Origin of the sequence: Micromonospora sp. NPDC047134, from assembly GCF_040643455.1 — a bacterium.
Taxonomy (GTDB): Bacteria; Actinomycetota; Actinomycetes; order Mycobacteriales; family Micromonosporaceae; genus Micromonospora.
The window spans coordinates 1-90,642 of sequence record NZ_JBEYUI010000013.1; the positions used below are offsets into that span (position 1 = coordinate 1).

At 70.1% G+C, this 90,642-nt stretch carries 77 protein-coding genes, 6 tRNA genes and 4 pseudogenes; 41 read left to right on the forward strand and 46 right to left on the reverse strand.

What is annotated here, in order from left to right; genetic code table 11:
• Window positions 1–96 precede the first annotated feature (96 nt).
• The 4 genes and pseudogenes from ABZ795_RS16915 to ABZ795_RS16930 form a co-directional block, all read left to right on the forward strand.
• Window positions 97–414: pseudogene (locus tag ABZ795_RS16915) on the forward strand (transposase); the annotation flags it as partial.
• Window positions 415–743: 329 nt separating this feature from the next.
• Window positions 744–1,658: a hypothetical protein gene (locus tag ABZ795_RS16920; protein ID WP_357531024.1), complete on the forward strand. Its 915-nt coding sequence runs from the start codon at window positions 744–746 to the stop codon at window positions 1,656–1,658.
• Window positions 1,659–1,660: 2 nt separating this feature from the next.
• Window positions 1,661–2,131 (forward strand): hypothetical protein, encoded by a 471-nt coding sequence (locus ABZ795_RS16925; RefSeq protein WP_357531025.1) that lies wholly within the window; start codon window positions 1,661–1,663, stop codon window positions 2,129–2,131.
• Between the two features lie 202 nt (window positions 2,132–2,333).
• Window positions 2,334–4,169, forward strand: a complete 1,836-nt coding sequence (locus ABZ795_RS16930) for a hypothetical protein (protein WP_357531026.1) — start codon at window positions 2,334–2,336, stop codon at window positions 4,167–4,169.
• A 1,300-nt stretch (window positions 4,170–5,469) separates the two neighbouring features.
• Here ABZ795_RS16930 and ABZ795_RS16935 read toward each other — a convergent pair.
• Window positions 5,470–5,808, reverse strand: a pseudogene (locus tag ABZ795_RS16935) (hypothetical protein).
• Between the two features lie 281 nt (window positions 5,809–6,089).
• On the opposite strand from ABZ795_RS16935, the gene ABZ795_RS16940 reads away from it, so the two are divergent.
• The 5 genes and pseudogenes from ABZ795_RS16940 (at window position 6,090) to ABZ795_RS16960 (ending at window position 10,503) form a co-directional block, all read left to right on the forward strand.
• The gene (locus ABZ795_RS16940; protein ID WP_357531027.1) at window positions 6,090–6,305 is read left to right on the forward strand and encodes a winged helix-turn-helix domain-containing protein; all 216 of its coding nucleotides are present in this window, start codon (window positions 6,090–6,092) and stop codon (window positions 6,303–6,305) included.
• A 689-nt stretch (window positions 6,306–6,994) separates the two neighbouring features.
• On the forward strand, window positions 6,995–8,074 hold the full coding sequence (locus ABZ795_RS16945) for a hypothetical protein (protein WP_357531028.1): 1,080 nt from the start codon (window positions 6,995–6,997) through the stop codon (window positions 8,072–8,074).
• Window positions 8,075–8,118: 44 nt separating this feature from the next.
• Window positions 8,119–9,089 (forward strand): annotated as a pseudogene (locus tag ABZ795_RS16950) (replication initiator); the annotation flags it as partial.
• Window positions 9,086–9,283: an excisionase family DNA-binding protein gene (locus ABZ795_RS16955; RefSeq protein ID WP_357531029.1), complete on the forward strand. Its 198-nt coding sequence runs from the start codon at window positions 9,086–9,088 to the stop codon at window positions 9,281–9,283. The pseudogene ABZ795_RS16950 and the gene ABZ795_RS16955, both read left to right, overlap by 4 nt.
• Complete coding sequence (locus ABZ795_RS16960) at window positions 9,283–10,503, forward strand: tyrosine-type recombinase/integrase (protein ID WP_357531030.1); 1,221 nt, start codon at window positions 9,283–9,285, stop codon at window positions 10,501–10,503. Before ABZ795_RS16955 ends, ABZ795_RS16960 begins: the two co-directional genes overlap by 1 nt.
• A gap of 76 nt (window positions 10,504–10,579) precedes the next feature.
• Here the strand turns inward: ABZ795_RS16960 and ABZ795_RS16965 are convergent.
• Window positions 10,580–10,651: transfer RNA gene (locus ABZ795_RS16965), tRNA-Val, on the reverse strand.
• Between the two features lie 50 nt (window positions 10,652–10,701).
• Window positions 10,702–11,118, reverse strand: coding sequence for a TIGR02611 family protein (locus tag ABZ795_RS16970; RefSeq protein ID WP_357531031.1), 417 nt, complete (start codon window positions 11,116–11,118; stop codon window positions 10,702–10,704).
• Between the two features lie 541 nt (window positions 11,119–11,659).
• Here ABZ795_RS16970 and ABZ795_RS16975 point away from each other — a divergent pair.
• Entirely contained in the window at window positions 11,660–12,091 is a 432-nt protein-coding gene (locus ABZ795_RS16975) for an SsgA family sporulation/cell division regulator (RefSeq protein WP_007457244.1), read from the forward strand.
• A gap of 109 nt (window positions 12,092–12,200) precedes the next feature.
• Here the strand turns inward: ABZ795_RS16975 and ABZ795_RS16980 are convergent, their stop codons facing one another.
• Window positions 12,201–12,977, reverse strand: a complete 777-nt coding sequence (locus ABZ795_RS16980; protein ID WP_357531032.1) for a glucose 1-dehydrogenase — start codon at window positions 12,975–12,977, stop codon at window positions 12,201–12,203.
• Between the two features lie 176 nt (window positions 12,978–13,153).
• Between ABZ795_RS16980 and ABZ795_RS16985 the strand changes: the two genes are divergently transcribed.
• Window positions 13,154–14,047, forward strand: coding sequence for an AraC family transcriptional regulator (locus ABZ795_RS16985; protein WP_357531033.1), 894 nt, complete (start codon window positions 13,154–13,156; stop codon window positions 14,045–14,047).
• Between the two features lie 61 nt (window positions 14,048–14,108).
• Complete coding sequence (locus tag ABZ795_RS16990; RefSeq protein WP_327021982.1) at window positions 14,109–14,564, forward strand: Rrf2 family transcriptional regulator; 456 nt, start codon at window positions 14,109–14,111, stop codon at window positions 14,562–14,564.
• Window positions 14,565–14,586: 22 nt separating this feature from the next.
• On the opposite strand, the gene ABZ795_RS16995 is transcribed toward ABZ795_RS16990, so the two are convergent.
• A complete protein-coding gene (locus tag ABZ795_RS16995; protein WP_357531034.1) occupies window positions 14,587–15,198 on the reverse strand; it encodes a flavin reductase family protein in 612 nt (203 codons plus the stop codon).
• A 245-nt stretch (window positions 15,199–15,443) separates the two neighbouring features.
• Between ABZ795_RS16995 and ABZ795_RS17000 the strand changes: the two genes are divergently transcribed.
• Entirely contained in the window at window positions 15,444–15,623 is a 180-nt protein-coding gene (locus ABZ795_RS17000; RefSeq protein ID WP_327021984.1) for a DUF4236 domain-containing protein, read from the forward strand.
• Window positions 15,624–15,708: 85 nt separating this feature from the next.
• On the opposite strand, the gene ABZ795_RS17005 is transcribed toward ABZ795_RS17000, so the two are convergent.
• Complete coding sequence (locus tag ABZ795_RS17005) at window positions 15,709–16,548, reverse strand: hypothetical protein (protein WP_357531035.1); 840 nt, start codon at window positions 16,546–16,548, stop codon at window positions 15,709–15,711.
• Window positions 16,549–16,604: 56 nt separating this feature from the next.
• Window positions 16,605–17,126, reverse strand: a complete 522-nt coding sequence (locus tag ABZ795_RS17010; RefSeq protein WP_357531036.1) for a VOC family protein — start codon at window positions 17,124–17,126, stop codon at window positions 16,605–16,607.
• A gap of 51 nt (window positions 17,127–17,177) precedes the next feature.
• Between ABZ795_RS17010 and ABZ795_RS17015 the strand changes: the two genes are divergently transcribed.
• The 3 genes from ABZ795_RS17015 to ABZ795_RS17025 all read left to right on the forward strand — a co-directional run bounded on the left by ABZ795_RS17015 (window position 17,178) and on the right by ABZ795_RS17025 (window position 22,090).
• Entirely contained in the window at window positions 17,178–17,651 is a 474-nt protein-coding gene (locus tag ABZ795_RS17015) for a MarR family transcriptional regulator (RefSeq protein ID WP_357531037.1), read from the forward strand.
• Between the two features lie 57 nt (window positions 17,652–17,708).
• A complete protein-coding gene (locus ABZ795_RS17020) occupies window positions 17,709–19,646 on the forward strand; it encodes a tetratricopeptide repeat protein (protein ID WP_357531038.1) in 1,938 nt (645 codons plus the stop codon).
• A gap of 221 nt (window positions 19,647–19,867) precedes the next feature.
• The gene (locus tag ABZ795_RS17025) at window positions 19,868–22,090 is read left to right on the forward strand and encodes an ATP-binding domain-containing protein (RefSeq protein ID WP_357531134.1); all 2,223 of its coding nucleotides are present in this window, start codon (window positions 19,868–19,870) and stop codon (window positions 22,088–22,090) included.
• Window positions 22,091–22,225: 135 nt separating this feature from the next.
• Here the strand turns inward: ABZ795_RS17025 and ABZ795_RS17030 are convergent, their stop codons facing one another.
• A complete protein-coding gene (locus ABZ795_RS17030) occupies window positions 22,226–22,627 on the reverse strand; it encodes a hypothetical protein (protein ID WP_327021989.1) in 402 nt (133 codons plus the stop codon).
• Between the two features lie 443 nt (window positions 22,628–23,070).
• On the opposite strand from ABZ795_RS17030, the gene ABZ795_RS17035 reads away from it, so the two are divergent.
• Entirely contained in the window at window positions 23,071–23,376 is a 306-nt protein-coding gene (locus ABZ795_RS17035; protein ID WP_327027188.1) for a hypothetical protein, read from the forward strand.
• 97 nt (window positions 23,377–23,473) lie between these two features.
• Here the strand turns inward: ABZ795_RS17035 and ABZ795_RS17040 are convergent, their stop codons facing one another.
• The 3 genes from ABZ795_RS17040 to ABZ795_RS17050 all read right to left on the reverse strand — a co-directional run bounded on the left by ABZ795_RS17040 (window position 23,474) and on the right by ABZ795_RS17050 (window position 26,851).
• Window positions 23,474–24,682: a sporulation protein gene (locus ABZ795_RS17040; protein ID WP_327021990.1), complete on the reverse strand. Its 1,209-nt coding sequence runs from the start codon at window positions 24,680–24,682 to the stop codon at window positions 23,474–23,476.
• Between the two features lie 118 nt (window positions 24,683–24,800).
• The gene (locus tag ABZ795_RS17045; protein WP_357531039.1) at window positions 24,801–25,358 is read right to left on the reverse strand and encodes an AAA family ATPase; all 558 of its coding nucleotides are present in this window, start codon (window positions 25,356–25,358) and stop codon (window positions 24,801–24,803) included.
• 107 nt (window positions 25,359–25,465) lie between these two features.
• Window positions 25,466–26,851: a cellulase family glycosylhydrolase gene (locus ABZ795_RS17050; RefSeq protein WP_357531040.1), complete on the reverse strand. Its 1,386-nt coding sequence runs from the start codon at window positions 26,849–26,851 to the stop codon at window positions 25,466–25,468.
• Window positions 26,852–27,209: 358 nt separating this feature from the next.
• Between ABZ795_RS17050 and ABZ795_RS17055 the strand changes: the two genes are divergently transcribed.
• Together ABZ795_RS17055 and ABZ795_RS17060 are read left to right on the forward strand one after the other, a co-directional pair.
• Window positions 27,210–28,172, forward strand: coding sequence for a TIGR03557 family F420-dependent LLM class oxidoreductase (locus tag ABZ795_RS17055; protein ID WP_327021993.1), 963 nt, complete (start codon window positions 27,210–27,212; stop codon window positions 28,170–28,172).
• Between the two features lie 114 nt (window positions 28,173–28,286).
• Window positions 28,287–28,427: a hypothetical protein gene (locus tag ABZ795_RS17060; RefSeq protein WP_357531041.1), complete on the forward strand. Its 141-nt coding sequence runs from the start codon at window positions 28,287–28,289 to the stop codon at window positions 28,425–28,427.
• 132 nt (window positions 28,428–28,559) lie between these two features.
• Here ABZ795_RS17060 and ABZ795_RS17065 read toward each other — a convergent pair whose 3' ends face one another.
• From ABZ795_RS17065 to ABZ795_RS17095, 7 genes are all read right to left on the reverse strand, one after another.
• Complete coding sequence (locus ABZ795_RS17065) at window positions 28,560–29,306, reverse strand: hypothetical protein (protein ID WP_357531042.1); 747 nt, start codon at window positions 29,304–29,306, stop codon at window positions 28,560–28,562.
• 124 nt (window positions 29,307–29,430) lie between these two features.
• The gene (locus ABZ795_RS17070; protein WP_357531043.1) at window positions 29,431–30,207 is read right to left on the reverse strand and encodes an endonuclease/exonuclease/phosphatase family protein; all 777 of its coding nucleotides are present in this window, start codon (window positions 30,205–30,207) and stop codon (window positions 29,431–29,433) included.
• Window positions 30,208–30,213: 6 nt separating this feature from the next.
• The gene (locus ABZ795_RS17075) at window positions 30,214–31,704 is read right to left on the reverse strand and encodes a phosphatase PAP2 family protein (protein WP_357531044.1); all 1,491 of its coding nucleotides are present in this window, start codon (window positions 31,702–31,704) and stop codon (window positions 30,214–30,216) included.
• A 48-nt stretch (window positions 31,705–31,752) separates the two neighbouring features.
• Window positions 31,753–32,799 carry a YihY/virulence factor BrkB family protein gene (locus ABZ795_RS17080; protein WP_357531045.1) on the reverse strand — a complete coding sequence of 349 codons (1,047 nt, stop codon included), beginning with the start codon at window positions 32,797–32,799 and terminating at the stop codon, window positions 31,753–31,755.
• Between the two features lie 52 nt (window positions 32,800–32,851).
• Window positions 32,852–33,853, reverse strand: a complete 1,002-nt coding sequence (locus ABZ795_RS17085) for a diacylglycerol kinase family protein (RefSeq protein WP_327021999.1) — start codon at window positions 33,851–33,853, stop codon at window positions 32,852–32,854.
• A 76-nt stretch (window positions 33,854–33,929) separates the two neighbouring features.
• Window positions 33,930–34,508, reverse strand: coding sequence for a Clp protease N-terminal domain-containing protein (locus ABZ795_RS17090; RefSeq protein WP_357531046.1), 579 nt, complete (start codon window positions 34,506–34,508; stop codon window positions 33,930–33,932).
• Window positions 34,508–34,744, reverse strand: a complete 237-nt coding sequence (locus ABZ795_RS17095; RefSeq protein WP_357531047.1) for an HTH domain-containing protein — start codon at window positions 34,742–34,744, stop codon at window positions 34,508–34,510. The genes ABZ795_RS17090 and ABZ795_RS17095 overlap by 1 nt, the downstream gene beginning before the upstream one ends.
• A 154-nt stretch (window positions 34,745–34,898) precedes the next feature.
• Between ABZ795_RS17095 and ABZ795_RS17100 the strand changes: the two genes are divergently transcribed.
• From ABZ795_RS17100 to ABZ795_RS17110, 3 genes are all read left to right on the forward strand, one after another.
• Window positions 34,899–35,738, forward strand: coding sequence for a universal stress protein (locus ABZ795_RS17100; RefSeq protein ID WP_357531135.1), 840 nt, complete (start codon window positions 34,899–34,901; stop codon window positions 35,736–35,738).
• Window positions 35,739–35,853: 115 nt separating this feature from the next.
• Window positions 35,854–38,247, forward strand: coding sequence for a phosphoketolase family protein (locus ABZ795_RS17105; RefSeq protein ID WP_357531048.1), 2,394 nt, complete (start codon window positions 35,854–35,856; stop codon window positions 38,245–38,247).
• Between the two features lie 12 nt (window positions 38,248–38,259).
• Window positions 38,260–39,135 carry a universal stress protein gene (locus ABZ795_RS17110; RefSeq protein ID WP_357531049.1) on the forward strand — a complete coding sequence of 292 codons (876 nt, stop codon included), beginning with the start codon at window positions 38,260–38,262 and terminating at the stop codon, window positions 39,133–39,135.
• Window positions 39,136–39,162: 27 nt separating this feature from the next.
• Here the strand turns inward: ABZ795_RS17110 and ABZ795_RS17115 are convergent, their stop codons facing one another.
• Window positions 39,163–41,040, reverse strand: a complete 1,878-nt coding sequence (locus ABZ795_RS17115) for a heavy metal translocating P-type ATPase (protein WP_357531136.1) — start codon at window positions 41,038–41,040, stop codon at window positions 39,163–39,165.
• Between the two features lie 224 nt (window positions 41,041–41,264).
• On the opposite strand from ABZ795_RS17115, the gene ABZ795_RS17120 reads away from it, so the two are divergent.
• The gene (locus ABZ795_RS17120; RefSeq protein WP_327022002.1) at window positions 41,265–42,329 is read left to right on the forward strand and encodes a nitroreductase; all 1,065 of its coding nucleotides are present in this window, start codon (window positions 41,265–41,267) and stop codon (window positions 42,327–42,329) included.
• A gap of 140 nt (window positions 42,330–42,469) precedes the next feature.
• Complete coding sequence (locus tag ABZ795_RS17125; protein ID WP_357531137.1) at window positions 42,470–44,098, forward strand: GAF domain-containing sensor histidine kinase; 1,629 nt, start codon at window positions 42,470–42,472, stop codon at window positions 44,096–44,098.
• 29 nt (window positions 44,099–44,127) lie between these two features.
• Here the strand turns inward: ABZ795_RS17125 and ABZ795_RS17130 are convergent, their stop codons facing one another.
• The gene (locus ABZ795_RS17130) at window positions 44,128–44,766 is read right to left on the reverse strand and encodes a response regulator transcription factor (RefSeq protein ID WP_327022003.1); all 639 of its coding nucleotides are present in this window, start codon (window positions 44,764–44,766) and stop codon (window positions 44,128–44,130) included.
• Between the two features lie 265 nt (window positions 44,767–45,031).
• On the opposite strand from ABZ795_RS17130, the gene ABZ795_RS17135 reads away from it, so the two are divergent.
• Entirely contained in the window at window positions 45,032–46,009 is a 978-nt protein-coding gene (locus ABZ795_RS17135) for a nitroreductase (protein ID WP_327022004.1), read from the forward strand.
• Here ABZ795_RS17135 and ABZ795_RS17140 read toward each other — a convergent pair.
• From ABZ795_RS17140 to ABZ795_RS17155, 4 genes are all read right to left on the reverse strand, one after another.
• Window positions 46,006–47,007: a reductase gene (locus ABZ795_RS17140; RefSeq protein WP_357531050.1), complete on the reverse strand. Its 1,002-nt coding sequence runs from the start codon at window positions 47,005–47,007 to the stop codon at window positions 46,006–46,008. The genes ABZ795_RS17135 and ABZ795_RS17140 overlap by 4 nt on opposite strands.
• A gap of 253 nt (window positions 47,008–47,260) precedes the next feature.
• Window positions 47,261–48,277 (reverse strand): LacI family DNA-binding transcriptional regulator, encoded by a 1,017-nt coding sequence (locus ABZ795_RS17145; RefSeq protein WP_357531051.1) that lies wholly within the window; start codon window positions 48,275–48,277, stop codon window positions 47,261–47,263.
• 183 nt (window positions 48,278–48,460) lie between these two features.
• Window positions 48,461–49,480: a LacI family DNA-binding transcriptional regulator gene (locus tag ABZ795_RS17150; protein WP_327022007.1), complete on the reverse strand. Its 1,020-nt coding sequence runs from the start codon at window positions 49,478–49,480 to the stop codon at window positions 48,461–48,463.
• Between the two features lie 62 nt (window positions 49,481–49,542).
• The gene (locus ABZ795_RS17155) at window positions 49,543–50,835 is read right to left on the reverse strand and encodes an extracellular solute-binding protein (protein WP_357531052.1); all 1,293 of its coding nucleotides are present in this window, start codon (window positions 50,833–50,835) and stop codon (window positions 49,543–49,545) included.
• Window positions 50,836–51,087: 252 nt separating this feature from the next.
• On the opposite strand from ABZ795_RS17155, the gene ABZ795_RS17160 reads away from it, so the two are divergent.
• On the forward strand, window positions 51,088–51,339 hold the full coding sequence (locus ABZ795_RS17160) for a hypothetical protein (protein ID WP_357531053.1): 252 nt from the start codon (window positions 51,088–51,090) through the stop codon (window positions 51,337–51,339).
• A gap of 4 nt (window positions 51,340–51,343) precedes the next feature.
• Complete coding sequence (locus ABZ795_RS17165; RefSeq protein ID WP_357531054.1) at window positions 51,344–52,015, forward strand: polysaccharide deacetylase family protein; 672 nt, start codon at window positions 51,344–51,346, stop codon at window positions 52,013–52,015.
• A 61-nt stretch (window positions 52,016–52,076) separates the two neighbouring features.
• Here the strand turns inward: ABZ795_RS17165 and ABZ795_RS17170 are convergent, their stop codons facing one another.
• Both ABZ795_RS17170 and ABZ795_RS17175 read right to left on the reverse strand, forming a co-directional pair.
• Entirely contained in the window at window positions 52,077–55,442 is a 3,366-nt protein-coding gene (locus tag ABZ795_RS17170) for a DUF87 domain-containing protein (protein WP_357531055.1), read from the reverse strand.
• Window positions 55,439–56,044, reverse strand: coding sequence for a hypothetical protein (locus ABZ795_RS17175; protein ID WP_357531056.1), 606 nt, complete (start codon window positions 56,042–56,044; stop codon window positions 55,439–55,441). The genes ABZ795_RS17170 and ABZ795_RS17175 overlap by 4 nt, the downstream gene beginning before the upstream one ends.
• A gap of 414 nt (window positions 56,045–56,458) precedes the next feature.
• On the opposite strand from ABZ795_RS17175, the gene ABZ795_RS17180 reads away from it, so the two are divergent.
• Together ABZ795_RS17180 and ABZ795_RS17185 are read left to right on the forward strand one after the other, a co-directional pair.
• A complete protein-coding gene (locus ABZ795_RS17180; protein ID WP_357531057.1) occupies window positions 56,459–56,788 on the forward strand; it encodes a CU044_2847 family protein in 330 nt (109 codons plus the stop codon).
• A 19-nt stretch (window positions 56,789–56,807) separates the two neighbouring features.
• Window positions 56,808–60,872 carry a trypsin-like peptidase domain-containing protein gene (locus ABZ795_RS17185; RefSeq protein WP_357531058.1) on the forward strand — a complete coding sequence of 1,355 codons (4,065 nt, stop codon included), beginning with the start codon at window positions 56,808–56,810 and terminating at the stop codon, window positions 60,870–60,872.
• Between the two features lie 18 nt (window positions 60,873–60,890).
• Here ABZ795_RS17185 and ABZ795_RS17190 read toward each other — a convergent pair whose 3' ends face one another.
• The 3 genes from ABZ795_RS17190 to ABZ795_RS17200 form a co-directional block, all read right to left on the reverse strand.
• Entirely contained in the window at window positions 60,891–62,141 is a 1,251-nt protein-coding gene (locus tag ABZ795_RS17190) for an MFS transporter (protein ID WP_327027192.1), read from the reverse strand.
• Between the two features lie 130 nt (window positions 62,142–62,271).
• Window positions 62,272–62,346: transfer RNA gene (locus tag ABZ795_RS17195), tRNA-Val, on the reverse strand.
• A gap of 38 nt (window positions 62,347–62,384) precedes the next feature.
• Window positions 62,385–62,457, reverse strand: a tRNA-Gly gene (locus ABZ795_RS17200).
• A 149-nt stretch (window positions 62,458–62,606) separates the two neighbouring features.
• Between ABZ795_RS17200 and ABZ795_RS17205 the strand changes: the two genes are divergently transcribed.
• Window positions 62,607–62,849, forward strand: coding sequence for a DUF6458 family protein (locus ABZ795_RS17205; protein ID WP_327022015.1), 243 nt, complete (start codon window positions 62,607–62,609; stop codon window positions 62,847–62,849).
• A 141-nt stretch (window positions 62,850–62,990) separates the two neighbouring features.
• On the opposite strand, the pseudogene ABZ795_RS17210 reads toward ABZ795_RS17205, so the two are convergent.
• The 4 genes and pseudogenes from ABZ795_RS17210 to ABZ795_RS17225 all read right to left on the reverse strand — a co-directional run.
• A pseudogene (locus tag ABZ795_RS17210) lies at window positions 62,991–63,578 on the reverse strand (FAD-dependent monooxygenase); the annotation flags it as partial.
• Between the two features lie 75 nt (window positions 63,579–63,653).
• Window positions 63,654–63,728, reverse strand: a tRNA-Val gene (locus ABZ795_RS17215).
• 13 nt (window positions 63,729–63,741) lie between these two features.
• Window positions 63,742–63,812, reverse strand: a tRNA-Cys gene (locus ABZ795_RS17220).
• A 34-nt stretch (window positions 63,813–63,846) separates the two neighbouring features.
• A tRNA-Gly gene (locus tag ABZ795_RS17225) sits at window positions 63,847–63,919 on the reverse strand.
• Window positions 63,920–64,187: 268 nt separating this feature from the next.
• Between ABZ795_RS17225 and ABZ795_RS17230 the strand changes: the two genes are divergently transcribed.
• Window positions 64,188–64,790: a TetR/AcrR family transcriptional regulator gene (locus ABZ795_RS17230; RefSeq protein WP_357531059.1), complete on the forward strand. Its 603-nt coding sequence runs from the start codon at window positions 64,188–64,190 to the stop codon at window positions 64,788–64,790.
• A 54-nt stretch (window positions 64,791–64,844) separates the two neighbouring features.
• A complete protein-coding gene (locus ABZ795_RS17235) occupies window positions 64,845–65,420 on the forward strand; it encodes a TIGR03086 family metal-binding protein (protein ID WP_357531060.1) in 576 nt (191 codons plus the stop codon).
• Between the two features lie 16 nt (window positions 65,421–65,436).
• Here ABZ795_RS17235 and ABZ795_RS17240 read toward each other — a convergent pair whose 3' ends face one another.
• Window positions 65,437–66,360, reverse strand: coding sequence for a hypothetical protein (locus ABZ795_RS17240; protein ID WP_357531061.1), 924 nt, complete (start codon window positions 66,358–66,360; stop codon window positions 65,437–65,439).
• 177 nt (window positions 66,361–66,537) lie between these two features.
• On the opposite strand from ABZ795_RS17240, the gene ABZ795_RS17245 reads away from it, so the two are divergent.
• A complete protein-coding gene (locus ABZ795_RS17245) occupies window positions 66,538–67,206 on the forward strand; it encodes a 50S ribosomal protein L11 methyltransferase (RefSeq protein WP_357531062.1) in 669 nt (222 codons plus the stop codon).
• A 13-nt stretch (window positions 67,207–67,219) separates the two neighbouring features.
• Window positions 67,220–68,392 (forward strand): cytochrome P450, encoded by a 1,173-nt coding sequence (locus ABZ795_RS17250; RefSeq protein WP_357531138.1) that lies wholly within the window; start codon window positions 67,220–67,222, stop codon window positions 68,390–68,392.
• A gap of 12 nt (window positions 68,393–68,404) precedes the next feature.
• Here ABZ795_RS17250 and bioD read toward each other — a convergent pair whose 3' ends face one another.
• On the reverse strand, window positions 68,405–69,133 hold the full coding sequence (gene bioD, locus ABZ795_RS17255; RefSeq protein ID WP_327022020.1) for a dethiobiotin synthase: 729 nt from the start codon (window positions 69,131–69,133) through the stop codon (window positions 68,405–68,407).
• Window positions 69,130–70,266 carry an 8-amino-7-oxononanoate synthase gene (locus tag ABZ795_RS17260; RefSeq protein ID WP_357531139.1) on the reverse strand — a complete coding sequence of 379 codons (1,137 nt, stop codon included), beginning with the start codon at window positions 70,264–70,266 and terminating at the stop codon, window positions 69,130–69,132. The genes bioD and ABZ795_RS17260 overlap by 4 nt, the downstream gene beginning before the upstream one ends.
• Before the next feature lie 158 nt (window positions 70,267–70,424).
• Here ABZ795_RS17260 and bioB point away from each other — a divergent pair, with 158 nt between their 5' ends.
• Genes bioB through ABZ795_RS17275 form a run of 3 tightly spaced genes read left to right on the forward strand, consistent with a single transcriptional unit; the run spans window position 70,425 to window position 72,132 of the window.
• On the forward strand, window positions 70,425–71,420 hold the full coding sequence (bioB, locus tag ABZ795_RS17265; RefSeq protein WP_357531063.1) for a biotin synthase BioB: 996 nt from the start codon (window positions 70,425–70,427) through the stop codon (window positions 71,418–71,420).
• A 5-nt stretch (window positions 71,421–71,425) separates the two neighbouring features.
• Window positions 71,426–71,620 (forward strand): hypothetical protein, encoded by a 195-nt coding sequence (locus ABZ795_RS17270; protein ID WP_357531064.1) that lies wholly within the window; start codon window positions 71,426–71,428, stop codon window positions 71,618–71,620.
• Window positions 71,621–71,625: 5 nt separating this feature from the next.
• Window positions 71,626–72,132 carry a GNAT family protein gene (locus ABZ795_RS17275; protein WP_357531065.1) on the forward strand — a complete coding sequence of 169 codons (507 nt, stop codon included), beginning with the start codon at window positions 71,626–71,628 and terminating at the stop codon, window positions 72,130–72,132.
• A gap of 90 nt (window positions 72,133–72,222) precedes the next feature.
• On the opposite strand, the gene ABZ795_RS17280 is transcribed toward ABZ795_RS17275, so the two are convergent.
• The 4 genes from ABZ795_RS17280 to ABZ795_RS17295 form a co-directional block, all read right to left on the reverse strand.
• On the reverse strand, window positions 72,223–73,026 hold the full coding sequence (locus tag ABZ795_RS17280; RefSeq protein WP_357531066.1) for an inositol monophosphatase family protein: 804 nt from the start codon (window positions 73,024–73,026) through the stop codon (window positions 72,223–72,225).
• Window positions 73,027–73,123: 97 nt separating this feature from the next.
• Window positions 73,124–76,048 carry a glycoside hydrolase family 9 protein gene (locus ABZ795_RS17285; RefSeq protein ID WP_357531067.1) on the reverse strand — a complete coding sequence of 975 codons (2,925 nt, stop codon included), beginning with the start codon at window positions 76,046–76,048 and terminating at the stop codon, window positions 73,124–73,126.
• Between the two features lie 526 nt (window positions 76,049–76,574).
• On the reverse strand, window positions 76,575–77,621 hold the full coding sequence (locus ABZ795_RS17290; protein WP_357531068.1) for a GNAT family N-acetyltransferase: 1,047 nt from the start codon (window positions 77,619–77,621) through the stop codon (window positions 76,575–76,577).
• A 111-nt stretch (window positions 77,622–77,732) separates the two neighbouring features.
• On the reverse strand, window positions 77,733–78,434 hold the full coding sequence (locus tag ABZ795_RS17295; protein WP_357531069.1) for an amino acid-binding protein: 702 nt from the start codon (window positions 78,432–78,434) through the stop codon (window positions 77,733–77,735).
• Between the two features lie 153 nt (window positions 78,435–78,587).
• Between ABZ795_RS17295 and ABZ795_RS17300 the strand changes: the two genes are divergently transcribed.
• Together ABZ795_RS17300 and ABZ795_RS17305 are read left to right on the forward strand one after the other, a co-directional pair.
• Window positions 78,588–79,658 carry a phosphotransferase family protein gene (locus ABZ795_RS17300; protein ID WP_357531070.1) on the forward strand — a complete coding sequence of 357 codons (1,071 nt, stop codon included), beginning with the start codon at window positions 78,588–78,590 and terminating at the stop codon, window positions 79,656–79,658.
• Complete coding sequence (locus ABZ795_RS17305) at window positions 79,658–80,872, forward strand: acyl-CoA dehydrogenase family protein (RefSeq protein ID WP_357531071.1); 1,215 nt, start codon at window positions 79,658–79,660, stop codon at window positions 80,870–80,872. The genes ABZ795_RS17300 and ABZ795_RS17305 overlap by 1 nt, the downstream gene beginning before the upstream one ends.
• A 235-nt stretch (window positions 80,873–81,107) precedes the next feature.
• On the opposite strand, the gene ABZ795_RS17310 is transcribed toward ABZ795_RS17305, so the two are convergent.
• The 6 genes from ABZ795_RS17310 to ABZ795_RS17335 all read right to left on the reverse strand — a co-directional run bounded on the left by ABZ795_RS17310 (window position 81,108) and on the right by ABZ795_RS17335 (window position 87,725).
• Window positions 81,108–82,154, reverse strand: a complete 1,047-nt coding sequence (locus ABZ795_RS17310) for a LacI family DNA-binding transcriptional regulator (protein WP_327022028.1) — start codon at window positions 82,152–82,154, stop codon at window positions 81,108–81,110.
• Window positions 82,155–82,236: 82 nt separating this feature from the next.
• Entirely contained in the window at window positions 82,237–83,670 is a 1,434-nt protein-coding gene (locus ABZ795_RS17315; RefSeq protein ID WP_327022029.1) for a GH1 family beta-glucosidase, read from the reverse strand.
• A complete protein-coding gene (locus ABZ795_RS17320) occupies window positions 83,667–84,449 on the reverse strand; it encodes a carbohydrate ABC transporter permease (RefSeq protein ID WP_357531140.1) in 783 nt (260 codons plus the stop codon). Before ABZ795_RS17320 ends, ABZ795_RS17315 begins: the two co-directional genes overlap by 4 nt.
• A gap of 67 nt (window positions 84,450–84,516) precedes the next feature.
• Window positions 84,517–85,485, reverse strand: coding sequence for a sugar ABC transporter permease (locus ABZ795_RS17325; protein ID WP_327022030.1), 969 nt, complete (start codon window positions 85,483–85,485; stop codon window positions 84,517–84,519).
• 114 nt (window positions 85,486–85,599) lie between these two features.
• On the reverse strand, window positions 85,600–86,892 hold the full coding sequence (locus ABZ795_RS17330; protein WP_357531072.1) for an extracellular solute-binding protein: 1,293 nt from the start codon (window positions 86,890–86,892) through the stop codon (window positions 85,600–85,602).
• Between the two features lie 269 nt (window positions 86,893–87,161).
• Window positions 87,162–87,725 (reverse strand): plasmid pRiA4b ORF-3 family protein, encoded by a 564-nt coding sequence (locus ABZ795_RS17335; protein ID WP_357531073.1) that lies wholly within the window; start codon window positions 87,723–87,725, stop codon window positions 87,162–87,164.
• Window positions 87,726–87,875: 150 nt separating this feature from the next.
• Between ABZ795_RS17335 and ABZ795_RS17340 the strand changes: the two genes are divergently transcribed.
• Together ABZ795_RS17340 and ABZ795_RS17345 are read left to right on the forward strand one after the other, a co-directional pair.
• On the forward strand, window positions 87,876–88,619 hold the full coding sequence (locus tag ABZ795_RS17340; protein WP_357531074.1) for a pyrimidine reductase family protein: 744 nt from the start codon (window positions 87,876–87,878) through the stop codon (window positions 88,617–88,619).
• Window positions 88,620–88,786: 167 nt separating this feature from the next.
• Entirely contained in the window at window positions 88,787–90,538 is a 1,752-nt protein-coding gene (locus ABZ795_RS17345) for an ATP-binding protein (protein WP_357531075.1), read from the forward strand.
• The last annotated feature ends 104 nt before the right edge of the window (window positions 90,539–90,642 follow it).

Genomic DNA, 90,642 nt, shown 5'->3' on the forward strand with positions numbered 1-90,642 from the left:
CCGCCGAACACGAGGCCCTACACGCGATGACCCACCCGGTCACCGCACCCCTGAAAACCAGCTAACCAACTGTCCATCAAACCCGGGGCTTGACACGAGTTCGGCGACCAGTACCCGGCCGTCATCAAACTGTGGCGGACCTCCTGGCCGCAGTTCGTGCCGTTCCTCGACTACGACCACGAGGTCCGCAAGGTCCTCTACACCACCAACATCATCGAGTCCCTCAACGCCCGGTTCCGCCAAGCCGCCCGCCGGCGCGGGCACTTCCCGACCGAGCAGGCCGCGATGAAGGTCCTATACCTCGTCGTCCAACAGAAACGCAAGGGAGGCGGCAGTATCACCGGGCGGGTCTACGGTTGGGCCAAGGCCCTCAACGCCCTGATCCTCGCCTACGGCGACCGGATCACCATCTAACAACCTCGATCACACCGACGGTCAAACACGGAAAACGACACACTCCCCCCACCAGGGCGCAGCATCGATCAAGGCTGGGAGCCTCGCTGCATGCCTGGCCGTCTATGGGCGTCGCAGCCATCATCGGTCGTCGCTTGACGCCCTGTAGACGCCCTCGTGCCCTGGCACCACCTTGATCTTTATCGTCAGGGAGTTGCTCACCGTCGGGGCCACTCCAAGCTTGCGACCGACGGCAAGCCGACAAAAAGGTTCCCTAATGGACTTGGACCAGTTAGGGTCGAACGCTCTTATGCCCCTTACAAGTCCATGCTGAGCTTGCGGGAGAGCGCGTGACCACTCCAGTGGCCTGGGATCCGAATGACTGGGAACGATGGTGCCTTCAGCTCCTCCGTCTCGCTTACGGCGCCGATCAGCTGCAGGAAATGCCCGCTCGCCACGGCGGCGATATGGGCATCGAGGCGTTCACCTTTAGTGGGCACGCCTTTCAGTGTTATGCGGCCGAAGAGCCTGCCAGCGTGGCTGACCGCTATGAGAATCAGCGGGACAAGCTTACGCGTGATATGAAAAAGCTCATCACCAAGAAGAAGGACTATGAGAGGCTTCTGGGCAATGTGAAGCTCAATTGCTACTTCTTCCTCGTGCCGTACTTCGACTCAAAAGAGCTCGTCTTGCATGCGCAGCAGAAGGCTGCCGAATACCTGGACGCGGGCTTGCCCTTTCTTGACAGCGGCTTCCGGGTCCGAGTCGTGACTGACGACGCCTTTAAAGAAGCTAGGAGCCTTCTGCTGGGGCGCCCGAAAGAGCTGATCTCCGTGCCTCCCACCACTGAGGACGGCTTGAGGGACTGGCTGGACGAAAATACAGAGATGCGCCAGACGGTAGATAGAAAGCTATCGCCACTCTTTCCCGTCGACAACCATCGCGATCGCTACGTGGGCGAAGTGATCGCGCACTACCTAGACTCCGAAAACTATCTACAGAAGCTCCGAGAGCGTTACCCGGATCAGTGGGAAGATGCCTCACGTACTGTGACCCGCACCGAGCGACGGCTCAATATGGAGTATCTGTCTTCTGGTGAACCTCACACAGGACGGCTTATTGTTCAAATTGTGCGGGATCTAGAGAAAAAGCTTTCCCAGGGTGTTCCACTTCTTGATGCGGATGCAGCAACAACCCTGGCATGGGGGGCGGTCGGGGATTGGTTGATTCGGTGCCCGCTCGACTTTGAGGGCGCAGGGGTGTGACCGTGGGTATTCTTGAAGAGGCATTTGCGGGCGCTGAGGGGATAGTGCGCTTCACTCCTCGACCTGATCCCATTCCCGGAGACCTACGGCTAAGTTGGCGCTTGTCCGCACTGGTCCTCGTCCTAGATAGGTCACGCGGCAAAACAGCCAATCTCGAGCAGATACATTTCCTGACTTCGGCCATCAGGTCTGAAGAATTGGCGCGTATGGCAATCCGATGGTTCAACGGGTCGAAAGCGCCGGATGACCCGGTGATCCGTTACGATCCCGCAATGTCGCGAACAATTGGGCTGGCTGTCGCTTGCGGTCTTGCTGCTTGGAAAGGTCCGTCGGTCTCGTTGACAGGCGATGGACTTGAACTCGCCGCAAAAATTAAGAGCAACCAAATGGTCATGCAACGCGAGAAGGCCTTCTTGTCGGGGCTCCCGCGGGCAATATCTCAGAAATCCGTCCGCGAAGTGCTGGAGGTGTAAATTGCTTCAAGTTAACGCGCTTCAGCTTAGAGCGGAGACGCCTGGGCCCGTCTTCGGCGCCGACATCACTCTCGAACAGGGCCTTAATGTCGTAAGGGCAGACAACTCAAGCGGAAAATCGACCTGCCTCCAGGCGCTCTTATATGGCCTTGGCCTTGAGGGCATGTTGAGCCCACGGCGAGAAGTCCCCCTACCCCACGCCATGACGGACTCAATCGAGCTGGCTGGGAAGCGGCTCGATGTAAGGCGGTCTCTCGTCCGCCTAGAGATTCAGAACGGGCGAGGCGACATTGCGACTGTCGAACGTGCGGTGAAGGCGCGGGACTCAAGCAACGGTCTGGTGAAGGTACTGATGGGCAGGGGCCTGACGGGTGACGGAATCGGGCAACGGCGTGACTATTTCGTCAGACGCAGAGGCGCAGCGCAGAATGAGGCAGGATTTCATAGATGGCTTGCGGACTTCATTGGCTGGCAACTGCCACGTGTCACTCGCACGGACGGTAGCGAGGGACTTCTTTACCTAGAGTGTCTGTTCCCGTACTTTTTCGTAGAGCAAAAGCATGGCTGGCTCGGCTTGCAGGCGCGAATTCCTACCTACTTCGGAATTAGAGATGTCGTTCGGCGATCCGCCGAATTCGTTCTGGACTTGGACGCCTACGGCCTAGTTCTTCAGCGGCAGCGCCTCGAATCGGAAGCGGCAAACATCGAGTCGGAATGGCGGCGTCACGTTGAGCGGGTCAACGCCTCTGCTGCAGCAGCCTCAGTTGTGCTTAGAGGACTTGGCACCCGACCGCCAATTGATCCTGATCTCGTAACCTTTGACCTGCTCATGCCCTCTGGGAACAAGTGGATAGATCTGGACGAGGGGATCCGGCGCCTCAGATCGGAGCTTGCCGCGGCATCAGCGATGCCGCTTCGAACGGTGTTAGAAGATCAAGAGGACTTAGAGCGGAGCCTTGAATCCGCTCAGTCCGACCTGACCGTCATAACTGTTGCTCTATCCGAAGCTCTCAAAGAGTACGAGGACTCGCAGGCTAGGGCCAGTAGCTTGAGTGTTCGGCTGTCGGCCTTAATGGAAGACCTGCAGCGCCATAAGGATGCAGTGGTATTGCGTGATCTTGGGTCTCGCAATCTTCGGGTTTTCGATGCGGAACCTCACTGCCCAACCTGTCACCAATTCCTTCCTGACGGATTTGACGTCACCGAAAATCCAATGTCGGAAGAGCAGAACATTTCCTTCATCGAACAAGAAGTGCGCAGCTTTAAGGCGATGCAGCAGGATGCCCACCGCCTGACCGATGCGCTGCGCGTCCGGGTGCAAACTCTGCGTCAGTCGGCTACGGGAACGAGGGCGCGGATTCGTGACATCAAAGATAGCCTTGTAGCGCCATCGTCTACTCCTTCTCCTGCTGACATTGCTGCTAGGATCCGCCTTGAAGCCCAACTTCAGGCGCTTGAGAAGCTTCGAAGTGAAATGGAGGGCGTAGAGGGCGTATTGCGAGGGATCGCGACGCAGTGGGCGTCGAATCGCCGCCTTCTGGCTGAAATTGGCAGGGAGCGCCTTAGCCCGACCGATAAGGCCAAAATCACCGAGTTGGCATCCAGCTTCCGGAGCCAGTTGGGCCTTTACGGATTTCGGTCGCTTAGACCGTCGGATATCAGAATTTCCGAGGAGACGTACCGGCCGACGCATGACGGCTTCGATTTGGGTTTCGATCTCTCGGCTAGTGATATGATCCGCTCAATCTGGGCGTATCTACTATCACTGGCTGTACTCGGGCGCTCATATGAAACGAACCATCTTGGGTTCTTGGCGCTTGATGAGCCCCGCCAGCAGGAGGTTGAATATCCAGACTTTGCGTCCTTCATTCGCCATCTAACCGAGGTTGCAGGCCCCGGACTGCAAGTCCTGGTCGCAACCAGCGAAGAAGAGTCCCGGATGCGGGACATGCTAGCCGGCCGGGCGCACACGCTGATTAGCGTCCCGCCCCGACAAAAGCTGTTACGACCTGTCGACGAGGACTACGTGGAGTGGTAATCAGTTGTCGGATGTCGCTTTCGCCGCAGAGCGCCACCGATTCCGATGCCATCCCGATGCCGCCGACCCACACCTTGGTGGAGCGGGCCAGGGCCAGGGTGACAAGGTGGAGCGCCCCTACCAGACGACCTTGGCACCCTGGCCCTGGCCCGCTCGGCTCGCCTGGGTCGGCGGTGGACGGGATGGCATCCCTCAACCACTACCACCCACCCACCGGAACCGTTCGGCAACTCCATCCTGGAGTCGTCTGGCCCCGCCGGAGGCACAAGCTTTAACCCCAACCCCTGCCCTACCCACCGCCCTCTTTCCCACCCTCTCCTCTTCCCCACCTCGGACCCGTGAGCGGTCGGCGTGATTCCGTTCGGCAACTCGCCCGGCCCGGCCGTCGACCGGTCCGTGGTTCCCTGTCGTGAGGCTGAGTGTGTGATGTGAGGTAGGACGTTGTCGTCCTGGTCCCGGTCGACCTCCGGGACTCGTCACCGGTTCCCTTCACGGAACCACGGGTGACGCGCGGGGCGGGCGTGGGTTTCGGGCCGGCTGACTTACCGCCCCGCCGCCGAAGGCGGGCGGGGCGGCGGCTCCGTCAGGAGCCGGTTACCGCGCCCGGCCCGCGCCGCGCGGAGCGCGCTTGATCTAGTACAGGCCAAATTCAGCAACGGATCACAGAAAGCTCCGAGTCGACCAAGGCCAACCACGACACGCACCTGCCCTGACCGGCACTCGTGAACCCGGCAAACGACGTCCAGGCCTTGATGGGCCACGAGAAGCCGTCGACGATGCTCAACCTCTACACCCACCGGTCGGACAGGAGAGATCAACCCATCCGCGACGCGTTTGCTGACGCATAGGTGACTCATGACCATGTCCGTCGATGCAGTTCGCAAGAGAGGCACCCTCTTTCGAGGGTGCCTCTGCTGCTTATTCGTGGTGGGCGATACTGGGATCGAACCAATGACCTCTTCGGTGTGAACTCTCGGCAGGCCGGTCGAATGGGGTGCCGTGCGAGGTCATCCGGCCTGGTGGCGCTCCTGCCGGTCGGGTCCGGCTGGCACGGTTGCTGTACTTCGCTGCTGTACTTCCGACGGCTGCCTCGCCCAACCGATGAAGCGCCGATGCAGCGCACCGGCCGACGCCCAGGGCATATCCTCGGCGGCCTGCACGAGACAGACACCGAGATAGAGAGCCAGCGACACCGGCGCGCCGGCGTACTCCGCGCGCAGCTCACGCCGCCGCGTCGGACACGGCCAGGGAAGGCCGCAGCCGCCGCAGTTCCAGATCGGCATCACCGGGCCGTGAGTCGTCACCGCACACCGCCCAGAAACTGGACCACGCTCGCGCGGGCCTGCCGACTGGTCGCCCGCTCCACCTGCCAGCACGGGTACGGCACCAGCCGCGACCACCACGCCCGACAACCGGCACACATGCCGTCGAGCCCCCGCACGTGTACCGCGAGGATCGTCCGTTCCGGCCCGCCGGTCACTGCTCACCCTCCCCAGGCCAGTGACCACGATTGATCGGAATGCGATGTCGAGCACGACACGGCAGTTCGGCTCCGCACCGGCAGATGCGCCGCCAGCGCTGCCAAGACCACACTGGCCGGTGTCGGCGGGCGAGGGTCAGCGCGACAGCTAGGACGTATTCGCCGTAGGTGACCCGATTGACCGGCTCGTTGCTCGCCCGACCCATGATCGTTCCTTTCGGCCCTGTCGAAGGGAGCACTGCCACCTCCTTGTTGCCGTAGCCGCTTGAAGACGTGGATGTCCGAACGCGGGGGAATGCGCCGGACATCCACGTCGGCGAGGACGGCCAAACAGCGCCAACCGAGGGAATCGACCTCCTCGCCAGCCTCCCATGGGTAGCGTTGGGTAGACAGGGGCTGACGTAGGTGGTCTACTCGTGTTGCCAACCGAGGAGAACCAAGTGCCACCGCGTTACCGATACGAGCAGATCGCCGACGACCTCGCCGAACGCATCGCATCCGGCGAGTTCCCACCAGGCTCCAAGCTGCCCAGCCGCCGAGAGCTGATCAAGCACTACGAAGTCACCGAGCCGGTGATCGACCGCGCCATGCAGGTACTACGGATCAAGGGAATGACCGAGACCTTGCCAGGCGTAGGCGTCTTCGTCGCCGAGTAGCCTCTTACACCCAACCCTGCTCGGCCTAGACCCCTCGCTTGTAAGTTCTGGGCGCGCTGTCCGGCAGCGTATGCCGACGTCCGCCACCTCGGGCGCTCGTCCGCGTGCCACCATTGGCGGCTGTCGTGTTCCGGTTCGTTGCTGTCGGCGCTGCTGTCACCAGCCCCGCGCACACGGTTTAGGAAGGGTGTAGCGCTTGTTGCGCAAACCTTTCCCCTACCAGCGCACACTCCCGACGGCTTGCCGACGTGGCGCTCGATCATTTCGTAAATGTTCCGGATCTTGTCAGTTGGCCCAGATGCGCGGACGGGTTTCGCGCTGAGGCTCCAGGCCGGAGCGTTGGCAGTGCCCAGATTCGCAATGCCTCCTTTGCGCCGACGGGCAAGAGAGCATTAAACGATCTTGCACGAGCCCAGAGCCGAGGTGCCAAACCCAGGTCAGCGAGTGTCGCGAGCGCCGTCGCGTGGAATTCCGTCGGCGGCATTGACGTCATCGCGGCAAACTCTTGACTTGACCATGTGACGCTGAGGACTGTAGGCCCGGGGCGATGCGACGAACAACCCGCTGCGCTTGGACAAGGGGTTCGCTGGGCTTCACGAGCGAACGGCCAGGATGCCCGGAATTGGGGTAACTCCGGTCACAAACCACAAAGCCAGATTTGTTGTCATACCTCAGGAAGGGAGAAGGGTGTGGGCGACAGAGACATTGACGTCGTGCGCGGTATGACGCAGGGTGGTGAAGGCATCCAGCAGGAACTGATCGCTCAGCGCAAGCAGGAGTGGCTGGAGGACGTCGTCATGACCGACGAGGAGCGTGAGCGTCGCGCCGAAGAAACGCGCCAGTTTGAGGCGCGTCGGGCAGGAATGCAGACTTTCTTCGAGTTGGATCCGCGACGCGAGTTGCTCGGGGACCTGGATGGTCCCCCACAGTACGATGACGAGCAGCAGGTCTGGGTCCAGCGCTGCACATACGGGCAGCTGATGGCCCCAGAATCGGCAGCGGAACTTGAGCCGGCCCCATCAGGTGGCGTGCGCCCCAAACATCACGGACAATGGCACGAACCAGTGGCCGAGGTACAGGCGGACGCACTGTACGCTGCCGATATCACCCTAGCCTGCGTGAGGTGCTTTGGCACCGAAGATCCTGGTGGGTTGTTCAAAGAGGCGGCGGACGAGATCTACGTCGTCGCCGTTGCACCCGACATCCGAGGCACGTTTCGATCGGATGGTAGGGCGATCCAAACATGGCGCTCGGAGACTGTCCAAGATGTCAAGCCAAAACGCCTAATCCTGACCGAGAGGGTAATAGCCCAGGACGTACCGATTACCGCACACGGGTTATGGATCAGCATCGCCATCTACGACGAGGAGTCGGGCGGGCCAGCCGAGGCTGCGGCCGTCGTAGGAGAGGTTGTCAGCGCTCTGGACCACGACTTTACGATGACGGCCGGTGACGCAAAGGCGCAGGTCGAGAAGTACAAGACAGTGGAGCTACTGGGCAAAAAGGCACTGGAGAAGGTTGCCGAGGAGCTCACCGACGACCTCATCGAGACAAAGACATGGAAAGTCGACGGAAGCTGGCTGATGGACTGGCTGCGCGGGGTGCGGAACATGCCGGACTTTAGGGGTGAGACAGAGGGCATTCAGGCCAATTTCCCTTATGACAATCCGTTCGGGCAGCGGTGGCTATTCTCGGGCGGCGGAGGGTCATACAAGGTCTATCTCGACATCGCACCCAAGCAGCTGGGGCCTCCGATTTATCGCATCTGACAAGGGCTGCGGCGGATCCAGTCGTCTCACACACCTCTTCTACCAGGGTCGTCTGGAACTACTTCTCCGGCGAGCTGTGGCGACGCACCAAGCAGGCCATCGAACGCCGCCTCGCCGCCCTCTGCCGCAAGCGCGGCATCCCCTTCGTCCGGGTCGTTACCGCCTCCGGAAAGATCCGCTGGGTGCCGCCCGTGCGGGTGTCGCACGGCAAGGTCGCCGAGATGCAACGCCGGGCCGCCGTGCACTTCCACGTGCTGCTGCGCCTCGACAGCGTCGACCTGGACAACCCGGACGCTCTCGTGCCGCCGCCAGCCGGCATCACCATTGACGACCTGGAAGACGCGGTCCGCGTCGCCGCCTCGCGAATCACCGTCACCACGCCCCCGCACCCAGACCGGCCCGAAGGCGGGCTGGTCGCCTGGGGCGAGCGGTCGACGTTCGCCGAATCAATAGCGCCGGGGGCGAGCTGACCGACGGCAAGGTCGCCGCCTACCTGGCCAAGTACGCCACCAAGGCCACCGAAGCCACCGGCCACTGCTCCACCCGACTCACCCCCGCCACGATCGACGGCTATGCCGACCCAGGAGGCGACCACCTCGCCCGCCTCATCGACGCCTGCTGGCACCTCGGCCGGCCCACCGGCACTGATACCGCCAGCGGCGCCGCAACCGACGAGGACCGTCAAGGCAGCCTTGACGCCAAACCTCGCCCCTACGCCGGGCTGCGCCGTTGGGCGCACATGCTCGGCTTCGGCGGCCACTTCCTCACCAAGGCCCGCCGCTACTCGGTCACCTTCCGCCTGCTCCGCGATACCCGCGCCACCTACCGCCGCACCGAAGACAACGACGACACCGACACCGACACCATCGGCACCCTCGTCTACGTCGGGTCCGGCTGGCTTAGCGAAGGTGATGCACTTTTGGCCAACACCGCCGCCGCCCAGCGACGGAAAAGCAAACGCATCGGTCGGGAAGAACTCGCCCACGGAGCCCGGCTCAACGGGGCCGCCGCGTGAGCCATGACCTCCACCCGCGCTGGTACTCCCCCGCCGAGGTCGCTGTCCTGCTCGGCTTCGGCATCTCCAAGGTCAAGATGAAGATCGCCACCGGCGAACTGCGCTCCATCAAGGACGGCAAGTACCGCCGCATCCTCCCCGAATGGGTCGACGACTACATCCGCGAGCAGGTCGACCGGCAGGAGGCCGCCTGATGCCCGGACGTTCCCGCGCCAACGGGGAAGGCTCGATCTTCCCGTACCGCAACGGCTTCGCCGCGTACGTCTGGGTCACCAAGCCGGACGGGAAGCGGACCCGCAAGTACGTCTACGGCAAGACCCGCGACGCCGTCCACGACAAGTGGATCAAACTGCACCAGCAGGCCAAGGCCGGACCGGTGGCGACCAGCGTTCCCACGGTCGGCAGCTTCCTGGCCTACTGGTTGACCGAGATCATCGAGCCGAACCGGGCGCCGCTCACCTTCGCCACCTACGAGACGTTCGTCCGCCGCTACCTCTCCCCCGGCCTCGGGTCCAAACGGCTCGACCGGCTCCAGGCGCGCGATGTGCAGACCTGGCTGAACCAGGTGGCCCGTACCTGCCAGTGCTGCGCCCAGGGCAAGGACGCCGCCCGCCGTCAGGAGAAGCGGCGCTGCTGCGCGGTCGGCCGGTGCTGCCAGGCGGTCCCGTCGACGCGCACGGTCAGCGACATTCGGGCCGCGCTGCGGGCCGCCCTCACCCACGCCCAGGCCGAAGACCTCATCACCCGCAACCCGGCCGTGCCGGTCACCCTCGCCACCGTCCGCCGTCGCCGCGGCAAGTCCTGGTCCAGCGACGAGGCACGCCGGTTCCTGGAATCCGCCAGAGCCGACGCCGATCCGCTCTACGCCGCATATGCCCTGGTCCTCGTCACCGGCCTACGCAAAGGCGAAGCCCTCGGCCTCACCTGGGCCGACATCGACCTCGACGCCGGGGAACTGACCATCGGCCGGCAACTGCAACGCGTACGCGGAAAGCTCCTGCACCGCGACACCAAGACCCAGGCGTCCGACGCCACCCTCCCCCTGCCCGACATCTGCCTGACCGCACTCCGACTGCGCAAGCACCAACGCGACGAGGCCCGAGCAGCCGCCGGTAAGGCGTGGCACGACAACGACCTGGTGTTCACCACCCGCTACGGCACGCCCATCGAGCCGCGTAACTTCCAGCGCTCCTGGCAGATCCGCTGCGACAAGGCGGCAACGAAGCCGATCACCGTCCACGACGCGCGACGGACCTGCGCCACCCTCCTGGCCGACCTCGACGTCCACCCACGAGTCGCCATGCAGATCCTCCGGCACGCCCGCTTCTCGGTGACGATGGAGATCTACACCCAGGTGTCCTCGCAGGCGACGAGAGACGCGCTCAAGCGCCTCGGCGAATCCCTGACGCGATGACGAACTGCTGTACTTCGCTGCTGTACGGGCAGCAAAAAGGCCACCTTCATCGATGGAAGGTGGCCTTTTTAGTGCGTGGGCGATACTGGGATCGAACCAGTGACCTCTTCGGTGTGAACGAAGCGCTCTCCCGCTGAGCTAATCGCCCTCAGCGCGCATGACTCTACCCGATCGCGCGACCGGACCGCGAACCCGGGGTCAGTGGGTCGCGAAGTAGTGCAGGACCTGGGCGATCACGTCGATGTCGAGGCTCAGCTTGATCGAGATCAGGGCCACCCCGGCGACGAAGAGCAGGCCGACCGCACCGAGGGCGGCGCGTACGGGCAGTGACTGGCGTTTCACCCAGTTGGCCCAGCCGTGGACGTGGCGGCGGGTGAAGGCGAGCAGTCGTTTGGCCCAGTGGAACTCGACGGCCCAGATGCCGAGGCCGGCGATCACGATCAGCCAGCCGGGGCCGGGGAGCGGGATGAGCATGACTCCGACGGCGACGACGAGGGCGCCGAGGACCGCGATGATGATCCGCAGGGCCAGTCGGCCGGTGGGGTTGGCTCGGATCAGTGCGAGGGTGGTGGAGACTCGGCCCCGCCAGCGGGGTGGGTCACGTCGGTCCGACACGGTGACGTCCCTCTCCTCACTGCTCGCGGCCCGGCCCGTCGGCCCCCGGTCATCCTGCCTGAGCTGAGGGTTGCCCCGTCGGGCGGGACCAGGCCCGTTGGCGTAGTGCCCCGCGTTACGACCGGTCCGATCACTGGCTGTCGACCGATCGCGCTGGCCCCCCTGCATTTTCGGCACCCCGTACCCCCGCTGTTCGTCTCGCGGACCGCGACGTTCGACGGATCCGCCGCGCCGAGGGATCCACTGAGGATCGCTCAACGACCATTTCCTGACCCCAGTGTCGCGCGCGCCCGTCACTGCAACGGCCGACTGGACGTTACCGGAGTAAGTCGACGACTGAACCACCCGATGCCGGGCGGGATCTACGCACTGGGCAGAACCGGAAATCCTAGATGAATTTTCACATTCTCGTGGCCTTTCCGACCCCCTTCCCACCACTGGGTGAAGTCAGCGTATGGCGGAGCGTAGCCAGGAGTAGCGGCTGAGTATGGGAAAAGCGGGACACGCGCGTTCCGCACGCGGTGCCGGGGGGAGAACGTCCATGAGTGTCATCCGACCGACGACCGTTGAGGTCGAGACGTCGCTAAGGCTAGTCGCGCCTGACGCCACCGCCTTGCCGGTGCGTGCCAGTCTGCGCTACGACCCTGCTGACCCGTATGCGGTCCATGTCCTGTTCCATGCCGAATCGGCCGGTGGCGAGGCGGTGAGTTGGTCGTTCGCCCGCGAGTTGCTGGTCACCGGCCTGGACGAACCGGCCGGCATCGGGGATGTCCGGGTCTGGCCCTGGGCCACTCCGCGCGGCGACTTCGTCGCGCTGGCGCTGTCGTCGCCGGACGGCAACGCCCTGTTCGAGGTGCCGCGCAGCGTACTGGTGCGGTTCCTGCGGCGTACCTATGTCGTCGTTCCGCGCGGCCGGGAGGCCGAGCACCTGGATGTCGACACGGCGGTCAACCGGCTGCTCGCCGGGCGCTGACCACGACCGGAACCAGGGCCGCGCAGACCTTCCGGGTCCGCGCGGCCCTGGCATGTCCGGCGGTACGCGGACAGCCTCCCGCCTTCACCCACCCGACCCGTGCAGTCCCTCAGCCGTGGCTGGTGATGCCCCCGTCGACCGGGATCACCGCACCGGTCAGGTACGCGCCGGCCCGGGAGGCCAGGTAGATCGCGGTGCCCGCCATGTCCTCCGGTCGACCGATTCGTCCCAGTGGCACCTGCGCCTCGATGGCGGCCCGCGACCCCGGGTCCTCCAGGGCGAAGGCCATCATCTTGCTCTCGAAGGGGCCGGGGGCGATCGCGTTGACGGTGATCCGTTCCTCGGCCAACTGGTGGGCCAGGCTGCGGGTCAGCATGTGGACCGCGGCCTTGGTGGCCGAGTAGGCGTACACCTCCATCGAGGGCACCCGCAGGCCGTCGATCGAGCCGATGTTGATCACACGGGCCGGGTCGTCGTCCGTGGCGGCGGCCCGCAGGGCCGGCAGCAGTGCGGTGGTCAGCCGGAACACGGCCTTGACGTTGACCGCCCAGAGCTTGTCGAAGGCGCTCTGCGGGTACTCCTCCAGTGGTGCACCCCAGGTCGCTCCGGCGTTGTTGACCAGCACGTCGAGTCGGTCGACCCGCTGGCGTACCGCCTGGGCCAGGGCCTGCGCCCCCTCGTCGTTGCTCAGGTCGGCGGGGATCGCCGTACACCTGCCGTGGGCGGACAGCTCCTCGGCCACCGCCCGGCACACCTCCGCCTTCCGGGAGGAGATGATGACCTCCGCCCCGGCCTCGACGAAGCCTCGGGCGATCATCAGCCCGATCCCCCGCGATCCGCCGGTGACCAGGACCGTCTTGCCGTCAACCGAGAACAGCGCGGTCATGGGAATCCTCTCGCGAGTCGGCCTGGCGACCCGGACCGCGCGGACATCAACACGGTCGGATCGCTACCGATCGGAAACTTAGCCGTCCGGCCCGGCCCCGACAACCCGCAGGAGAATGCGGACGCACCGGCCGGAGAAGATGCATACCGCCGACGCGCGGGCTAACGTCGCTGGTGATGGTCCCTTCCGATCACCTCTCCCCCGCCCCGTTCGACCCCACCGGCGAGATCGAAACGATCACCCTGGGCAGTCTGGCGCCCGACCCACGGTGGCGGCGACCGGTCCTGCTCGACCGGGAGCTGATCGTGCTGACCACCAGCGGCCACGGGTACACCGAGGTCGATTTCCGCCCCCTGCCCTGCCGGCCCGGCACCCTGCTGCGGGTACGCCCCGGGCAGGTGCTGCGGTGTGCGCTGCCCGAGTTGGACGCCACCGTGGTGCGCTGGCATCCGGAGGCGTTGCGCGGGCTGGAGGTGGCCCTCGACGAGGGGCCGGCCTGGTTCCAGTTGGCCGGTGAGGACGAGGACGCCGTCATCAACGAGGTGACTCAGTTGACGGTGGACTCTCGGCGGCACCGGGACACTCCGGCCGGCCGCAGTCTGCTGCGTCACCAACTGACCGTGCTGCTGCTGCGGTTGACCATGCTGCCCTCGGACGGTCGCCGGCCGGAGTCGCGTCCGGAGGAGGTCACCTTCCGTCGGTTCTGCCGAGAGGTCGAGCTGGGCTTCCAGCACAGTCGCCGGGTCGAGGACTACGCCGACCGGCTCGGCTGCTCGGTGCGTACGCTGACCCGGGCCTGTCTGGCGGTGACCGGCCGCAGCGCGAAACAGGTCGTCGACGAGCGGGTGGCCCTCCAGGCCAGCCGGTTGCTGGCCGCCACGGACGAACCGATCGCCCAGATCGGTCGGCAACTCGGTTTCAGCGAGGCGACCAACTTCGGCCGGTTCTTCACCCGCGAGGTAGGGGTCAGCCCCGGTTCCTTCCGGGCCGCCCGCGACCGTCCCGGCCCGGGCCCGGTGATCCGTCCCCGTTCGCCGGTCGACACCCAGACCGACATCCACCAGGGGTGACAGCCAGGATCGACTGGGCCCGACGGCCCTGCGGTCGGCGTGGATTGGGCATGATGGCAGGGTGCAGATCTCCGCGCGTGGCGACTACGCGGTACGGGCGGCGCTGAGCCTGGCGGCCGCGTACCCGGCCCTGCTGTCCACTCAGACCATCTCCGCGGAGCAGGACATGCCGCGAAAGTTCCTGGAGGCGGTGCTGGCGGACCTGCGTCGGTCCGGCATCGTCCGGGCCCAGCGGGGGGCGGAGGGCGGCTACGCCCTGGCCCGGCCACCCCGGGAGGTGACCGTCGGCGCGGTGCTGCGGGCGGTGGAGGGCCCGCTGGCCGGTGTCCGGGGTATGCGTCCGGAGGAGACCAGCTACGAGGGGGTGGCGCAGCACCTGCCGGGCTTCTGGGTGGCGGTACGGGCCGCGCTGCGGCGGGTGGTCGACGAGGTCAGTCTGGCGGATGTGATCAGCGGGCGGCTGCCGGCTCATGTGCGGCGGCTGACCACCCAACCGGACGCCTGGGAGCCGCGCTGATCCACGCCCCGGCGGCCGCCGGTCAGAGGGGTGTCGCCGTGGCGGGGCTGCCGCGATGGTGCAGCAGGGGGTCACCGTCGACGCCGACGGAGAGCGCCAGCGGCTCGGCGATGACCAGCGTCTGGTCGCCGGCGGGGATCCGGTGCTCCACCCGACAGAGCATCCGGCCCGGTACCCCGGTCAGCAGCGGCAGCCCGAAGGGGCCGGACTCCCAATAGGGGTACGCGGCGAAGGGGTCGACCCCGCCGGTGCCGAAGACGGTCGCGGCTTCGGTCTGGTTGGCGGCCAGCAGGTGCACCCCCACGTGCTCGGCCCGGTCCAGCACGGCGGCGACCGGGGTGGTGGTGTCGTAGCAGAACGACACCCGCGGTGGGCGTACGGACAGGGTGGTGAAGCTGGTCGCGGTGAATCCGGCGCGCAGCGGCTCCCGCAGGCCGGCGGACCGGGTGTTGCGGGCCACCGCGGTGACCACGGTGACCATGGCGGCCTGCCGGTGCCGCAGGGTGTCGAACAGCTCCTGGTCCACCGGTCGCAGCTGGTCCACCCGGTCCCGCCCGACGGTGGTCACACCGCCGTCCAGGTCGCGGATCGGCAGGGTGGGGTGGCTTTCGCGCAGAGGTACGGGGTGCTGCATGGCAAGTCCTCTCCGGTGCGCGGGGTCGAGCGAACCCCCGGCACCTTCAAAATGTGAGACAGATGCCGCTGGCTCCGCACAACACCGATCCAACCAGTATCTACTGATCCGCATAACCCATCTGATAAATGGGATATTCGGGTTGTGGTGAGGCGACGGCCTCCAATGGAGATCAGCGGCGTTTGCCGAGTCGGCGTTACGGGCATCTTCGAGCGCGCAGGGGACGTGACGAAGGGAGGCCCGTCATGGGTCTGATGTTCCGCAAGCGCAAGAAGTTCGGGCCGCTGATCCTGAACTTCACCCAGAACGGATTCTCGTCCTGGAGCATCAAGCTCGGACGCTGGTCGTGGAACTCGCGGGCCAAGGCGCACAGGGTTGACCTACCCGGCCCGCTGTCGTGGAAACAGGACAAGTCCCGGGCGTGAGAGTTCTCGCAGTCGAAAGTGGGGCGTCGGAGTTGACCGGCGCCCCACTCGCGTGTCCGGCGGAGCCGATCGGCCCGCCGGTTGGTCAGCCTGCGGTGATCATTACGTCACCACCGAGGCGGCCCTGCTGCGGGTCCCGGCTCACCTGCCCCGAGTCGAGCAACCCGGTCAGCGCCCGGACCGCGTCCACCGCCCGGTAGGCCGTGGCGGTGACGGCGTACCGGCGCAGTTCGGTGACCGTACGCGGACCGTGCCGGGTCAACTCGGCCAGCAGTGCACCGCCCAGCGGCGCGGTCTCCACCGGTTGGTCGGTCCGCAGGGGCAGGCCCTGCGGGTCCCGGAGGGCGGCGCCGGCGGCCCACAGGGCCTCCTTGAAGGTCTCCAGGTTGCGGTCCGAGCCGGTGCCGAACCCGATCCGCCCGCCGCCCTCGGCCCACTCCACCTCGCTCACCAGCGGAAACCCGGCATCGGCCAGGGCGGGCCGCACGGGAGTGTCCGCACCGGAGAGCACCAGCACCTCGGCGGGCCGCCCACCGGCCGAGGCGGTGAGCGCCACCGGGTCCACCGGACCCGGTGCGGCCAGGTAGGACAGCACCGGGGCACCGGCCGCACCGGCCGCCCGCAGCGCCACCGGCAACTGGCTGGGCGCACCGGGCATCAGGTGCACCGCCACCTGCGGCGGCAGCTTGGCCTCGACGGCACCCAGGCGGGCCGGCAGGTCCTCGGTGCCGTCGGCCAGCACCAGCACGGAGAGCCGGCAACCGCCCAGCCGGTGGGCGTGCTCGCCGACCACCCGCAGGGCGGTCTCGGCCGGCCCGGCATCCCCACCGGCGTACCCGATCGCGATGGTGGCCCGCCGGGCCCGCCCCAGGGCCCCGGTCAGCCACCCACCCAGATACCGCTCCCAGACCCGCAGACCCACCACCCTCCCGTTCTACCCCACCGCCCTGGAAGCCCGGTGGGCAGGGCGAGAGCAACACCTCAGGCGGGGATGGAGATCCCGACCCCGCCCCGGGTGCTGCCGCCGTAGCGGGCGATCTCGGCCGACAGGTCCAGCCGACCGATGCGGGTCCGGGCGGCCAGGGCGGCGGCGTCCAGCCGGTCGGCCGGCACCAGCCAGACCACCTCGAACTCCAGTCCGTCCGGGTCGCGGCCGTACAGGCTCTTGGTGGTGCCGTGGTCGGAGGTGCCGACCAGGGCGTCCGCCGCGCTCAGTCGCCGGGCGGTGTCGGCCAGTTCGTCGAGGGTGTCCACCTCCCAGGCCAGGTGGTAGAGGCCGACGGTGGCGCGCCCGGCGGTCGAGGCCCCGGCCCGGGCGCCGATGGCGAACAGGCCCAGGTCGTGGTCGTTGGTGGAGCCGGGCGCCTGGAGGAAGGCGGCCCCGCTGAAGCCCTTCGGGGTCATCGGTACCAGCCGGAAGCCCAGCACCTCCCGGTAGAAGGTGACGCTGCGGTCAAGGTCGCTGACGTAGAGCACGGCGTGGTTGAGACGGTGAATTCCCATGTCACCGACGCTAGCCCGCTTTGGTTGAACGTTCAACTACCCGAGAGTATGATGGTCGTCATGACCCGCTGGCTGAATCCGGACGAGCAGCGCACCTGGCGGGGGTTCCTGGCCGCCTCCCGGGCCCTGATGGACACCCTCGACCGCGAACTGCAACGCGACGCCGGGATCCCCCACGCCTACTACGAGATCCTGGTCCGTCTCTCCGAGGCCCCCGAGCGTCGACTGCGGATGAGCGAACTGGCCGACGCCACCGACTCCTCCCGCAGCCGCCTGTCCCACGCGGTGACCCGGCTGGAAGCCGCCGGATGGGTCCGCCGGGAGGACTGCCCGACCGACCGACGGGGACAGATCGCCCGGCTCACCGACGAGGGTTTCGCCACCCTGGCCGCCGCCGCCCCCGGCCACGTCGAAGGGGTACGCCGACACCTGTTCGACGCCCTCAGCCCAGCTCAGGTGGATCAACTACGCCGGATCAGCGAGGCGCTCAACGATCACCTGAGCCGGGGCGTGACCGGATCCTGACCGAACCGCCAAGGCGCGGGACTTGTACATAACGTCGTCGAATGAGCACGATGGGGCGTGCCTTCCGGCTTCGGTGAACTGACTGATCAGGCTCATGACCTGGTTTCCGCCGGCGATCTCGTCGGTGCCCAACGGCTGCTCGCCGACGCGTTGTCCGGCGCCGACCCGCGCCCGGCCAACGCGACACCCGAGCTGGCCGAGGCGGCCGGCCTGCACGCCCGGGTCCTGGTCGCCCTCGGCGAGCCACACTCGGCGCGGGGCTGGGCCGCCTTCGCGTACGCCGCCAGCACCGCTCTGCACGGCCGTTCCGACCCGCGTACGGTGGCTGCCGCCGCGACCCTGGCGGCGGTGCTGCACCGGGTCGGCAGCTGGTCCCGGGCCGCCCGGCTGTACCAGGACGTCATCATCGAACTGACCGCGACGGACGGTCCCGAGTCACTGCGGGTGCTGGCCGCCCACGCCGACCTGGCCACGGTGGAGTACGCCCGAGGCCAGTGCCAGGTCGCCCGCGACCGCCTCCAGGACGCCTGGGAACTGCACCGCGAGGTGTACGGCGACGGCCACCCCAGCGGCATCAAGATGCTGGCCCGGCTCGGTGCGATGCAACGCGACTGTGGGCAGTTCGCGGAGGCACAGGACAACCTGGCCCTGGCCCGCGAATTCAGCCGCCGGCATCTGGCCCCGGACGATCCACTGACCGCCCAGGTGGCGGCCCTGTCCCGGGCCGCCGCCAACCCGGATCACGTCTGCGCGGACACCCCACCGGTGAGCACTCAGGACCCGGTCGTACCGGCCGCCCGGGTCCCACCCCCGGGCGACGCCCCACCGTGGGGTGCCTCGCCGAGCAGCACCGACCCGGCCCCCACCTGGCCGACCGAGGATCCGGCCACCGGCGAGTCGGGATGGTCGGCGGCCTCCGATCCGCTCAGCCCGCACCAGGGCGAGGAGCAGCACCCCGCTGAGGGATACCACCCCAGTCACGGCTACCACCCGCCCGGGGCAGCCTCCCCGGTCCCCACCCCCCGCCAGCCCGCCGACGGCCCGGCCGGCCCCCCGCACGACTGGTGGGCAGCGCCCCCCGAGCAACCCGAACCGGATCCCTACCCGGACCCTCCGACCCACCCGGACCCGTACCAGGCCACATCTGCGGACCCCTACCAGGCTGCGTCCCCGGATCCCTACGAGGCTGAATCCTCGGATCCCTACCGGGCCGTACCCCCGGATCCGTACCAGGCCACGTCTTCGGATCCGTATCAAGTCGCATCTTCGGACCCCTACCGAGCCGCGTCCCCGGACCAGGATCAGGCCGCAGCTCCAGACCCGTACCAGGCGGCACCTGCCGACCCCTACCGGGCCGTACCGCCGGAGCCGTATCCCGAGCGGACCACCTCCGTACCGCCGAGTGTGGTGGGCCTTACCGGGCCGGCGCCGCAGGCCCCGGGGGTCTATCGGCTTCGCCGGGTGGACGAGCCGCCACGGTCCGGGCCGCCCTCGCGGTTGCTCCCGGTGCCGGTGCCCCGGAGCGCCCCCACCCCCGCCCCCGATCGGTCCCGCCGGATGGTGCCGATCGTCGCGGCCGGGGTGGTCGTGGTGCTGCTCGGCGCGGCCGCCGTCATCGCCGGGGTGTCCCAGGTCGGCGGCGGCGAACCCGGTGCGCCGGCCCCGAGCGGCACCGCCGGCAGTGCGCCGGCCACGGCAACACCGCCGGAGGCCTCCGCTTCCCCCGGGGCCCCGCCCACCGGGCTAACCCTGCGCGACAACCGGGACAACGTGACCTTGAGCTGGGAGTACCCGGCCGGCAGCGAGGGGCCGGTGATCGTCTCCGGGGGCCGGGCCGGGCAGCCGCCCAGCCCCTTCGCCGATCTGCCCGCCGGCACGGACAGCTTCGTCGTCTACGGGCTGAACCGCAGCCTGGACTACTGCTTCACCGTCGCTGTGGTCTGGTCCACCGAGGTGGTGGCCCGCTCGGAACAGGTCTGCACGAAGCGTGGCTGACAGTCACCAGCCCGCCCCGGTAGGCACGGATGCGGCGGCGGGCCGGCGGCTGGTTCCGGCGGCCTGCGGGGAGGTATCTTTACCCGTTGGGGCAACAAAAAAGAACGGCCGAAAAAGCCGTTCTTACCTCGGAGACTAATCAATTGGGAGACGGATTGTCAAGGCACTCCGACGGTTCGCCGTCCGACGACGAGATCGGCCGCGAGCAGGAGTACGTCTCGATGCTCTACCAGCGCCTGGACGACCTGCGGGAGCAGGCGTCGCAGCGGCTGACCGAGGAACTGCGGGTGACCGGCGGCACCTTGCAGGCCCGTTCTCAACGCGACAGCGCGGTGCGCATGTACGCCGATCAGGTCGAGCAGTTCTCGGCCGTGGAGAACGGTCTGTGTTTCGGTCGGCTGGACACCGACGAGGGTGAGCGCCATTACATCGGGCGGATCGGCATCTTCGACACCGAGGGTGATTACGATCCGCTGCTGATGGACTGGCGCGCCCCGGCGGCCCGCGCCTTCTACCTGGCCACCGCCGCCAACCCCCAGGGCATCCGGCGCCGCCGGCATCTGCGTACCCGGCAGCGCAAGGTGATCGGCCTCAACGACGAGGTGCTCGACCTGAACACCGCCTCCCCCACCGCCCACGAGGAGTTGACCGGCGAGGCCTCCCTGCTGGCGGCGTTGAACGCGGGCCGGACCGGGCGGATGCGCGACATCGTCGAGACCATCCAGGCCGAGCAGGACCGGATTATCCGGGCCGACCTGCCCGGGGTGATGGTGGTGCAGGGTGGCCCCGGCACCGGCAAGACCGCGGTGGCCCTGCACCGGGCGGCGTACCTGCTCTACACCCACCGGCGGGAGCTGTCGACCCGGGGCGTACTGCTGGTCGGGCCGAACCTCACCTTCCTGCGCTACATCTCCCAGGTGCTGCCCGCCCTGGCCGAGACCGGGGTGCTGCTGCGTACCCAGGCTGACCTTTTTCCCGGGGTGTACGCGCGGCGGGTGGAGCCGCCCACCACGGCCGCCGTGAAGGGCCGGCCGGTGATGGTCGAGGTCCTGACCAACGCGGTACGCGACCGGCAGCGGGTGCCCGAGGAGCCGCTGGAGATCGAGCTGCCGCAGCGGGAGATCCTGGTGCTGGACCCGGCGACCGTGCGGGAGGCCCGGGATCGGGCCCGCCGCAGCGGTCGGCCGCACAATCTGGCCCGCGCGGTGTTCGACATCGAGATCATCCACGCGCTTGCCGACCAGGTCGCCGAGCGCATCGGCGCCGACCCCCTCGGCGGGGAGAACCTGCTGGAGGAGGCGGATCTCGCCGAGCTCCGTCGGGAGTTGCGCGAGGAGCCCGAGGTACGGGCCACCCTGGACGAGTTGTGGCCGGTGCTCACCCCGCAGCGTCTGCTCGCCGACCTGTACGCCGACCCCGACCGGATCGCCACCGCCGCGCCGATGCTCACTGCGGACGAGCGGGCCGCCCTGCACCGGGAACCGGGCGGGTGGACCCCGGCCGATGTGCCGCTGCTGGACGAGGCCGCGGAGCTGCTCGGCGAGGACGACCGGGCCGCCGGCGCCCGCCGGGAGCGGCTGCGCGCCCTGCAACGCGAGTACGCCGAGGGGGTTCTGGAGATCGCCCGGGGTTCCCGCTCGATCGACGTGGAGGACGAGGCCGAAGGCGGCGAGATCCTCGGCGTCACCGACCTGCTCGACGCCGACCAGTTGCTGGAACGTCAGGAGGAGGCCGACCGGCTGACCACCGCCCAACGGGCGGCGGCCGATCGCTCCTGGGCCTTCGGTCATGTGATCGTCGATGAGGCGCAGGAACTCTCGCCGATGGCCTGGCGGCTGCTGATGCGCCGTTGCCCCAGCCGGTCGATGACCATCGTCGGTGACGTGGCGCAGACCGGCGCCCTGGCCGGTACCCCCTCCTGGGCGCAGGCGCTGGAACCCTACGTGGCCGACCGGTGGCGGCTGACGGAGTTGACCGTCAGCTACCGCACCCCGGCCGAGATCATGGCGGTCGCCGCAAACGTGCTGGCCCAGATCGATCCGGCGCTGCGACCACCCCGCGCGGTCCGCTCCAGCGGTCGTACCCCGGTGTCCCGCCGGACCCCGGCGGACCGGCTGGCGGCGGAGTTGGTCGAGGTGGTCACGGCCGAGGCCGCCGCCCTCACGGATGGTCGACTGGGAGTGATCGTGCCGGCCACCCGGGTCGAGGAACTCGGCACCGTGGTGACCGCCGCCCTCCCCGAGGCCGCCATCGGCGAACAACCCGACCTGGAGTCCCGGGTGGTCATCCTGACCGTCGCCGAGGCCAAGGGCCTGGAGTTCGACTCCGTCATCGTGGTCGACCCCGACCAGATCGTCGCCGAATCCCCAAGAGGCCCCAGCGACCTCTACGTAGCCCTGACCCGAGCCACCCAACACCTAACCACCCTCACCCCCACCCCCTGAGTTTCGCCCCGTTGATCATGAGGTTGACGGCAGTAGTCGATCTCCAGGGTGCCGCCAACCTCATGATCAACGCCTATAGGCGGGTGGGTGGGGACCCGGTGGGACCGGTGGGGGTGGGGGTGGGTGGGTGGGTGGTTAGGTGAGGTTGGTGGTTTGGGTGGAGGGGGTGGACTGGTCGCTGGTGGGGCCGCCGTTTGGGGTGCTCAGGCCGCCGGTGGTGGCGTCACCTGTCGTGGTTGGGGCCACCTTGCCGCGGTGCCGCTCCGGTTGGCGGGCCACCCGGCGCGCGCTGGCCGGGCCGGCGGTGCCTCCGGTGGTGGTGATCGCGCCCTGTCCGCGGGTGGGGCCACCGTCGCGCAGCACGTTCGGGTCGACCGGTACCTTCGCCGGGTCGTCCGGGTCGTCGCGCTGGATGGCGCTGTTCACATCGGTAGGCGGCACCGTCACCTCGTCCAGGGCACCCTCGCCGTACACATCGGCGGTGAGTCGCTCCTCGGCCCGGCGGGCGGCGTCCTGTCGCAGGTCGTCCTCACGCATGATTCATCACCTCGCTAACGCGTCGAACTCGCTGGGTGCCCGTCGGCCGGGCGGACAAACCCCGTCCCGCCCGCTGACTCGGCAGGGGTGCTGGACTAACCCCGCCCAGGGGTGCAGGACAAGTTCGGCCGGGGTACGGACGAATCGGGCGGCCGGGACGGCCGCACCGTCAAAGAACTCGGACATTTCACCGAAGTGGAGCGGTGGGGGTTGCCGGGCACGCTGGGCCGGGTCCGGCTGGAGGATCCGGGGTTACTGCCGGTGAGGGGCCGGGTAGACCCCTGGTGCCCCCGCCAGTACGCGAACCGTGCCGTGGCCGACACGCGGTAGCGGGGCGAGGGATCGCAGGACTCATCGCATCCTGAGGAGGACAGATGAGCACGCAGGCTGCATCCACCAGGCCGATGAACCGTCCGGCGCAGGACGTACAGAGCCGTCAGGCCATGCACGAGGCACCCACCCGGCCGATGCCGGCGTACGACGGCCATCGGGAGCCGCAGCCGTCGCCGGGTACGGAGACCAAGCAGGCGTTCCTGACGACGGAATTCTGGATCTACGCGGCGGCGGTGACCCTTGTCGTGATCTCCGCCTTCTGGCGCGGCACGACCGCCAACGGCCTGAACCTGAACAACCCCAGCCAGGCGTGGTTCTTCATCACCCTGCTGACCCTGGGCTACCTGGGTAGCCGTGGTCTGGCCAAGGCCGGTAGTCAGAAGCGTTCGGCCAAGGAACGGAGCCGAGGCCGTTGACGGGCGACATGCCCGCACGGCACGTCGACCCTAGAAGCGGTGGCCCTCCGGGATCTTCCCGGAGGGCCACCGTCTGTTGTCACGGGAGCATCGGCTCCTAGAACTCTTCGAAGCCTCCGAAGTCGTCGCCGCCGAAGTCACCGGCGGCCTCGGCGATCTCCTCCTCGCCACCCTCGAGGGCGTTGCCGATCATGTGACCGGCCACCATGCCACCCATGGCGCCGAGGGCCGCGCCGGCCACGATGCCGCCCATGCCGGGGCCACTGCGGTGCTGCTGCGGGTGGCCGTACTTGTTGGGCGGGCCGTATCCGGGGGGAGCACCGTAGCCCTGCGGGGCGCCGTACCCCTGCTGGGGGTAGCCCTGGGCGGCGTGCGGGGCCGGGTAGCCCTGCGGCGGGTACCCCTGCGGCGGCACTCCCTGCGGGGGGTAGCCCGGCGGGTATCCGGGCGCGCCGCCATAACCCGGCTGCTGACCGTAACCCTGCGGGGCGCCGTACCCGGGGGGGCCGAAGTTCTGGGCCCGCATGCTGCCGTACCGGCCGACCGTCTCGCCCAGCCAGCCGTCGACCACCTGCACCCAGTCCGAGCGCTCGGCCTCGGCGTGCGAGACCTGGTAGCGCCCGAAGACGTCGTGGCCGGGGTTGAGGAAACCGCCGCGCTTGTCGCACTCCAACACCACGTCGACACCGTGCGGGTTGGTCACGAAGGTCAGCTCAAGCTCGTTGATGGTCTGCGCGTACTGCGGAGCGGCGAAGAACTCGATCTCCTGGTAGAACGGCAGGGTCTGCTGTACGCCGTGGATGCGACCCCGCTCCAGGTCGGCGGACTTGAACCGGAAACCGAGCTGGAGGAAGGCCTCCAGGATGCGCTCGTGCACCGGCAGGGGGTGCACGCTGACCTGGTCGAGGTCGCCCTTGTCGACCGCCCGCGCGATGGACAGCTCGGTACGCAGCCCCATCGTCATGCCGCGCAGCCGCTGGCCGTACACGTCCGTGATGGGGGTCTCCCAGGGCACCACCAGCTGGAAGGGGATGGACAGCTGCTGCTTGGGGGCCAGTTGGAAGGAGCCGCTGATCGGGTGCCGGTGGAACTCCATGACCCCGGCGTACTCACTGTCACCGCTCTCGATCTCGACCCGGGTGACCAGCCCCACGGCGAGGTGCTCGATGTTCGCCGGGGCATCCCCGCCGATCAGGTTGACCTGGCCGTCGAGGGGCTGCCCTGGCCGGGTATGCGGATTGGCCAGGACGGTGTCCACACTGGGACCGCCCACCCCGAGCGCGCTCAACATCTTCTTGAAGACCATCGGTACTCCCGCTGGGGTCTGGTGCCCGGTCTCCCTTTTCAGGAGCGGACGCTGACGCGGGCACCCTATCGAATGCCGCTGTGAGGTCGCTGAAAACACAGCAAAGCGCACGCCGTGTTCAGTGTCCGGCGTTGACGAAGGCGACGATCTCGTCGAGTCCGGGACGGTAGCCGTCGCTGGTGTCCACCTCGATCCGGGGTACCTCGAGCCGGACGGGCTGGAAGCCGTGGTGACCGACGGCGTAGGTGGACTCATCGTCACCGAGGGTGGCGTCGGCGTGGGCGCGCCGGATCGGATTCTCGGCCTGCCGTCGCCGGAGGCGGTCGAAGGCCGTCTGCGCGGCGACCCGGCAGTGCACCACCCGGATGTCGGCGATCCTGCTCAACGGCTCCAGGTGGGGGCGCCAGAGGCGGTCCTGGAAGGCCGCCTCGGCGACCGCGGTGACCCCTGCGGTCAGCAGCACCTCAAGCACCGTGAAGAAGGTGGGCAGGGTCCGCAGACTCAAGTCGTCGACCGGTGTCACCGTGAAGTCGCCGGTGGCGTGGACCATGCCTTCCTTGATCTCGTCCCGGCAGATCGCGGGGCAGCCGATCCGCCGGGCGAGCAGGTGAGCCAGTGTCGTCTTGCCGGCCGCAGGCGGCCCGCTGACGACGACGAGGGTAGGGGTTGCGCCCATCATGTCGTTATAGCCCCCACCGGATGCCTGCTGCCGTGTGGAGGGCAACCCGGGGGCGACCACGAGCCGCCGGTGGCCGGGTCCGCGCGGACCCGGCCACCGGGTCGTCAGCTGGCGGTGCAGGTCACCGTGGGTACGGAGTTGGTGCCGGCCCAGCCGCCGATGAAGCCGAAGCTGGTGCTGGCGCCGGCACCGAGCCGGCCGTTGTAGTCGACATTGCGGGCGGTCACCGTCGAGCCGCTGGTGCTGACGGTGGCGTTCCACGACTGGGTCACGGACTGGCCGTTGGCGTACGTCCACCGCACCGTCCAGCCGTTGATGGCGTTGGGCCCGGCGGTCACCCGTACGTCACCCTGGAAGCCACCCTGCCACTGGTTGGTGATCGTGTACGTGGCGGTGCAGCCGGAGCCCGGCGACGGCGGCGGGGTGCTCGGCGGGGGCGAGGTGGGTGGCGGCGAGGTGGGCGGCGGAGTGGTCGTGGGCGGGGGCGAGGTGGGCGGCGGGAGGGAGTCGTAGACGCTGGCCTGCCGGGAGGTCTGCCGGATGCCGTTGGTGCCGTTGAACAACCGCTCGCCCCAGGTGGTCAGCTGGTTCGGGTTGAAGTTCGTGGCCATGTCCAGGTACTCGACCCCACCACCGTTGCCGCTCCACGACCAGCCCAGCCAACCGATCCCGTTGGCCTGGGTGTACGACAGGATGGCGTCCTCGTCGGGGTCGCCGTCGGAGTGGTAGTGGCCGAACTCGCCGACCACGATCGGCAGCTGTCGACTGCGGAACCGCCCCAGGTAGTCGCTGATCTCGGCGGCGGTGTCGAAGACCCCGTACATGTGGATGGAGAAGACGATGTTGCGGGCCGGGTCGGCGTTGAACACCGTCGGGGCGGCGTCCCGCATGGTGAAGGACCAGTCCTGACCCCAGTTCGGGCCGTCCACCATGATGGTGTGGGTCAGGCCCCCGTCGCGCAGCCGTCGGATCGCGTTGCTCGTGTCGGTGGCCCAGGAGGAGTAGTTCTGGTTGCCGTACGGCTCGTTGCCGATGTTGACGATCACGAACCGTTCCTGGCCGTTGAGGGCGCTGGCGATGCTGAGCCAGTAGTCGACCGCGCGGTCGAGGCTGACCGCCCCGCTCTGCTCGCCGTAGCCGGTGGTGTCGTGCACCTCCAGCACACAGATCAGCCGGTGGGCCTTGCAGAGCCCGATCACGTTGGTCACGTCCTCGGCGCTGTTGCGGGTCCACCGGTCGCCGCTGGAGAGCACCACTCGGACGGTGTTCGCGCCGAGGGCCTTGATGTCGGCGAAGGACCTGGTCTGGTGGGTGTACCAGGTGTGCGCGTGGTTGACCCCGCGCATGATGAACTCTTGACCGTTGGCGTCGTAGAGCTTGCCGCCGCTGACCGTGAAGCCGGAGGCGGCCTGCGCTGACGGGCCGAAGGCGAACACGGCGGCGACGGTGGCCAACAGGATGGCACCGACGCCCGCGAACAGTTTTCTCATGATCTTCCTCGCATGAGTTCTCTCCCCCGTGCCCAGGGGGTGAATGGGTAGCGGGTGGCGGCTGTAGCCCGGCAGCCGCGTAGCAGGGCCCGGCGAGGCAGACATCAGCGTAGGCCGATGGATGGGTTAAAGCAACCGGTTCAGTACGCATCGCGAACCGCACCGCCCCCGTGACCGCGTACGGGACCGAGCCGTCACGGGGGCGGGCACCCCCACCACAGGGTGCGCGGTAGATCAGCGCCTGAACCGGTTCAGGTCAACGGTAGGCAGGGGGTCGGCAAGCGTCAAGCATCGGCGAGGGTTGGCAGTTCCGGACCGGGGTATCCGGAACGGGCCACCCGGCCCGGAAGGAGACACCATGGTCAACATCGGTTACACCCTGATGTGTGAACAGGCAGGCCCGAAGGAACTGGTCGACTACGCGGTACGGGCCGAGGCGGCCGGTTTCGACCACCTCGTCATGTCCGACCACTACTACCCCTGGCTGGAGTCACAGGGACACTCCCCGTACGCCTGGTCGGTGCTCGGGGCCGTCGCCCACGCCACCTCCCGCGCGGAGCTGATGTCCTTCGTGACCTGCCCGATCCGCCGCTACCACCCTGCGGTGGTGGCGCAGAAGGCCTCGACGATCGGGGTGCTCTCGGACGGACGCTTCACCCTGGGGCTGGGTGCCGGGGAGAACCTCAACGAGCATGTTGTCGGCGCCTGGCCGCACGTGCAGCAGCGGCACGAGATGTTCGAGGAGGCGTTGCAGATCATCCGTCCGCTGCTCTGCGGGGAGACCCTGACCTTCTCCGGCAACCACTACGACGTGCCGGACGCCTACGTCTGGGACCGGCCGGAGGTTCCGGTGCCGATGGCGGTGGCCGCCTCCGGTCGACAGTCCGCCACCCTGGCCGCCGAGTACGGCGACGCCATGGTCGCCACCGACCCCGAGGCCCGCCTGGTGGAGATGTACGAGCAGGCCGGGGGTGCCGGACGACCCCGGTACGGGCAGGTGGCCATCTGCTACGGCCCGGACGAGGCGGAGTGCCGCAAGATCGCCCACGACCAGTTCCGCTGGTTCGGGCTGGGCTGGAAGGTCAACACCGACCTGCCGGACAACGACGCCTTCGAGGCGGCCACCCGCAGCGTCCGCGAGGAGGACGTGGCGGCCGGCATCTCCTGCGGGCCGGACGTGGACAAGCATGTGGAGGCGTTCCGGAAGTTCGTCGACGCCGGGTTCACCCATGTGGCACTGGTCCAGGTCGGCGGGGACAGCCAGCCGATGTTCCTGGAGTGGGCGCAGGACGAACTCCTCCCCCGCCTGCGCGACCTGTGAGCCCGCCGGATCAGCCGTCGACCCGGCAGGACCCAGCGCAGCGGTCGACCCGGCAGGAACCGGTGGAGCGGCGGTCGAGTCGGCAGGGCCTGGCGGGACCGGGCGGCTGCCCTGGTGCCCCAGGCCCGTACCGTTTCGGTGCCGGGCGCGGCACACAACGTCGCCAGCACCGCCCCCCACCAGGTCGCCGACGTCGTTCGGGCCCTGCTCGACGAGCGCGATCATGACCGACTCGCCCCCCTGAAGAACGGGTGAACCCCATGCGTATCGGCAACACGGAGATCCGACCCGCCGGCGGCGGCCTCGGCTGCCTTCTGATGATCCTCGTTTCGGTCGTCGCCTCGATCGTGCTGACCGTACTGCTCAATCTGGTCCTCTGAGCGCCGCTCAGCGCAGCAGGCCGAGGGCGTACAGGGTCTCGCGGATCTCCCGCCCGACCGGCTCCAGGACTCTGGTCCGCAGCCAGCGGGCCGGCGCCACCACGGTGAATCGCCAGACGGCGCGGATCGCCCGGCCCACCGGCACCACGAGGTGCCGCCACAGCCAGCGGGCCCCCAGCCAGAGTGGACGCAGGGTCACCGCCCAGCACCACCACAGGATCCGGCCGGAGGCCCACCAGGCCCAGGACAGCCCGGCGCCCAGGTACCCGCCCAGGACCACCAGCCACCGGCCCACCTGCCGCAGGGCCGGGGTGAGTACCCGGACCAGCCAGGTCACCGGCACCCACACCAGGTAGTACAACGGCACCACGAGCAGGGTGTGGAACAGCCAGGCCAGTCCGCGCCCACACCAGCGCAGCGGGGGCCACAGGGCGTTGTGCCACAACCAGACCAGCGGCAACCAGATCAGGGTCTGCCACAGCCACAGTGCGGCACGGCCCAGCCATTGCAGCGGAATCCAGATCAGATGCTGCAACAACCACCCGAGTGGACGCAGCACCCACTGGTCCAGGAACCGGCCGATCGGGGCCAGCACCCAGCGGTACAGTCCTCTGCCGGCGGCCGTCAGCAGCTCCCAGGCCAGCCGGAACGGCAGCACCACCACCAGCGCCACGCCCCGCACGAGGACCCCCAGCACGGAGGGGCCATCGTCGCCGTTGTCGCTGCGCCGCATCGGCGACGAGGAATCGATCACAGCCGGCCACCCTAACCCCCGCCCCCAACCCCCACCATCCCTCCAACACCCAAGCCCGGGTTGATCAAGAAGTTTTGGTCACGACACGCCGACCCGGCAGACCAAACCTCTTGATCAACGGGGTTCAGAGCCCGGCGGTCAGGGAGAGGGTGGCCAGGAGGGGGTGGTGGTCGGATGCCTGGTGGGTTTCCGGGGTGCGGAGGACCTCGACCGTGTGCAGGCGGGTGGCCAGGGCGGGGGTGGCCAGCAGGTAGTCCAGGCGCATGTCGGAGAACTCGGCGCCGCCGTAGCCGGTGGGCACGGTGGGGCCGGCGTTCGCGGCCAGGTCGACCAGGCCGGCGGCGAGCAGCCGGGCCACCGCCCGGGTGTCCGGGGTCAGACCGTCGGAGCGCAGGTGCCGGCGACGGTACGCCTGCGGCAGCCGGGCGATCCGCTCGACGTGTTCGGCGTACGGGTCAAGGGTGTTCAGGTCACCGGCGAGCAGGGCCAGGCCGTCGCGGGTCCGGCGCAGGGCGGCGGCCAGCCATCCGGCCTCGACCAGCCGGCGTCGAGGCGAGTACGGGTGCAGGTGGGTGCCGAGCACGGTCAACGGGCCGGCGTCCGTGCCGATCGTGACCCGCTGCGCGGCGTGGTGAAACGGGCGGCGTACCGGTGCCACGGCCAGCACCGGCCAGTCGGGCCGGACCAGCACCCCGACCGGTTGCCCGAACCAGGTGCCGGCCCGGTACGCCCGCAGACCCACCCGGTTGGCGAAGGTCGGCAGGTCCAGTCCGCGCAGCTCCTGCAGGGCCAGCACGTCCGGGCGGGCTTCGGCGATCACCCGCAGCAAGACCTCGTGCCGATCCGGGCCACCGGAGTCCCGACCCCCGTTGCGGATGTTCCAGGTGACCACGCGCAGCACGGCGGCTCAGTTCGCCCGACCGGCCTTGGCCAACTCGTCGTCGAGGGTGTCGACCTCTTCCGACTCGATCGTCGGCTGGTTGCCTTCGTGGACGTCCTCGTTGGGGCGCAGCACCCAGTAGAGCAGCCCGATCCAGGTGGCGGTGAGCAGGATCGCCCCCATGAAGTCGGTCGGGTGGTGCATGCCCCGGTACATCCGGGAGATGGCCACCCCGACCGGCATCACCACCGCCAGCGCCACGAAGATCCACCGCCACCACCGGTCGGTACGCGGGAAGACGATGACCGCGATGGCCACCCACAGGCACAGCGTGGCCGCGATGTGGCCGGAGGGGAAGGAGGAGGTGGGCATCGGCCCGTCCAGGTTCTCCACCGGCGGGCGCGGACGGTCCACCGCGGCGGCGGTGGCCAGGAAGAGGGTCAGCTCGCCGAACATCACCAACGCCACGAACAGCACCGGTCGCCAGCGCCGCCAGATGGCCAGCACCAGGGGACAGAAGACCATCGAGACCAGCAGGATGGCGTGGGTGTCCCCGAACTTGCTCCACCACCAGCTCAGGTCGTTGAGGGCCGGGGTGTGCCGCTGCGCGAACCAGGTCGGCACCACCTCGTCCCAGGTGCCGAGGAAGGTGTCCTTGGCGTGGTAGCTGACGAACATGCCGAAGGCGTACAGGGCACCGAAGATCAGCACCCAGCCGACGATGATCTCGGCGATGCCGGCGCGGGCGTGCGGCAGCAGCTTCTCCTCGTCCGGGGCGGGCGCCACCTCGTGCGCCGCCTCCGGTTCCAGCCCTTCGGTCAGCGGGGCCACCGGCCGTCCCCGTTCCAGCCGCCACAGCCGGAAGGCGTACGCGGTGACGCCCAGCCAGGCCGCGCCGAGTAGCCAGGCACCGATCACATCGGAGAGGAAGTGCACACCGAGCGCGACCCGGGTGAAGCCGATCAGGAAGACCACCAGGCCGACCAGGGCCACCACCGCCCGACGCCAGCGCGGGGCCACCGCGGGCAGGAAGACCAGCAGCAGGGCACCGTAGGCGACCATCGACCCCAGGGCGTGGCCGCTGGGAAAGCTCTGTCCGGCGTACGACCCGATCGGGGTGTCCACCTCGGGGCGCAACCGGTCCACCAGGGTCTTGAGGGTCGGGTCGAGGATCAGGGCACCGGCACCGGTGACGATCACGAAGACCGCCAGCCGACCCTGTCGCCGGATCAGCAAGCCCACCACCGCGACGGTGACCAGCCAGATGATGACCGGTCTACCCCCGAGGTCGGTGATCGCGTTGAGCACCGTGACCAGGGGGCCGATCGGCGACACCTGGTCGTTGAGCCACTGCGCCACCCCGTGGTCGACGTCGTACAGCGGAGACCACCGCACGCGGACCAGCACCAGCATCAACCCGAAACCGACCCCGGCACCGAGTACGAGCGCCAAGCCGGCGAGCGTACGTTCGGTGAAGTGCCCCAAGGGCCGACGCACCACGTCCCTGACCGCGCCCACGCCCAGCCTCCTTCGTCTTCTGGCGTGCCGCAGTACCCGGTCGATCTGTCAGGTACACCCCTGGGTCGGCGCGTCGGGCCGCGCGGTGCTCAACTCCCCCGGGCCGGACAGCTCGCCACCCTGGGCCTCCGGCTGCCACAGGTCCGGCTGGGCGGGTTCCGGCACCCCGATGCGTACCGCCTCCAACTGGGCGGCGAAGGCCAGCCCTCCGAACAGCGCCATGCCGGTGAGGTTGGCCCACAGCAGCAGCGCCATGATCCCGGTCAGCGCCCCGTAGGTCTGTCCGAAGTCCGCGCTGAACCGGACGTACCCGGCGAGCAGCAGACTGGCCAGCCACCACAGCACGGTGGCGGTACCGGCACCGAAGAACAACCAGGACAGGCCCGGTTGGTGGCGGCGGGGGGCGTGTCGGAACAGCACCGCCACGGCGAGCACGGTCAGCCCCAGGCTGAGCGGATAGCGGACCACATCCCAGCCGGCGCCGGCCACCTTTCCCCAGGCGTAGTGCCGCTGCACCGAGTCCCCCATCGGCCCACCGCCGACCAGGATCAGGAACCCGACCAGGGCCGGCAGACCGGCGGTGACGGCGAGGACGGCCGCGCGCAGGTACTTGCGGAGCGCCGGGCGGTCCCGTTCCACACCGTAGATCCGGTTGGCGCCGCGCTCTATCTGCGCCATCGTGCTGGTCAACGCCACCAGGCCGGTCATCAGACCCAGGGTGAGCGCCACCTCGCCGATGTCCTCGGCCCGTTCGGCGCCGGCACCGCTGCCGTCGCCGAGCAGCTCGGCGACCACCTGCTCGCTGGCCCCGGGGGTCAACGCCAGCACGGTGTCGGCGACCACCTCACCGCCCACGGCCGCACCCAGCTCGGCGATCAGCCCGGTCAAGGCGATCAGGAACGGCACCACGGCCAGGCAGAGCTGGAAGGCGAAGGCCCGGGAGTGGCTGAACCCGTCCCCGTACCGGAACCGGGTGAAGGCGTCGCGCAGCAGGTGCCAGCCGCCCTCCCGACGCAGGGTCTGCCAGGCGTGGTCGGCGCAGAGCTGCTCGTCGGACATCAGCCGGGTCTCCGGCACCAACTTGGTGCTACTCACCGCAGGCGACTCTCACTCGCGACCACGGGGCTCGCAGGCTCACTCCTCGCGCTCACCGGTGGCCCTTTTCGACGAGTCGTTCACCTCGCTCGGCGGCGGCGGAGGCGTCCTCGGTGAGGTCCGGCGCCTGCTCCGGCCGGGGTACGCACAACCACAGCGCCCGCCGGTGGATCTGGGCCCGCAGGGTGCTCCCCGGCTCGATCAGGTCGCCGTCCAGCTCCCGGGGCTGGGCCCGGTTGCTGGTGATCTCGACCCGTCGGGCCCGGAACTCCTCCATCCGGGGCACCCGGTCCCGGCGGCGCAGCACCCCCCAGCCGAGGGCCAGCCAGTGCCGCAGGTTACGCGGGCTGAGCACGGCGATGTCGAAGTAGCCGTCGTCCGGTGCGGCGTCGGTGAGCAGGGTGACCCCGCCCTGGAGCCGACCCACGTTGGCTACCAGCACCGAGCGGACCCGGCGGGTGATCGGGGGCTGGTCGTCCAACCGGATGGACACCCGCATCGGCCGGTCCCGCAGGTGCCGCATCGCCCCCACCACGTACGCCGGCCAGCCGATCCGCCGTTTGGTGGTCTCGCTGGTGGCGGCGAGCATCTGCGCGTCGAAGCCCATGCCGGCCATCACCGCGAAGTGCTGCCCGTCCACCTCTCCGACGTCGAGCAGCCGCCGTCCGCGTTCCACGGCCACCGCCAGCCCGGCGGCCAGGTCGGTGGAGAGGCCCAGGTTGGCCGCGAGCAGGTTGCCGGTGCCCTGGGGCAGTACGGCCAGCGCCACCTCGGTGCCGACCAGGGCACTGACGCAGGCGCGTACGGTGCCGTCCCCGCCGCAGGCGAAGACCACCTCGGCACCGGCGGCGAGGGCCTGTTCGGTCTGTCCCCGGCCGGGGTCCTCGACGGTGGTCTCGTACCACAGCGGCGCGGGCCATCCGGCGGCGGCGAGAGTGTCCTCGACGGTGTGGCGCAGCGCGTCGAGGTCTTCCACCTTCACCGGGTTGACCACCACCGCGCTGCGCGGCGACCGCGCCTGCTCTCCAGCTTCCACGGCGCCAGTGTGCGGCATGGTACGAGGTTCGGCGACCCGACGCCGCGTGGGCAGATTCACCCGCGGCGGAGGGTTTCAGATCGCGCGGAACCGGTCAGGCGGCGGTGCGCAGGGCGGCCTCCACCCGTCGGCGGAGATCGTCCAGGTCGACCCCGGCCTCGGCGAGGACCAGCGCACCCAGCCCGCCGCCCTCGCGGAGCAGGCCGAGCAGGATGTGTTCGGTGCCGATGTGCCGGTGCCGCAGACGCATCGCCTCGCGCAGGGACAACTCCAGCACCTTCTTGGCACGGGGTGAGAAGGTGCCGCCGATCCACTGGCCACGACCCCACCGGCGGCGTGGCGGTGGTACGGCCTCCCGCAGCGCGTCGGGTCCGAAGGACTCCTCGATCCGGGCCACGATGGCGGCCAGGTCGATGCCGATCTCACGGAGCGCGACCGCGTCGGCCTCGGCCAGGCCGGTGCCGCTGGTCTCCGTGTGACGACGGAGGCGCTCGCGCAGGTCCTCGGGGGTCACCCCGGCCTCGCCGAGCACCCGGACGGCCAGGCTGTCGCCGTCGGCCAGCAGGGCCAGCAGCAGGTGCTCGGTGTCGACGGGTCGTTGACCCTCGACCCGGGCCTCGTCGCGGGCCTGGCGCACCAGAGTTCGGGCACGATCGGTGAACCGTTCGAACATCACGCCTCCCGGGAGGGTTCGACCGCCGGTCGCCCGGCGTGCTTCTTGTGGACCGCCTGCCGACTGACCTCGAGGGCGTCGGCGATCTCCTGCCAGGACCAGCCCTGGCGGCGGGCGTTGTCCACCTGGATCACCTCAAGCCGTTCGAGGAGCCGACGCAGTGCGCGGACCGCCCGCAGGCCGACCCGGGGGTCGGTGCTGCCGGCCGCGGCCGCGAGTTCCGTCGCCTGACTCATGCTGTCAACTTACATTGACAGAACCGCCTGCGTCAACCGAAGTTGACGACCAGTATTCCGATCACCCTCCCTGACGGCATCGCCACGACTAGCCTCAGACGCAGGTCAGCACGACAGGGGGTGAGGTCCGATGGCCTCAGCCAGCGAGGCACCGATGCCGGCCGACAACCGAGCCGGCGACGCACCCGTGCTGGCCGGTATCGGCCCGCAGGACGCCCTGCCGGTGGCTCGGGTGGCCGCCAAGGTGGCCGCCGCGCAGCGTCGGGACGTACATCTGCTGCACGCCTTCAACTGGGCCGCGATGGAGGGGCCGGCGGTCTCCGGTTCCCGGGCCGACGCGGAGCGGCTGATCTCCGAGGCCACCGAGGCGATCCGGCTCAGCGAGCCCGACGTGGCCCTCAGCACCGAGATCGTCGAGGGCTCGGCGGTGGCGAATCTGGTCCGCAGGTCCGAGTCGGCGTTCCTGGTGGCCGTGGGCGACGGGGGGATGGCCCACTGCGCCCGCTGCATCCCGGCGGACAGCCCGGCCGTGCAGGTGGCCGCCCGGGCAGACTGCCCGGTGCTGGTCGTCCGACGCGAACCGCCACCGAAGGGCCCGGTGCTGGTCGGGGTGGACGGGTCGCCCGCCGCCGAGATCGCGCTGGCCTGGGCCTTCACCGCCGCCGCGGATCTGGGGGCCCGACTGCTGGCCATCCGGGTGGTCGAGCGACAGTCCGAGATCGAGGCGACCACCAGCCTGCTGCGCGAACTGGTGGGCCGGGTGGGCGCCGGCCGTCCGCAGACCCCGGCCGAATGTCATGTCGTCTGCGGGGATCCCGGCTCCGTCCTGATCGACCAGTCCCGCTCGGCGCAGCTGACGGTGGTCTCCGCGCGCGGCGACCAGCCCTGGCGCGGCATGCTCGGCGCGGTCAGTCAGGCGGTGCTCTACCACGCCCCCTCGCCGGTGATCGTGGTGCGGGGGCTGACCCGTGCACCGGTCATCGGTGGGCCATGACACCCGGGCCGCCGGGACCATTGGCCCTGATCCACCCCCGCCGATATCGACAGACTCAAGGAGTAACGCCCGTTGCGGATGCAGAATCCGCCGAGCAGGGAGAGGCTCAACCATTATGGACACGGCCCTGAACCTAGAGAGCACCCTGACCGATGAGGAGTTGCGCCGGCTGGACGCCTACTGGCGGGCGGCCAACTACCTGACGGTGGGTCAGATCTACCTGCTCGACAATCCGCTGCTGCGCGAGCCGTTGGCTCCCGAACACGTCAAGCCCCGGCTGCTCGGCCACTGGGGCACCTCCCCCGGCCTGAACCTGATCTACGCCCACCTGAACCGGGTGATCGTGGCTCGGGACCTGTCCGCGATCTACATCACCGGCCCCGGACACGGCGGTCCGGCCCTGGTCGCGAACAGCTGGCTGGAAGGCACCTGGAGCGAGCGGTATCACGGCATCGACCGCGACGAGGTCGGCATGGCCCGGCTGTTCCGCCAGTTCTCCTTCCCCGGCGGCATCCCCAGCCATGTGGCCGCGGAGGTGCCGGGTTCGATCCACGAGGGCGGCGAGCTGGGGTACGCCCTGAGCCACGCCTACGGCGCGGCCTTCGACAACCCGGATCTGCTGGTCGCCTGCGTGATCGGCGACGGGGAGGCCGAGACCGGCCCGCTGTCCGGCAGTTGGCTGTCCAACGTGTTCCTGAACCCGGCCCGCGACGGAGCGGTGCTGCCCATCCTGCACCTCAACGGGTACAAGATCGCCAACCCGACCGTGCTGGACCGGATTCCCGAGTCCGACCTGCTGGACATGATGCGTGGCTTCGGCTATCAGCCGTACGTGGTGGCCGGTGACGAGCCCACGGCGGTGCACGAGTTGCTGGCCGCCACCTTCGACCGGGTCCTCGACGAGATCGCGGAGATCCAGCAGCAGGCCCGCTCCGGCGCTACCGTGGAGCGTCCCCGCTGGCCGATGATCGTGCTGCGTACCCCGAAGGGCTGGACCGGCCCGAGTGAGGTCGACGGCAAGCAGGTCGAGGGGACCTTCCGCGCCCACCAGGTCCCGCTGTCGCAGGTGCGGACGAACCCGGGACAGCTGGCCGAGCTGGAGCGCTGGCTGCGCAGCTACCGGCCGGAGGAGTTGTTCGACGCCACCGGCTCCCCGGTTCGGGATCTGGTCACGCTGCCCCCCTCGGGTGACCGCCGGATGAGCGCCAACCCGGTCACCAACGGCGGACAGGTGCTGCGTGACCTGAAGCTGCCGGACTTCCGCGACTACGCCGTCGAGGTGCCCCGACCGGGCGCTACGGCCAGCGGGGCCACCGGCGAGCTGGGCAAGTGGATCCGCGACGTGCTCGTCGCCAACCCGCAGAACTTCCGCCTGTTCGGCCCGGACGAGGTGGCCTCCAACCGGCTCCAGGCGGCCTTCGAGGTCACCGACCGGGCCTGGATGGCCGGCACCGTCCCCGGCGACGACCACCTCTCCCCGGACGGGCGGGTGATGGAGGTCCTCTCCGAGCACCTGTGCCAGGGCTGGCTGGAGGGCTACCTGCTGACCGGCCGACACGGCATCTTCACCAGCTACGAGGCCTTCATCCACATCGTCGACTCGATGGTCAACCAGCACGCCAAGTGGCTGAAGGTCACCCGGGGCATCCCCTGGCGGATGCCGGTGGCGTCGCTGAACTACCTGCTGTCCAGCCACGTCTGGCGGCAGGACCACAACGGCTTCTCCCACCAGGACCCGGGCTTCATCGACCATGTGGTGAACAAGAAGGCCGAGGTGGTCCGGGTCTACCTGCCGCCGGACGCCAACACCCTGCTGTCCACGATGGACCATTGCCTGCGCAGTCGGCACTACATCAACGTGGTGGTGGCCGGTAAGCAGCCCGCACCCAACTGGCTGAGCATGACCGAGGCCATCCAGCACTGCCGCCGGGGCCTGGGCATCTGGGACTGGGCCAGCACGGACGACGACAGCGAACCGGACGTCGTGCTCGCCTGCGCCGGTGACGTGCCGACCCTGGAGACCCTGGCCGCGGCCGACCTGCTGCGCCAGCACCTGCCGGAGCTGAAGGTCCGGGTGATCAACGTGGTGGACCTGATGCGGTTGCAGCCACCCTCGGAGCACCCGCACGGGTTGCCGGACTCGGAGTTCGACACCCTGTTCACCCGCGACAAGCCGATCATCTTCGCCTACCACGGCTACCCGTGGCTGATCCACCGGCTCAGCTACCGGCGCACCAACCACCGCAACCTGCACGTGCGCGGGTACAAGGAGGAGGGCACCACCACCACTCCGTTCGACATGGTGATGCTCAACGACCTGGACCGCTTCCACCTGGTGATCGACGTGATCGACCGGGTGCCCGGGTTGGCCTCCCGCGCCGCCCACCTGCGCCAGAAGATGACCGACGCCCGGCAATCCTGCCGCGACTACACCCGGCAGTACGGCGAGGACGACCCCCGGGTCGCCGAGTGGCGCTGGGTCCGCGAAACCGACCCGACCAACCGGTAGGGAGTGATCATCGTGAGCGACGAGCAGATCGTGGTGGGCTACGACGGCTCACCGGACGCGGCGGTGGCCCTCGAGTGGGCGCTGGGACAGGCCCACCGGGACGGCCGGCCGATACGGCTGGCGTACGTCTTCGAATGGTTGACCGTGGCCGGTTGGATCGGGCCCGGCATGACCCCGGGGATGTGGCCGGACGAGCAGGCCCGGCAGGAGGTCGAGGAGTTGGTACGCAAGGCGGCGGCCGAGGCCGCTGCCGCGCACCCCGACCTGACGATCAGCGGTGAGGTGCTCGACGGGCCACCCGCCCTGGTGCTGGAGGAGTGCTCCACCGGGGCCGGCCTGGTCGTGCTGGGCAGCCGGGGGCACGGCGGCTTCACCGGCCTGCTGGCCGGCTCCACCGCCGTCAGTGTCACCGCCCACGCCCACTGCCCGGTGGTGGTGGTCCGTCAGGAGACCGCCGGTGCGGGCCGGGAGGGACATGTCGCGGTCGGGGTGGACGGCTCGGAGCAGTCCCTGCTGGCCCTGGGGTTCGCCGTCGAGCAGGCGGCCCTGCGCCAGGTGCCGCTGCACGTCGTGCGGGCCTGGCAGCCCGGACGGGAGCAGTGGCACCTGCGCGGCGAGCAGGCCCGCGAGGCGGCGCTGGCCGCGCATCGCGCCGATCTGGACGAGCCCCTGGCCCGCTGGCAGGCGGCCTTCCCGAACGTCGAGGTGACCGTGGAGGCGGTGGCCGCCGCACCCGCCGGGCTGCTGATCGAGGCCAGCCGCAACGCGCAGCTCATGGTGGTCGGTTGCCGGGGCCGGGGCGGGCTACGCGGCATGTTGCTCGGCTCGGTCAGTCAGCAGCTCATCCAACACGCCCACTGCCCGGTAGCGGTGGTCCGGGAACGCTGAGCGATTCCTTCGCCTCCCCGCCGGCGCTCAGGCCGACGGGGAGGCGGAGGCGCGCAGACCCCCGTGCAGGGCCCGCAGGGCGTTGAGGATCACCAGCACGTCGATGCCCTCCTGAAGGAAGGCACCGGCCACCGGGGGCAGGTAGCCGACCGCCGCGACCGCCATCGCGCACACCGCCAGGCCCATGCCGACCGTGGCGCTCTGCACGGCGATCCGGCGGGCGTACCGGGCGATCTCCACCGCGTCGGCCAGGGGATCCAGCCGGTCGACCGTGAGCACGGCGTCGGCCACGTCCGCGGAGGCGCTGGCCCCGGTGGCCCCCATGGCCACCCCGACATGGGCCTGTGCCAACGCCGGTGCGTCGTTGACCCCGTCGCCGACCATCACGGTCACCGCCCGATCGGCCTCGGCCTGCACCCGGGCGACCTTCTCCTGCGGGGTGCAGTGGGCCACCACGTCGTCGACCCCCACCTCCTCGGCCACCCGCCGGGCGGCGTCCGGCCGGTCGCCGGTGACCATCACGATCCGGGTCAGGCCGGCGGTGCGCAGCCGGTCCACCACCCGGCGGGCGTCCGGGCGGACCGGGTCGGCCAGCAGGATCGCGCCGATCGGCCCGGTCTCGTCGGTGACCCAGACCGCGGACTGTCCCGGTTCCGTCAGCCGGGCCCGGGCCCAGGGTGGGGGGTCCCCGGCCAGTTGCCCTACCCGGATGCGCCGCCCGTCGACCCGGCCCTGCACCCCCCTGCCCGCCTCCTCGGTCACCTCGGTCGGCATGGTCAGCCGCAGTCCCCGGTCACGGGCCTGGTCCACCAGGGCCGCGGCCAGCACGTGGGGGGACAACTGCTCCACCGAGGCGGCCAGTCGCAACACCTCCTCGGGGTCCCCGCCGGGGGCCACCAGGGTCTCGGCCACCCGGGGACGACCGACCGTCAGAGTGCCGGTCTTGTCCACCAGCAGGGTCCGCGCCCGGCCCAGCAACTCCAGGGACCCCCCGTCGCGGACCAGCACCCCCCGGCGGGCCACCCGGGACAGCCCGGAGACGATGGCGATCGGGGTGGCCAGCAGCAGCGGGCAGGGGGTCGCCACCACCAGCACGGCCACCGCCCGGACGACATCACCGGAGACCACCCAGCCCAGACCGGCCAGCAGGAGGGTGAAGGGTACGAAGGCCGCGGCGTACCGGTCGGCCAGGCGTACGGTCGGCGCCTTGCGGGCGGTGGCCTCCTCGGCCAGCCGGACGATGCCGGCGTAGGTGCTGCGGGCAGCGCTCTCGGTGGCCCGCAGTCCGAAGGCGGCACCGGCGTTGACGACCCCACTGGCCACCGCCGCCCCGATCCCCTTCTCGACGAGCCGGGACTCCCCGGTGACGACGGATTCGTCCAGGGTCGCGGGTTCCTCCGTCACCCCGTCGACGGCGACCACGTCCCCGGGGCCGACCAGCAGCCGGTCCCCCACCGCCACCCGGTCCACCGGCACCACCTCGATACCCCCCTCGGGGGTGCGCCGTCGGGCGGTGCGGGGGGCCCGTTCCAGCAGGGCCCGCAGGTCCCGGGTGGCCCGCCGCTGTGCGTACGCCTCCAGGGTCCGCCCGGTGGCCACCATCACCGCGATCACCGCACCGGCCAGGTACTCCCCCACCCCCAGGGCACCGCCCAGCGCCAGGACCGCGATCACGTCCACCCCGAACCGGCGCCGCAACAGGTCACGCAGTACGGAGACGGCTGCGGGCAGCAGGGCGACCAGGGTGACTCCCGCCCACACCAGGTCGGCGGCACCGGTACGCCCGGCCAACCGCAACCCGACCCCGACCAGCACCAGCGCGGTCAGACCGGTCAGCGGTGCCCACAACCCCCAGTGCAGGCCGTGCCGACCGGAGCGACGCGGTCCGGCCGGGTGCTCCGGCAGGCATTCCCCTGGACCGCGCTCCGGCTCGCCGGCCTGCGACTGCACTCCCACCAGCGGATCGTCCCAACCCGGGGACCCCGATGTCGGTCACTTCCGCCCCGCGGGGCACCCAAAGTCGGCTGCCGCCACCGTCGACGGGCCGCCGAGGCCGGGCAGAATCGGGGCCGGAGTGCCCCTGCCGAGGGGCCCATCCGGCCGTGCGGACGACCGAGGTGTGGCCCAGGATGAACGAGACCCGCCCCACAGCCGTACCCGGGTGCGGCACGATGGGGACATACGGAAAGGTCGTGACGATGAGCCAGCAGACCCCGGCTACCCGCCCGTTGACCACCGCCCTGGTGGAGGCCGCCGCGATGGCCGGCCACGCGCCGTCGGTGCACAACACCCAACCCTGGCGTTGGCGGGTACTGCCGGAGGCGTTGGAGCTGCGGGTGGTCCGCGACCGCCAGCCGACCGCCACCGACCCCACCGGCCAATTGGTCACCCTCAGCTGCGGTGCCGCCCTGCATCACGCGCGGCTGGCGTTGGCCGCCGAGGGTTGGACCGCCCAGGTGTACCGGCTGCCCGATCCGGAGGAGCCGGACCTGCTGGCCCGGCTGACCACGCCGCAGCCCTCCGGAGCCGACCCGGAAGCCATGCACATGGTGCAGTGCATGCAGGTGCGGCACACCGACCGGCGGCCGGTCAGCGAGGAGCCGGTGAGCGAGCAGGCCCTGTCCGCGATCGCTTCGGCGGCCGCCGCCGAGGGGGTCCACCTGGAGATCCTCGACCGGGACCAGGTGCTGCAACTGGCCGCCGCGGCCTCGCACGCCGCCGCGGTCGAGTCGGAGGACTCCGCGCTGCGGGAGGAACTGGACTACTGGACCAGCCGCGCCGGTGGCAGCGGACTTCCCCCGGAGGTGCTGCTGGAGCAGCCCGCCCAGACCACCGTGCCGGGCAGGGACTTCGGCCGCCCCGGCGCCCTGCCGGGCGGTCCGGGTCACGACCGGGCGGCCTCCTACGGGGTGCTGTACGGAGACGAGGACAATCCCCTCAGTTGGCTGCGCGCCGGGGAGGCGCTCTCCGCGGCCTGGTTGCACGCCACCCGGCTGGGAGTGTCCGTGGTGCCGTTGAGCGGGGTGGTGGAGGTCGGCGGCACCCGACAGATCCTGCGACAGGTGCTGGCCGGTTTCGGTCACCCGTACCTCGCCCTGCGGCTGGGGGTGGCCGACCCGGAACACGCCGGCCCCCCGCACACCCCCCGGCTGCCCCGGGAACAGGTGGTGGACACCTCCGCTCTGGAAGGGTGATCAACACGGGCGTTCTGTCCCGGCGGTGCGCCGGATAGCATCGCCTGGTGACTCTCGGTGCCCCGAACCCACGCCACGAGCCCCCCTCCCTCGGGCTAAGTCCGCTGTCCCGGGTCCACCTCGACGAACTGCTCCAGGAGATGCTGGACCGGGTCGGCGAGGTGGTGACCAGCCGGGAACGGCTGCGCGCCCTGCTGGACGCGGTGGTCGGCATCGGCACCGACCTGGATCTGCACAGCACCCTGCTACGGATCGTGCAGTCGGCCTGTGAGCTGGCCGGCGCCCGGTACGGGGCCCTCGGGGTGATCGGGGCGGACCGGACCCTGCACGACTTCATCACCCACGGCATCTCCCCGGAACTGCACGCCAAGATCGGTGACCTGCCGCACGGCCGGGGGGTGCTCGGCCTGCTGATCGACGATCCGAAGCCGCTGCGGATGCCGGACATCACCCAGCACCCCCACTCGTACGGCTTCCCGCCGCACCATCCCCCGATGCACACCTTCCTGGGGGTGCCGATCCGCATCCGGGACCAGGTCTTCGGCAACCTCTACCTGGCCGAGAAGCAGGGCGGCGCCCAGTTCACCGAGGACGACGAGGAGATCGTCGTGGCGCTGGCCGCGGCGGCCGGGGTGGCGATCGAGAACGCCCGGCTGTACGCCCTGGCCAACCGGCGGGAACGCTGGCTGTCCGCCACCGCCGAGATCACCTCCCTGCTGCTCGGTGAGGTACGCCGTACCGACGCCCTGACCCTGGTGGCCCGCCGGGCCCGGGAGGTCGCCGAGGCCGAGCTGGCCCTGGTGCTGCTCTACGACGACATGGCCGAGCACTTCACCGTGGAGGTCGTCGACGGTGCCGGCGACCAGGCCCGCGCGCTGGTCGGCACGGTGCTGCCGGCCGAGGACACCAGCTTCGCCGGCCCGGTCACCGAGGGCCGGCACACCTCCGTGGAGGACCTGGCCCACGCCGCGCCCTGGCCGGCGGTGCTGCACACCGGCCCGGCCGTGATCTCGCCGCTGGCCACCGCCGACACCCTGCACGGGGTGCTGGTGATCGCGCACAGCGTCGACCACGACGGGGCCACCGACGACGACGTGGTGCTGCTGGGCAGCTTCGCCGGGCAGGCCGCCCTGGCCATGGAACGGGCCCGGGGGCAGGAGGAACGGGAACAGCTTGTGGTCCTGGAGGACCGCGAACGCATCGCCCGGGACCTGCACGACGTGGTCATCCAGCGGTTGTTCGCCACCGGCCTGCAGTTGCAGAGCGCGGTGCCGTTGGCCGGCCGTCCGGAGCTGGCCAAGCGGATCAACGCGGCGGTCGACGACCTGGACGCCACCATCAAGGACATCCGGCGCACCATCTTCGAGCTGCGCAGCCCGGTGAGTGCGGCGCTGCGTACCGAGATCCGTGAGGCCGTCGAGGCGGCCGCCGAATCCCTGGGCTTCCGCCCTCGGCTGGAGCTGGTCGGGCCGATCGACAGCGCCGTGCCCGACCCGGTCCGTCCCGAACTCACCGCCGTGCTGCGGGAGGCCCTCTCCAACGCCGTACGCCACGCCCAGGCCTCGGCCGTGTCGGTGACCGTGAGTGTGGACGCCACCCGGGTCACTGTCAGCGTCGCCGACAACGGGGTCGGGTGCGACCCGACGGCCGCCCGGGGCGGCCTGGTCAACCTGCGTGAACGCGCCGAACGCCACGGCGGGACCTTCGAGGTACGCCCGGCCGAGCCGCAGGGCACCGAGCTGTACTGGTCGATCCCCCTGCGGGACTGACCAGCGCAGCTCACCCTGCCGGGGCCGGGCTAGGTGCTCTTGCCGAGCAGGCGGGTGGCCAGCACGGCGGCCTGGGTGCGCCGCTCCAGGCCCAGCTTGGCCAGCACGCTGGAGACGTAGTTCTTGACCGTCTTCTCGGCCAGGAACATCTTGCCGGCGATCTCCCGGTTGGTCAGCCCCTCGGCCACGTACTCCAGGATCCGCCGCTCCTGCTCGGTGAGGGCCTGCAACTCGCGGGGTTGTTCCACCCCGCTGCGGATGCGGTCCAGCACCCGGGTGGTGATCGCCGGGTCGAGCAGCGACTGACCGGCCGCCACCCGGCGTACCGCGTCTACCAGGTCGGTGCCGCGGATCTGCTTGAGCACGTAGCCGGAGGCCCCGGCCATGATCGCGGCGAACAGGGCCTCGTCGTCCTCGTACGAGGTCAGGATCAGCCCCTTGATCGAGGAGTCCACCGCCCGGATGTCCCGGCACACGTCGATGCCGTTGCCGTCGGGCAGCCGGGCGTCGAGGATCGCCACGTCCGGCCGCAGCGCGGGAATCCGGCGGGCCGCCTCCTGCGCGGAACCGGACTCACCAACCACCTCAATGTCGCCACTTGCCTGCAGCAGGTCGGCGAGGCCACGACGGACGACCTCATGGTCGTCGAGCAAGAACACCCGGATCATCCCCCGTTTCTACCCCGCCCACCCCACCCCCCGCACGGGCCAAAGGTCCCAACCCTCCCCCTCAACCCTGTTGATCAAGAGGTTCGCGTCCGCGTACGCCCGGATCCAGACCGAAACCTCTTGATCAACGCCGAGGGCCGGGGGCCATGGGAGATGCGGGCAAGGGTGGGCGGGGGTCCTGGGGGTTCGGGACGTGTGGCCCTGCTCTCAAGGGGTGGTGAGGGCGCACCGTGGATGTAACGGGTGAGTGTGAGGGGGTACGACCATGGAAAACGGCTACACGGTCGAACAGTTGCGGACCGCCGCCATCGACGCGATCCGCGCGCCGTCCCTGCACAACGTCCAGCCGTGGCGGTTCCGGCTCCGTGATGGTGCCATCGAGGTCCTGATCGACCCGGCCCGCCGGCTGCCCGCCACCGACCCCAGCGGCTGGGGTGCCCGCCTAGCCGCCGGAGCGGCCCTGTTCAACCTGCGACTGGCCCTGGCGGTGGCCGGTACCCCGGCGACGGTACGGCTGCGGCCGTACCCCTCGGAGCCGGACGTCGTGGCCCGACTGGTGCCGGATGTGCCCCGCCGACCCACCCCCGCCGAGCAGAACCTGCACGCGGCCATCCCCCGCCGGTTCAGCAACCGGGCCCCGTTCTGGCCCGACCCCGTACCGGCCGACGCCCGTTGGCGGCTCGGCGACGCGGCCCGTGCCGAGCACTGCTGGCTGGAGTTGCTGATCGGGGTCAGTGCGGTCAACGCCTTCGCCGAGATCGCGCACAGCGCCAACCGGGTCCTCGAACGCGACCCGGCCTACCGGGCGGAACGGCAGGCCTGGATTCGCCGCGAGCACGCCCCCGACGGGGTACCGGTCACCGCCGGCGGCCCGCTGGCCGAGCCGCAGGACCTGCTGCCGGCCCGGGACTTCGGCGACCGACACCGACCCCCCGGCCGCGACTTCGAACCCGAGCCCCTGGTAGCGGTGCTCGGCTCCCCCGGCAACACCGCGGTCGACCAGGTCATCGCCGGTCAGGCGATGCAGCGGGTGCTGCTCACCGCCACCGACGCCGGCCTGTCGGTGTCCATGCTGTCCCAGCCGGTCGAGGTGCCCTCGGCCCGCGAGCAGCTACGGGTGTCGCTGGGACGCTTCGGCGCCCCCCAGATGGTGATGCGGGTCGGGTACGGCCAGCCCGGCTGGCCCACCCCTCGCCGGGAGGTCGACGAGGTGCTGGACCTGCCCGTACACCACCACGCCTAGCCGGGCAGGGTGGCGAGCAGTGCGGCCTCCCGGTACGGGTCCAGACCGACCGGTGGCCGGGGCGGCCGACCGGCCCGGGACGGCACCTGGCCGACCCCGCGCAGCCAGGACCAGGTGTCGGCCACCGTCTCGGTCAGGGGTCGGCAGCGCAGCCCGTCGGCGTACGCGCGGGTGACGTCCTTCTGCTGAAGCCACCGCCATTCATGGTTCGGTGGAATCCAGATCGGCAGGTCGTTCCAGGGCACCACCCCGGCGGCGAGGATCCGTTCCGGGTCGACCCAGCGCAGCCGGGCGTCTGCACCGGTGGCGTCGAGACAGGCGGCCAGCAGTTCACCGAAGGTGGCCGACCCGGGCCGGCCGACCACGTTGACGGGGCCACCACGCCGGGCCGCCCCGGAGTCCAGCAGGTAGGCCGCCAGGTCCCGGACGTCGATGTACTGCACCGGCAGGTCGGCGGGACCGGGTGCCAGCACCTCGCCGCCGCGGGCGATGCGGCCAAGCCACCACGGCAGCCGACCGATGTCCTCGCCCGGGCCCAGGATCAGCCCGGCCCGGGCCAGCAACACCCGGTCGCCCAACACCTCCCGCAGGGCCCGCTCGGCCCCGGCCTTCAGCTGCGGGTAGTCACCTTCGGTGGCCTCCGGGTCGGCCTCGACCACCGGGTCCCCCTCGGTCACCCCGGCCGGCACCGGCGGGGCGTAGACGGAGCCGCTGGAGACGTAGACGTAGTGGCCGATCCGACCGGTCAGCAGCCGCGCCACCTGCCCTGCGGCCCTGGGCGCACCATCCCAGGTGTCGACGACCACGTCCCACTCGCCGTCGGCGAGCGCGCCCAGGCCGTCCGGGGTCAGGCGGTCACCCACGAGACGTCGTACGCCGACCGGAGGAGCCCCGTGCCGCCCCCGGTTGAACACCGTGACCGACCAGCCGCGATCGAGGGCCTCGGAGACAGTTGCCCCGCCCACGAATCCCGTTCCACCCAGCATCAGCAGTCGCATACGCCCCACCCTGCACCTGCTCGGGGAGGGACAGAAGCCCGGTTCACCGTCAGCAGATCTGCCGACAGCAGAACGAAGGTGCCCGCGCCGGCCGGACGATCAGTTGTCCGGTCGACGCGGGCCAGGTTCGGCGGTGCCGCGGGCACGGCGGGCGACCACCTGATCACTTCGTTCGCAGAACGGGTGACCAGTTCCATCGTGGGCGGTGACCGATACTCCGGTCAACAGCTTCCGGAAAATTATCGGTAAACTCCTATGTCACCGGGGCGGCACTGTCCCGGATGACGAGTTCCGTGGCCAACTCCACCCGAGGGCTCTCCACCCGCTCCCCCTTGGCCAACCGCAGCACCGTACGGGCGGCCAGCATCCCCATCTCGCTCAACGGCTGACGCACCGTGGTCAACGGAGGCGAGCACCACCGCACCTCCGGCAGGTCGTCGAAGCCGACCACGCTGACATCGTCCGGAATCCGCAGCCCCCGCTGCCGTACGGCCTCGTAGACCCCCAGAGCCATCTGGTCGCTGGAGGCGAAGATCGCGGTCGGCGGATCCGCCAACCCCAGCAGTCGCCCGCCGCCGACGAACCCGGCCTCGTGGTAGAAGTCGCCCGGGCAGACGAGGGTCTCGTCGAAGGTGAGTCCGGCGGCCTCCAGGGCGGCCCGGTAGCCGTCCATCCGGGCCCGACTGCACATCAACTGCGGCGGCCCGGCGATGAACCCGATCCGCCGATGCCCCAGACCGATGAGATACTCCGTGGCGCGCAGGCCACCGGCCCAGTTGGCGGCACCGATCGTCGGCGCCTCCTGGGCCGGCAGCCCGTCCGCGTCAACGATCACCACAGGGATGTTGAGCCGACGCAACTCGGCCTGTAGCGGCGGCTCGACCATGGAGGTCACGAAGATGACCCCCTCGGTGCCGCGCCGCCGCATGCCGTCGAGCCACTGTTCGGCGGAGGTGTTCTGGCGGTGGATGGCGGAGACCACCGTGCCCACCCCGGCGGCGTGGGCCACATCCTCCACCCCACGAATGATCTCCACCGCCCACGGACTGTCCAGATCGTTGAACACCAGATCCACCAGACCCGAACTGGCCCGCATACTCGGCGGCCGACGCCGATACCCATGCCGCGACAGCAACTCCTCCACCCGCTGACGCGTCTGCGGAGCCACATCCGAACGACCATTGATCACCCGCGACACCGTCGGCACCGACACCCCGGCCAGGTCTGCGATAACGGAGATGGTCACCTTGCGGGTTTCTCTGGCGGCCACAGCACTCCCAACCGGTACGGCGACAGCCCGCGCGGCGACGAGGAGCGGCCGGGACGGGCGGCCGGCTGCCCTCCTTACCCTAGTGCTGAGAAATTCCAGCCGCCTACCGGTAATTGGTGCAATTCACATTCGCCCAGCGGTCATCGCCGGAGCACCTGTCGGGGCCGTGCGGGAGCGTGTTGATCAGCCCTTCGGGGCGGCCGCGCTGTCCCGGATGACCAGTTCGGTGGCCAACTCCACCCGAGGGCTCTCCACCTTCTCCCCCTTGGCCAACCGCAGCACCGTACGGGCGGCCAGCATCCCCATCTGGGCCAGCGGCTGACGGACCGTGGTCAACGGAGGCGAGCACCACCGCACCTCCGGCAGGTCGTCGAAGCCGACCACGCTGACGTCGCCGGGCATCCGCAGCCCTCGCTGCCGTACGGCCTCGTAGACCCCGAGGGCCATCTGGTCGCTGGAGGCGAAGATGGCCGTCGGCGGATCCGCCAGGGCCAGCAGCCGCGACCCGCCGGCGAACCCGGCTTCGTGGTAGAAGTTGCCCGGCTGGATCAGCCGGTCGTCGATGGGCAGTCCGGCGGCCTCCAGGGCGGCCCGGTAGCCGTCCATTCGGGCCCGACTGCACATCAACTGCGGCAGTCCGGCGATGAACCCGATCCGCCGGTGCCCCAGACCGATCAGGTACTCCGTGGCCCGCAGACTGCCCGCCCAGTTCGTGGCGCCGATGGTCGGTGCGTCCTGGGAGGGAACACCGGCCGGGTCGACGATCACCACAGGGATGTTGAGCCGACGCAACTCGGCCTGCTGCGGGGGCTCAAGGGTGGAGGTCACGAAGATGACCCCCTCGGTGGAGCGGGTCCGGATGTTGTCCAGCCACTGCTTCGCCGAGGAGGTACGCCGGTGGATGGCGGAGACCACCGTGCCCACCCCGGCGGCGTGGGCCACATCCTCCACCCCACGAATGATCTCCACCGCCCACGGACTGTCCAGATCGTTGAACACCAGATCCACCAGACCCGAACTGGCCCGCATACTCGGCGGCCGACGCCGATACCCATGCCGCGACAGCAACTCCTCCACCCGCTGACGCGTCTGCGGAGCCACATCCGAACGACCATTGATCACCCGCGACACCGTCGGCACCGACACCCCGGCCAGGCGGGCGATCGCCGCGATGGTCACCGTGCGGTTGTCGTTGACACCCACGCGGCCCTCCCTTTGCTCAAACGTCACCGTGCCGCAGCCGACTGGTCGACCAACGGACATCACTACTGTTTCTGCGCCACCCTGGTGATGTCCTTCACGATCTGGTCGGGCCGCTTCGAGCCGACGATCAGATCGGCGACACTCTTGTTGATCTGCTCGCCGACCGCCGGGGGGAAGGCCTGGTCGAGATAGAGCTGGAACCCGCTGGCGACAGCCAGATGCGCCGCCACCACCTGGTTGTTCGCGTCCTTGATCCGGCCGACGGCGGCCAGGTTGGTGGGCAGCACGGCACCGGTCTCCGCCGCCCAACGCTGGTTCTCCGACCGCAGCAGCGACCGCAGAAAGTCCACTGTGGCGGGGGGCGCGTTGCGACCGACCGCAAAGCCGTTACCGCCACCGAAGGCGTCCGTGGCCTCGCCCTTGCCGCCCTCCACCATCGGGAAGGTGAAGAAGCCGAGTTGCCCGCCGATGCCCAGCTTGCTGGTGGACGAGGAGGCCTGAATGGAGGGGGCCCACTGGCCCATCAGCTCCATGGCGGCCTCACCGTTGCCCATCGCCGCGGCCTGACCTTCGTCGGAGCCGTACTCGGCGCGCCGCCAACCACGCTGGAAGGGCTCCAGGTCGGTCAGTTGACGGACGTGCTCGCCAGCGGCCACGAAGTCCGGGGTGTTGAAGTCGCCATCCTCGGCTGCGCGCCGCAAGGCGCCCAGGCCTCCGATGCGCATCGCCAGGTACGCCCAGTAGTAGTGCCCGGGCCACTTGTCCTTACCGGCCAGGGCGATGGGCACGATGCCCGCGGACTTGAGCTTCTTGACCGTGGTCAGCAACTGGGACCAGGTGTTCGGCGGCGAGGTGATGCCGGCCTCGGCGAAGAGGTCACGGTTGTACCAGAAGCCGATCATGCCGATGTCGAACGGGATGCCGTAGATCCGGCCGTTGAAGGTGTACGGCTGCAGCGCGGCCGGTAACAGCTGCCCGATCCAGGGGGACACCTCCGAGGTGATGTCCTTGACCAGCCCCGCCTCGGCCTGCTCGCGCAGCAGCCCGCCACCCCAGGACTGAAACAGATCCGGTGGCGAGCCGGCCTTGGTGACCTTGGCCAACTCGGCCTTGAACACCTCGTTCTCCTGGGGGGTCACCTCGATGGTGACGTTCCGGTGGCGGGTTTCGTACAGCCGCGCCATCTCGGCCCACACCGGCAGCATGGGATCGGTGTTCTGGATGTGCCACCAGTTGATCCGTTGTGGACCGATCGGGCCGTCGGACTCGTCGTCCGCACAGCCTCCCAACAGAACCGCACCGGCACCGGCACCGGCCAGACCGAGCAGCGACCTGCGGGAGACGTGCAGTGTCATGCCTTATCCCTTCAACCCTGGGACGTGCGCGCGCACCGCCACACACGGCGAGAGGCCCAAGTCGGCATGCCGAAAGTTTCAGGTCAATGCCGGTATTTTCGAGGTGATGGCCGGCACGTTACGACGCATTGACATGCGCGGTCAAGAGGGGTGTCGCAAGCAGACTCAAGCCGCTAGCGTGTGGGAAATCCAGGCGTGTCCCACGGCGAAGTTCCGGAAGTGCTCCGGGATCGGAGCCTGAAGGAGTCGAACATGTCGACCGAGAACGCAGACGTGACGGCCACCCGGTCGCTGCGCAGAGCCGCACTCCCCGGAGTCCACCCGGACCCGCCCCTTCTACCCCTGGGCGGCATCTTCCCATCGATCCTGGATGTCCACGATGGTCGGTCATCTAAGAATCCGCACCATCTGTATCCCACCCGGGCCGAGGACGGGCGACAGGTGCAGTACCTCGGCGGCGACAGCACCGACCTCGACCACGCCACCCACCGCCAAAAGGTCTGAGCGCATGTCACCTCGCACCTCTCCCCCGCCGACCGCACCCCACTCCAGGTCCGCGCCGGGCGTCGCGGCATGTCCCGAAGTCACGATCGGTACCGACCGGGTCCTCTGCCTGACCTTCGACGACGGACCCCATCCGGTGCACACCCCCCGCCTGCTCGAGGTGCTCGCCGGCCACGACGTGCCGGCGGTCTTCTTCCTCCAGGGCGATCAGGCAGCGAAGTACCCCGACCTGGTCCGCCGGATCATCGCCGCCGGGCACGCGCTGGGCAACCACAGCATGCACCACGACGACATGAGCGACTGGACCCTGGGTCGGATCGCCTCGGACCTGCTGGAGACCAACGCGGTCATCCGCCGGGCCGTACCGCAGACCCCACTGCCCTACTTCCGGGCCCCGTACGGCGCCTGGGGGCAGACCCCGACGGTGGCGACCGCCCTGGGGATGCGGCCGATGGGCTGGCAGTTGGCCGTCACCGACTGGGTGCCACCCGGCACCGACGAGTTGGCCCGCCGCCTCACCGAGGGTGTCACCCCGGGCGCGGTGGTGCTGCTGCACGACGGCGGCGGCGACCGCAGTCAGACCGTCGAGGCCGTCGACGCCGTCATCCCATCCCTGCGGGCCGACGGCTGGCAGTTCGCCCTACCCCCACCGGCCGGAGCCCTCGCCGGCCGGTGACCGACCAACGGCTGCGACGCCGACCGGCACCGAACGCGGTTCGCGAGCGCGTCGTTTCCGATTACCGTACGGCCGTCGGATTGGCCGCGCGGTGGACGACCTCCTCGGTGGTCAGCGGACTACGCGGATGGTGACTCAGGCACATCGGAGCCTGCATCTTGACGAACCGACCGCCCTCGACCGCAGCGTAGAACTGCCCGGTACGCATCCTGCCGACGTCGGTGATGTCGGCCCCCTTCGCTCTGGCCACGTCCCGGGCCGCCTCGATCTGCACGGGCACGGTCAGTAGGCCGAAGAACTGGGTGGCCGCGTTGCCCGGAATCTGGTTGTGCAGCCCCTTCGGTGCCTGCGTGGCGAAGACCAGTCCCAGACCGTACTTGCGGGCCTGCGAGGTCAGCGCCAGGGTGCTCTGAGTACACGCCGTGTTGGCAGCGGACGGGGCGAACGTCTGGGCCTCGTCCATCACGAAGAGTCCGCCCAGTGGTCGGTCACCGGCCGGATGACGCTTGATCCAGGTGAACAGGGCGAGTTGCAGCTGATTGACGAAGCTCTGCCGTTGGTGGTCCTCGGGCAACCCGACAAAACTGATCACCGACACCCGGGCACGTCTGCCCGGTGGCGGTGTGAGCAGCTCACCGGGGTCGACCGGGGTGCCGGCGCCGCCGAGGAGCGGGTCGTTGATCAGCGCGGCCTTGAGCAGTTGCGCCATGCCCGCCGCCAGCCTCTGTGCACCGTCGAGCTGGCTGACCCCGTCGGGCAGCTCGTTGAGCACCTCGGTGAACTCAGGCAGGTTGTTGGCTCCGGTCCGGGCGTAGCTGATCAACGCTTCCCGTAACACCGCCCGGCCCAGCCGAGCCTTGTCGGTGCCGCCGTCCACCCGGGCGTGCGGGGCGAGGGTCGCCACTGCGGCGTTCACCGCCGCCGTGAACCCGTCCGGGTCGTCGAGCACGTCGACGAACCTGGGCAGCGGCTGGAAGCTCAGTGGCCGACCCGCCTGCCGGCCCGGCGTCCAGATCACCACGTCCGTACCGGCAAGGTAGGCCGCGGCCCGGTCCGGGTCGTCCGGCCCCCAGCCGGTCGGCGCTGCCGGCCACGCCTCGCCGAGGCGGGCCAGGTCGTTGTTCGGATCGAGGACGATGGCGGACACGCCACGAAGCGCGCACTCCTCGACCAGTCGGCGGATCAGGACGGTCTTGCCGGAGCCGGATCCAGCGAAGATCACCGTGTGCCGACGCAGGGATTCGAGCTCGACGCGCACCGGGTCTGGTCGACCGGACACCACTCCGATGTCCACCCGCTCCGGATTCATCCCGGCCACGAGTGGGCCTGCCGGTATGCCCCGGCCGGGCGCCGGCATCGCTTGTACCGCGTCGGGGACAACACCCCCGACCGGCGGTCCCGCCATGTCCGCAGACACGGATGACAGCGACGCCACGCCGACGGGACCGCCCGGCGACGCCGCATGGACGGGCCCGCCCGGCGACGCCACATGGACGTGCCCGCCCGGCGACGCCACAGCGACAGCCGGCGGAGTCGCACCGCCGGGCCCGATCGCGGACGCCCTCGCCTCGGTCACCTCGGGTCCGCTGCCCAGCGCCTCGCGCAGGCAGGTGATCTCGGCAGCCGGCCGCCGGTCGGCGAACCACGGCCGCAACATCTCCAGCCCGAAGTCCTGGACGAGCTGTTCCAGGGCGATCAGGCGGCGGATGTCGGCGGCGGGAAAGGAGATCGTCCGGCCACCGGCCCGGGTGAAGGCGTCCAGCACCTCACGGGTCCGGGCACCGCGTGACCATTCCGGCGTGCGCAGCAGGAACAGTTTCCGCTTGGCGACTCCCTCGGTGAGCCCGGCGGCGGTGACCGCGTTGCGGATCCGGTTGAGCGCGGCGATGTGGTGCGGCGCGCAGACCGCCCGGAACGACCAGTGCTCCTCGTCCTCGCTCTCGTCGTCGAGGCTGTGCCGCAGTCGGGCGTGCAGGGCCGGTTTCCCTCCGGCGGGAATGGGGTCGAGGCTGAAGCTGTCGACACCGGTGCCCTGCGCGGCGATCCAGGCCGTCAACCCGGCCTTGAGCAGCCCCGGCACCCGCACGTCCTCGGTCTGCTGGGTCAGGGCGGATTCCGGGTCCGCCCCGGCGATCAGCTCCGCGTACCGTGCGTCGATCTTGGCGAACTCGTCGGCCAGCCGCGTGCCGACCGGCGGTACCCCGGTCACGGCGGTCGCCGGGCCGGCGGTGCCGTACTTGAGGTGCGACAGTTCGCGGATCTCACCGCTGGTCAGGCAGGCCCGCACGTGCGTGTCGATACGGCGCAGCAGCTCACGCGGCGTGAACCCGACGACCTCGTCGAACGCGGCCGGGTGAACCGGCCAGGTGGGGTGCGGCGGTGTAAACCCCACCTCGTCGAAGAGCACCGCGAACCGCTTCGCGACCAGTTCCCGCCCCACCTCCACGGAGGGGATCTCCTTGAGCGGGGCCGCCTCGCGGAATCGGTCCTGGACGGTGTCGGTGGCCTGCTCCTTGAGGTCGCGCCAGGTCTGCGGCAGGCAGGACACCACGGACAGCGAGCGCTTGGTGGTCTCGCGCAACGCCATCAGGCCACTTGCCACCTGTTCCAGCAGCAGCGACGTCTGCCAGTCGATCTCTCCTCGGACCTCCTGGTTGGTGGCCTTGACGGACTGGGCGACCATCAGGTCGATCTGGTCGACCGCGATCACCGCCGGTGCCACCATGGCCAGCAGCCGCGACGTGTCCCGAACCACCTCCTGCGGTGCCCGCCGGTTACGTCGCAGGCCCCAGGCTGTCCGGGTGCCCCCCGGCTCCTCCTCGTCGCTGGAGGACAGGAAGTCGTAACCGATGTCCTCCAGGTCCGAGGACTCGGCGGCATACAGCACCAACGCCCGGAGGGTGTCCTGACACTCGGTGCCTACCTGGCGGTTCGCCTTACGGACAAGGTCGACGAAGGCATCCAGGGCGGACCGGCTGAGTTCGGTGTCCCCGGTGACCGCTCGGCGCACGGTCCGGGGAGCGTCGGTACGGTCCGCCAGCCGGCGCAGGAAGGTACGCAGCTGGGTCGTCCCGTCCGGCATCGGCCGGGACAGACCTGCCAGGAGCGACATCGCGGTGCTGTGCCAGAACGCCCGAGCCTCCAACAGTTCGACCAGGAAGAAGAACCCCCCGCGCTGCTGCACCTCCTGCCGCACCGTGCCGAGCAGGTGGGTCTTGCCGGTTCCCCGTTGACCGAGGATCGCGACCCCCACCGGGCTGGAGTCGGCGCTGTGGTCCGCCTCGGTGAAACTGTCCAGCACGGTCCGGAGCACGTCGTGGTGCAGCGCCTCCACATGGAACGGCGCCGGCTTCCAGACGTCGTCAGGGGTCGGGGCCCAGTTGAACCGCAGCGCAGCCAGCGCCCGCCGTTCCTGCTCGCTGGTCATGACGAGATGGCGATGAGGTGCTTGTCCTGGTTGCCGATGTGCACGGCGGCGGCCCGTTCCTGCGGCCGGAGCACCTTCTGGTTGGACTCCGGCACCAGGTGGACGTTGCGCTCCTGGTTGAGCTGGATCAGGGCGGCGTCGAACTCGGCACGGGGCAGGTCACCGAGCGCGGCACGCAGGTCGGCGAGCATGACGTAGTCGCCGGGTCCCCCGGCCAGCCCGTGGTACGCCTGCCGGATCCGGGTGACCGGATCTGCCGAACCAGCGGCGACCGGCTGGGGCGTGAGGGCGACCTCGTCTGCCTTGATCTGCATCCGGAACAGGTCGTCGGCGCGAGTCCCCGAATGGTCGATCAACCGGCGCAGGAAGTCGAGTACGACGTAGAGGGTTCCGCCCGTCGTACCGGCCCTGGCGGGTGGCTCCGCCCCCAGTTCCTGGGCGGCTCGTTCCCAGCCCTTGTCGGTCAGCTCCAGAATGATCCTCGGTTTGGGCGTCACCTCGATCAGGTCGAGCGATTCCAGACGACGACGGTGTGCTGGCGTGACGCTGATGCCGGCGACATTCTTCAAATAGGTCTGCGGCAGCGGAGCCGCTTTGATCATCAGCGTGATGAGAATGCACCGGTCAACGAGCGTCAGTTCCTTTTCCGGCATGCGGATGCTCCTCTGTGGCACGAGCTTTCACCACGTTGACGGTGATGATCGAGACTCGGGGGTGGGCTGCGCGACGAGGCGGCCTCGCGTTCGGGCCGATTCTGCCGACGGTCCCTGGCGAGCGCAAGGTCACCAATCTGGCTGCCAATAACCGACAGGGCGATTGAGTGGATCTTCAACGGCCCAGCGTGGAGGCGATGGCTGAAACACCCGTTCGGGAGGGCGTCGGCCGTTCGGGCACTCGACCGTTGCCAAACGGCAAGAGCAGGGGCAGCATGGCTGGTCGGCGAGAGGCTGCCGGTGAAACCGGCCGGGAGCAGGCCCTCTCCTGCCCGTTTCGGGGAAACGCCACGGAGGTTACCGGTGCAGTCTGAGGTGGTCCGCTACCAGGTCGATGACAACACCGTCGCGTTGATCGAGGTCGAACCACCGGCCGGTTTCCAGCCCGCCGGTGTGGGTGATGTCGCCGGCTGGGTCCGGGAATCCGCAGCCCCGGCGGTCGCCGCCGCGAAGGAACTGCTGGAACACGTAAAGACGGTCGCCCCGGACTCCGTCGAGGTGCGTTTCGGAATCAAGGCCACCGGCACGGCGAGTTGGGTGATCGCCAAGGCCACCGGTGAGGCGAACTTCGAAGTCACCCTCGCCTGGTCGGCCGACCCGGCTCCGGAACGCAACACCGACCCGCAGCGCTGACGGACGGATCCGGTGGCCCGTGACCACAGCCCCTGATGGCAGCCCATGGGCGGTAGCCCTATACCGGGAAGGCAACCCTCACACACCGGTCGGCACCGGCATCGTCATCGACAGCAACCTCGTCCTCACCTGCCACCACGTGGCATTCGCTGACGACGGTACCCTCCACGATCTCTGGGTCGCCTTCCCGCTCGCCCCGAAGGTCGGCTACTACGACCGTCGCAAGGTTGGCCCGTGCCTGCACGACGGCCGTCAGGCCGCACACATCGACTTGGCCGTGCTGGAGCTGGTCGAGCCGGTCCCGGCCACCGTCGCACCCGCACGGCTGCGCTGCCTTGACCCCAAACCACTGGTCGAACGTCCCTTCTGGACGTACGGATTTCCCGCCGCCATAGCCGGCGGTACCCCGGCCGCCGGTACCGTCACCGAGATCGGCGGCTGGGGACACATCATGATCGACAGCGGTTCGAGCGGCGCACTGAGCAAGGGGTTCAGCGGCGGGGCTGTGTGGTCGCCGGAATATCAGGCCGTGATCGGTGTCGTCGTCTCCGCCGACGGCCGGGGCAAGGGCCAAGCCGTGACCCTGCATCACGCCGACGAGCAGCTACCCGAGATGAAGCTCGCGACTCTCTCCGCGTGGCGGGTCGCCGACGCCGACGACGCCGCGCTGTCCGCCTGGGGGTGGACGCTGCGCACCGACGGCGAGGCGGGGCGGCACTGGTTGCCCCGCGCCCGCGGCGTGGCGGTCGACACCGAGGGCGGCGCCCGGTTCCGCGGCCGGACCACGGCACTGCGACGCATCGTCGACTGGATCGACCAGCCTGCTCCGATCACCCGACCGCTGCTCGTCACCGGCTCTCCCGGCGTGGGAAAGTCCGCCGCTCTGGGACGGATCGTCACCACCGCCGACCGACAGATCCGGGCGAGCCTGCCGGCGGACGACCTCGCCGTGCGGGCCACCCTCGGTTCGGTCTCCTGCGCCGTGCACGCGAAGGGCAAGACCGCCATCGAGGTCGCGACGGAGATCGCCCGCGCCGCCGCCGTGGACCTGCCGGGCACCCCGGCCGACCTGGCCCCGGCCGTACGCGACCGCCTGATGCGGCGGGGCAGCCGCTTCGCCCTGGTCATCGATGCACTCGACGAGGCCGCCGACCCCGGCCACGCCCGCCGGATCGTCGACGAGATCCTGCTGCCGCTGGCACGCGACTGCGGCCCGTACGGATTCCGGGTGGTGGTCGGCACCCGACGCCGCGACGACCAAGGCGACCTGATCGCCTGCTTCGGCGAGAACACGGAACTGATCGACCTGGACACGCCCGAATACTTCGCGGAGTCCGACCTGGTGAACTACGCCCAGGCGACCCTGCAACTGCTCGGTGCCGAGCGCGCGGCCAACCCGTACGCCGATCCGGGCGTGGCAGCCCCGCTCGCCCGACGCATCGCCGCTCTGGCCAAGGGCAATTTCCTCGTTGCCGGACTGGTCGCGCGGGCACACGCGCTGCGCGACACATCGGCGGTCGATCCGGCCTCGGTGTCGTTCACCGCCACGGTGGCCCACGCGCTGGACGCCTACCTCGCCGGGCTTCCGGCGGCCGGTTCGACCTCCGCCCGCCTGGCGCTGACAGCCCTGGCGTACGCCGAGGCGCCAGGGCTGCCGTTGCCGCTGTGGCAGGCGGCGGTGACGGCGCTGGGCGGTACGGCCACGGCTGAGCAGCTCGCCCTGTTCGCCCGCGGTTCTGCGGCGAATTTCCTGGTCGAGACAGGCGGCGGCGCACAGCCCGCGTACCGGCTTTTCCACCAGGCACTCAACGATGCGCTGCTGGCCGACCGGGATCAGCAGGGCGTCCGACGCGACGACCAGCGCCGCCTGGTGTCCGCCTGGCTCGACCTGGCCGCTGACACCGGCTGGGCGTCCGCGCCGGACTACCTCCTGCGTTCGTTGCCCCAGCACGCCGCTCGGGCCGGACTCGTCGAACGCCTGCTCGCCGATGGGGACTACCTGCTGCACGCGCATCTGGATCGGCTTCTCACCGTCGTCGACACCACCCGGGCCCCGATGTCCCCGCGAGCGCAGTCCCGGGCGCGGTTGCTGCGACGTACGCCGTTGGCGGTGGCCGCGGAGCCCGCCGAGCGGGCCGCGCTCTTCTCGGTGGTCGACCGCCTCGACGATCTCGACAGTGGCATCGGCGCCGACGGCGCGCCCTACCGGGCCCGGTGGGCGCACACCCCGCCCCGGCAGGAACGCAGCGTGCTTGACGGGCACTCGCAGGCCGTCTACGACGTCGCCGCCATCGAGGTCGACGGTCGGCGGCTGCTCGCCTCCGTCGGTGACGACGGCACCGTTCGGCTCTGGGATCCGCTGACCAACCAGGCCGAGTCGGTCTTCAACTGTCACGACGACACCGTCCGCGGCGTCTGCGCCGTTCGGACCAGCGCCGGCGAGACCCTACTCGCCACGGCCAGCCATGACGGCACGGTGGGCCTGTGGGAGCCACGGACCGGCCAGCGCCGACACGAACTGCGCGGACACCACGACTGGGTACGCAACATCTGCACCATTCCGCTGCCCGGGGGCGACCTGCTCGCCTCGGCTGGCGACGACCGGACGGTACGAATCTGGGATCCCGCCAACGGCGTCCAGCGGTACAAGCTGACCGGGCACATCGGCTGGGCCACCGCCGTGACCTACGTCCCCGCCGACGGACGTCACCTGCTCGCCTCCACCGGCTTCGACGGAATGATCCGGATCTGGGAGCCGACCGCCGATGTCGAGCCGACGCTGACCATCGCCGGACATGCCGGCTGGGCGACGACCCTCTACGCGGTGCGCACCCCCGGCGGCACCCTGCTCGCCTCGGGCGGCTACGACGGCACCGTCCGCCTGTGGGATCCGTTCACCGGCCGGTGCGTCAAGCTTCTGGAGACCGGTGGGCCGGTCACCGACCTGTGCACCATCGACGTCGACGATGGTTGCCTGCTGGTCTCCACCGGTGAGGACGGACTGATCCGGCTGTGGGAGGTGCCGACCTGGACGAGCCGGCCGAGCCTACGGGGACACGCGAGCTGGATCCGCGCGGTGTGCGAGCTGCGCACCGCAGAGCAGCGGATGCTGGCGACCGCCGGGGACGACGGCACCGTACGGTTGTGGGATCCGGCCGGCGGTCAGCCAGGCACCATCGCCGACCAGGACAGGTTCGCTCCGGTGAGCGCGCTCTGCCAACTGCCCGGTGAACGGCCGCTGGTCGCCGCCGGTGGCACCGACGGCCTGGTGCGGTTCTGGGACGTGCACACCGGCGAACGCCTGCAGGAATTCAACACCCCGGGCGGCACCGTCAACGCCATGTGCGCGGTCGCCGACGAGGAGGAGCCGCTGCTGTTCACCGCCCAGGACGACTGTGCCGTCGTCGGATGGGACGTCCGCGACGGCGCGCAAGGGCTGGAGATGCGGGAACACTACGGCGAGGTGGCTGCGGTCTGCCCGATCGTCATCAACGGTGAGACCCTGATCGCCTCCGCCGGCGACGACCAGGCGGTCCGGCTGTGGCACCCGCACACGGGTGCCGTACGGATGGTGCTGCTCGGGCATGTCACCCATGCCTGGGTGACCGCGCTCGCCACGGTGAGCTGGCCCGGCATCGAGGCGCTCGCCTCGGCGGACAAGAGTGGCACGGTGATGTTGTGGGGAGGTGGCGACACCCCGGTCTGGGTGCAGCAGGGTCACCAGGATGCGGTGACCGCGCTCTGCGGCATCACCGTGGCCGGCCGGCGGATGCTGGTGTCGGGCAGCGCCGACCACTCGATCCGGATGTGGGACGCCGAATGGGGCCAGCCGGTCCGTTGGTTCACCGGGCACAGCGCGGCGGTCACCGGGCTGAGCCTGATCCAGGTCGATGGTCAGGACCTGTTGGCCTCTGCCAGCCGCGACCGTACGGTGCGGATCTGGGATCCGACGACCGGCCGGACGGTCCGTACGATCCCGGTCTATCACCCGGCTCTGGCCTGCTGCACCGTCGGTGACACTTTGCTGGTCGGCCTGGATCAGGGCCTGCTCGCCCTCGCTGTCACCGGCCGAGACGACCGGTAATCCTGGTGGCCCGGCCGGTCACGGCAGCGGCTCCGGGTCCAGTTGACGGACGGCGAGGTCGGCTCGATCCTGCACGGCGCTGCCCTTGACCGCCCGCGAGATCGCGATCGCCGCGGCGATGACGCCGAAGGCCACCGTGAGCACCGCTGCGGCCAGGATGGTGAACTCGGCACCGACGCCGGTGATCAACGGCCCGGCGGTGATGGTGCCCAGCGGTACGGACAGTGTCGCGATCGCGGCGTACGCGGCGAGGACCGGTGCTCTGCCGGCACCGTCGGTGCTGCGTTGCAGCAACGCCATCGTGGCGGCCGGGTACGGCGCCCAGATCAGTCCGCCGATCGCGATGGCGACCAGGGCCACGCCGGTCGGTGCGCCGAGTCCCAATGGCAGCAGTGCCGCACCCCAGCCGACGACGATGGCGATGATTGTCGGCCACAGCCGCCAACGGCGCAGGTAGCCGGCGGCGAATCCGCCGATCAGCGCCCCGGCGCCGAACGCCGTCCAGAACGCGGCCAGGGTGCCGGCAGAGTTGCCGAGCGACTCGGCGACGTGGATCGGCAACGCCACCTGCACCGGCCCGTAGAGGAAGAAGAACCCGAAGGTCAGCGTGGACAGTCCGAGCAACGGGCGATCGCGCCAGATCGCGGCGAAGCCGGCGAGACTCGATCCCTGCCGCTGCTCGATGGGGGCCCGGGCCGTCCTCGGCACGGCGACCAGGTAGCTGACCGCGAGGACGGCGTACGTGCCGGCGGCGACGGCGATGACGAGCACCGGCCCGGCGGCCGCGATGAGCAGTGCCGCCAGGGCCGGCCCGATCAGGGTCGACGCCTCGCTGAACAGTCCGATGAGCGCGTTGCCCGCCAGCCGGTGCTCGACCGGCAGCAGCTCGGCGATGAGGGTGAACCGGCCGGCCGACCCCCACGAGCGCAGCAGTGCGGAGCACCCGAGCAGCAGCGTGAACCACCTGATGTCGAGGGCTCCGGCGAGGTGGACGACGGGGATCGCCCCGAGCATCACCGCCCGGACGACAGCGTCCCAGGCGGCCAGCTGAGCCCCGCTGCGGCCACTGAGCACCCGGGCGAACAGCACGGTGCCGAGGGCACCCGGCAGCGTGTACGCGGCGACCGCGGCGGCCACCCAGACACCGGCGTTGGCCCGGGGTGCCAACTGGATGGCCAGCCAGCTGACCGCCAGCAGCGCCATCCCCTCTCCGAGGTACGACAGCGCGAAGCCCGGCAGCAGCCGCCGCAGGATCCGGTGCCGGACCACCGGCCAGTAGGGTGACGAACGAACGAACGCCGGGGTGCCCATGCGGGAAAGTCTGGCAGCCCGATCGATCATTTCGGCTCAGGCTTAGCGCCCGGCAGAACGCGGATCACTCGCGTCGGAGAGGGCTTGCTGGTGGGCGATACTGGGTTTGAACCAGTGACCTCTTCCGTGTCAAGGAAGCGCGCTCCCACTGCGCCAATCGCCCGTGGTGACCGCCACACCCCGACGGGTGAGCGAATCGCGAGCGGACGACGGGATTCGAACCCGCGACCCTCACCTTGGCAAGGTGATGCGCTACCAGCTGCGCTACGTCCGCCTGCCCCGGCACCGCCGGGGACGGGCCAACTGTACCCGATGACAAGATCGCTCGAGCGGGCACCCCACAGTGCGGGTGATTGCGCCGTTCACCGCCGGGGTACAGAGCCCTTCGACAGCACACCGCATCCCCGGAAAAAGGAGGCTGTCATGGGTATCGGCACCAGTATCTTTCTGCTCGCGGTGGGCGCCATCCTCACCTTCGCGCTCAACGCCAGCATCGGCGGTCTGGACCTGGACGTCGTCGGCTGGATTCTGATGGCAGCCGGTGTGGTCGGCCTGATCATGACCATGCTCGTCTGGGGACGCCGGCGTGAGGTGGTCGCCACGACCGAGGAGCCGGTGGAGTACCGCCGCGTCGAGGAGCGTCGGGACGTCGCACCGCCGCTGTGACCAGCGGCCGAGCAAGCTGAGCGGTCGACGGGCAGTGGCGGCCACCGAAGCTGGTGGCCGCCACCGTCGTGTCCGGGCGCGGACCGCAGCGCCGCCGGTCAGCGTCGCGCCGACTCCGCGCTGACCGGGGCGGAGGACCTTCTCCACCCGCGGGCGACGCAACCCTTCGTAGGCGCTCAACGCCGTCGGCGGGTCGGGGTGGTCGCGCAGGCAGCGCGCCAACTGCACGGCGCTCTCCACGGCCAGGGAGGCGCCCTGGCCGGAACTGGGTGACGGGGCGTGCACCGCGTCGCCGACCAGGACCATCCGGTCGCGGTACCAGTGCGGCACCGACGGCATGGTCTCGATCGACCCGATCGCCACCACGTCGGCGGGCTCGGTGTGCGCGAGCACCTGCCGGGCCGGCACGTCGTCGGCGTACACCTCACGCAGCCGGTGCAGCCACTGGTCCGGCGGGGTCTGGTGGGCCTCGGCCCAGGTGGTCGGTCGCGGATCGATCAGGGTACGCACCCGGGAGCGGATGCCGTCGGCACCGATCAGCAGGTCGGCGGTGGCGGTGGAGCCGTCGCCGAACCGGGCCAGCACCCCGCCCGCGGTCGACCCGGCGTCGACGAGGCGCTTGCCGTACACGATGGGCACGCCCTGCGCCTGGGCCCGCTCGCGCAGGGCCCGCGCCAGGTCGTCGCGCCGCCGACGACCAGGGCGGTACGGACGGCTGTCATGTTCGATCCCCCATGGTTTCCTGGGAAAACGAGGAAGCCCGTCACCGTTTTCCGGTGACGGGCTTCGTCAGTCGCTCAGATCTGGTGGGCGATACTGGGTTTGAACCAGTGACCTCTTCCGTGTCAAGGAAGCGCGCTCCCACTGCGCCAATCGCCCTTGCTGTTGTCCGAGGTGGGGACGGGATTTGAACCCGCGTACACGGCTTTGCAGGCCGTTGCCTCGCCTCTCGGCCACCCCACCGAGGTTGCCCCCGTCAAGCGTGGCGGCAGCTCCGAGCGGACGACGGGATTCGAACCCGCGACCCTCACCTTGGCAAGGTGATGCGCTACCAGCTGCGCTACGTCCGCGTGCCCCCGGCGCGTTCCCGGTGACGGATGAGAACTTTAGCCGAGTCATGGAACGGTTGCCAAATCGGGTGGTCGCCGCGGCGCGTCAGCAATCCCCATCCCTGAGCTTCCTAGGAGGATGGGTAGGAAATCGGGCGAGGGAGCAGGAAGGCGGAGGGGGTGCGGGAAAGGCCCGGTGAACAACTGTCTGGTGTCCGACTGTCGCAAGTCGGATCACCCGGGCTTCGGTGACACGCCGTATCCATTTGGATGGGTTACGGTGACGGGCGTGACGAGACGTGCGGCCGAAATCCGCCTGGATGCCCTGCTCCGCACCGCGTGTGACGTCATCGCGCAGCGCGGGTTGGCCAACACCCGCACGGCGGACGTGGCGCAGGCCGCCGGGGTCAGCCAGGCCCTGGTCTTCTACCACTTCGCCACCAAGGAACGCCTCCTCGCCCAGGCCTTCGCCTACGCCGTCGAACAGGATCTGGCCCGGCTGGACGCGGTCACCCAGTCCAATGCCGCACCGCTGACCAAACTGCGGCGCCTCCTGCGGCTCTACACCCCGACCGGACGGCCCACCTCCTGGTCCATCTGGATCGACGGCTGGTCGGAGTCCCTGCGTACCCCGGAATTGGAGAAGGTGTCCCGCCGCCTGGACCTGCGGTGGCGGCAGGATCTCGCCGAGGTCATCTCCGACGGGGTGCGCGAGGGGGTCTTCGAATGCGCGGACCCGGCCGGTGCGGCGTGGCGGATCAGTGCGGTGATGGACGGCCTGGCGGTGCAACTGGCGGTGCACGAGCGGGTCATCTCCCGCCGACAGTTCGCCGAATGGGTACGCCTGGTGGCCGCCCGGGAACTCGGCCTGGACCCGGCACAACTGGACTGAGCCCGTCCCCGAGAACCGGTCACCGGCTGTACCCCGGCCGGTCAGAATGACGCCATGGACCTGCTGGAGACCTACCGGCGCAGCGTGGCCGAGTTCATCGAACGGGTGCCACTGGTCGCCCCCGGGCAGTGGTCGGCGCCCACCCCGTGTGCCGACTGGGACGTCCGTACGCTGGTCAACCACGTGGTCGGCGAGGAACGGTGGAGCGTGCCCCTGCTCGCCGGGCGGACCATAGCCGAGGTCGGCGACGGGTACGACGGTGATCAACTCGGCGCGGACCCGGTAGAGGCCGCCCGCGACGCGGCAGCGCAGGCCGAGTTGGCCGCCACCCGCCCCGGGGCCCGGGAGACCACCGTGCACCTGTCGGCCGGTGACACCCCTGCGGAGGAGTACCTGCGGCAACTGATCGCCGAACACCTCGTCCACGGTTGGGATCTCGCCGTGGCGATCGGCGCCGATCCGGTCCTGGACCCCGACGCGGTCGCCGAGTGCGCCCAGTGGTTCGCCGGACAGATCGACGACTACCAGCGCAGCGGGCTGGTCCGGACCGAGGTGGGGGTCTCCCCCACCGCCGACCGGCAGGACCGGCTGATCGCCGCCTTCGGCCGCGATCCCGACTGGGCGCCCTGACCCCGACCGAGCGCCCTCAGCGGGGTACGGTCCGCCATCGCCGACGGTCGGGCGGCCGCTGCCACTCGCCGGGCGGCCCTTCCCATTCGCCTACCCGCCCCGGGCCGACCGTGACGGTCGAACCCTCGGCCACCTCCGGCTCGCGGGTCAACTGCCGCAACCGCATCAGCAGCCCGACACCGAGGAACAGCAGCAGCCCGCCGAGCAGGAAGGCGGCCTCGGTCAGACCGATCCCGGTGCCGGACTGCGACACCTGGTTGCCGGCGGCCCCGGCGGCCGGCGGATCGTCTGCCGGTGGCGCTACATCGCCCTGGTCGTCGACCTCGGTCTCCTCGTCGGTCGGATCGACCGTCGGCACCTCGATCGGCTCCTCGGTGGGATCCACCGTCGGCACCGAACTCGGGGTGGGGGCGGCCGTGGTGGGTGGGGTCGCCGCACCCCGGCCGATCACCTCCCGGTTCGCCGTCTGCCGCGACAGCAGCCGCAGGTTCCGGTCGTACGCCTCGGCGGCCAGGCTGACCCGGCCCTGCCCGACGCCCGCGGCGAACCCGATCCGGTACTGGGCGGTCACCGTACGCCCCGGGCAGAGGGTGCCCGGGTCCAGTTGCCGGTCGGTCAGCCGGGCCACGTCACCCTCGATGCGCACCTGCACCGGGAAGGAGCCGGTCTCCTCGATCCGGTCCACCCGGACCTGATCCAGCCGCATCCCCTGCACCGCCAGCAGCAACGACCAGCGGACCTTCAGGCAGCCGCCGGGGTCGTCGCGGGACACCACGGCGGACACCGTCGCCGCCTGCCCGCCCGCGGTGAACTGCTGCGGCAGACCGCTGAGTTCGGTGGCGAACGCCGCGTGCGCGGGCGCGGCCATGGCGACGTCCACCCCGGTGAGACAGGCCAGCACCACCCCGATCCGTAGCGTGCTGCGCCACAGCCTCTTCACGATCCTGTCCTCCCGTTGGTCGTCTCCATCGGCAACGCTAGGAGGGCCGGGGGCCACCGGGTAGACGGGTGTGTTCGCACCGGTGGTGAAGCAAGATGCCCCTTTTCACGGACGGTATTGAACCGCTCACCGGACACCCGCGACACGCCGGGAAGCCCCCCGGTGGACAATCACCGGATGTCCGCGCTCTCCACCGCCTTCGTCCGGCTGCACGCCCGCCTGGCCCCCGTCGCCTTCGTACCGGAGGTGCGGTTGCATCAGGCCGACGAACCGATCGGGCTGTGGGAGTTGACCGAGGGCGAGTTCCGCAGCGACCAGCCGCCGCCCTTCTGGGCCTTCGCCTGGGCCGGTGGGCAGGGCCTGGCCCGGTACGTCGTCGACAATCCGCAGCTGTCCGCCGGGCGTCGGGTGCTCGACCTGGCCTCCGGCTCCGGGCTGGTGGCCATCGCGGCCGCCCAGGCCGGGGCCGCCGCCGTACGGGCGGTGGAGGTGGATCCCCTGGCGGTCGCGGCGATCACCCTCAACGCCGAGGCCAACGGGGTACGGGTCGACGCCGAACTCGCCGACATCCTCGACGGCGACGCCGGAGACGCCGAGGTGATCTTCGCCGGGGACGTCTTCTACAGCGCGGCCATGACCAACCGGGTGCTGCGGTTCCTGCTGCGCGCCGCGCGCAACGGGGCCCAGGTGCTCGTCGGTGACCCCGGCCGGGCCTTCCTGCCCCGGGACCGCTTCGACGAACTAGCCAGCTACGAGGTGCCGGTCAGCGAGGCGTTGGAGAGCGTACGGGTGAAGCGCACCACCGTGTGGCAACTGCGCGCGGGACGGCCGACGGCGGGCGACTAGGGTGTCGCCCGTGCTGTTCCGCAGCTGGGAGTCGGCCCCGGCGGCGCACGACGACGCCCGGGCCGGCAACGGGGTGACCCGGGTAGCCGATCACCTGGGGGTCGAACACCTGCTGGTGACCCGGCACGCACTGGTCCGGCAGGTGCTGACCGATCCCCGGACCTACCGGCCCGACAACGCCCTGGACGCGGTGACCCCGATCCCGGTGGCCGCGCTGCGGATCCTGGCCCGGCACCGGTTCCGGCTGCCACCGACCCTGGCCAACAACGGCGAGGCCAGCCACCCCGGCATCCGAGCCCTGGTCGCCGAGGCCCTGCACCCCTCCCGGGTGGCCGCCCAGCGGGACTGGCTGACCGAGTTGGTGCGGCAGCGGGTGACCCGGCTGACCGCCGACCTGGACGCGGGCGCACCGGTGGACCTGTACGCCGGGCTCGCCGCCGACCTGCCGCTGCTGGTGCTGGCCCGGCTGATCGAGCTGCCGGACGCCCCGGTGACGGCCGTGAAGGACTTCGCCCGCGCCGCCCTGGAACTGTTCTGGGCCCCGCTGGAGGCCGACCGGCAGCAGCAGTTGGCCACCGAGGTGGGTCGCTTTCATCTGGTGCTGCGGGAGTTCGCGGCCACCGGGGGTGGGCTGGCCGCCTCCCTGCGGGCCGCCGGGCACCCGCCCGACGTGGTGGTCGGTGCGCTGTTCTTCCTGCTGGTCGCCGGCCAGGAGACCACCTCCCAGTTCCTCACCCTGCTGATGCACCGGCTCATCGGGGAACCGACCGTGCTGGCCGGGCTGCGAAACGGCTCCGTCGGGGTCGCCGAGGTGGTCGAGGAGGGGCTGCGGTTAGAGCCGCCGATCGTCACCTGGCGACGGGTGTCCACCATGGACACTCTTCTGGGCGGTACGGCGGTGGCGGCGGGCACCAGCATCGTGCTGTGGCTGGCCCGCGCCGGGCGGGACTCGGCCGTGGTGGACGCACCGGAGCAGTTCCTGCCCGGTCAGCGCGGGTCACGTCGACACCTGGCCTTCGGGGCGGGCGCACACCGCTGCGTCGGCGACCAGTTGGCCCGGATGGAGGCCGCTACCGTGGTGGCGGAGGTGGCCCCGCTGCTGGCCGAGGTACGGGTGCTGCGGGCACCCTGGTACCCGGACAACCTCACCTTCCGGATGCCGGACACCCTGCTGGTCGGCCGCTGAGCGGCGAGGCGCTCAACTGATCTCGTCGGCCCAGGCCCGCCAGTCGTCGAGCACCCCGTACAGCGCCGGGGTCAACCAGCCCGGGGCGGACCGGCGGAACACTCCCGGGTCCATCGCCCCGGCCCCGGCGGGCAGGGCACCGAGCAGGTTCGGCAGCAGATCGCTGAGGTTGGCCCAGTGCACCAGTTCCGGTTCGGCCGGCCAGGCGCCGACCACCACCCCGGCCGGTACGGCCCGCCGGTCCAGGGCCTCCAGGGTCAGGGCGGTGTGGTTGAGGGTGCCGAGGCCGGCGCGGGCCACCACCACCGCCGGGGCGCCCAGCGACACCGCCAGGTCGGCCACCGTCCATGGTTCCCCCGAGGGCCGCACCCCCATCGGTACGAGCAGTCCTCCGGCCCCCTCGACGAGCACCAGGTCGTGTTTCTCGGCCTCCTCGCGGATCGCGTCGACCGCGTTGTACAGCTCCAGGGGCGGCAACTCGGCCACCCGGGCGGCGGCCAGCGGGGCCAGGGGGTCGGGGAAGGCGGCCAGGGTGCGGCCGGTCATCGGGGCGGCCAGTCGGGTGATCGCCTCGATGTCCCCGGGCTCGCCGGTGGCCGTACCGGTCTGGCCGGGTTTGACCACCGCCACCCGCAGCCCGGCCGCCTGCGCGGCGGCCGTGATGGCCGCGGTCACCACGGTCTTGCCGACCTCGGTGTCGGTCCCGGTGACCAACACCGGTCCCCGCCACTGCTCCGTCATAGGGCGCTTTCCACGATGACCTCCAGGGCATGCTCGAAGTCCGCCTGGGACACCCCCGCGCCGATGGTCAGTCGCAGCCGGGACCGACTGTCCGGGGTGGAGGGGGGACGGAAACAGCCGACCGCCACACCCCGCTCGCGGCAGGCGGCGGCCCAGGCCGTCGCCGCCTCCGGTCCGGGGGCGGTGACCGAGACGACGGCCGCGTCGGGGGTGGAGACCTCCAGGCCGGCGGCGCGCAGCCGACCCACCGCCAGGGCGGCCCGCTCGGCCAGGAGGACCCGCCGCTCCTCCCCGGTGCGTGCCAGTTCGACTGCGGCGTGCACCCCGGCGGCGACGGCCGGGGGCAGGGCGGTGTCGTAGATGAAGGTCCGGGCGGTCTCCACCAGATGCCGGACGAACTCGGCCGGACCGGCCACCACCCCACCCGCCCCGGCCAGGGCCTTGGACAGGGTGGCGGTGATCACCACATCCGGTTCGCCGGCCAGCCCGGCGGCGGCCACCGCACCGGCCCCGGCGGGCCCGGTCACCCCGAGGGCGTGCGCGTCGTCGACCAGCAGCAGGGCGCCGTGTTCCCGGGCGACCCGGTGCAGGTCGACCAGGGGGGCCAGGTCACCGTCGACGGAGAAGATCGACTCGGTGATCACCACCGCCGGTCTACCGGGCGCCGCCGCCAGGGCGGTCGCGACGGCGGCCACGTCGGCGTGCGGGGTGACCACGGTCTCCGCACCGGAGACCCGGCACCCGTCGATCAGGCTGGCGTGGTTGTGGGCGTCGGAGATCAGCAGGGTACGGGGGCGCACCAGGGCCCGGACGGCACCGAGGTTGGCCAGGTATCCCGAGGAGAAGACGAGTGCCCGATCCGTGCCGAGCCAACCGGCGAGGCTGTCCTCCAGGGCGTGGTGGGCCTCCGTGGAGCCCCGGACCAACCGGGAACCGGTAGCCCCCAGGCCGTACCGGGACAGCGCCCGGGTGGCGGCGGCGATCACCTCGGGGTGCCCGGACAGCCCCAGGTAGTCGTTGCCGGCCAGGTCGACCACGGCGTCGGCGGCCGGGCGCGGGTACAGCTTGCGGGTCAGACCCGCCCGCGCCCGCAGCTCGGCGCGGCGGTTCAGCGCCGCCAGCCAGTCCGCCACCGCCACGCCCCTCCCCGTGTCCCCGCCGGCGAAATTACCATCCGTACGGATCGCCCCGGCGTGGCGCAGGACGGCTCGCCGCAGGGCGCCGGACGCTGCCGGCCCGCCGGCTCCCCGCGCCCGTTACCGCCGCTCTGGTGGCCTTGTAGGGTACGTGCATGTCAGAGATCCTCGACCAGGCCCGCACCCAGGTGTTGGAGGGCGGCGTCGGCCTCGACCAAGCCGGTGTCCTCGCCGTGCTCAACCTGCCCGACGAGCACCTGACCGCCACCCTGCAACTCGCCCACGAGGTGCGGATGCGCTGGTGCGGCCCGGAGGTGGAGGTCGAGGGCATCGTCTCGCTGAAGACCGGCGGCTGCCCGGAGGACTGCCACTTCTGCTCCCAGTCCGGCCTGTTCACCTCCCCGGTGCGCTCGGTGTGGCTGGACATTCCCTCCCTGGTCAAGGCCGCCAAGCAGACCGCCGCCACCGGGGCCACCGAGTTCTGCATCGTGGCCGCCGTACGCGGCCCGGACGCCCGGCTGATGAAGCAGATGCGCGAGGGTGTGGCGGCGATCAAGGCCGAGGTCGACATCCAGGTCGCCGCCTCGCTGGGCATGCTCACCCAGGAACAGGTCGACGAGCTCGTCGAGATGGGCGTGCACCGCTACAACCACAACCTGGAGACCTGCCGCTCCTACTTCCCGAACGTGGTCACCACCCACTCCTGGGAGGAGCGCTGGGAGACCCTGCGGATGGTCCGCGAATCCGGCATGGAGGTCTGCTGCGGCGGCATCCTGGGTCTCGGCGAGACCGTGGAGCAGCGGGCCGAGTTCGCCGCCCAGTTGGCCGAACTGGACCCGCACGAGGTGCCGCTGAACTTCCTCAACCCCCGACCCGGCACCCCCCTGGGCGACCGGCCGGTGGTCGAGGGCAAGGACGCGCTGCGGGCCATCGCCGCCTTCCGGCTGGCCATGCCGCGCACCATCCTACGGTACGCCGGCGGCCGGGAGATCACCCTCGGTGATCTGGGTACCCGCGACGGACTGCTCGGTGGCATCAACGCGGTGATCGTCGGCAACTACCTGACCACCCTGGGTCGACCCGCCACGGACGACCTCAAGATGCTCGAAGACCTCAAGATGCCGGTCAAGGCGCTCTCGGCGACCCTGTGACCCCGATGGGCGAGATACTCGGCGCCTGGTGCGACCGGTGTGGGGAGGCCGTGGACACCGGCACCCACCCCGGTTGCGCGGCGGCTCGCGCACTGGAACCGCCGCGCTACTGTGCGCACTGCCGACGGCGGATGAAGGTGCAGGTGCTGCCGGTCGGCTGGTCGGCGGTCTGTGTCGAACACGGCGAGTTGCGAGGCTGAGCATGGTGCTGCGGGGACGCTCGGTGGTGCTGCGACCGGTGACGGCCACGGACGTACCGGCCCTCGCGGCGATCCGGGCCGAGCCGGAGGTACGCCGCTGGTGGCGCGGCGACGAGGACCTGGCCGCCGCCGTCACCGCCGATCTGGCCGACGAGGACCTGACGGTGTACGCCGTCGAGCACGAGGGCCGGGTGATCGGTGCCATCCAGTGGTACGCCGAGAACGACCGCGACTACCGGCACGCCAGCCTGGACATCTTCCTGGACCCGGCGGTACGCGGTGCCGGGCTCGGCGGCGACGCCATCCGCACCCTGATCCGGCACCTCATCGACGCCCACGGCCACCACCGGTTCACCATCGACCCGGCGGCGGCGAACACCCCCGCGATCCGGGCGTACGCCAAGGTCGGCTTCCGCCCGGTGGGGGTGCTGCGCCGCTACGAGCGCGGCGCGGACGGCCGCTGGCACGACGGCCTGCTGATGGACCTGCTCGCCGAAGAACTCGTCGATTGACCTCGGGCATGACCGCACCCCGCCTTCGAGATCACGCTCGATCTGGGATCGAGTGGTCACCCAGACGCGCGAAGCCACTCGATCTCAGATCTAGCGTGATCTTGCCCGCTGGTTTCGGACGAGCGTGAGCAGAGCTGCATGGGTCTGGTCGTCGGCGGCTACGACCAGGCCGCCGAGGCCGGTGTGGAGCGGCTGGCCGTCGAGACTGGTGACCACGCAGCCAGCCGCCTGGCACAGCGCGATACCGGCCGCGAAGTGCACGTTGTCGTGCAGTCGGCCATCGGTGAGGTAGGCGGCTCGACGGCCGGCGGCGACCCAGGCCACCGCCAGGGTGGTGGAGACCACCCGCGGACGGAAGCTGTCGATGAAGCCCTGATCGGCGAGCAACCGGGCAGCCGAGAAGACCTCGATGTTGGGAAAGGGCGGGTCTAGATTGACCTCTACCAGCCTCGACTCAGGTGACGGGTCGAGTCGCTGGTCCACACCACCGTGACGCACGTACGCACCGGCACCGTCGGTCCAGAACACCTCATGACTGAACGGATCGGCAGAGGCGGCCACGGTGACCTGCTCCCCGATCCGCAGAGCGATGTTCACCGAGGCCAGCATGTTCCTGACCGCGTAGTTCAGGGTTCCGCACAGCGGATCGACCAACCAGGTGCGACCGCTCAGACCCGTACCGGTGTGTCCGCTCTCCTCACCCACGACCAGGTCGTTCGGGCGGGCGCTGCGCAGGACATCGAGGATGGCCGCCTCCGCCTCCACGTCGGCCGAGGTGGCGAAGTCACCCGCGGACTTCGGGAAGTGGGGCAGCGCTGACCCGTAGTGCGAGCGGACCACCTCTGCCCCGGCCTCCGCCGCTGCGATGACCAGGTCCTGATCGCTGATCGACATGCGGGCACCATAGATGCCGCCAAGTCCGGCCGGCAGAGGTGGACGAGGGTGGGGCGTCCAGTCGTCGACCAGGCGCCCCACCCCCACGAGGGATCCGTCAGGCGATGGTGCAGGGGTTGCCGTTCAGGGTGAAGCTGGTCGGCCTGGGGTTGCTGCCGGTGTGGGTGCCGTTGAAACCGATGCTGGTCGAGGCGCCCGGGGCGATGGTGCCGTTGTAGGACATGTTGGTCGCGGTCACCGAGGTGCCGTTCTGTTGGAAGACGGCCGACCAACTCTGGCCGACCCGCTGGCCGCTGTGCGGGAAGGTGAAGGCCAGGGTCCAGCCGTTGATGGCCGTGGTGCCGGTGTTGGCGATGGTGATGTTGGCGGTGAAGCCGGTGCCCCAGTCGTTGGTGCCGTAGGTGATCCGGCAGGGCGAGGTCGGCAGCGGCGCCGACGTCGTCACGGTCACCCGCTCCGAGGGCGGCGAGGCGTTGCCGGCCGCGTCGATAGCCACCACGTAGAAGTAGTACGTGATGTCCGGCTCCAGGCCGGTCACCTGGTACGTGGTGCCGGTGACCGTGGCGACCAGGACGTCACCGAGCGCCGGGCCCCGGTAGATCCGGTAACCGGTCACCCCCACGTTGTCGGTCGACGGCGCCCAGTTCAGGGTCACCCCGGTCGTGGTGATCGCCGAAGCGGTCAACGAGCCGGGCGCGGTGGGTGGCACGGTGTCCCCGTCGTCGACGGCCGGTACGGTGACGGTCAGCATCGGCGACGCGGACGAGGTGTTGCCGGCCTTGTCCCGAGCCTGCACGGTGATCTCGTAGGTGCGTCCCGGGGACACGCTGAGCACCAGCGAGTTCGTGCTGGAGGGGTACCAGCTGTAGGTGTCGCTGCCGACCACGTGGGTGTTGACGATGTAGACGTCCACACCGCTGCCGCTGTCCGTCGACGGTGCCCAGGTCAGGCTGACCGAACGGGAGGCGACCGAGGTCGCCACGGGCGTACCGGGAACGGTGGGCGGGGTGGTGTCCGTGCTGGTGGCGGGCTCCTCGCCCCACACCCGCTGGCCGCCGACGTACAGCGGCACCTTGCGGTTCGGCCCGGCGGTGGCCTGGTACGACGGGTCGTCGCTCGGGTCCCACGCGACACCCTCGGGGACGCCGATCTTGAACTGCACCTCCATCCGGTGCTGTGACTGACCGGCCGGCGCGATGGTGTGCCCGGTGCAGTCGATCTCGACGTAGTAGAGATCGCCGCCCACGTTGCGGGCGGAGGTGGGCGCCGGGCAGCCCTGGGTGTAGCCGGGGGTGACCACCACCGGCGACAGGCCCAGGCCGCTGGCCCGGAAGTAGTAGCGGAACTTGGCGTCGGTCAGGGCCCGCGCCGGGAAGGCCGACTTGTTGTAGACGATGGCCTTGATCCCGGTGGCCCGCGGCTCGTTCTGCATGACCGTGGTCTCCACGGTCAGCTCGTCGATGTCCGGTTGCTCGGGGACCGGGAAGTTGGCCAGGGGGGTGCCGCCGTACTCCTGGGTCAGCCGGGCCAGGGCGGAGGTGAAGCCGGCGTTGTAGTCGGTGGCGACCTCGTTCATCACGTAGTCCGACCGGTTGTCGGTGTACGCGTCGTTCGGCGAGGAGGGCCCGCCGACCAGGGCGCCGTACAGGGTGTGCCGGGTCTCGGTGGGTACGGTCATGCTGTCCCACCAGGAGCCGTGCGCGGTGCGGTGGTGCGGGTTCTTCGGGGAGTTGGCCCCGAAGCCGATCATGTAGCTGGAGTTGCGCGGATTGTCACCGAGCGCGTAGTTGATCTGCCGGACGGCGAAGTCCTTGTAGCGGGCCTTGCGGGTCGCGTCCGTGGTCTTGTCGCTGTAGACCAGGGCGGCGAAGGCCGTGTTGGCCGCGTAGCGCAGGGCCCCCCAGGAGTCGAGCACGGCCATCCCGCCGGGCGAGTAGCGGATCCGCTCCCCGTTGACCCCGACGGTCCAGAAGTCCAGCCAGCGGTTGGCGTCGTCGATGTACTTCTGCTTGCCGGTCAGGTTGGCCAGCAGCACGTACGCCCCGAACTGCTTGTTGTCCCAGGCCACGGTCCACTTGTAGGAGCGGGTGGTGGTCTGCGGCTCGGTGCCGAGGCGGTCGTACTCGCTCTCGGCCTTGGCCAGGTAGGCGGCGTCGCCGGTGGCCCGGTACAGCCAGATCGCCCCCCAGACCAGCTCGTCGGTGTACCCGCTCCAGGAGCGGTAGAAGCTGGTCGCGTCCGTGATGCACTCGTGGTAGTTCTTCCGCACGGTGTCGGCGAAGGTGTAGAGCTGCCGGGCGTGGGTGAGCAGCTTGTCGGCGTATGCGGCGTCGGTGGGTCGGAACACCATCGAGGAGGCGGCCATCGCCGCCGCGGTCTCCCCGGCCAGGTCCGCACCCCCACAGCTGGCATCGATCTTGTATGCGGGCCGCGCCATCTGCATCACCTCGGCCGGCCCCCACCACTTGTGGTCGTCGTCGCCCTTGCCCACCTGGCCGTAGAGCACGTTCGGGGCCGGGTTGGCCTTGACGAAGTAGTCGTTGACGAACCGCAGGTTGTTCAGCAGGTGGGTGAGCTGGCCGGAGGCGGCGTAGCCGGACCGGTACTCCACCGCGCCCCAGGCGAGCATGGTGGTGGTGAAGGCCATCGGGAAGCCGAACTTCACGTGGTCGCCGGCGTCGTACCAGCCGCCGGTCAGGTCGATCCCGACGTCGGAGCCGTCACGCAGGGCGGAGTCACCCCGCCAGGAGACCCGGTTCCAGTCCGGCAGCTTGCCGGACTGCTGGGCCTCGTAGAACAGCAGGGACTTCTGGAGCGCCTCGGCGTAGTTGAAGGCGGGGGCGGCGGCGCTGGTCGAGGCGTCGCCGGAGGTCGGGGCGGCGACGGCCGTCCCCGGTACGCCGAGCACCAGCGCCAGCCCGGTGACCAGGGCGGTACCCGCCGTGCGGAGGCGACGGGACCAGGGTTCGCGGTGGCCGGAACAGTCGCGGCGCGCGCGACCCGGCCCGGAGGTGTGGTGCATCGACTGCTCCTGTCGGTGCGGCGCAGGCAGCGCCGACGCGCGACCGCGCGTCGGAATCGGACGGCTGCCCGCTAGGTGGCGAGGGTGGGATCCAGCAGGACCGGGAGCGCTCCCATGGATAACTAGCAATGTAATGTGGCAGCGGGTGGTTTGGGAAGCCACCAGGAAGTGGTGCGCAGCGTCCATCCGGCCTGGTGCGTTACGGCGACACGCCGTCGCAGGCCCCGGATTCGTCTCCGCTGTCCCGACAGGAGATCCTCCCGTCCGCCCGATTCAGACCGTTCACCTGAGATCAACACCGACGGTGGGCAGGCAGACTTGGGTCATCCCCCGACCAGGTCGGGAAGCTCGCTGCGTACCAACCACCGGAAAACGGCCGTCGGTGTCCCTCCGACGGCCGTTTTCTCCCCCACCGGTAGCCGGGCCGCCCGCCGCAGAGCAGCAAAGCAAAGGGCAGGCCCTCCGCACCGGAAGTCCTGCCCTTCTCACCGTCCTCCGCACCGGAGGACGGTCGTCTGTTTCCCGGTCAGCCCGTACGCTGCGCCGGAACCTCGGCGGTCAGGGGCACGGTCAGGGTCAACAATCCGCCGTCCGGCTCTACCGTGGCCGGTCGGCCCAGCCGACGCAGGGTCCGCAGCATCGGGGTGTTGTCGGCCTGGGTGTGCAGCACCACGGCCGCGTATCCGCTCGTCTCGGCCTGCCGGGTCAACCGCCGCAGCAGGGTCGAACCCAGCCCGCGCCGCTGCCAGTCGTCACGCACCAGCAACGCCACCTCGGCCTCGTCGCCCTCGGCCAGCAGGTTCGCCATCGCCACCACGGACTCCCGACCCGCTTCCGGGTCGGTGGTGACCGCGACCAGAGTCAGCCCTCGGGTCGGCTCCAGCAGCCGCCGCAACCGTGCCGGGGACGGTGTACCCGCCCCGCCCAGGTAGCGCCGTTGCCGGGTGCTCGGCGAGCAGGCCCGGTGCAATTCGACCACCGCGGCCAGGTCCTCGGCGACGGCCGGCCGAACGGTCAACTCGGCCCCGTCGGGCAGGACCAGGGTGATCTGCTCGGCGTACCGGCCGGCCGCGGTGGCCCCCAACTCCAGCAGGGCCTGCGCCCGGGCGTACTCCGCCGGGGTGAAGCTCGGGGCCACCCGACCCAGGTGATGCGACCCCCCGCCGGGGTCGGCCAACTGCATCGTCGTCCCGTCGATGCCGGACCGGGCTTCGGGCCGCCAGCTCACCTCGTCCGCGCCGAGCAGGGCCCGCAGCACCTCCCCGGTCGCGTCCGGGTCGCGAACCAGCCGGGTGGCCAGCCCGAGCACCCGGGTCGGCTGGTCGACCAGGCCACGCGCCTCGCTGCGCGCCACCCAGCAGTCTCGTCCCCGGCCCCGCTCCACCGCAGCGATGAGGTCGGTCTCGTCGAGGGTGTCCGGCGCGTCGACCAGGAAGTCGTCGACGGCCCCCTGCTCGGTGGTGTGTACCTGCACGGTGAGGATGTTGACTCCGCGCAACGCGAGGCTGGCCGTCAGCACCGACAGGTAGCCCGGTCGGTCGTCGACGGTGGCCCGGATCCGCCACAGGGTCATTGTTGCCTCCCTTCCCGCACCACCCTCGCGCCCGGCTGTTGCCGGCGGATTGCCTGGCCGTGTCGTGCCGCGACCGGCCCTGCGGTCTGCGTCACAGCAGGCCAGGGGCGGTCACTGCTTGGCTACGACCGGCGGGGTGTCGACCAGGTCCAGCCGATCGCCGAGGATCACCGCGCTGGCCCGGACCAACTGGGCCAACCGGTCCACCTCGGTGGAGTGGAAGGTGGCCGGGGTCAGTGCCTCGCTGCGTTCCCGGCACACGACCATGACCAACCCGGCCCGACCGAAGGGGGCGATCGCGAAGTGCCCGCCGTCCGGAACGGTAAGCGACCGGGCCCGCAGGGGGGTCACCTCCGGCAGTTTCGGCGGCACCGGGGTACGCCAACTGGCGTGCCCGACCGTGGCCCCACCGCCGTCGGTCCGGCTGGCCCAGTCGACCGGTACCACGGCCGCTACCGCCCAGTCGGCGGCCAGCAGCCCGGGTACCGCGTCGACCAGGGTGGCCAACCCGTCGGCCGGGTTGGCGGCGACCTGCGCCAACAACTCGGCGTCCTGGCCGGTGGTGGTGGGCGCGCCGATCGCCCGCCACACCCCGTCCACCTGGACCCCCGGGATCGCCGCCAGCCCGGCCAGCAGCCGCTCCACCCGGGCGGCGCCCGGCCACACCACGGTGAAGTCGTCGACCGCCCGCCCGCCGAGACGTTCCAGCACGACCACCTGGACGATGTCCGCGCCCGACACCCCCAAGGTCCGGGCCACCTGGCCGAGGGTGCCCGGACGGTCCGGCAGGGTGACCCGTACGCGCAACAACATCTCGAACCCTCCGCTCGGCAGGCCGGCACCCGGAGGTGGCCGGCAGGCTGATCTCCAGGGTGGCAGTTGACCATTTCGCCCCCGTTGCGGCGGCATGTCTCGAGAGTCAAACCTGACCTTGACAAGCCGGCGGAGCTGCCCTGGACTGTCCGGATGACCGATCCGGGCAGCCAGTGGAATCAGGGCGACGACCCGCCCGCCGGTCTGGACCTCGGCCGACTTCGCCGCTACCTGGGCGAACACCGGCCCGAGCTGGCCACCGATCCCCTGCGGGCCCAGTTGATCGCCGGGGGCCGGTCCAACCTGACCTACCTGCTCTGGGCCGGGGACCAGGAGTTGGTGCTGCGCCGCCCACCCCTCGGGCACGTGTTGGCCACCGCCCACGACATGGCCCGAGAGTTCCGGGTGATCTCCGCACTCGCCGACACCGAGGTTCCGGTGCCGCACGCGGTGCTGCTCTGCCCCGATCCGGAGGTGCTCGGGGCACCCTTCTACCTGATGCGACGGATGCCCGGCGAGGTGTTCCGCGGTCGGCGGCAGACCGACCGGCTCAGCGCCGAGCAGCGGCACGGGCTGGCCATGGCGATGATGGACACCCTGGCGGCCCTGCACACGGTCGCCCCCGAGGCGGTTAACCTGGCCGACTTCGGTCGCCCCGAGGGCTACCTGGCCCGGCAGGTACGCCGCTGGGCCGGGCAGTTGGACCGCTCCCGCAGCCGGGTGCTGCCCGGCATCGACGAGCTACGTGATCTGCTGGCCGCCACCGTCCCGGCGAGTCACCCCGTCGGCCGCATCGTGCACGGCGACTACCGGCTGGACAATCTGCTCGCCACGATCGAACCGGTGGCCGTCTCGGCCGTACTGGACTGGGAGATGGCCACCCTCGGCGACCCCCTGGCCGACCTGGGGCTGCTGCTGACCTACTGGGAGGTGCTCGGCGGCGTCGATCCCCCCGAGGGCACCCACGGCGCCGAGCACCCGGGTCCGGGGGCCGGCTTCCCGACCGGCGCCGAACTGATCGACAGGTACGCCGCCCGCAGCGGCGTCGACGTCGGCCCGCTGCACTGGCACCTGGCCCTGGGCTGCTTCAAACTCGCCGTGATCTGCGAGGGCATCCACTATCGGCACACCCTCGGGCAGACCCTGGGCGAGGGCTTCGACACCATCGGCGACATGGTGGCACCGCTGGTCGCCCACGGTCTGTCCGCGGTACGGGAGAGCTGATGGACTTCCGGTACGACACCCGCACCGAACAGCTGCGCGCGGAGCTGACCGACTTCCTGGCGCAGCACGTTTACCCGGCCGAGGCGGTGCACGCCGAGCAGGTGGCCGCCGCCGGGGACCCCTGGGCCCGCCCGCCGGTGCTGGCGCAGTTGCAGGCCGAGGCCCGACGGCGGGGCCTGTGGAACCTGTTCCTGCCCGACCCCCGCTACGGTGCCGGGCTGACCAACCTCCAGTACGCCCCGCTGGCCGAACTGACCGGCCACAGCCCGTATCTGGCCCCGGAGGCGCTCAACTGCGCCGCGCCGGACACCGGCAACATGGAACTGCTGGCCGAGTTCGGCTCTCCCGCCCAGCGGGAACGCTGGCTGATGCCGCTGCTGGACGGGCGGATCCGGTCCGCCTTCTGCATGACCGAGCCCCAGGTGGCCTCCTCCGACGCCACCAACATCGCCACCTCCATCCGCCGCGACGGCGACCACTACGTCATCGACGGCCGCAAGTGGTGGTCCTCCGGGGCGATGGATCCGACCTGCGCGATCTTCATCGTGATGGGCCGGACCGATCCGAACGCCGAGCGGCACCGGCAGCAGAGCATGATCCTGGTCCCCCGGGACACCCCGGGGGTCACCGTCCGCCGAGGCATGACGGTGTACGGCTACCGCGACGCCCCGCACGGCGGGCACGCCGAGATCGACTTCATCGGGGTACGGGTGCCGGCGGAGAACCTGATCGGCACCGAGGGGGGTGGCTTCGCCATCGCGCAGGCCCGACTGGGCCCGGGCCGCATCCACCACTGCATGCGGCTGATCGGCATGGCCGAACGGGCCCTGGAACTGCTCTGCCGACGGGTCACCGAGCGGATCGCCTTCGGCCGACCCCTGGCCGAGCAGGGGGTGGTGCGCGAGTGGATCGCCGAGTCCCGGGTCCGCATCGAACAGGCCCGGTTGCTGGTGCTCAAGACCGCCTGGCTGATGGACACCGTCGGCAACAAGGGGGCCCACACCGAGATCCAGGCCATCAAGATCGCCACCCCAGCGATGGCCGAATGGGTCATCGACAAGGCCATCCAGGCCCACGGGGCTGCCGGAGTCAGCCAGGACACCCCCCTGGCCGCCCTCTGGGCCCAGGCCCGCACCCTCCGACTGGCCGACGGCCCCGACGAGGTCCACCGAGCCAGCCTCGCCCGCCGCGAACTACGCCGCTGGACGACCTGATCCCCCCACCTGCCGGCCCACCTGAACCCGCCTGCCGGCCGCCTGATCCCACCTCGGACGAGCCCCGCCTGCCGGGCGCCGTTACGCCGAAACGGCGGGGTAGACCAAGGCGGGACACCGCCACTACGCCGTAACGGAGTCGATCACCCGCAGGGGGGCAGCGAAGCCGACCGCGCGCTTCGGGCAGGCTGGGCGCTGGTCAGGCGGGTCGATCGCCCCGAGGTCCGCCCGCTGGTCAGGCGGAGGCGCGCTCGACCAGCTGGGTCTGGAGCACGATGTGCGGGGCGGGGATCTCGTCGCCGCGGATGCGGGCCACCAGCAGCCGGGCCATCTGTCGGCCCATCTCCTCGACCGGCTGGAAGACCGAGGTCAGCGGGGGTACGGCCTGCCGGGCGATCGGTGCGTCGTCGAAGCCGATCACGGCCACGTCCTGTGGTACCCGGCGGCCGGCGTCGCGCAGGGTACGCATCGCCCCGAAGGCCATCAGGTCGGCCGCTACGAAGACCGCGTCCAGATCCGGGCAGCGGTCCAGCAGTTGCCGCATGGCGGTCGCGCCGCTCTCCTCGCTGAAGTCGCCGTACGCGATCAGGTCGGGGTTGATGCCGAACCCGGCGGTGCGTACCGCGTCCCGGTAGCCGGAGAGGCGGGCCAGGCCGGCGCCCATGTCCTGAGGGCCGGCGATGGTGGCGATGCGTCGCCGGCCGCGACCGGCCAGATATTCCACAGCTTGGCGTGCCCCGCCGACGTTGTCCACGTCCACGAACGAGGCGGGCTGGGCCTCCGGGTGCAGCATCCGCGCCGGGCGGCCACCGAGCACGGTCGGCAGGCCCCGCTCCTCCAGCAGGGTGGGCAGGGGGTCGTCGTCGTGCAGCGACAGCAGCAGTACGCCGTCGACATGCTGGTTGGTCAGGTGGTGCTCTACCCGCTCCCGCTCCAGCGGAGACTGCGCCATGGCCAGCCAGAGCTGTAAGGGGGTCTCCAGCAGCGCCGAGCTGATCCCGCGCACGATGCCGGCGAAGAACGGCTCGGCGAAGATCCGCTCACCGGACTCGCTGACCACCAGGGCCACCGAGTCGGTCCGTTGGGTGACCAGCGCCCGGGCGGCTCGGTTCGGCACGTACCCCAGTTCGGCGATGGCCTGTTGCACGGCCGCGCGGGCCTCCGGGCTCACCTGGGGAGAACCGTTGACCACGCGGGAGACAGTCCCACGGCCAACCCCCGCACGGGCCGCGACCGCGTCCAGGGTCGGGCGCCCGAGCGACCGGGTGCGCTGCGTTGTCATCGTCTGCTCCTCCGACGTCAGGCGGCACCGGCACCTGGTGAAGCGTCGGTGCCGGGCCGCCTGTTACTGGCTGGCCGTCGCCTTATTGTGCGGCCAGACCGTTGCGTCGGATCACCTCTGCGTACCACCTGGCGCTGGACTTGGGGATGCGGGTCTGACTGTCGTAATCGACGTAGATCATGCCGAACCGCTTGGTGTAGCCCCAGGCCCACTCGAAATTATCCAACAGCGACCAGGCGAAGTATCCCTGCAGGGGGACACCGGCGGTGATCGCCTCGTGGGCGGCGCGCAGGTGCCCGTCGAAGTACGCCAGGCGCTCGGCGTCGTCGACCTGGCCGTCGACCACGGTGTCGACGAAGGCGGAACCGTTCTCCGTCACGTACAGCGGAAGGTCGGTGTACTCCTCATGCACCCGGCGCAGGGTCTCCACCAGGCCGGGGGCGTCGATCTCCCAGTCCATGTCGGTGACCGGTACGCCCCGGGTGACGAACCGGACATCCTCGCTGCCCGGCCAGTTGGTCGGCGCCCGCCAGTACTTCTCGGGCTCCTCGCCGGGCAGCGGTGCGGCGACCACGTGCCGGCTGTAGTAGTTCACCCCGACCAGGTCCATCGGAGCGGAGATGACGGCCAGGTCCCCGTCGCGGACGTGCCCGAAGTCGGTCACCTTGGCCAGGTCGGCGACCAGGTCGTCGGGGTACTGGCCACGCAGCATCGGGTCGAGGAAGAACCGGTTGGCCAACCCGTCGATGCGGCGCGCGGCGTCGACGTCGCCGGGTGCCTCGCTGGCCGGGGTGACCGGGTAGAGGTTGACCGTCACCCCCAGCTGCGCCGTGGGCAGTGCCGCCCGCAACGCCTGCACGGCCAGCCCGTGCCCGAGCATCAGGTGATGCCCGGCGTGGACGGCCGCCGCCGGATCGGTACGGCCCGGGGCGTGCACCCCGGAGCCGTAGCCGAGGAAGGCCGAGCACCAGGGCTCGTTCAGGGTGGTCCAGTACTTCACCCGGTCACCCAGGGCGTCCGCCATCAACTGCGCGTACTCGGCGAACCGGCCGGCGGTGTCGCGGGCCGGCCAGCCCCCGGCGTCCTCCAACTCCTGGGGCAGGTCCCAGTGGTAGAGGGTGAGCCAGGGCTCGATCCCGTTGGCCAGCAGGTCGTCGACCAGCCGCTGGTAGAAGTCCAGCCCTTCGGCGTTGACCGGACCGGACCCGCCGGGCTGCACCCGGGGCCAGGAGACCGAGAACCGGTACGACTTGAGCCCCAGCTCGGCCATCAGCCGGACGTCGTCACGGACCCGGTGGTAGTGGTCGCAGGCCACGTCACCGGTGTGCCCGGCGACCGTGCGTCCCTCGGTGTGGCTGAAGGTGTCCCAGATCGACGGGGTACGCCCACCCTCCGCCGCGGCCCCCTCGATCTGGTACGCGGCGGTGGCCGCTCCCCAGAGGAAGCCCGGCGGGAAGGTCAGCGGCGCACGTTCGTCTAGGACGCCGACTGAGGGTGGGGTGGCGGGGTTGCTCACGACTTGACTGCACCTTCCATGATCCCGCCGATGATCTGGCGGCCGAACACGATGAAGACCAGGACCAGTGGCAGGGTGCCGACCGCCGTGGCGGCGAAGACCTGGGAGTAGTCCGTGTAGTAGGCGTACGAGAGGAAGGAGAGCGACACCTGGAGGGTCGGGTTCTCCGGGCTGAGGATCGCGTACGGCCAGAGGAACGAGTTCCAGGTTTCCATGAAGGTCAACAGGCCGAGCACGGCCGCGGCCGGACGCAGGGCGGGCAGCACGATGTTCCAGTAGATCCGGAAGGTGCTGGCCCCGTCGACCCGGCCGGCCTCGATCAGCTCGTCCGAGATCGCCTGGCTGGCGTACTGCCGCATCATGAACACGCCGAAGGCGCTGACCAGGAACGGCACGGTGACCGCGAGCAGGTTGTCGTACCACCCGAACGACTGCATCATGCCCCAGAGCGGGATGATGCCCATCTGGGTGGGGATCATCATGGTGACGATGATCGACAGCAGCAGGATGTTGCGGCCCCGGAACCGCAGCTTCGCGAAGGCGAAGCCGGCCAGCGAGCCGGTGAGCACCACCGACACGGTGACCACCGAGGAGACGATGATCGAGTTGATCAGACCGGTGACGAAGTTGGCCGCGTCGTTGTCGAGCACCCGGCCGAAGTTGTCGCCGAACGAGCCCGCCGGAGTGAACGGTGGCGGCACGTCGTTGATCGCGTCCAGGCTGCGGGTGCCGATCACGATCATGTAGTAGAAGGGGTAGATCGAGAGCAGGGCCGCCATGACGAGCGCCAGGTAGGTCAGCGGGCTGGTACGCCACAGGCGGGAAGCCGATTTCACTGGTCTCTCCTCACTTCGCCGTACGGCGGACGAGTACGAAGTTGATCAGCGACACCAGCACGATGATCATGAAGATCGCCCAGGCGACCGCGGCTCCGTAGCCGGCGGTGTTCAGGTTGACGATGCCCATCTCGTACATGTACATGGCCAGGGTCTGGAACTGCCGCTGGTCACCACCGATGATGTTGCCGTTGGCGAAGAGCAGCGGCTCGGTGAACAGCTGCATGCCACCGATCGTGGAGAGGATCACCACGAAGATGAAGGTGGGCTTGAGCATGGGCAGGGTGATCTGCCAGAACTGCCGCCACTGACCGGCGCCGTCGATCGCGGCCGCCTCGTAGAGGTCCTTCGGGATGGCCTGCATGCCGGCGAGCAGGATCAGGGTGTTGTACCCGGTCCACCGCCAGTTGACCATGGTGGCGAGCGCCGTCCAGGAGCTCCACTTCTCACCGTTCCAGTCGATGGCCTCGACCCCGAAGAAGCTGAGCAGCCAGTTGAACAGACCGAAGTCGCGCTGGTACAGCATGCCGAAGACGATCGCCACCGCGGCCACCGAGACCACGTTCGGGATGAAGATGGCCATCCGGAAGAAGGTCTTGGCCCGCAGCAGGGTGCGGTTGAGCAGGTTGGCCAGGAAGAGCGCCAGCAGCAGCTGCGGGATGGTTGACAGCGCGAAGATGCCGAAGGTGTTGACCAGCGCGTTCCAGAAGTACCCGTCGGAGATCAGCCGGGTGTAGTTGTCGAACCCGATGAAGGTGTTGTCGCCGATCATGTCCCAGTCGTGCAGGGACATCCAGGCGGTACGCACCATCGGGTACAACCCGAAGATGCCGAAGATCAGGAAGAACGGTGCGATGTAGAGGTACGGGGAGTACTTGAGATCCAGACGGTTGAGCAGATGCCCACGCCGGCGCCGCTGCTCGGCGTTGGGGGGTGGTGGTGCTGAGGACGGCGGGGCCGTCGTGGCCGACAGACTCATGGGGTTTCCTTTCCGGGCGACGCCCCGGGGCCCGCACGCGGTGCCACGCGCAAGGGGTGACCGACCGGTGGCGTTCGGGAAATCCCCCCGAACGCCACCGGATGGGAATCACACTCAGAAGGCGCCCTGAGTTTCCGCGTCCTTGACGAACTGCGCCCAGGCCTCGTCCTTGCTGGCCCGCCCGTTCTCGAAGGCCCGCATGGCCGGCTCGAACGCGTTCTCCTTGACCGCCTGGTGCTTCGGGCCCAGGTGGACCGGCTCGATCTTGGACACGCTCTCGCCGAAGATCTTGCCGGTCGGCGCGCCGCTGAAGTACTCGTTGGTGTAGCTGAGGAACTCCTCGTTCTTCAGCGCCTCGAGGTTGGTCGGCAGCGGGCCGGCCGCCTTGAAGGCCGCGATCTGGCCACTGGCGTTGGTCAGGAACTCGGCGAGCTTGGCCGCTTCCTTCTGATGCTTGCTCTGCTCCGGCACGGCCAGCCAGGAGCCGCCCCAGTTACCGCCGCCACCCGGCACGGAAGCCACGTCCCACTTGCCCTTGTTGCCCTCGCCGGAGTTCTCCTCGACGATGCCGAGCATCCAGGACGGGCAGAAGGTCGCCGCGAAGGTGCCCTGCTTGAAGCCCGCGTTCCACGCCGGCGACCAGGTCTCCGCCTTGGCGGAGATGTCCACCATCGAGGTCGCCGTGTCCCAGGCAGCCTTCACCGCGGGGCTGTCCTTGGCGATGACGTTGTTCTCCTTGTCGTAGAACAGGTCACTGCCCTGCTGGAACAGCACGCCGTTGGAGACCGCGGTGATCGAGTCGATGAAGCCCTTGCCGGTGGCCTGCTTGTAGGTCTGGCCGGCCTTGTGGAAGCCGCTCCAGTCCGGCCACAGGGCCGAGACCTGGTCCCGCTCGGTGGGCAGACCGGCCGCCTGGAACAGGTCCTTGCGGTAGCAGACCGCGAGGCTGCCGACGTCGGTGGGCAGGCCGATCAGCCGCCCGTCCGCCGCCTTGCCCAGCTCCCACTTCCAGGGCAGGTATTCCTTGGAGTGGTCGTCGACCAGCGTGGTGAGGTCCACCCAGTTGCGCGAGTTGGCCTTGAACTCGTTGAGGATGCCCTCTTCCAGCGCGGTCACGTCGGCCGCACCCTTGCCGGTGGCGAGGTAACGGACCAGCTTGGGCCGGTAGTCCCGCAGCTGCGCGGTCTTGCGCAGCTCGATCTTGATGCCGGTCTGCTGCTCGTACTGCTTGACGAGCTCGTCGTAGCCCATCTCGCCGAAGGTGTCGACGACCAGCTTGGCGGGCTTGCCGCCCTCTGCCGAAGTGTTGTCGTCGTCGTCGTTACCGCAGGCCGCGAGGCCACCGACGGCGATGACCGCCGCGAAGGTGGCCGCCGCCAGGCGGGTACGCCGCTTGGTGAGGTTCATCCTGACCCCTCTTTCGATGGTGAGGCTGGTTATGTGGTGGGGGGGTGCCGCAGCGTCTGCCGGCCGCCGGCTGGTGAGCCGAGCGTCGACGCCCCGGGCGGTAAAATGTGATCTACGCCCCTTGGGAACGCTCCCATGAGATTGCCGGGAGGTATCAGGAGTGTCAATAGGCCGTTGGGAGCGTTCCCAGATCGTTACCACAGAACCGGTTTGATCCCGCTTCGCACCCGTCGGGAAATCCTGCGATCAGCCCCGCAGAATATCGATGATCAGCAGAATCGCCGCAACAGGGTGGTCGCCCGGTCGGGGTCGAAGGCCGCCGGGTCGTAGCCCTCGCCGACCCACTCGCGCATCCCGGGGTGCTCCGGGTGCCCCGGATCGGCGAGCGCGGCGAGCAGCAGCAGGTAACCCTGCGGGCCACCGATGTTCTCCGGCGGCGCGGCCCGCTCCCCGTCGACACACCTCGGGTAGCGCTCGTCGGCCTCGGCGGTGAAGACGTCCTCCACCAGCAGGTCGTGCTCCCACCAGTCGCCGAAGTCGTACGTGTAGTGCAACCGGCTGCCCTTGCCCGCCACCGCGTCCAGGCGCACGTCCAACTCGTCGTGCGGGGTCATCTCCTCCTCCAGGAGCAGATCACCCTCGGGATCGGGCTCCGCGTACTGCACGCCCTCGATGTCGAAGGAGTGCAGGTGGCAGTCGCGCCAACCCATCGCGTGCTGCACCACCCGGTGCAGTCGGTCCAGGGTGTAGCCACCCGGCACCAGCACCCGACGCCAGACGGTGGGACGGACCCCGGACAGGGAGATCCTCAGCTGGAAGATCTGACGCGGCATGCTGTCCCGTCCTTCCACGGCATAGGCTGCGAGCATGATCTGCCGAGCGTGCCGGTCGCGGCGGCACGACGACTGCCCGGGCCGGAACTGGTGCGACTGCCAGCACCGTACCCCTCGACCCACCCCTGTCGTCACCGGTCCGGCCGGCGAATGACCGCCGAGGCAGCCATCCGCGCCCTCTGGCCGGACCCCTCCCCCGGCCGGCTGGACGACGAGGCGCTGATCGCGCGCTATCCCCGGGCCGAGGGCCCGCGGGTGCGGATGAACTTTGTGACGAGTGTCGATGGTGCGGTCAGCCTCGACGGCTACTCCGCCGGGTTGTCCGGCACACCGGACAAGCGGGTCTTCGGGCTGCTGCGGATGCTCTGCGACGGGCTGCTGGTCGCCGCCGGCACCCTGCGCCACGAGGGTTACCGGGCGATCCGGCTGGACGAACGGCGCCGGGCCTGGCGGCTAGCGCACGGACTGGCCGAGTATCCCACCCTGGTGGTGGTCTCCGGCAGCCTGGACCTGGACCCGTCGCAGGCGGCCTTCGCCGACGCCCCGGTACGCCCGGTGGTGCTCACCCGCGACGGCGCACCGGCGGCGCCGCGACTGGCCGCGGTCGCCGATCTGGTGCACTGCGGCACCGACCGGGTCGACCTGACCCTCGGCCTGGCCGAACTGCGGCGACGGGGCCTGCGCCAGGTGCTCTGCGAGGGTGGCCCGCAGCTGTTCGGCGCGCTGACCGCCGCCGACCTGGTCGACGAGGTCTGTCTGTCGGTGGCTCCGCTGCTCGCCGGCGCCGGCGCCGGCCGGATCACCGCCGGTCCGCCCAGTCCGGCCCGACAGCTGCCGCTGCGCCATGTGCTGCTCGCCGGGGACGGCACCCTGCTGCTGCGCCACGCCCGCTGACCGGACACACCCCGCGCAACCCCTGGTGAGGATGCGGTAGCGCTGCGCGGTCACCCCCGGGGTCCCGGCGTGTCCTCCGCCGCGTCGCGTGGCGACCTGTCGTACTCCTCCGGCAGGATGCAGGGCGTGTACGCCGACCGCGATGACCGCCGAGGAGGGGCCGCCCGATGACTGACCAGGGGTTCGAGGTCGTGGGCGAGGGGGTCGGGCGGGTGCTGGGCACCGCCGACGCCACTCCCCTTCAGTTCTGGACGGCCGTCGCCCCCGGCAGCTACCTGCAACTGGACGACGTGGTGGTGACCCGCCGGGAGCTGCCCGACCGGGAGCCGGTGACCATCGCCGGGGTGGTCACCCAGGTCCGGGCGCGACACGAGGGGGCCCAGTTCGACTCCGACGTGTTCGCCATCGCCGAGGGCACCCTGCCCGCCCAGGTGCAGGAGGCCGCCGAGATCACCACCACCCGGGTCGATCCGGAGTTCTACGTGCCGCCGCAGCCCGGGGCGGTGGTGCACCGGGCCGAGGGGGACGCCCGGGCGCGGGCCCTGCACTTCGACCGGATGGAACGCCGCATCCCGATGGGCACCGGCCGGGACGGGGTGCCGGTCTACCTCAACGCCGACTTCCTGGACGGCACCCGGGGCGCCCACGTGTCGATCTCCGGCATCTCCGGGGTGGCCACCAAGACCAGTTTCGCCACCTTCCTGCTCTACTCGGTGTTCCGCTCCGGGCAGCTCGGTGGTGACGCGGTCAACGCCAAGGCACTGATCTTCAACGTCAAGGGCGAGGATCTACTCTTCCTGGATCACCCGAACGCCCGGCTGGACGACGCCACCCGGGCCGCGTACGCCCGACTGGGCCTGGTCGCGGACGCCTTCGGTGACGTACGGGTCTACGCCCCGCCCCGGGTCGGTGACTCCTCCGGCACCCCGGATGTGAGCAGTCGGCTGACCGGGGTGGACAGCTTCTACTGGACCCTGTCGGAGTTCTGCGCCGACCGGCTCCTGCCGTACGTCTTCGCCGACGCCGACGACGAACGCCAGCAGTACACCATGGTGGTCCACTCGGTCGCCGCCCACCTGGCCCGGTACGCCCAGCCGGCCGACGGCGGGGTGAGCATCGACGGGGTGCGCCTGGGCAGCTACGGCGACCTGGTGGACCACATCGTCGAGCAGCTCAGTGACGACGAGACCCGTGGCGACTGGGCGGGCAGCGCGGTCGGCCTGGGCACGGTGAACGCCTTCGCCCGACGGCTGATCGGCAGCAAGAAGGACCTGTCCCGGCTGATCCGGGGGGACCTGGCCACCCGCCGCCCCCACTCGATCAACACCGCGGAGAGTGCCCAGGTCACCGTGGTCGACCTGCACAACCTGCCGGACCGCGCGCAGCGGTTCGTGGTGGGGGTGACCCTCAAGAGCGAGTTCGAGCGCAAGGAGAAGGCCGGCACCGCCAAACCGTTGTTGTTCGTGGTGCTGGACGAGTTGAACAAGTACGCCCCCCGGGAGGGCTCCTCCCCGATCAAGGAGGTGCTGCTCGACATCGCCGAGCGGGGCCGGTCCCTCGGGGTGATCCTGATCGGGGCCCAGCAGACCGCCAGCGAGGTGGAACGACGCATCGTCACCAACTCGGCGATCCGGGTGGTGGGCCGGCTGGACCCGGCCGAGGCCTCCCGCCCCGAGTACGGCTTCCTCCCCCCGGCCCAGCGGCAGCGGGCGTTGCTGGCCAAGCCGGGCACGATGTTCGTCAACCAGCCCGACATCCCGGTCCCGCTCTGCCTGGAGTTCCCCTTCCCGGCCTGGGCGACCCGGGTCTCCGAGGCGGGCACCGCGCCCTCGCACACCCTGCGCTCGCTGACCCAGTCCGCCGACCCCTTCGCGGTCGTGGGCTCCGGCGGCGGCGCCGACGACGACATCCCCTTCTGAGAGGGCAGCCAGTGAGCGCGAGGAGTGCAGCGAAGCGGAGCCCCGCAGTCGCGAGCGAAAGGCCAGCCCCGTGAGCGCGAGGAGTGCAGCGAAGCGGAGCCCCG

What these genes read in the sequence shown, in the direction of transcription:
- ABZ795_RS16930 (WP_357531026.1), top strand. Translation starts at nt 2,334, where the DNA reads ATGACGGACTCAATCGAGCTGGCTGGGAAGCGGCTCGATGTAAGGCGG.
- ABZ795_RS16960 (WP_357531030.1), top strand. Translation starts at nt 9,283, where the DNA reads ATGCCCGGACGTTCCCGCGCCAACGGGGAAGGCTCGATCTTCCCGTAC.
- ABZ795_RS16975 (WP_007457244.1), top strand. Translation starts at nt 11,660, where the DNA reads ATGAGTGTCATCCGACCGACGACCGTTGAGGTCGAGACGTCGCTAAGG.
- ABZ795_RS16980 (WP_357531032.1), bottom strand. Translation starts at nt 12,977, where the DNA reads ATGACCGCGCTGTTCTCGGTTGACGGCAAGACGGTCCTGGTCACCGGC.
- ABZ795_RS16985 (WP_357531033.1), top strand. Translation starts at nt 13,154, where the DNA reads ATGGTCCCTTCCGATCACCTCTCCCCCGCCCCGTTCGACCCCACCGGC.
- ABZ795_RS16995 (WP_357531034.1), bottom strand. Translation starts at nt 15,198, where the DNA reads ATGCAGCACCCCGTACCTCTGCGCGAAAGCCACCCCACCCTGCCGATC.
- ABZ795_RS17000 (WP_327021984.1), top strand. Translation starts at nt 15,444, where the DNA reads ATGGGTCTGATGTTCCGCAAGCGCAAGAAGTTCGGGCCGCTGATCCTG.
- ABZ795_RS17010 (WP_357531036.1), bottom strand. Translation starts at nt 17,126, where the DNA reads ATGGGAATTCACCGTCTCAACCACGCCGTGCTCTACGTCAGCGACCTT.
- ABZ795_RS17015 (WP_357531037.1), top strand. Translation starts at nt 17,178, where the DNA reads ATGGTCGTCATGACCCGCTGGCTGAATCCGGACGAGCAGCGCACCTGG.
- ABZ795_RS17025 (WP_357531134.1), top strand. Translation starts at nt 19,868, where the DNA reads ATGCTCTACCAGCGCCTGGACGACCTGCGGGAGCAGGCGTCGCAGCGG.
- ABZ795_RS17030 (WP_327021989.1), bottom strand. Translation starts at nt 22,627, where the DNA reads ATGCGTGAGGACGACCTGCGACAGGACGCCGCCCGCCGGGCCGAGGAG.
- ABZ795_RS17035 (WP_327027188.1), top strand. Translation starts at nt 23,071, where the DNA reads ATGCACGAGGCACCCACCCGGCCGATGCCGGCGTACGACGGCCATCGG.
- ABZ795_RS17040 (WP_327021990.1), bottom strand. Translation starts at nt 24,682, where the DNA reads ATGGTCTTCAAGAAGATGTTGAGCGCGCTCGGGGTGGGCGGTCCCAGT.
- ABZ795_RS17045 (WP_357531039.1), bottom strand. Translation starts at nt 25,358, where the DNA reads ATGGGCGCAACCCCTACCCTCGTCGTCGTCAGCGGGCCGCCTGCGGCC.
- ABZ795_RS17050 (WP_357531040.1), bottom strand. Translation starts at nt 26,851, where the DNA reads ATGAGAAAACTGTTCGCGGGCGTCGGTGCCATCCTGTTGGCCACCGTC.
- ABZ795_RS17055 (WP_327021993.1), top strand. Translation starts at nt 27,210, where the DNA reads ATGGTCAACATCGGTTACACCCTGATGTGTGAACAGGCAGGCCCGAAG.
- ABZ795_RS17085 (WP_327021999.1), bottom strand. Translation starts at nt 33,853, where the DNA reads ATGCCGCACACTGGCGCCGTGGAAGCTGGAGAGCAGGCGCGGTCGCCG.
- ABZ795_RS17090 (WP_357531046.1), bottom strand. Translation starts at nt 34,508, where the DNA reads ATGTTCGAACGGTTCACCGATCGTGCCCGAACTCTGGTGCGCCAGGCC.
- ABZ795_RS17095 (WP_357531047.1), bottom strand. Translation starts at nt 34,744, where the DNA reads ATGAGTCAGGCGACGGAACTCGCGGCCGCGGCCGGCAGCACCGACCCC.
- ABZ795_RS17100 (WP_357531135.1), top strand. Translation starts at nt 34,899, where the DNA reads ATGCCGGCCGACAACCGAGCCGGCGACGCACCCGTGCTGGCCGGTATC.
- ABZ795_RS17105 (WP_357531048.1), top strand. Translation starts at nt 35,854, where the DNA reads ATGGACACGGCCCTGAACCTAGAGAGCACCCTGACCGATGAGGAGTTG.
- ABZ795_RS17120 (WP_327022002.1), top strand. Translation starts at nt 41,265, where the DNA reads ATGAACGAGACCCGCCCCACAGCCGTACCCGGGTGCGGCACGATGGGG.
- ABZ795_RS17125 (WP_357531137.1), top strand. Translation starts at nt 42,470, where the DNA reads ATGCTGGACCGGGTCGGCGAGGTGGTGACCAGCCGGGAACGGCTGCGC.
- ABZ795_RS17130 (WP_327022003.1), bottom strand. Translation starts at nt 44,766, where the DNA reads ATGATCCGGGTGTTCTTGCTCGACGACCATGAGGTCGTCCGTCGTGGC.
- ABZ795_RS17135 (WP_327022004.1), top strand. Translation starts at nt 45,032, where the DNA reads ATGGAAAACGGCTACACGGTCGAACAGTTGCGGACCGCCGCCATCGAC.
- ABZ795_RS17140 (WP_357531050.1), bottom strand. Translation starts at nt 47,007, where the DNA reads ATGCGACTGCTGATGCTGGGTGGAACGGGATTCGTGGGCGGGGCAACT.
- ABZ795_RS17155 (WP_357531052.1), bottom strand. Translation starts at nt 50,835, where the DNA reads ATGACACTGCACGTCTCCCGCAGGTCGCTGCTCGGTCTGGCCGGTGCC.
- ABZ795_RS17160 (WP_357531053.1), top strand. Translation starts at nt 51,088, where the DNA reads ATGTCGACCGAGAACGCAGACGTGACGGCCACCCGGTCGCTGCGCAGA.
- ABZ795_RS17165 (WP_357531054.1), top strand. Translation starts at nt 51,344, where the DNA reads ATGTCACCTCGCACCTCTCCCCCGCCGACCGCACCCCACTCCAGGTCC.
- ABZ795_RS17170 (WP_357531055.1), bottom strand. Translation starts at nt 55,442, where the DNA reads ATGACCAGCGAGCAGGAACGGCGGGCGCTGGCTGCGCTGCGGTTCAAC.
- ABZ795_RS17175 (WP_357531056.1), bottom strand. Translation starts at nt 56,044, where the DNA reads ATGATCAAAGCGGCTCCGCTGCCGCAGACCTATTTGAAGAATGTCGCC.
- ABZ795_RS17205 (WP_327022015.1), top strand. Translation starts at nt 62,607, where the DNA reads ATGGGTATCGGCACCAGTATCTTTCTGCTCGCGGTGGGCGCCATCCTC.
- ABZ795_RS17235 (WP_357531060.1), top strand. Translation starts at nt 64,845, where the DNA reads ATGGACCTGCTGGAGACCTACCGGCGCAGCGTGGCCGAGTTCATCGAA.
- ABZ795_RS17245 (WP_357531062.1), top strand. Translation starts at nt 66,538, where the DNA reads ATGTCCGCGCTCTCCACCGCCTTCGTCCGGCTGCACGCCCGCCTGGCC.
- bioD (WP_327022020.1), bottom strand. Translation starts at nt 69,133, where the DNA reads ATGACGGAGCAGTGGCGGGGACCGGTGTTGGTCACCGGGACCGACACC.
- bioB (WP_357531063.1), top strand. Translation starts at nt 70,425, where the DNA reads ATGTCAGAGATCCTCGACCAGGCCCGCACCCAGGTGTTGGAGGGCGGC.
- ABZ795_RS17270 (WP_357531064.1), top strand. Translation starts at nt 71,426, where the DNA reads ATGGGCGAGATACTCGGCGCCTGGTGCGACCGGTGTGGGGAGGCCGTG.
- ABZ795_RS17280 (WP_357531066.1), bottom strand. Translation starts at nt 73,026, where the DNA reads ATGTCGATCAGCGATCAGGACCTGGTCATCGCAGCGGCGGAGGCCGGG.
- ABZ795_RS17285 (WP_357531067.1), bottom strand. Translation starts at nt 76,048, where the DNA reads ATGCACCACACCTCCGGGCCGGGTCGCGCGCGCCGCGACTGTTCCGGC.
- ABZ795_RS17290 (WP_357531068.1), bottom strand. Translation starts at nt 77,621, where the DNA reads ATGACCCTGTGGCGGATCCGGGCCACCGTCGACGACCGACCGGGCTAC.
- ABZ795_RS17295 (WP_357531069.1), bottom strand. Translation starts at nt 78,434, where the DNA reads ATGTTGTTGCGCGTACGGGTCACCCTGCCGGACCGTCCGGGCACCCTC.
- ABZ795_RS17300 (WP_357531070.1), top strand. Translation starts at nt 78,588, where the DNA reads ATGACCGATCCGGGCAGCCAGTGGAATCAGGGCGACGACCCGCCCGCC.
- ABZ795_RS17305 (WP_357531071.1), top strand. Translation starts at nt 79,658, where the DNA reads ATGGACTTCCGGTACGACACCCGCACCGAACAGCTGCGCGCGGAGCTG.
- ABZ795_RS17310 (WP_327022028.1), bottom strand. Translation starts at nt 82,154, where the DNA reads ATGACAACGCAGCGCACCCGGTCGCTCGGGCGCCCGACCCTGGACGCG.
- ABZ795_RS17320 (WP_357531140.1), bottom strand. Translation starts at nt 84,449, where the DNA reads ATGGCGGCCCTGCTCTCGATCTACCCCTTCTACTACATGATCGTGATC.
- ABZ795_RS17325 (WP_327022030.1), bottom strand. Translation starts at nt 85,485, where the DNA reads ATGAGTCTGTCGGCCACGACGGCCCCGCCGTCCTCAGCACCACCACCC.
- ABZ795_RS17330 (WP_357531072.1), bottom strand. Translation starts at nt 86,892, where the DNA reads ATGAACCTCACCAAGCGGCGTACCCGCCTGGCGGCGGCCACCTTCGCG.
- ABZ795_RS17335 (WP_357531073.1), bottom strand. Translation starts at nt 87,725, where the DNA reads ATGCCGCGTCAGATCTTCCAGCTGAGGATCTCCCTGTCCGGGGTCCGT.
- ABZ795_RS17340 (WP_357531074.1), top strand. Translation starts at nt 87,876, where the DNA reads ATGACCGCCGAGGCAGCCATCCGCGCCCTCTGGCCGGACCCCTCCCCC.
- ABZ795_RS17345 (WP_357531075.1), top strand. Translation starts at nt 88,787, where the DNA reads ATGACTGACCAGGGGTTCGAGGTCGTGGGCGAGGGGGTCGGGCGGGTG.